Source organism: Serratia sp. CY47444 (assembly GCF_052168635.1).
In the GTDB taxonomy this organism is placed as follows: domain Bacteria; phylum Pseudomonadota; class Gammaproteobacteria; order Enterobacterales; family Enterobacteriaceae; genus Serratia; species Serratia bockelmannii.
The window spans coordinates 1-113890 of record NZ_JBJNMH010000006.1 but is presented as its reverse complement, the minus strand read 5'-3'; the positions used below and the strand labels follow the sequence as shown (position 1 = coordinate 113890).

103 protein-coding genes (1 of these 103 cut by a window edge) are annotated in these 113890 nt (G+C 60.7%); 65 read left to right on the top strand and 38 right to left on the bottom strand.

What is annotated here, in order from left to right:
* The 4 genes in view from iolD to iolE are tightly spaced (at most 59 nt apart) and all read left to right on the top strand, a layout consistent with a single transcriptional unit that may run on beyond the window.
* Positions 1-1797 carry the 3' portion of a 3D-(3,5/4)-trihydroxycyclohexane-1,2-dione acylhydrolase (decyclizing) gene (gene iolD, locus ACJ8IL_RS10945; protein ID WP_442516538.1) on the top strand. It extends 144 nt beyond the left edge of the window, so 1797 of the gene's 1941 nt are visible here — the last part of the coding sequence; its start codon lies off the left edge, out of view; it ends in the stop codon at positions 1795-1797.
* 41 nt (positions 1798-1838) lie between these two features.
* Entirely contained in the window at positions 1839-2861 is a 1023-nt protein-coding gene (locus tag ACJ8IL_RS10940) for a Gfo/Idh/MocA family protein (protein WP_025304575.1), read from the top strand.
* Positions 2862-2892: 31 nt separating this feature from the next.
* Positions 2893-3777 (top strand): sugar phosphate isomerase/epimerase family protein, encoded by an 885-nt coding sequence (locus tag ACJ8IL_RS10935; RefSeq protein WP_043138988.1) that lies wholly within the window; start codon positions 2893-2895, stop codon positions 3775-3777.
* A gap of 59 nt (positions 3778-3836) precedes the next feature.
* The gene (gene iolE, locus ACJ8IL_RS10930; protein WP_019455194.1) at positions 3837-4733 is read left to right on the top strand and encodes a myo-inosose-2 dehydratase; all 897 of its coding nucleotides are present in this window, start codon (positions 3837-3839) and stop codon (positions 4731-4733) included.
* 61 nt (positions 4734-4794) lie between these two features.
* Here the strand turns inward: iolE and ACJ8IL_RS10925 are convergent, their stop codons facing one another.
* Complete coding sequence (locus ACJ8IL_RS10925) at positions 4795-5976, bottom strand: P1 family peptidase (RefSeq protein WP_148123804.1); 1182 nt, start codon at positions 5974-5976, stop codon at positions 4795-4797.
* Positions 5969-6484 (bottom strand): GNAT family N-acetyltransferase, encoded by a 516-nt coding sequence (locus tag ACJ8IL_RS10920; protein ID WP_060435150.1) that lies wholly within the window; start codon positions 6482-6484, stop codon positions 5969-5971. Before ACJ8IL_RS10920 ends, ACJ8IL_RS10925 begins: the two co-directional genes overlap by 8 nt.
* A 389-nt stretch (positions 6485-6873) precedes the next feature.
* Here ACJ8IL_RS10920 and ACJ8IL_RS10915 point away from each other — a divergent pair, with 389 nt between their 5' ends.
* The 4 genes from ACJ8IL_RS10915 (at position 6874) to gntK (ending at position 11145) form a co-directional block, all read left to right on the top strand.
* Positions 6874-7569, top strand: coding sequence for a pirin family protein (locus tag ACJ8IL_RS10915; RefSeq protein ID WP_004930835.1), 696 nt, complete (start codon positions 6874-6876; stop codon positions 7567-7569).
* Between the two features lie 294 nt (positions 7570-7863).
* Entirely contained in the window at positions 7864-8859 is a 996-nt protein-coding gene (gene gntR, locus ACJ8IL_RS10910; RefSeq protein ID WP_025304569.1) for a gluconate operon transcriptional repressor GntR, read from the top strand.
* A 340-nt stretch (positions 8860-9199) separates the two neighbouring features.
* Positions 9200-10516, top strand: a complete 1317-nt coding sequence (gntT, locus tag ACJ8IL_RS10905; protein WP_016930400.1) for a gluconate transporter — start codon at positions 9200-9202, stop codon at positions 10514-10516.
* Positions 10517-10617: 101 nt separating this feature from the next.
* Entirely contained in the window at positions 10618-11145 is a 528-nt protein-coding gene (gene gntK, locus ACJ8IL_RS10900) for a gluconokinase (protein ID WP_016930399.1), read from the top strand.
* Positions 11146-11175: 30 nt separating this feature from the next.
* On the opposite strand, the gene ACJ8IL_RS10895 is transcribed toward gntK, so the two are convergent.
* A complete protein-coding gene (locus ACJ8IL_RS10895) occupies positions 11176-11769 on the bottom strand; it encodes a YhgN family NAAT transporter (RefSeq protein WP_004930825.1) in 594 nt (197 codons plus the stop codon).
* Positions 11770-11962: 193 nt separating this feature from the next.
* On the opposite strand from ACJ8IL_RS10895, the gene asd reads away from it, so the two are divergent.
* The 6 genes from asd (at position 11963) to glgP (ending at position 23123) form a co-directional block, all read left to right on the top strand.
* Entirely contained in the window at positions 11963-13066 is a 1104-nt protein-coding gene (gene asd, locus ACJ8IL_RS10890; protein ID WP_049205578.1) for an aspartate-semialdehyde dehydrogenase, read from the top strand.
* A gap of 443 nt (positions 13067-13509) precedes the next feature.
* Complete coding sequence (glgB, locus tag ACJ8IL_RS10885; RefSeq protein WP_025304568.1) at positions 13510-15696, top strand: 1,4-alpha-glucan branching enzyme; 2187 nt, start codon at positions 13510-13512, stop codon at positions 15694-15696.
* Positions 15693-17675 (top strand): glycogen debranching protein GlgX, encoded by a 1983-nt coding sequence (gene glgX, locus ACJ8IL_RS10880; RefSeq protein ID WP_442516537.1) that lies wholly within the window; start codon positions 15693-15695, stop codon positions 17673-17675. Before glgB ends, glgX begins: the two co-directional genes overlap by 4 nt.
* A 15-nt stretch (positions 17676-17690) precedes the next feature.
* Positions 17691-18968 (top strand): glucose-1-phosphate adenylyltransferase, encoded by a 1278-nt coding sequence (gene glgC, locus ACJ8IL_RS10875; RefSeq protein ID WP_025304566.1) that lies wholly within the window; start codon positions 17691-17693, stop codon positions 18966-18968.
* A 135-nt stretch (positions 18969-19103) separates the two neighbouring features.
* Entirely contained in the window at positions 19104-20534 is a 1431-nt protein-coding gene (gene glgA / locus ACJ8IL_RS10870) for a glycogen synthase GlgA (RefSeq protein ID WP_193402984.1), read from the top strand.
* A gap of 141 nt (positions 20535-20675) precedes the next feature.
* Positions 20676-23123, top strand: coding sequence for a glycogen phosphorylase (gene glgP / locus ACJ8IL_RS10865; RefSeq protein WP_025304564.1), 2448 nt, complete (start codon positions 20676-20678; stop codon positions 23121-23123).
* A gap of 59 nt (positions 23124-23182) precedes the next feature.
* Here glgP and glpD read toward each other — a convergent pair whose 3' ends face one another.
* From glpD to malT, 5 genes are all read right to left on the bottom strand, one after another.
* On the bottom strand, positions 23183-24691 hold the full coding sequence (glpD, locus tag ACJ8IL_RS10860; RefSeq protein WP_043138961.1) for a glycerol-3-phosphate dehydrogenase: 1509 nt from the start codon (positions 24689-24691) through the stop codon (positions 23183-23185).
* Positions 24692-24937: 246 nt separating this feature from the next.
* Positions 24938-25696 carry a DeoR/GlpR family transcriptional regulator gene (locus ACJ8IL_RS10855; protein WP_004930797.1) on the bottom strand — a complete coding sequence of 253 codons (759 nt, stop codon included), beginning with the start codon at positions 25694-25696 and terminating at the stop codon, positions 24938-24940.
* A 50-nt stretch (positions 25697-25746) separates the two neighbouring features.
* Positions 25747-26583 (bottom strand): rhomboid family intramembrane serine protease GlpG, encoded by an 837-nt coding sequence (gene glpG, locus ACJ8IL_RS10850; RefSeq protein ID WP_049205574.1) that lies wholly within the window; start codon positions 26581-26583, stop codon positions 25747-25749.
* Between the two features lie 171 nt (positions 26584-26754).
* Positions 26755-27081 carry a thiosulfate sulfurtransferase GlpE gene (gene glpE / locus ACJ8IL_RS10845; protein WP_004930790.1) on the bottom strand — a complete coding sequence of 109 codons (327 nt, stop codon included), beginning with the start codon at positions 27079-27081 and terminating at the stop codon, positions 26755-26757.
* Between the two features lie 82 nt (positions 27082-27163).
* Positions 27164-29878: an HTH-type transcriptional regulator MalT gene (gene malT / locus ACJ8IL_RS10840; RefSeq protein ID WP_197811516.1), complete on the bottom strand. Its 2715-nt coding sequence runs from the start codon at positions 29876-29878 to the stop codon at positions 27164-27166.
* Between the two features lie 460 nt (positions 29879-30338).
* Between malT and malP the strand changes: the two genes are divergently transcribed.
* The gene (gene malP, locus ACJ8IL_RS10835) at positions 30339-32744 is read left to right on the top strand and encodes a maltodextrin phosphorylase (RefSeq protein ID WP_442516536.1); all 2406 of its coding nucleotides are present in this window, start codon (positions 30339-30341) and stop codon (positions 32742-32744) included.
* Positions 32745-32753: 9 nt separating this feature from the next.
* Entirely contained in the window at positions 32754-34844 is a 2091-nt protein-coding gene (malQ, locus tag ACJ8IL_RS10830; protein ID WP_261427252.1) for a 4-alpha-glucanotransferase, read from the top strand.
* A gap of 69 nt (positions 34845-34913) precedes the next feature.
* Here malQ and nfuA read toward each other — a convergent pair whose 3' ends face one another.
* Positions 34914-35489 (bottom strand): Fe-S biogenesis protein NfuA, encoded by a 576-nt coding sequence (gene nfuA / locus ACJ8IL_RS10825; protein WP_025304558.1) that lies wholly within the window; start codon positions 35487-35489, stop codon positions 34914-34916.
* A gap of 58 nt (positions 35490-35547) precedes the next feature.
* Positions 35548-36231 (bottom strand): DNA utilization protein GntX, encoded by a 684-nt coding sequence (gntX, locus tag ACJ8IL_RS10820; protein WP_025304557.1) that lies wholly within the window; start codon positions 36229-36231, stop codon positions 35548-35550.
* Between the two features lie 40 nt (positions 36232-36271).
* On the opposite strand from gntX, the gene bioH reads away from it, so the two are divergent.
* Both bioH and ACJ8IL_RS10810 read left to right on the top strand, forming a co-directional pair.
* A complete protein-coding gene (gene bioH, locus ACJ8IL_RS10815; protein WP_197769806.1) occupies positions 36272-37042 on the top strand; it encodes a pimeloyl-ACP methyl ester esterase BioH in 771 nt (256 codons plus the stop codon).
* Between the two features lie 270 nt (positions 37043-37312).
* Positions 37313-37597 (top strand): YdgH/BhsA/McbA-like domain containing protein, encoded by a 285-nt coding sequence (locus tag ACJ8IL_RS10810; RefSeq protein ID WP_004930765.1) that lies wholly within the window; start codon positions 37313-37315, stop codon positions 37595-37597.
* A 41-nt stretch (positions 37598-37638) separates the two neighbouring features.
* On the opposite strand, the gene ACJ8IL_RS10805 is transcribed toward ACJ8IL_RS10810, so the two are convergent.
* The 5 genes from ACJ8IL_RS10805 to greB form a co-directional block, all read right to left on the bottom strand.
* On the bottom strand, positions 37639-37878 hold the full coding sequence (locus ACJ8IL_RS10805; RefSeq protein ID WP_025304555.1) for a FeoC-like transcriptional regulator: 240 nt from the start codon (positions 37876-37878) through the stop codon (positions 37639-37641).
* Positions 37878-40193: a Fe(2+) transporter permease subunit FeoB gene (feoB, locus tag ACJ8IL_RS10800; RefSeq protein WP_442516535.1), complete on the bottom strand. Its 2316-nt coding sequence runs from the start codon at positions 40191-40193 to the stop codon at positions 37878-37880. Before feoB ends, ACJ8IL_RS10805 begins: the two co-directional genes overlap by 1 nt.
* Positions 40194-40255: 62 nt before the next feature.
* Positions 40256-40480, bottom strand: coding sequence for a ferrous iron transporter A (gene feoA, locus ACJ8IL_RS10795; RefSeq protein WP_043139125.1), 225 nt, complete (start codon positions 40478-40480; stop codon positions 40256-40258).
* 606 nt (positions 40481-41086) lie between these two features.
* A complete protein-coding gene (locus ACJ8IL_RS10790; RefSeq protein WP_060435134.1) occupies positions 41087-43420 on the bottom strand; it encodes a Tex family protein in 2334 nt (777 codons plus the stop codon).
* Between the two features lie 157 nt (positions 43421-43577).
* Positions 43578-44051: a transcription elongation factor GreB gene (gene greB / locus ACJ8IL_RS10785; RefSeq protein ID WP_025304551.1), complete on the bottom strand. Its 474-nt coding sequence runs from the start codon at positions 44049-44051 to the stop codon at positions 43578-43580.
* Positions 44052-44281: 230 nt separating this feature from the next.
* Between greB and cbpA the strand changes: the two genes are divergently transcribed.
* The 4 genes from cbpA (at position 44282) to envZ (ending at position 47898) form a co-directional block, all read left to right on the top strand.
* Entirely contained in the window at positions 44282-45244 is a 963-nt protein-coding gene (cbpA, locus tag ACJ8IL_RS10780) for a curved DNA-binding protein (RefSeq protein WP_025304550.1), read from the top strand.
* Between the two features lie 5 nt (positions 45245-45249).
* Positions 45250-45555 (top strand): chaperone modulator CbpM, encoded by a 306-nt coding sequence (locus ACJ8IL_RS10775; protein ID WP_004930739.1) that lies wholly within the window; start codon positions 45250-45252, stop codon positions 45553-45555.
* Positions 45556-45811: 256 nt separating this feature from the next.
* Positions 45812-46531 (top strand): osmolarity response regulator transcription factor OmpR, encoded by a 720-nt coding sequence (ompR, locus tag ACJ8IL_RS10770; RefSeq protein WP_004709363.1) that lies wholly within the window; start codon positions 45812-45814, stop codon positions 46529-46531.
* On the top strand, positions 46528-47898 hold the full coding sequence (envZ, locus tag ACJ8IL_RS10765) for a two-component system sensor histidine kinase EnvZ (RefSeq protein WP_015379311.1): 1371 nt from the start codon (positions 46528-46530) through the stop codon (positions 47896-47898). Before ompR ends, envZ begins: the two co-directional genes overlap by 4 nt.
* A gap of 32 nt (positions 47899-47930) precedes the next feature.
* On the opposite strand, the gene ACJ8IL_RS10760 is transcribed toward envZ, so the two are convergent.
* The 7 genes from ACJ8IL_RS10760 to ACJ8IL_RS10730 form a co-directional block, all read right to left on the bottom strand.
* Positions 47931-48410 carry a type II toxin-antitoxin system VapC family toxin gene (locus ACJ8IL_RS10760; RefSeq protein WP_442516534.1) on the bottom strand — a complete coding sequence of 160 codons (480 nt, stop codon included), beginning with the start codon at positions 48408-48410 and terminating at the stop codon, positions 47931-47933.
* On the bottom strand, positions 48407-48670 hold the full coding sequence (locus ACJ8IL_RS10755; protein ID WP_004930730.1) for a FitA-like ribbon-helix-helix domain-containing protein: 264 nt from the start codon (positions 48668-48670) through the stop codon (positions 48407-48409). The genes ACJ8IL_RS10760 and ACJ8IL_RS10755 overlap by 4 nt, the downstream gene beginning before the upstream one ends.
* 126 nt (positions 48671-48796) lie before the next feature.
* Positions 48797-50416, bottom strand: coding sequence for a phosphoenolpyruvate carboxykinase (ATP) (gene pckA, locus ACJ8IL_RS10750; protein WP_043138920.1), 1620 nt, complete (start codon positions 50414-50416; stop codon positions 48797-48799).
* A gap of 194 nt (positions 50417-50610) precedes the next feature.
* A complete protein-coding gene (gene hslO / locus ACJ8IL_RS10745) occupies positions 50611-51489 on the bottom strand; it encodes an Hsp33 family molecular chaperone HslO (RefSeq protein WP_060435132.1) in 879 nt (292 codons plus the stop codon).
* 25 nt (positions 51490-51514) lie between these two features.
* Entirely contained in the window at positions 51515-51922 is a 408-nt protein-coding gene (hslR, locus tag ACJ8IL_RS10740; RefSeq protein WP_151429165.1) for a ribosome-associated heat shock protein Hsp15, read from the bottom strand.
* Positions 51919-52599 carry a GMP/IMP nucleotidase gene (gene yrfG / locus ACJ8IL_RS10735; protein ID WP_025304546.1) on the bottom strand — a complete coding sequence of 227 codons (681 nt, stop codon included), beginning with the start codon at positions 52597-52599 and terminating at the stop codon, positions 51919-51921. The genes hslR and yrfG overlap by 4 nt, the downstream gene beginning before the upstream one ends.
* A 99-nt stretch (positions 52600-52698) precedes the next feature.
* Positions 52699-54834 carry an intracellular growth attenuator family protein gene (locus ACJ8IL_RS10730; RefSeq protein WP_197824456.1) on the bottom strand — a complete coding sequence of 712 codons (2136 nt, stop codon included), beginning with the start codon at positions 54832-54834 and terminating at the stop codon, positions 52699-52701.
* A 445-nt stretch (positions 54835-55279) separates the two neighbouring features.
* Here ACJ8IL_RS10730 and nudE point away from each other — a divergent pair, with 445 nt between their 5' ends.
* The gene (gene nudE / locus ACJ8IL_RS10725) at positions 55280-55834 is read left to right on the top strand and encodes an ADP compounds hydrolase NudE (protein WP_015379304.1); all 555 of its coding nucleotides are present in this window, start codon (positions 55280-55282) and stop codon (positions 55832-55834) included.
* Between the two features lie 51 nt (positions 55835-55885).
* Here the strand turns inward: nudE and mrcA are convergent, their stop codons facing one another.
* The gene (gene mrcA, locus ACJ8IL_RS10720; RefSeq protein ID WP_025304544.1) at positions 55886-58444 is read right to left on the bottom strand and encodes a peptidoglycan glycosyltransferase/peptidoglycan DD-transpeptidase MrcA; all 2559 of its coding nucleotides are present in this window, start codon (positions 58442-58444) and stop codon (positions 55886-55888) included.
* 121 nt (positions 58445-58565) lie between these two features.
* Here mrcA and pilM point away from each other — a divergent pair, with 121 nt between their 5' ends.
* The 12 genes from pilM (at position 58566) to trpS (ending at position 68595) form a co-directional block, all read left to right on the top strand.
* A complete protein-coding gene (gene pilM, locus ACJ8IL_RS10715; protein WP_049206041.1) occupies positions 58566-59399 on the top strand; it encodes a type IV pilus biogenesis protein PilM in 834 nt (277 codons plus the stop codon).
* Positions 59399-59938, top strand: coding sequence for a PilN domain-containing protein (locus tag ACJ8IL_RS10710; RefSeq protein WP_049208842.1), 540 nt, complete (start codon positions 59399-59401; stop codon positions 59936-59938). The genes pilM and ACJ8IL_RS10710 overlap by 1 nt, the downstream gene beginning before the upstream one ends.
* The gene (locus ACJ8IL_RS10705) at positions 59931-60425 is read left to right on the top strand and encodes a hypothetical protein (protein WP_025304541.1); all 495 of its coding nucleotides are present in this window, start codon (positions 59931-59933) and stop codon (positions 60423-60425) included. The genes ACJ8IL_RS10710 and ACJ8IL_RS10705 overlap by 8 nt, the downstream gene beginning before the upstream one ends.
* Positions 60418-60780: a HofP DNA utilization family protein gene (locus ACJ8IL_RS10700; RefSeq protein ID WP_442516533.1), complete on the top strand. Its 363-nt coding sequence runs from the start codon at positions 60418-60420 to the stop codon at positions 60778-60780. The genes ACJ8IL_RS10705 and ACJ8IL_RS10700 overlap by 8 nt, the downstream gene beginning before the upstream one ends.
* The gene (gene hofQ, locus ACJ8IL_RS10695; RefSeq protein WP_442516532.1) at positions 60777-62021 is read left to right on the top strand and encodes a DNA uptake porin HofQ; all 1245 of its coding nucleotides are present in this window, start codon (positions 60777-60779) and stop codon (positions 62019-62021) included. Before ACJ8IL_RS10700 ends, hofQ begins: the two co-directional genes overlap by 4 nt.
* 349 nt (positions 62022-62370) lie before the next feature.
* Positions 62371-62892 carry a shikimate kinase AroK gene (gene aroK, locus ACJ8IL_RS10690; RefSeq protein ID WP_004391482.1) on the top strand — a complete coding sequence of 174 codons (522 nt, stop codon included), beginning with the start codon at positions 62371-62373 and terminating at the stop codon, positions 62890-62892.
* A gap of 106 nt (positions 62893-62998) precedes the next feature.
* Positions 62999-64099: a 3-dehydroquinate synthase gene (gene aroB / locus ACJ8IL_RS10685; protein WP_025304538.1), complete on the top strand. Its 1101-nt coding sequence runs from the start codon at positions 62999-63001 to the stop codon at positions 64097-64099.
* Positions 64100-64255: 156 nt separating this feature from the next.
* Positions 64256-65269, top strand: coding sequence for an SPOR domain-containing protein (locus ACJ8IL_RS10680; protein ID WP_049206049.1), 1014 nt, complete (start codon positions 64256-64258; stop codon positions 65267-65269).
* An 84-nt stretch (positions 65270-65353) separates the two neighbouring features.
* Complete coding sequence (gene dam, locus ACJ8IL_RS10675) at positions 65354-66166, top strand: adenine-specific DNA-methyltransferase (RefSeq protein WP_025304536.1); 813 nt, start codon at positions 65354-65356, stop codon at positions 66164-66166.
* 50 nt (positions 66167-66216) lie between these two features.
* Positions 66217-66894: a ribulose-phosphate 3-epimerase gene (rpe, locus tag ACJ8IL_RS10670; protein WP_060448461.1), complete on the top strand. Its 678-nt coding sequence runs from the start codon at positions 66217-66219 to the stop codon at positions 66892-66894.
* Entirely contained in the window at positions 66887-67585 is a 699-nt protein-coding gene (locus tag ACJ8IL_RS10665; RefSeq protein WP_043138894.1) for a phosphoglycolate phosphatase, read from the top strand. The genes rpe and ACJ8IL_RS10665 overlap by 8 nt, the downstream gene beginning before the upstream one ends.
* Positions 67586-67587: 2 nt before the next feature.
* Entirely contained in the window at positions 67588-68595 is a 1008-nt protein-coding gene (gene trpS, locus ACJ8IL_RS10660) for a tryptophan--tRNA ligase (RefSeq protein WP_043138891.1), read from the top strand.
* Between the two features lie 51 nt (positions 68596-68646).
* On the opposite strand, the gene cysG is transcribed toward trpS, so the two are convergent.
* The 4 genes from cysG to nirB are packed head-to-tail and all read right to left on the bottom strand — an operon-like array spanning position 68647 to position 73790.
* Positions 68647-70050 (bottom strand): siroheme synthase CysG, encoded by a 1404-nt coding sequence (gene cysG, locus ACJ8IL_RS10655; RefSeq protein ID WP_442516531.1) that lies wholly within the window; start codon positions 70048-70050, stop codon positions 68647-68649.
* A 50-nt stretch (positions 70051-70100) separates the two neighbouring features.
* Positions 70101-70901, bottom strand: coding sequence for a nitrite transporter NirC (gene nirC, locus ACJ8IL_RS10650; RefSeq protein WP_049206055.1), 801 nt, complete (start codon positions 70899-70901; stop codon positions 70101-70103).
* A 16-nt stretch (positions 70902-70917) separates the two neighbouring features.
* Positions 70918-71244, bottom strand: a complete 327-nt coding sequence (nirD, locus tag ACJ8IL_RS10645) for a nitrite reductase small subunit NirD (protein WP_038878129.1) — start codon at positions 71242-71244, stop codon at positions 70918-70920.
* Positions 71241-73790 carry a nitrite reductase large subunit NirB gene (gene nirB, locus ACJ8IL_RS10640; RefSeq protein ID WP_141999088.1) on the bottom strand — a complete coding sequence of 850 codons (2550 nt, stop codon included), beginning with the start codon at positions 73788-73790 and terminating at the stop codon, positions 71241-71243. Before nirB ends, nirD begins: the two co-directional genes overlap by 4 nt.
* 303 nt (positions 73791-74093) lie before the next feature.
* Between nirB and ACJ8IL_RS10635 the strand changes: the two genes are divergently transcribed.
* Positions 74094-75362: a cytosine deaminase gene (locus ACJ8IL_RS10635; RefSeq protein ID WP_038629982.1), complete on the top strand. Its 1269-nt coding sequence runs from the start codon at positions 74094-74096 to the stop codon at positions 75360-75362.
* 54 nt (positions 75363-75416) lie between these two features.
* On the opposite strand, the gene tsgA is transcribed toward ACJ8IL_RS10635, so the two are convergent.
* The 4 genes from tsgA to ACJ8IL_RS10615 form a co-directional block, all read right to left on the bottom strand.
* Positions 75417-76601 (bottom strand): MFS transporter TsgA, encoded by a 1185-nt coding sequence (tsgA, locus tag ACJ8IL_RS10630; RefSeq protein ID WP_025304528.1) that lies wholly within the window; start codon positions 76599-76601, stop codon positions 75417-75419.
* 191 nt (positions 76602-76792) lie between these two features.
* Complete coding sequence (locus ACJ8IL_RS10625; protein WP_442516530.1) at positions 76793-77773, bottom strand: LacI family DNA-binding transcriptional regulator; 981 nt, start codon at positions 77771-77773, stop codon at positions 76793-76795.
* Between the two features lie 70 nt (positions 77774-77843).
* Entirely contained in the window at positions 77844-79151 is a 1308-nt protein-coding gene (locus ACJ8IL_RS10620; protein WP_025304526.1) for a 6-phospho-beta-glucosidase, read from the bottom strand.
* On the bottom strand, positions 79148-79486 hold the full coding sequence (locus ACJ8IL_RS10615) for a PTS lactose/cellobiose transporter subunit IIA (RefSeq protein WP_025304525.1): 339 nt from the start codon (positions 79484-79486) through the stop codon (positions 79148-79150). Before ACJ8IL_RS10615 ends, ACJ8IL_RS10620 begins: the two co-directional genes overlap by 4 nt.
* A 353-nt stretch (positions 79487-79839) precedes the next feature.
* Here ACJ8IL_RS10615 and ppiA point away from each other — a divergent pair, with 353 nt between their 5' ends.
* From ppiA to argD, 6 genes are all read left to right on the top strand, one after another.
* Positions 79840-80409 (top strand): peptidylprolyl isomerase A, encoded by a 570-nt coding sequence (gene ppiA / locus ACJ8IL_RS10610; protein ID WP_049294941.1) that lies wholly within the window; start codon positions 79840-79842, stop codon positions 80407-80409.
* 155 nt (positions 80410-80564) lie between these two features.
* Complete coding sequence (locus tag ACJ8IL_RS10605; protein WP_004930349.1) at positions 80565-82250, top strand: sensor histidine kinase; 1686 nt, start codon at positions 80565-80567, stop codon at positions 82248-82250.
* Positions 82250-82975 carry a two-component system response regulator BtsR gene (gene btsR / locus ACJ8IL_RS10600; protein ID WP_025304522.1) on the top strand — a complete coding sequence of 242 codons (726 nt, stop codon included), beginning with the start codon at positions 82250-82252 and terminating at the stop codon, positions 82973-82975. Before ACJ8IL_RS10605 ends, btsR begins: the two co-directional genes overlap by 1 nt.
* 151 nt (positions 82976-83126) lie before the next feature.
* Positions 83127-84650 (top strand): helicase HerA-like domain-containing protein, encoded by a 1524-nt coding sequence (locus tag ACJ8IL_RS10595; RefSeq protein WP_060435118.1) that lies wholly within the window; start codon positions 83127-83129, stop codon positions 84648-84650.
* A 72-nt stretch (positions 84651-84722) separates the two neighbouring features.
* On the top strand, positions 84723-85298 hold the full coding sequence (locus ACJ8IL_RS10590) for an aminodeoxychorismate synthase component II (protein WP_025304520.1): 576 nt from the start codon (positions 84723-84725) through the stop codon (positions 85296-85298).
* A 131-nt stretch (positions 85299-85429) separates the two neighbouring features.
* Positions 85430-86647, top strand: a complete 1218-nt coding sequence (argD, locus tag ACJ8IL_RS10585; RefSeq protein ID WP_025304519.1) for a bifunctional acetylornithine/succinyldiaminopimelate transaminase — start codon at positions 85430-85432, stop codon at positions 86645-86647.
* Between the two features lie 40 nt (positions 86648-86687).
* Here argD and ACJ8IL_RS10580 read toward each other — a convergent pair whose 3' ends face one another.
* Positions 86688-88766, bottom strand: a complete 2079-nt coding sequence (locus tag ACJ8IL_RS10580; protein WP_025304518.1) for a YccS/YhfK family putative transporter — start codon at positions 88764-88766, stop codon at positions 86688-86690.
* 50 nt (positions 88767-88816) lie between these two features.
* The gene (gene crp / locus ACJ8IL_RS10575; protein ID WP_004090925.1) at positions 88817-89449 is read right to left on the bottom strand and encodes a cAMP-activated global transcriptional regulator CRP; all 633 of its coding nucleotides are present in this window, start codon (positions 89447-89449) and stop codon (positions 88817-88819) included.
* A gap of 382 nt (positions 89450-89831) precedes the next feature.
* Here crp and ACJ8IL_RS10570 point away from each other — a divergent pair, with 382 nt between their 5' ends.
* Positions 89832-90239 (top strand): OsmC family protein, encoded by a 408-nt coding sequence (locus tag ACJ8IL_RS10570; protein WP_025304517.1) that lies wholly within the window; start codon positions 89832-89834, stop codon positions 90237-90239.
* Positions 90240-90277: 38 nt separating this feature from the next.
* On the opposite strand, the gene ACJ8IL_RS10565 is transcribed toward ACJ8IL_RS10570, so the two are convergent.
* The 3 genes from ACJ8IL_RS10565 to ACJ8IL_RS10555 all read right to left on the bottom strand — a co-directional run bounded on the left by ACJ8IL_RS10565 (position 90278) and on the right by ACJ8IL_RS10555 (position 92509).
* Complete coding sequence (locus ACJ8IL_RS10565; RefSeq protein ID WP_025304516.1) at positions 90278-91147, bottom strand: phosphoribulokinase; 870 nt, start codon at positions 91145-91147, stop codon at positions 90278-90280.
* A gap of 151 nt (positions 91148-91298) precedes the next feature.
* Positions 91299-91532: a YheU family protein gene (locus ACJ8IL_RS10560; protein ID WP_004930376.1), complete on the bottom strand. Its 234-nt coding sequence runs from the start codon at positions 91530-91532 to the stop codon at positions 91299-91301.
* Positions 91529-92509, bottom strand: coding sequence for a hydrolase (locus tag ACJ8IL_RS10555; RefSeq protein ID WP_025304515.1), 981 nt, complete (start codon positions 92507-92509; stop codon positions 91529-91531). Before ACJ8IL_RS10555 ends, ACJ8IL_RS10560 begins: the two co-directional genes overlap by 4 nt.
* A 118-nt stretch (positions 92510-92627) precedes the next feature.
* Here ACJ8IL_RS10555 and ACJ8IL_RS10550 point away from each other — a divergent pair, with 118 nt between their 5' ends.
* The 6 genes from ACJ8IL_RS10550 to tauD all read left to right on the top strand — a co-directional run bounded on the left by ACJ8IL_RS10550 (position 92628) and on the right by tauD (position 97588).
* Complete coding sequence (locus tag ACJ8IL_RS10550) at positions 92628-93230, top strand: LysE family translocator (protein WP_025304514.1); 603 nt, start codon at positions 92628-92630, stop codon at positions 93228-93230.
* A gap of 10 nt (positions 93231-93240) precedes the next feature.
* Entirely contained in the window at positions 93241-94023 is a 783-nt protein-coding gene (locus ACJ8IL_RS10545) for a PhzF family phenazine biosynthesis protein (protein ID WP_025304513.1), read from the top strand.
* A 114-nt stretch (positions 94024-94137) separates the two neighbouring features.
* Positions 94138-95133 carry a taurine ABC transporter substrate-binding protein gene (gene tauA / locus ACJ8IL_RS10540; RefSeq protein WP_025304512.1) on the top strand — a complete coding sequence of 332 codons (996 nt, stop codon included), beginning with the start codon at positions 94138-94140 and terminating at the stop codon, positions 95131-95133.
* A gap of 9 nt (positions 95134-95142) precedes the next feature.
* Positions 95143-95910, top strand: a complete 768-nt coding sequence (gene tauB / locus ACJ8IL_RS10535; RefSeq protein ID WP_060435115.1) for a taurine ABC transporter ATP-binding subunit — start codon at positions 95143-95145, stop codon at positions 95908-95910.
* Positions 95907-96743 carry a taurine ABC transporter permease TauC gene (tauC, locus tag ACJ8IL_RS10530; RefSeq protein WP_033631937.1) on the top strand — a complete coding sequence of 279 codons (837 nt, stop codon included), beginning with the start codon at positions 95907-95909 and terminating at the stop codon, positions 96741-96743. The genes tauB and tauC overlap by 4 nt, the downstream gene beginning before the upstream one ends.
* Complete coding sequence (gene tauD, locus ACJ8IL_RS10525) at positions 96740-97588, top strand: taurine dioxygenase (protein WP_089196322.1); 849 nt, start codon at positions 96740-96742, stop codon at positions 97586-97588. Before tauC ends, tauD begins: the two co-directional genes overlap by 4 nt.
* A gap of 6 nt (positions 97589-97594) precedes the next feature.
* On the opposite strand, the gene ACJ8IL_RS10520 is transcribed toward tauD, so the two are convergent.
* Positions 97595-99508: an ABC transporter ATP-binding protein gene (locus ACJ8IL_RS10520; RefSeq protein WP_049206067.1), complete on the bottom strand. Its 1914-nt coding sequence runs from the start codon at positions 99506-99508 to the stop codon at positions 97595-97597.
* A gap of 129 nt (positions 99509-99637) precedes the next feature.
* Here ACJ8IL_RS10520 and kefG point away from each other — a divergent pair, with 129 nt between their 5' ends.
* The 7 genes from kefG to ACJ8IL_RS10485 all read left to right on the top strand — a co-directional run bounded on the left by kefG (position 99638) and on the right by ACJ8IL_RS10485 (position 106775).
* The gene (kefG, locus tag ACJ8IL_RS10515) at positions 99638-100189 is read left to right on the top strand and encodes a glutathione-regulated potassium-efflux system ancillary protein KefG (protein ID WP_025159909.1); all 552 of its coding nucleotides are present in this window, start codon (positions 99638-99640) and stop codon (positions 100187-100189) included.
* A 2-nt stretch (positions 100190-100191) separates the two neighbouring features.
* A complete protein-coding gene (kefB, locus tag ACJ8IL_RS10510; RefSeq protein WP_049294935.1) occupies positions 100192-102000 on the top strand; it encodes a glutathione-regulated potassium-efflux system protein KefB in 1809 nt (602 codons plus the stop codon).
* 14 nt (positions 102001-102014) lie between these two features.
* Positions 102015-102218 (top strand): YheV family putative zinc ribbon protein, encoded by a 204-nt coding sequence (locus ACJ8IL_RS10505; RefSeq protein ID WP_015379274.1) that lies wholly within the window; start codon positions 102015-102017, stop codon positions 102216-102218.
* Between the two features lie 112 nt (positions 102219-102330).
* Positions 102331-102918, top strand: a complete 588-nt coding sequence (slyD, locus tag ACJ8IL_RS10500; RefSeq protein WP_004930407.1) for a peptidylprolyl isomerase — start codon at positions 102331-102333, stop codon at positions 102916-102918.
* 92 nt (positions 102919-103010) lie between these two features.
* Positions 103011-104039: a LacI family DNA-binding transcriptional regulator gene (locus tag ACJ8IL_RS10495; RefSeq protein WP_060435110.1), complete on the top strand. Its 1029-nt coding sequence runs from the start codon at positions 103011-103013 to the stop codon at positions 104037-104039.
* Between the two features lie 122 nt (positions 104040-104161).
* On the top strand, positions 104162-105601 hold the full coding sequence (gene nhaC / locus ACJ8IL_RS10490; RefSeq protein WP_049206071.1) for a Na+/H+ antiporter NhaC: 1440 nt from the start codon (positions 104162-104164) through the stop codon (positions 105599-105601).
* Position 105602: 1 nt separating this feature from the next.
* Positions 105603-106775 carry a MalY/PatB family protein gene (locus ACJ8IL_RS10485; protein WP_089196319.1) on the top strand — a complete coding sequence of 391 codons (1173 nt, stop codon included), beginning with the start codon at positions 105603-105605 and terminating at the stop codon, positions 106773-106775.
* A gap of 15 nt (positions 106776-106790) precedes the next feature.
* On the opposite strand, the gene ACJ8IL_RS10480 is transcribed toward ACJ8IL_RS10485, so the two are convergent.
* Positions 106791-107018 carry a SlyX family protein gene (locus tag ACJ8IL_RS10480; RefSeq protein WP_025304503.1) on the bottom strand — a complete coding sequence of 76 codons (228 nt, stop codon included), beginning with the start codon at positions 107016-107018 and terminating at the stop codon, positions 106791-106793.
* Positions 107019-107374: 356 nt separating this feature from the next.
* On the opposite strand from ACJ8IL_RS10480, the gene fkpA reads away from it, so the two are divergent.
* The 9 genes from fkpA to ACJ8IL_RS10435 form a co-directional block, all read left to right on the top strand.
* Positions 107375-108214: an FKBP-type peptidyl-prolyl cis-trans isomerase gene (gene fkpA / locus ACJ8IL_RS10475; RefSeq protein WP_025304502.1), complete on the top strand. Its 840-nt coding sequence runs from the start codon at positions 107375-107377 to the stop codon at positions 108212-108214.
* 373 nt (positions 108215-108587) lie between these two features.
* Positions 108588-109310 (top strand): helix-turn-helix transcriptional regulator, encoded by a 723-nt coding sequence (locus tag ACJ8IL_RS10470; protein ID WP_004930418.1) that lies wholly within the window; start codon positions 108588-108590, stop codon positions 109308-109310.
* Positions 109310-109699, top strand: coding sequence for a sulfurtransferase complex subunit TusD (tusD, locus tag ACJ8IL_RS10465; protein WP_033636259.1), 390 nt, complete (start codon positions 109310-109312; stop codon positions 109697-109699). Before ACJ8IL_RS10470 ends, tusD begins: the two co-directional genes overlap by 1 nt.
* Before the next feature lie 7 nt (positions 109700-109706).
* On the top strand, positions 109707-110066 hold the full coding sequence (gene tusC / locus ACJ8IL_RS10460) for a sulfurtransferase complex subunit TusC (protein WP_025304500.1): 360 nt from the start codon (positions 109707-109709) through the stop codon (positions 110064-110066).
* 9 nt (positions 110067-110075) lie between these two features.
* Positions 110076-110363, top strand: coding sequence for a sulfurtransferase complex subunit TusB (gene tusB / locus ACJ8IL_RS10455; RefSeq protein ID WP_025304499.1), 288 nt, complete (start codon positions 110076-110078; stop codon positions 110361-110363).
* Between the two features lie 143 nt (positions 110364-110506).
* Positions 110507-110881, top strand: a complete 375-nt coding sequence (gene rpsL, locus ACJ8IL_RS10450; protein WP_004930426.1) for a 30S ribosomal protein S12 — start codon at positions 110507-110509, stop codon at positions 110879-110881.
* A gap of 96 nt (positions 110882-110977) precedes the next feature.
* On the top strand, positions 110978-111448 hold the full coding sequence (rpsG, locus tag ACJ8IL_RS10445) for a 30S ribosomal protein S7 (RefSeq protein ID WP_004956203.1): 471 nt from the start codon (positions 110978-110980) through the stop codon (positions 111446-111448).
* A 93-nt stretch (positions 111449-111541) separates the two neighbouring features.
* Positions 111542-113656 carry an elongation factor G gene (fusA, locus tag ACJ8IL_RS10440; protein WP_025304497.1) on the top strand — a complete coding sequence of 705 codons (2115 nt, stop codon included), beginning with the start codon at positions 111542-111544 and terminating at the stop codon, positions 113654-113656.
* A gap of 70 nt (positions 113657-113726) precedes the next feature.
* Positions 113727-113890, top strand: a 164-nt coding sequence (locus ACJ8IL_RS10435; protein ID WP_023158627.1) for a GTP-binding protein, incomplete at its 3' end; no start/stop codon positions are given.

Here is a 113890-nt window from a genome sequence, read left to right as displayed (position 1 = left end):
GCGCTGGAACAGGATAGCGGCGATCTGCGGGTGCATCAGGGCCGCAATGAGCAGGGGATGGCCCACGCGGCGATCGGCTTCGCCAAACAGAAGCTGCGCCGGCAGATCTACGCCTGCACTTCATCGGTCGGCCCCGGCGCCGCCAATATGATCACCGCCGCCGCCACCGCCACCGCCAACCGCATACCTTTATTGCTGCTGCCGGGCGACGTTTACGCTTCCCGCCAGCCGGACCCGGTGCTGCAGCAAATCGAACAGTCTTACGATCTCAGCATCAGCACCAACGACGCGTTCCGCGCGGTGAGCAAATACTGGGACCGCATCGTGCGGCCGGAACAGCTGATGAGTGCCTGCATCAACGCGATGCGCGTGCTGACCGATCCGGCGGATACCGGCGCGGTGACGCTGTGTCTGCCGCAGGACGTGCAGGGGGAAGCCTACGACTATCCCGACTATTTCTTCCAAAAACGCGTGCACCGGCTCGATCGCCGCCCGGCGACCGATGGCATGTTGGCGGACGCCTTGGCGCTGCTGACGGCCAAACGCAAACCGTTGCTGGTGTGCGGCGGCGGCGTGAAGTACTCGCAGGCCGGGCGGGCGCTGCGCGAATTCGCCGAGCGCTTCGGCATTCCGTTCGCCGAAACCCAGGCCGGCAAAGGCGCGGTGCCGAGCGATCATGAATTCAACCTCGGCGGCATCGGCGAAACCGGCTGCCTGGCGGCCAACACGCTGGCCCGTCAGGCCGATCTGGTGATTGGCGTCGGCACCCGTTACACCGATTTCACCACCTCGTCCAAATGGCTGTTTCAACACCCGGACGTCAGCTTCCTCAATATCAACGTCAGCGCCTTCGACGCCGGCAAGCTCGACGGCGTGCAGGTGCTGGCGGACGCCCGCGAGGCCCTGAGCGAACTGGGCGCGCTGCTGACGCAGACCGAGTACCGCGCCGGCTGGGGCGACGCCATCGCCGCGGCGCGCGCTGCCCAGCATGAAGAGACCGAGCGGGTTTACGCGGTGGAATACAGCGGCGCAGGCTTTGTGCCGGAGATCGACGATCACCTCGATCGCGAGCGGGTGTTCGCCGAATTTATCGCTCAGACCGACTCGGCGATGACGCAAAGCCGGGTGCTGGGGGTGCTGAACCGCGAGCTCCCGCCGGACAGCGTGATCGTGGCCGCCGCTGGCAGCCTGCCGGGCGATCTGCAGCGGGTGTGGCACAACCGCGGCGAGCACGGTTATCACGTGGAATACGGCTACTCCTGCATGGGGTACGAGGTGAACGCCGCATTGGGGGTCAAGCTGGCCGAGCCGCAGCGTGAGGTGTACGCGATGGTGGGCGATGGCGCCTTCATGATGCTGCATTCCGAACTGGTCACCTCGATTCAGGAAGGTTGCAAGATCAACGTGGTGCTGTTCGACAACATGACCAACGGCTGCATCAACAACCTGCAGATGGAACACGGCATGGACAGCTACACCACCGAATTCCGCTTCCGCAATCCAGAGGGCGGCAAGCTCGACGGCAAACTGGTGCCGGTCGATTTCGCCATGCTGGCGGCGGCTTACGGCTGTAAAACCTATCGCGTCACCACCGAGCAGCAGCTGCTCGATGCGCTGGCCGACTCCCGCAGGCAGACCGTGTCCACGCTGCTGGACATCAAGGTGCTGCCGAAGACCATGGTGCACAAGTATCTCAGCTGGTGGCGCGTGGGCGGCGCTCAGGTGGCCGACAGCGAGAAAATCGTCGCAGTGGCGCGCAAGCTGCAGGAAAACATCGATAAGGCGCGCGATTACTGATTCGTTTTCGAACACAACACACTTTCCAGAGGGTAGCGAAAATGACATTGAACATTGGGGTTATCGGCACCGGCGCCATCGGCCGCGATCATATCCGTCGCTGCAGCAAAGTTTTGCAGGGCGCCCGCGTCGTGGCGGTGAACGACATCAATCGCGACAACGCCGCCAAGGTGGTGAGCGATCTGCAGCTGGATGCGCGGGTGTATGACAACGGCCACGATCTTATCAAGGCCGCCGACGTGCAGGCGGTGCTGGTCACCTCCTGGGGGCCAAGCCACGAAGAATTCGTGCTTGCGGCCATCGCCGCCGGCAAACCGGTGTTCTGCGAGAAGCCGCTGGCGGTGACCGCGCAGGGCTGCAAGAACATCGTCGATGCCGAAGCGAAGCACGGCAAGCGGCTGGTGCAGGTCGGCTTTATGCGCCCCTATGACCAGGGCTATCGCGCGCTGAAACAGGTGCTGACCAGCGGCCAGATCGGCGAACCGCTGATGTTGCACTGCGCGCACCGCAACCCGACGGTTGGCGAGGCTTACACCACCGATATGGCGATCACCGACACCCTGATCCACGAAATCGACGTGTTGCGCTGGCTGCTCGACGACGACTATGTGTCGGTGCAGGTGGTGTTCCCACGCAAGAGCCCGAAGGCGTTCCCGCATCTGAAAGATCCGCAGATTGTGTTGTTCGAAACCGCCAAAGGCACGCGCATCGACGTCGAAATTTTCGTCAACTGCCAGTACGGCTACGACATTCAGTGTGAAGTGGTGGGGGAAACCGGCATTGCCAAACTGCCGGAGCCGTCCTCGGTGCAGATGCGCAGCGGCGCCCGCCTGTCGACCGAAATCCTGACCGACTGGAAGGATCGCTTTATCGACGCCTATGACGTCGAGCTGCAGGGGTTCATCAACGACGTGGCCGCGGGCCAGCTGACCGGGCCTTCCGCCTGGGACGGCTACGCCGCCGCGGTGACCGCCGACGCCTGTGTGGCGGCCCAGCTCAGCGGTGAGATCGTACCGGTGACCCTGCCGGCGCGCCCGGCGTTTTACAACAAGCCATCGGCTTGAACCCCGTACCCATGATTGCAGAGGAGTGACCATGAAGATCGCTTTTGATGTCGACGTTATCCGGGATTTGGGCGTGACCAAAATGGTTCAGCAGGTGGCGGACTGGGGCTATAAATACATCGAGCAGTCGCCGCACCCGCAGATCAACCCGTTTTACAAGCATCCGAAGGCCAGCCGCGAAATCATGGCGGAGTATAAAAACGCCCTGAAAGCGACCGGCGTGGAGATCTCCTCATTTATCGTGGTGTATCGCTGGTCCGGGCCGGGCGAAGATCGCCGCCAGGCGGCAGTCAAAAACTGGCGACGGATGATCGAGATCGCGGTGGAAATGGGCGTGCAGGTGATCAACACCGAACTGGCCGGCAACCCCAACGAGCCGGAGATCTGCGAGGAGCTGTGGTATCGCTCGATGGAGGAGCTGCTGCCGATCGTTGAGCGTGAAGGTATCCGTATGGAGATCCAGTCGCACCCGTGGGACTTCTGCGAGCTGAGTAACGAAACCGCCGATCTGGTGAAATCGCTGCGCAGCGACCACGTCAAATACCTCTACAGCGTGCCGCACACCTTCTACTACGACAAGGGGCAGGGCGATGTGGCCGGCATGTTGCAGTACGCCGGGGACGATCTTTCCCACGTGCTGATTGCCGACACCATGAATCACACCAAGCATTGCCGTTATATCGTCAATCCGCCGGGCGTTGACGCCGCGGTGCATCAGCACGTCGGCATCGGCGAAGGTGAGGTGAATTTCGACGCCCTGTTCCAGACGCTGCGCGACATGGAATTTGCCAACCGCAGCTTCAAGGCCGGCGGCGAATCGATCATCTGCACCTCGCTGTTCGGCTATCCGGAAAAGATGCCGAGCCAGGCGGTGGCGACCAGAGAGCGCATCGAAAGAGAGCTGTTGGGCAAATAATCTTATTTGGCTCGCCTGCGTCATTTGCACCGGCGGCCCTCCAAGGACCGAGGCAGACCATGAATAAAGACAACGTGAAATTGGCCATCGCGCCAATTGGCTGGACCAACGACGACATGCCCGATCTGGGCAAGGAAAACACCTTCCAGCAGTGCGTCAGCGAAATGGCGCTGGCCGGTTTCACCGGCAGCGAAGTGGGCAGCAAATACCCGCGCGATCCGGCGGTGCTGAAACCGATGCTGGATATTCGTGGCATCCAGATCTGCAACGCCTGGTTCAGCACCTTTTTCGCCGACGGCCAAAAAGACAAAACCATCGATGAATTTATCAACCACATGAATTTCCTGCATGCCATGGGCGCCAGGGTGATTGGCTGCTCCGAGCAGAGCAAGAGCATTCAGGGCACCACCAAAGGCGTGTTCGAAGAGAAGCCGTATTTCAGCGATGAAGAGTGGCAGCGCGTGGCCGACGGTTACAACGAGCTGGCGAAGATCGCCGCCGGCAAAGGCATGCAGGTGTGTCTGCACCACCACATGGGTACTGGCATTCAGACTACCGCCGAAATCGATCGCTACATGAGCATGGTCAACGACGACGTTTACCTGTTGTTCGATACCGGGCACGCCTACTATTCGGAAGGCAGCCAGCAGGCGATGATGGCGATCCTGGAGAAGTATCTGCCGCGCATCAACCACGTCCATCTGAAGGACGTGCGCGATGAGGTGGTGGCGGAAGTGAAGGCCAACAAGCTGAGCTTCCTCGATGGCGTGAAGAAGGGCACCTTCACCGTGCCGGGTGATGGCGTGATCGACTTCAGGCCGGTGTTCAAGCTGCTGGACGAGCGCGGTTACAAGGGATGGATGGTGGTGGAGGCCGAGCAGGATCCGGCGCTGGCCAACCCGTTCGAGTATGCGGTGAAAGCGCGCCGCTATATTCGGGAAACCGCCGGTATTTAAGCGGTAAGGGTGAATAAAGATCGAGGGGCGCTGCCAGCGCCCCTTTTTTGATGGCGGCGCGTTAGCCGCCGAGCGTTTGCCAGGTTGCGACCTGGCTGCCTGGCCATGGTGTAGCGGCATGCACGCCACGGGCGATCGCCCGAGCGAGGGTATCCGCCGCCAGCGCGCCGATTTGCAGCACCGCCAGTTCGCGGCTGCCCTGTACCTCGCGCTGCCCAGTGGACAGGGCGAACACCACGTCGCCGTCAAACGGGCTGTGCAGCGGGCGAATAGCGCGCGCCATACCGTCTTGCGCCATGATGGCCACCCGTTTCAACTCCACTCGCGTCAGCGCCAGGTCGGTGGCGATGCAGGCCAGGGTGGTGTTCTTTCTGCCGCCCTGCGGCTCTTGCACCATCCCGTCTTCACCCTGCGCATGCAGTTGCGCCAGCGCCGCCGCGCCGCCGTTGCCAAATTCACCGTTAATTTCATAAGGCGTCGCCCAGAAGGCGCGGGTGCCGGGTGCGACCACCGCACCCAAACTGTTGACCGCCACCAGCGCGCCGACGGTAGCGCCGTTGGTGGCCACGATCGACGCCGAACCGAGGCCGCCTTTCAGCTTGCCCATGCCGGTCATGGCGCCGTAGCCGGCCCCGACGGTGCCCAGCGGAAAATCCAGGCCGGCTTTGCCGACCGCCTCGATGCCCAACTGGCGATACGGCGGCGTGAGCTGCCAGTTTTTGTCGCCGCCGTTGGCCAGATCGTACAGGCAGGCGGTGGGCACGATAGGGGAGACCGGCACGCCGGGGGCCGGGCGCAGCGCGTAGCCTCGGCCCTGTTGCCCCAGCCAGGCCGCGACGCCGTCCGCCGCCGCCAGGCCGTAAACCGAGCCGCCGCTGAACGTCAGCGCATCGACGGTCTGTACCAAATTGTCCTCACCCAGCGCGTCGGTTTCCCGTGTGGCGGGGCCGCCGCCGCGCACGTCCACGGCGGCAATCGCCGGGCTGTCCGGCAGGATAACCGTCGCGCCGGTGCGCACCCGGCTGTCCTGCGCCACGCCGACCTTCAGGCCCGGCACATCGGTAATCAGGTTGCGAGCGCCTGGGCGCCCGGCGGCGGGAGTTGGCATAGCGGCACCTAATGGGGTGAGAGGAGAGAATATGCCGACGGCGGCGGTCAGGCCGGCCAGCGCGTGTAAAAAGGTTCGGCGGTTGATGTTAAGGGGCCGGCGTAGCGGCCCCTGCGGGGGGATGAGATCACGCATCTGCGCGTGGCTGCCCGGAGCGCAGACGCGCCATATGGTAGGCGTCGACCAGCACGCCGTCGCGCATGGCATAGCCGCGGCTGGTGCCCTCTATCTCGAAGCCGAATTTGCGGTATAGCGCGATGGCCGCCGGGTTGTCGGTGAACACCGTCAGTTCGATGCGCTCAATGGCCGCCCAGTTGTCACACAGGTCGATCATCGCCTGCATCAGGCGGCTGCCGACGCCTTTGCCGTGGTAGCGCGGATCGACGCCGATGCCGAAGGTGGCGACGTGGCGGCGGCGAACGCGCTGATTCAGCATCACAACCAACTGGCCGGCAAGCTGCCCGTCGATGATGGCCGCCAGGTTATGCGTGCCCGGTTCGGGATTGGCGAGTCGCTTCTGCCAGGACTCGACGGACGGTAGCGGGAGCTGCAGCGTATCGCGGTAGACGGGCGTCTGCGAATAAAGATGATGCAGGGCTTGCGCATCCGTTGTTTCCACGTGGCGTATCACGATCTCGCTCATGTCGCTGCTCCTTTTGCTTACCGGTTGAATAACCTCTGAATTTATCCGTTTACTGCCTTGAGTCAATATTATTTCAACGGGTCAAAAAAAACGCTTTACAGGTGCGAATGATAATGATTATTATTGCGATGCGTTCCGGGGAGGGCATCAACCCTTGATACTCTCGCTGCGAAGGCACGACATTGCTCACATTGCTTCCAGTGTTTACTTAGCCAGCTCGGGTGCTGGCTTTTTTTTTGCCCTTTTTCAGCCGTTTCCGCCTTCAACAAATCCGCTGCCCATCCGCTGTTTCATTCCATCGAAATTTTTGAACAGAGGCATGAGTTTTTTACGCTTTCTTATTCTGCTGGCAGGACTAGACTGTAAAAAAACATTGAGGAGAGTTGAATATGATTTATGTACGTAAAGCGGAAGACCGCGGCCACGCCAATCATGGCTGGCTGGATAGCTGGCACACCTTCTCATTTGCCGATTACTACGATCCGAACTTTATGGGATTCTCGGCGCTGCGGGTGATCAACGAAGATGTGATCGATGCAGGGCAGGGTTTCGGTACTCACCCGCATAAAGACATGGAAATCCTGACCTACGTGCTGAGCGGCACGGTGGAACATCAGGACAGCATGGGCAACAAGGAGCAGATCCAGGCCGGTGAATTCCAGATCATGAGTGCGGGCACCGGGGTGCGTCATTCTGAGTACAACGCCAATCAGGATCGTCCATTGCACCTGTACCAGATTTGGATCATCCCGGATCAGGTCGGGCTTGAGCCACGCTATGAGCAGCGCATGTTCGACGCGCCGCAGGGCCGTCAGCTGGTGCTGTCGCCGGATGCGCGTGACGGCTCGCTGAAGGTGTTCCAGGATATGACGCTGTCGCGTTGGGCGCTGAATAAAGGCGAGCAGGGGGAATGCCCGATCGCCGCCGGCCGTCGCGTTTGGATCCAGGTGGTGCGCGGCAAGGTCTCGGTCAACGGCCAGACCGCCGGCATCAGCGACGCGTTCGCGGTGTGGGATGAATCGGCGCTGACGATCCAGGCCGACGAAGAGAGCGAAATCCTGCTGTTCGATCTGCCGCCGGTGTGATTAAGCGGTAAATATCAAGGGCTCACGGTGTGAGCCCTTGAGGTGAGTGACTCGCCTGCCGACGTTGCCTGACTTAACGCCGGCAAAACATATAAAAACAAGGAAAATCAATTTATTGATTTTCGGCTGATCGTCACAAAGGGGGAGAAACCACGCTTTTTCCCCCTTTGTCTGCGTATGAAGGGCTCACAATGTGAGCCCTTTTTGCGTTGGCCGTCGCATAACCGACAATATCGGCCCGCCGTTTTTTTTGCTAAAATGACTGCCCATTCACGGTTAGTCAGTTCATTGATAATGAAGAAAAAACGGCCGGTACTCCAGGATGTGGCGGACAAGGTGGGCGTGACCAAGATGACGGTGAGCCGTTATCTGCGCAATCCCGACCAGGTTTCCGTCGCCCTGCAGCAAAAAATCGCCGTCGCGCTGGATGAGCTGGGCTACATCCCCAACCGCGCGCCGGACATCCTCTCCAACGCCACCAGCCGGGCGATTGGCGTGCTGTTGCCGTCGTTGACCAACCAGGTGTTCGCCGAAGTGCTGCGCGGCATCGAAAGCGTGACCGACGCGCACAACTACCAGACCATGCTGGCGCACTATGGCTACCTGCCGGAGCGTGAAGAAGAGCGTCTGACCTCGCTGCTGTCTTACAATATCGACGGCCTGATCCTGTCTGAGCGCCATCACACGCCGCGCACCCTGAAAATGATCGAGGTGGCGGGCATTCCGGTGGTGGAGCTGATGGACTGCGTCTCGCCGTGCATCGATCTGGCGGTGGGCTTCAACAACTTCGAGGCGGCGCGCCAGATGACCCAGCAGATCATCGCGCACGGCCACCGTCACGTGGTCTATTTCGGCGCCCGTCAGGATGAACGTACCATCATCAAGCAGCAGGGGTATGAGCAGGCGATGCGTGAATCCGGCCTGGAGCCGTACAGCATCATGACCGCGCGATCTTCCTCCTATTCCGCCGGCGGTGAACTGCTGCGCGTGGCGCAGCGCGACTATCCGCAGATCGACAGTATCTTCTGCACCAACGATGACCTGGCGATCGGCGCGGCCTTCGAGTGCCAGCGGCAGGGGCTGTCGATCCCGCAGGACATGGCGATCGCCGGCTTCCACGGCCATGACATCGGCCAGGTGATGGTGCCGAAGCTGGCCAGCGTGCTGACGCCGCGTGAACGCATGGGGCAGATCGGCGCCGAGCGCTTGCTGGCCCGACTGCGCGGTGAAACGGTATGCCCACGCATGGTGGACGTCGGTTTCACCGTGATCCCCGGTGGCAGTATCTGAGCCATTTTAACGTTCTGTTTTAACACCCTTTCTTTTTGCAGCGCGCCCTGAGGCGCGCTGGTTATCCCGCCTGTAAGCCCGCCGCTCGTTGCCGACATAAGTTTGATCTCTGTCCCAGAACGCGAATTTTAGCCGCTTACCCGGTTCCGGCGCTCATGTTGTTACCGGTATCATGATACCGGTAACAACGAGTGTGCGGTCATCTTGCTGCAAGACTGAACCTCTGACTCAACAACACCTACAGCTCTTCTTAAACACCGGGAAAGAGCCTAAAAATAAAACAACCGCACGCTTTACGCCTATCGTAAAGAGAGTCGCGATAAAAGGTTGGAGAAAAACTATGCCATTAGTGATTGTTGCAGGCGGCGTAGCGCTGCTGCTGCTGCTGATGATCCGCTTCAAGCTGAACGGCTTTATCTCTCTGGTTCTGGTTGCCCTGGCGGTCGGGATTGCACAGGGTATGCCGGTCGATAAGGTCATCGGCTCCATCAAGGCCGGCGTGGGCGGTACGCTGGGCAGCCTGGCGCTGATCATGGGCTTCGGCGCCATGCTCGGCAAGCTGCTGGCGGACTGCGGCGGCGCACAGCGCATCGCCACCACGCTGATCGACAAGTTCGGCAGAAAACATATTCAATGGGCGGTGGTGCTGACCGGCTTCACCGTCGGCTTCGCGCTGTTCTACGAAGTGGGCTTCGTGCTGTTGCTGCCGCTGGTGTTCACCATCGCCGCCTCCGCACGCATTCCGCTGCTGTACGTCGGCGTGCCGATGGCCGCCGCGCTGTCGGTGACCCACGGCTTCCTGCCACCGCACCCAGGCCCGACCGCCATCGCCACCATCTTCCATGCCGACATGGGTAAAACCCTGTTGTACGGCACGCTGCTGGCGATCCCGACGGTGATCCTGGCCGGCCCGGTCTATGCCCGCTTCCTGAAAGGCATCGACAAGCCGGTGCCGGAAGGCCTGTACAACCCGAAAACCTTTACCGACGCGGAGATGCCGAGCTTTGGCGTCAGCGTCGCCACGTCGCTGGTGCCGGTGATCTTGATGGCGCTGCGCGCGGTGGCTGAAATGGTGCTGCCGAAGGGCCACAGCCTGCTGCGCTTCGCCGAGTTCTTCGGCGATCCGGTGATGGCGACCCTGATCGCCGTCCTGATCGCCATCTTCACCTTCGGCCTGAACCGCGGCCGCACCATGGATGAAGTGATGGGCACCATCACCGACTCGATTAAAATCATCGCGATGATGCTGTTGATCATCGGCGGTGGCGGCGCCTTTAAACAGGTGCTGGTGGACAGCGGCGTCGAGCAGTACATCGCCGGCCTGATGGAGGGCAGCAACGTTTCGCCGATTCTGATGGCCTGGTCAATCGCCGCCGCGCTGCGTCTGGCGCTGGGTTCCGCCACCGTGGCGGCAATCACCGCCGGCGGCATCGTCGCGCCGCTGATCGCCACCACCGGCGTCAGCCCTGAGCTGATGGTGATTGCGGTCGGCTCCGGCAGCGTCATCTTCTCGCACGTCAACGATCCGGGCTTCTGGCTGTTCAAGGAGTATTTCAACCTGAGCATCATGGAAACCATCAAATCCTGGTCGGTGCTGGAAACCATCATCTCGGTGTGCGGCCTGGTGGGCTGTCTGCTGCTGGCGACGGTCGTATAATCTTTATCCGGCGCCCTGCGGGGCGTCGGCGTTCCAGAGTATCTTTATCAGTTGGGACGCATTTGGCGCGCTTGCGCCAGTTCCCATAGGGGCATGACACAATGAGCAATCCGCAGAATCACGTATTTATCCTGATGGGCGTATCCGGCAGCGGCAAATCCGCCGTAGCCAGCACTGTCGCCCACGAGGCCGAGGCCGCCATGCTGGACGGCGATTATCTGCATCCGCGCGCCAACATCAACAAAATGGCTGCCGGGCACGCGCTGGACGACAACGATCGCGCCCCGTGGCTGGCGGCCTTGAACGACGCCATCTTCGCCATGCAACGCACCAATCCCGTGTCGCTGCTGGTCTGCTCGGCGTTGAAAAAAAGCTATCGTGACCGCCTGCGCGAAGGGAATAGCAACCTGCATTTCCTCTACCTGAAAGGCGACAAGGCGGTGATCGAGGAGCGCCTGAAGCAGCGCAAAGGTCACTTCTTCAAACCGCAGATGCTGGTTTCGCAGTTCGCCACGTTGGAAGAGCCGGGCGAGCAGGAGCCGGATGTGCAAGCGATTGACATCAACCAGCCGCTGGACGGCGTGGTCGCCGATACGCTCGCCTATATTCGCCGCGTTACCGCCCGCTGAGCGCGGGCCGTTGTCGGCGCCGCCAGGCGCCTACAGCTTCATGTAAGCCCGCACGCCGTCCAGGAACATCTGGGTCGACAGCATCACCAGAATCAGCCCCATCAACCGCTCCAGCGCGCTGACGCCTTTGCTGCCCAGCAGGCGCAGGAACAGGTTCGACATCAGCAAAATGGCCGCAGAGAGACCCCAGGCGATCAACAGCGCTGCCACCAGATGGGGCAGCTGATGCGGATACTGGTGCGACAGCAGCATCAGCGCCGCCAGAATCGATGGCCCGGCCACCAGCGGGATCGCCAGCGGCACCAGGAACGGCTCCTCGCCGGCGGACAGCCCGGAGCTGTTCCCCTCCTGCGTGGGGAAAATCATCTTGATGGCGATCAGAAACAGAATGATGCCGCCGGAAATGGAGACGGTTTCGGTACGCAGGTTGAGGAACGCCAGAATTTTCTCGCCGGCGAACAGGAAGATCAGCATCAGCAGCAGGGCGATCAGCAGCTCGCGGATCAGCACCACCCGGCGGCGGCGCGGTTCCAGGTGCTTGAGCACCGACATGAAAATCGGCAGGTTGCCCAGCGGATCCATAATTAAAAACAGCAATACCGTAGCGGAAATCATCTCTGTCATGGTGACCTCGTGATCGGGAAAACGCCTCGGCCTTTTCGGCCGCGTCCTTGCCTATAAGAAGGATTGCTGAGAAATCCTCAGCCATCGAATAAATTCACTTTGCGCCCGCGCCGACATTTTGTAAGGTGAGGAGATATTGCACACAACTCGTTATCACCTACATAAGCCCTTATCCGGGCGGGATACAGATATTATGAAAAACGTTGGTTTCATCGGTTGGCGCGGAATGGTCGGCTCGGTTCTCATGCAACGCATGACGGAAGAGCGCGATTTCGACGCCATTCGCCCGGTCTTTTTCTCCACCTCGCAGCACGGTTCTGCCGCGCCGGCCTTCGGCGGCCAGCAAGGCACGCTGCAGGATGCGTATGACATCGACGCACTGAGCGCGCTCGATATCATTATTACCTGTCAGGGCGGCGATTATACCAACGAAGTCTATCCTAAGCTGCGCGCCAGCGGTTGGCAGGGTTACTGGATCGACGCGGCCTCGTCGCTGCGCATGCAGGACGACGCCATTATCATCCTGGATCCGGTCAACCACGCGGTGATCCAGCAGGGCCTGGACAAAGGCATCAAAACCTTCGTCGGCGGCAACTGCACCGTCAGCCTGATGCTGATGTCCCTCGGCGGCCTGTTCGCCAACGATCTGGTGGAGTGGGCGTCGGTCGCCACCTACCAGGCGGCCTCCGGCGGCGGCGCGCGCCACATGCGCGAACTGTTGACCCAAATGGGTATGCTGCACGCCGACGTGGCGAAAGAGCTACAGGACCCGGCTTCCGCCATTCTGGATATCGAGCGCAAGGTGACCGAAGCCACCCGCAGCGGCAAACTGCCGACCGATAACTTCGGCGTGCCGCTGGCCGGCAGCCTGATCCCATGGATCGACAAGCAGCTCGACAACGGCCAGAGCCGTGAAGAGTGGAAAGGCCAGGCGGAAACCAACAAGATTCTGAATACCGGCAGCGTGATCCCGGTCGATGGCCTGTGCGTGCGCGTCGGCGCGCTGCGCTGCCACAGCCAGGCGTTCACCCTGAAGCTGAAAAAAGACGTGTCGCTGCCAGACATCGAGCAGATGCTGGCGACGCACAACGACTGGGTGCGCGTGATCCCGAACGACCGCGAGCTGACCATGCGCGAACTGACGCCGGCGGCGGTGACCGGCACGCTGAATACGCCGGTCGGCCGTCTGCGCAAGCTGAACATGGGGCCGGAGTACCTGTCGGCGTTCACCGTGGGCGACCAGCTGCTGTGGGGTGCGGCCGAGCCGCTGCGCCGCATGCTGCGCATCCTGTTGTAAACCCGCACTTCCTGGGGGCTGGCTGATTTCAGCCCCCTAAAGCCTTATTTTCCGCCTTTTTGTTCGCCGCGCACCGCGTCGGACAACGTCACCGCAAGCCTCGTTTCACTGGGCTCCACCCCGCATATCGCCTCGTCGGCCGCCGCATTCAGACGCCGCCGGGCTGGCAGTTTTCTTAATGAAGAATTTTCCTGAGCAATGCTGAGCAGTTTTTAACAGACATTGGCTATGCTTAACGCATGGGTGAACACTTTTTCACCATGACTGAAATATTTCAAAAAATAAGCATAAAGAGCGAAATTCAGGTCGGCAGAGTAAAGATTGGTCAATAACCGACCGCAATCACGCTTTAGAGTCCGAATGCATTGCATGATGACCAAAACGGCCAAGGAATAACCAACAAGCCGTGCTTAGATCATGCTGTTAATCTAAGGAAGAAGACTATGCCTGTACTTCCCGATCGTGACGTGATTGATCAGATCATCTCCGGCCATTACGCCGACCCTTTTGCTCTGCTTGGCATGCATGCGACCGATAACGGTCTGCAGGTGCGCGCGCTGCTGCCGGACGCCGGCGCAGTCTGGCTGGTAGAACAGCAAACCGGCCGGCGGCTGGTGCAGCTGAACTGCGACGATCCGCGCGGTTTCTTCAGCGCCGTGGTGCCGCGGCGAAAAAATCCTTTCCGCTATCAGCTGCAGGTCAGCTGGCGCGATCACCAACAGACTGTCGACGATCCCTACCGGTTTGGCCCGCTGCTGCAGGATATCGACAGTTGGCTATTGGCCGAGGGCACGCATTTGCGTCCCTATGAACGGCTGGGCGCCCACCTCGTTACGCTGGATGGCATCGACGGCGTCAGTTTTGCGGTCTGGGCGCCCAACGCCCAGCGCGTCTCGGTGGTGGGGGAGTTCAACTTCTGGGACGGCCGCCGCCATCCGATGCGTCTGCGGCGTGAGAACGGCATTTGGGAGCTGTTCCTGCCCGGCGTGCGGGCCGGCCAGCTGTACAAATATGAAATCGTCGATTGCTACGGCAATACCCAGCTGAAAGCCGATCCTTACGCCTTTGAGGCGCAGATGCGCCCGGATACCGCCTCGCTGGTGGCGCCGCTGCCGGAGGGGGTGCCGTCGACGCCGGCGCGCCGCCGCGCCAACGATTTTGACCAGCCGATCGCCATCTACGAGGTGCATCTTGGCTCATGGCGCCGCCACACCGATAATCACTTCTGGCTTAGCTATGGCGAGCTGGCGGTGCAGCTTATCGACTATGTGAAGGACATGGGATTCACCCATATCGAGCTGTTGCCGATCAACGAGCACCCGTTCGACGGCAGCTGGGGCTATCAGCCGCTGGGGCTGTATGCGCCGACCCGTCGCTTCGGCACGCCGGCCGATTTCAGGGCGTTCGTGGCGGCGGCGCATGAGGCGGGCATCAACGTGATCCTTGACTGGGTGCCGGGGCACTTCCCGAGCGACGCCTACGGCCTGGCGAATTTCGACGGCACCGCGCTGTACGAATACGCCGATCCGCGTGAGGGCTACCACCAGGACTGGAATACGCTGATCTACAACTACGGCCGTCACGAGGTGCGCAACTACCTGGCGGGCAACGCGCTGTATTGGCTGGAGCGTTTCGGTATCGATGCGCTGCGAGTCGATGCGGTGGCGTCGATGATTTATCGCGACTACAGCCGCGCCGACGGCGAGTGGGTGCCGAATTACTACGGTGGCAACGAGAACCTGGAGGCCATCGCCTTCCTGCGTTATACCAACCAAACTATTGGCCAGGCGCAGCCGGGCGCGGTGACGCTGGCGGAGGAGTCCACCGACTATCCCGGCGTCACTCTGCCGCCGGACGCCAACGGCCTGGGGTTCCACTACAAATGGAACCTCGGCTGGATGCACGACACGCTCAATTACATGAAGTGCGATCCGGTGCACCGCAAATATCACCACAACCAGATGACCTTCGGCATGCTGTATGCCTATACCGAGAACTTCGTGTTACCTATCTCGCACGATGAAGTGGTGCACGGCAAAAAATCGGTCCTCGACCGCATGCCGGGCGACGCCTGGCAAAAGTTCGCCAACCTGCGCGCCTATTACGGGTTTATGTGGGCGCATCCGGGCAAAAAGCTGCTGTTTATGGGCTGCGAATTCGCGCAGGGGCGCGAGTGGAATTTCGATACCAGCCTCGACTGGCATTTATTGGAAGGGTTGGATAACTGGCATAACGGCGTGCAGCGGCTGGTGCGCGATCTGAACCACTGCTACCGGCAGCAGGCGCCGCTGTACGAGCGCGACTACCGGCCGGACGGCTTCGAGTGGCTGGTGGTCGACGATCACGATAACTCGGTGTTCGCCTTCGCGCGCTACGATTCGCAGGGCAATGAGCTGATCGCCATCAGCAACTTTACCCCGGTGCCGCGCTACCGCTACCGCATCGGCCTCTCGCGCGCCGGTGACTACCGCGAGATCCTCAATACCGATTCGCACCACTATCACGGCAGCAACGCCGGCAATCAGGGGCGGGTCTCTTCTGAAGCGGTCGGCAGCCACGGCCGCGACTTTTCCATCTGCGTGACGCTGCCGCCGCTGGCGACCATTTATCTGCTGCGGGAGGCGCCATGACGGAGCTGACAGCCGGCCTCGCTGCGCCGCTGGGCGCGCATTACGACGGCGAAGGCATCAACTTTACCCTGTACTCGGCGCACGCCGAGCGGGTGGAGCTGTGCCTGTTCGACGGCCAGCAGCGCGAAGTGCGCCTGCCGCTGCCGGCGCGCAGCGGCGATATCTGGCATGGCTATTTGCCGGGCGGAAGGCCGGGGCAACGTTACGGTTACCGGGTCTACGGCCCGTTTGACCCGGCGAACGGACAGCGTTTCAACCCCAACAAACTGGCGCTCGATCCAGCCGCGCGCGCGGTGGAAGGGCCGGTGGGGGACCACCCGCACCTGCACGGCGGTTACGAGCAGCCGGACCCGCACGACAGCGCAGAGCTAATGCCGAAATGTGTGGTGGTGGACGAACGGTATGACTGGCAGGACGATCGCCCGCCTGCCACGCCCTGGGGCCAGACGGTGATTTATGAAGCGCACGTGCGCGGCCTGACGCTGCTGCACCCGAAGATCCCGCCGGCGCTGCGCGGCAGCTTCGCCGCATTGGGGCACCCGGCGATGATCGCCCACTTCAAACGCCTCGGCATCACCGCGCTGGAACTGCTGCCGGTGCAGCAACATACCTCCGAACCGCGCCTGCAGCGGTTGGGGCTGATCAACTATTGGGGCTATAACGTGCTGGCGCCCTATGCGCCGGACAACCGCTACGCCAGCCTGAGCACCGATGCCACGCCGCTGAACGAATTCCGCGATGCGGTCAAGGCGCTGCACCAAGCCGGCATCGAGGTGATCCTGGACGTGGTGTTTAACCACAGCGCCGAGCTGGATAGGGACGGGCCGATGCTGTCGCTGAGCGGCATCGATAACCTGAGCTACTACTGGCTGACGCCCGAAGGGGACTATGTCAACGACACCGGCTGCGGCAACACGCTGCGGTTGGATCAACCGCAAGGCGTGGCCTGGGTGATGGATTGCCTGCGTTTTTGGGTGCGGGAGTGCCACGTCGACGGCTTCCGTTTCGATCTGGGCAGCGTGCTCGGCCGCACGCCGGAGTTCGATCGCGATGCCCCGCTGTTCCAGGCGATGCTGGCGGACGATGTGCTGTCGCGCTGCAAGCTCATCGCTGAACCCTGGGACGTTGGCCCCGGCGGCTATCAGGTGGGGGCGTTTCCCGGCCGCTTCGGCGAATGGAACGACCATTACCGCGATGACATGCGCCGTTTCTGGCTGCAGAGCGGCGTGTCGCTCGGCCAGTTCGCCCGGCGTTTTGCCGCTTCCAGCGATCTGTATAACCAGCGCGGGCGAGCGCCTTACGCCACCGTCAATATGCTGACCGCCCATGATGGTTTTACCCTGCAAGACGTGGTCAGCTTCAATGAGAAACACAATCAGCCCAACGGCGAGGGCAACCGCGACGGCAGCGATCGCAATTTCAGCAACAACCACGGCGTCGAAGGCCTGGTGGCCGACGACGCCATTGTGCAACGCCGCAGGGCCAGCCAGCGGGCGATGCTCGGTACGCTGTTGCTGTCCCAGGGAACGCCGATGCTGCTGGCCGGCGATGAACAGGGACACAGCCAGCAGGGGAACAACAACGCCTATTGTCAGGACAACGCCACCACCTGGCTCGACTGGGCCACGGCGGACGACGCGCTGACCGATTACGTCGCGGCGCTGATCGCGCTGCGCCGCCAGATCCCCGCGTTGCAACAGGACCGCTGGTGGCAGCAGGACGACGGCAGCGTGCAGTGGCTGAACGCGCAAGGGCAGGCGCTCGACGCGCAGCAGTGGGAACAGGGCGAGCTGCGCATGCAGATCCTGCTGTCGCAGCGCTGGCTGCTGCTGGTCAACGCCACGCCGCAAGCGGTGGAGATGAGGTTGCCGGAAGGCGATTGGCAGATTGTCGCCCCGTTCACTCAGGAAGACTCACGGGCGGTATTGCCCGCCTGGCACCAGGCCGCGCGCTCGCTTTGCGTACTGGTACGGAAATAATAAAAGGAGTCCGCTATGGTTAGGTTTGAAAATAAAGACCCCCTGATGTTGGCGCGCCAGCTGCCGATTAAATCCGTAGCGCTGATCCTGGCCGGCGGCCGCGGCTCGCGCCTGAAAGATTTGACCTCCACCCGCGCCAAGCCCGCCGTCCACTTTGGCGGCAAGTTCCGCATCATCGATTTCGCCCTGTCGAACTGCCTGAACTCCGGCATCCGCCGCATCGGCGTGATCACCCAATACCAGTCGCACACGCTGGTGCAGCACATTCAGCGCGGCTGGTCGTTCCTCAACGAGGAGATGAATGAGTTCGTCGATCTGCTGCCGGCCCAGCAGCGCCTCAGCACCGAGCATTGGTACAAGGGCACCGCCGACGCGGTGTACCAGAACCTGGATATCATCCGCCGCTACGAGGCCGAATACGTGGTGATCCTGGCGGGCGATCACATCTACAAGATGGATTATTCGCGCATGCTGATCGACCACGTCGAGAAGGGCGCTCAGTGCACTGTGGCTTGCCTGCCGGTGCCGCGCAGCGAGGCCGGTGAATTCGGCGTGATGAAGGTGGATGAAAGCGATCGCATCATCGAGTTTCTGGAAAAACCCACCGATCCGCCGGCGATGCCGGGCAACCCGGATATGTCGCTGGCCAGCATGGGCATCTATATTTTTAATGCCGCCTACCTGTTCCAGCTATTGGAGGAGGATATGTCGACCCCCGGCTCCAGCCACGACTTCGGCAAGGATCTGATCCCGAAAATCACCGCGCAGCAGGCGGCGTGGGCACATCCGTTTACCTTATCCTGCGTGACGTCCAACCCCGACTTGCCGCCTTACTGGCGCGACGTGGGCACGCTGGACGCCTACTGGCGCGCCAACCTCGATCTGGCGTCGGTAACGCCGGAGCTGGATATGTACGACCGCGCCTGGCCGATCCGCACCCACATGGAGCCGCTGCCGCCGGCCAAGTTCGTGCAGGATCGCTCCGGCAGCCACGGCATGACCATGAACTCGCTGGTGTCCGGTGGCTGTATCGTCTCGGGCTCGGTGGTGGTGCATTCGGTGCTGTTCCCGCGCGTGCGAGTGAACTCGTTTTGCACCATCGACTCTACCGTATTGTTGCCGGACGTGAACGTCGGCCGTTCCTGCCGCCTGCGGCGCTGCATCATCGACCGCGCCTGCCATATTCCGGAGGGCATGGTGATCGGGGAAAACGCCGATGAGGACAGCAAGCGTTTCTATCGCTCGGAAGGCGGCATCGTGCTGGTGACGCGCGAAATGTTGTCAAAATTGTGAGTTAACGTGGGCGGCAGAACGATAGCCTGCCGCCCGATGAACGGTTCGATGGCTTGCGCAACGCGGCACACATAACAGCGGCAAGCCTGCTTTATTTCTTATCTAGAGGCCTTCGGCCGACTTTCAGGAGTGATAATGCAGGTCTTACACGTATGTTCTGAAATGTTCCCCCTGCTGAAAACGGGCGGACTCGCAGACGTGGTTGGCGCACTGCCGGCGGCGCAAATCGCCGAAGGCGCCGATGTTCGGGTGCTATTGCCCGCTTTCCCTGACGTACGCAACGGCATTCCGGACACCGTGCTGGTGGCGGAAATCGATTCGTTCGCCGGCCGGGTGGGCCTGCGTTACGGCACCTATCATGGCGTGGGCATTTACCTGATCGATGCGCCCTGGCTGTATGACCGGCCGGGCAGCCCGTACCACGATCAGTCCATGTACGCCTACCCCGACAACCACCGGCGCTTTGCGCTGCTGGGCTGGATGGCCTGCGAGCTGGCCAAGGGGCTGGATCGCTACTGGCGCCCGCAGCTGGTGCACGCCCACGACTGGCACGCCGGTCTCAGCTGCGCCTATCTGGCCGCCAACGGCCACCCGGCGCGTTCGGTGTTCACGGTGCACAACCTGGCCTACCAGGGGCTGTTCTCCGCCCATCACGTGACCGAGCTGTGGCTGCCGGCGTCGTTTTACAGCGTCTATGGCCTGGAGTTCTACGGCCAGATGTCGTTCCTCAAGGCCGGGTTGTTTTATGCCGACCACGTGACCGCCGTCAGCCCGACCTATGCGCGCGAGATCACCCGGCCGGAGTTCGGCTACGGCATGGAGGGGCTGCTGCAGGAGCGGCAGCGGCAGGGCAGGCTGAGCGGCATCCTCAACGGCGTGGACGACAAGATTTGGGATCCGGCCCACGACCCGCGGCTGAGCGCCCGCTATGACGCCGACGATCTGAAAAGCAAGGTCAAAAACAAGCTGCATCTGCAAAAGGCCATGGGGCTGAAGGTGGACGAATCGCTGCCGGTGTTCGCGGTGGTGAGCCGATTGACCAGCCAGAAAGGCCTCGATCTGGTGCTGCAGGCGTTGCCCGAATTGCTGGCGCAGGGCGGGCAGTTGGCGCTGCTGGGCGCCGGCGACGCGGTGCTGCAGCAGGCGTTTCTGGCCGCCGCCGCCGACTACCCTGAGCAGGTCGGCGTGCAGATCGGTTATCACGAATCCTTCTCCCACCGCATCATCGGCGGCGCCGACGTCATTCTGGTGCCGAGCCGCTTCGAGCCCTGCGGCCTGACGCAGCTCTACGGCCTGAAATACGGCACGCTGCCGCTGGTGCGCCGTACCGGCGGGCTGGCGGACACGGTGGTGGACTGCGCCCTAGAGAACCTGGCCGACGGCACCGCCAGCGGATTTGTGTTCGACGATTGCGACGCCGTCGCGCTGGGCAACGCCATCCGCCGCGCCATGGTGCTGTGGAGCCGGCCGAAACACTGGCGCCACGTTCAGCGTCACGCCATGAGCGTGGACTTCGGCTGGCCGGTGGCGGCGAAAGAGTATTTATCGCTTTATCAACGCTTGTAGCCCGCGTTTCGCGTCTCGGGTTGACGCACGGCGGGCAGCCGTAAGGGTAGATTGTCGGGGCGCGGCGTACCGCGTCCATGTTCAGCGGAGCCCGCTATTCCGCGGCGAATGGCGGGGCTCCCTACAAGGGATTAAAAAGCCATGACTTCACCGTTTAGTTACACCTCACCTACGGTCAGTGTGGAAGCGCTGAAACACTCCATCGCCTATAAGCTGATGTTTATCGTCGGCAAGGATCCGGCTATCGCCAACCGGCACGATTGGCTGAACGCCGTGCTGTTCGCGGTGCGCGATCGCATGGTGGAGCGCTGGCTGCGTTCCAACCGCGCCCAGCTGTCTCAAGACGTGCGGCAGGTGTATTACCTGTCGATGGAGTTCCTGATCGGCCGCACCCTGTCTAACGCGCTGCTGTCGATGGGCATCTATCAGGATATCGACAATGCGCTGAATGAGATGGGGCTGAACCTGGCGGAGCTGCTGGAGGAAGAGAACGACCCCGGGCTCGGTAACGGCGGTCTGGGCCGGCTGGCGGCCTGCTTCCTCGACTCGCTGGCCACGCTGGCGCTGCCGGGGCGCGGCTACGGCATTCGCTATGAATACGGCATGTTCAAGCAGAACATCGTCAACGGCCAACAGATGGAATCGCCGGACTACTGGCTGGAGTACGGCAATCCGTGGGAGTTTCCGCGCCATAACACCCGCTACAAGGTGCGCTTCGGCGGCCGCGTGCAGCAGGAGGGCGCCAAGGCGCGTTGGCTGGAGACCGAAGAGGTCGTGGCCATCGCCTACGATCAGGTGATCCCCGGTTTTGACACCGACGCCACCAACACGCTGCGGTTATGGGGCGCGCAGGCCAGTAACGAGATCAACCTCGGCAAGTTCAACCAGGGCGATTACTTCGCGGCGGTGGAAGATAAAAACCATTCGGAGAACGTGTCGCGCGTGCTGTATCCGGACGATTCGACCTCCTCCGGGCGCGAACTGCGGCTGCGGCAGGAGTATTTTCTGGTGTCGGCCACGGTGCAGGATATCCTCAATCGCCATTGGCTGATGCACAAAACCTTCGACAACCTGGCGGACAAAATCGCCATTCACCTCAACGACACCCACCCGGTCTTGTCGATTCCCGAGCTGATGCACCGGCTGATCGACGAGCACAAATTCAAGTGGCTCGACGCCTGGGAAGTGGTGGAGCAGGTGTTCTCTTACACCAACCACACGCTGATGAGCGAGGCGCTGGAAACCTGGCCGCTGGACATGATAGGCCGCATCTTGCCGCGCCACCTGCAGCTGATTTTCGAAATCAACGATCACTTCCTCAAGATGGTGCAGGAAGTGGCGCCGGGCGACAACGATCTGCTGGCGCGGGTCTCGATCATCGACGAAACCAACGGCCGCCGGGTGCGCATGGCGTGGCTGGCGGTGGTGGCCAGCCACAAGGTCAACGGCGTTTCCGCTCTGCATTCCGAACTGATGGTGCAGTCGTTGTTCGCCGACTTCGCCCGGCTGTTCCCGACTCGTTTCTGCAACAAAACCAACGGGGTAACGCCGCGTCGTTGGCTGGCGCTGGCCAACCCGCCGCTGGCGGCGGTGCTGGACGACTGCATCGGCCAAACCTGGCGAACCGATCTCAGCCAGCTGAGCGAGATCCAGGCCAATATCGACTACCCGAGCTTCCTGCAGGCGGTACAGCGCGCCAAGCGGCAGAACAAGGAGCGGCTGGCGCTGTATATCGCCAAAACGCTCAACGTGGTGGTTAACCCGGATGCGTTGTTCGACGTGCAGATCAAGCGCATCCACGAGTACAAACGGCAGCTGCTCAACGTGCTGCACGTCATCACGCTGTATAACCGTTTGCTGGACGATCCGGAGATCGAGCGCGTGCCGCGGGTGGTGATCTTCGCCGGCAAGGCGGCCTCGGCCTACTATGCCGCCAAGCAGATCATCCGCTTGATCAACGACGTGGCCAAAGTGATCAACAACGATCCGCGCGTGCATACCCAACTGAAGGTGGTGTTCATTCCGAACTACGGCGTCAGCCTGGCGCAGATCATCATCCCGGCGGCGGATCTGTCCGAACAGATCTCGCTGGCGGGCACCGAGGCCTCGGGCACCAGCAATATGAAGTTCGCGCTGAACGGCGCGCTGACCATCGGCACGCTGGACGGCGCCAACGTCGAGATGCGCGAGCATGTGGGGGAGGAGAACATCTTTATCTTCGGCAATACCGCCGAGCAGGTCGAGGAGCTGCGCCGCAACGGTTACAACCCGCGCCAGTACTATGAGCAAGACCCGGAGCTGCATCAGGCGCTGACGCAGATCGCTACCGGCGTGTTCAGCCCGGAAGAGCCGAAACGCTATGGCAATCTGTTCGACTCGCTGGTCAACCTCGGCGACCACTATCAGCTGTTGGCGGATTACCGCAGCTATGTGGACACGCAGGACAAGGTGGACGAGGTCTATCTCAATCAGGACGAATGGACGCGGCGTGCGGTGCTGAACATCGCCAACATGGGCTACTTCTCCTCCGATCGCACCATTCAGGAATACGCGGACGAAATCTGGCACATTCAGCCGGTGAAGCTGTAAAGCGGGACAGGAAAAAAGCAAAGGGCCGGATAACCGGCCCTTTTTCGTTACGCTGCGGCTCAGGAAGCCAGAGACAGCGCTTTCGTTTTCGCGTGTTCTGCCAGCCAGGCTTTCACTCGCGCCTGCTGCGCCTCGTCCAGCCACATACCCAGCTTGGTACGGCGCCAGATGGCGTCGGCCAGTTCTACGACCCACTCTTTCTCGGTCAGGTAGCGCAGCTCGGCTTCATACAGACCGTGGCCGAAATCTTCGCCCAGATCGGCGAGGCCGTTGGCGCCGGCCAGGATCAGCTCGCTCTGGCTGCCGTAGGTGCGGGCATAGCGGCGCGCGAGAGCTTCCGGCAACCAGCCGTGCGCACGGCGCAGTTTGGCCGCGTAGCCGTCGCGGTCGCCGTCGATGTCACCGCCCGGCAGCGTGGCGTTTTTGGTCCATGCCGGGCCGCAGCCTGGGTAGTAGTGGGCCAGTTTTTCCATCGCATGCTCGGCCAGCTTGCGGTAGGTGGTCAGCTTGCCGCCGAAGACCGACAGCAGCGGCGCTTTGCCCTGCTCATCGTGCACGTCCAGCGTGTAATCGCGGGTGATCGCCTGCGGTGAATCGGACTCGTCGTCGCACAGCGGACGCACGCCGGAGTAAGTCCAGACGATGTCGTCGCGGCCCAGCTGCTTCTTGAAGTGATCGTTGTACACTTTCAGCAGATAAGCGATTTCGTTCTCGTCGATCTTCACGTCCTTCGGATCGCCTTTGTACTCCACGTCGGTGGTGCCGATGATGGAGAACTCGTCATTCCACGGGATCACGAACACGATGCGGTGGTCTTCGTTCTGCAGAATGTAAGACTGCGGCTGATCGTGCACGCGCGGCACCACGATGTGGCTGCCTTTGATCAGACGGATGCCGTAAGGCGATTTCAGCTTCAGGCCGTCGTCGAAGAAGTTTTTCACCCACGGGCCGGTGGCGTTCACCAGGCCTTTGGCGCGCCAGGTGAAGGTTTTGCCGCTGTCGATATCGACCGCTTCCACCATCCACAGGCCGTTTTCACGCCATGCGCGGGTCACTTTGGTGCGGGTGCGCACTTCGCCGCCGCGTTTTTCCACTTCCTGCGCGTTCAGCACCACCAGGCGAGCATCGTCAACCCAGCAGTCGGAATATTCGAAACCGCGCTTCAGTTCAGGCTTCAGCACCGACTCTGGTCCAAAGCGCAACCCCTTGCTGCCCGGCAGGCTGGTGCGTTTGCCCAAGTGATCGTACAGGAACAGGCCGATACGGATCATCCAGGCCGGACGCAGGTGCGGCTGGTGCGGCAGGCGGAAACGCATCGGGAACGCGATGTGCGGTGCCAGCTTCAGCAGCACTTCACGCTCGGCCAGCGCTTCGCTCACCAGACGGAATTCGTAGTGTTCCAGGTAGCGCAGGCCACCGTGGATCAGTTTGGAACTGGCGGAAGACGTAGCACAGGCCAAGTCTTGCGCTTCCAGTAGCAGTACCGACAGCCCGCGCCCGGCAGCATCCGCCGCGATGCCGGCACCGTTGATGCCGCCACCGATAACGATCAAGTCTTTGGTTTCCACGTCATCTTCCTCCAGATGTTCGAAATAGCTCTTTCATGTTCGTTTTCGCTCATGATTGTAATCAAAAACCAACAAGCAAGCCAAGACTTAACCAAACAAAAACATTTAGGCGTGATAGAGGTAACAGTTTGGTGATGATAGTCACATAAATGATGTGGATATGGCGCGAGCGCGCAAACGGCTGTCGATGAAGAGGGCGGGGAGTAGGAAACGGGGCGGCGGCGCGCCCCGCAGGTTAACAGCGGATCAGCACAGCTCCAGTTGCACGTCGTACTGCTCGATGATTTTCATCACGCTCGGCGGCGGCAGCTGGTCGGTAAACAGGTAGTCGATCAGGTTCATGTTGCCCAGGTTGACCATGGCGTTGCGGCCGAATTTAGAGTGGTCGGTGACCAGCATCACGCAGCGGGAATTTTCGATAATCGCGCGTTTGGTGCGCACTTCGTGATAGTCGAATTCGAGCAGCGAGCCGTCCATATCGATGCCGCTGATGCCGAGAATGCCGTAATCGAGGCGGAATTGAGAGATAAAGTCCAGGGTGGCTTCGCCCATGATGCCGCCGTCACGGGTGCGCACTTCGCCGCCGGCCAGGATCAGGCGGAAGTCTTCCTTGGCGGTCAGCAGGGTGGCGACGTTGAGGTTGTTGGTGACCACGCGCAGGTTCTTGTGGTTCATCAGCGCATGGGCCACCGCTTCCGGCGTGGTGCCGATATCGATGAACAGCGTGGCGCCGTCCGGGATCTGGCTGGCGACGCGCTGCGCGATGCGGGCTTTCTCTTCCGACCACATCACCTTGCGATCGTTATAGGCAGCGTTGACCGAGCTGGAAGGCAGCGCCGCGCCGCCGTGGTGACGCTGGATCTTGTTCTGGTCGGCCAGGTCATTCAAATCGCGGCGAATCGTTTGCGGGCTGACGTCAAAATGTTCCACCAGCTCTTCCGTGCTGACGTAACCCTGCAGGCGCACCAGCTCGATAATTGCGTCATGACGCTGTGTTTGCTTCACGATAATCCCCTAAAACGCCCGCCATGCCCGCTGGGCACAGCTCCCGGCTGTTATTGTTCGTTGTGTGCGCGATGACGCGTATCCCAAAATGCCATCAATAACCCTAACACTAAACCGGCTACGTGTGCCGCGTTGGCGATCGACATTCCTAAAATATCGAAATATCCGGCCACCAGCCACAGCACCGAGAACACCATCAGGCCGCGCGGCAGCATCAGGCCGCGCTCCGGCGCCCGTTCGCCCGACAGCCACACATAGCCCATCAGCGCATAGACCACGCCCGACAGCCCGCCGAACAGCGCGCCGCTGAACAGCGATTGTGCCCAGCCGCTGAAGAAGGCCGACACCACCGCCAGCACGAACAGCTTACCGGCGCCGAGGCGTTTTTCCATCTGGCCGCCGAGATACCACCACCACATCAGGTTAAACAGAATATGCAGCAGGGAGAAGTGCAGGAACGCATGGCTGACCCAGCGCCACAGCTGCGTGTATTGGCTGCTGTCTTGCGGCCAGGAGAGCCAGTACATCACGGTATCGTCACCCAGCACCTGCATCAGGATGTAGACCGCGATGCACAGTACCATCACGCCGAGCGTCAGCGGCCCGGCCTTGCTGCGCAGGGTGTGCAGGTAGGATTCGCTCTGATAGTGCAGGCCGGCGTCGGTATGGCCGGTCTGCCAACTGGCGGCCTGATAACGGCGGTTGAGCGGATCGACCAGAAACTGCTGCAGCTCGTGTTGCACCTGCTCGAGGTGGCTGTCGTCGGCCAGCCAGATTTCCGCCGCCTCGCCGCTGTTGCGCAGCTCAAGCCGGATGCCCTGGGTCGCCATATAGTCGACAAAGGCCAGCGCCAAGCGCGGGTTGGATATGGCGATTACTCTAACCATTGCTCTTCCGTCGTAAGTGAATGATTTTGGCCGCGGCTTGCTCGCCGATGACCCTGACGGCCGATTATAACGTCGAAATCCTGAGCGCTGGCAAACGGATCTGCGAAAAACCCGCGAAAACGCGCATAAAATCGAAGGGAAAGCCCGCCGATGCGCAGCGGGCGGCGGGGATCAGGCAGAGGTTTCCACGTCTTGCGGGTACTGGCGGGCCCAGGCTTCGAAACCGCCGTCGATGCTGTAGACCGCGTCGAACCCCTGGTGCAGCAGGTATTGCGCCGCGCTGCGGCTGCTGTTGCCGTGGTAGCACATCACCATCACCGGCCGCTCGAAGTCGTTTTGCTGCATAAAGGCCGACAGGGTGGCGTTGGTGAGGTGAAAGGCGCCCGGCGTATGCCCGGCTTCAAAACTTTGCGGATCGCGGATGTCGACCAGGGCGGCGCTGCCCTCTTTCCAGCGGGTGTACGCCTGCTCAACGTTGATCGCTTCGAACTGTTCCATACTGCTGACTGCCTCGTTATTGGGGGACGCCGCTATTGTAACCAACTCGGCGGCGTTTAAGACCAGAGGGATATCAGGGTTTTTACGCGCCGTACCCCATCATCTTCAGCAGCTGCTGCGCCTGCTGCACCGCCTCCTGGCGATGGGCCACGCCGAGCTTCTGGTACAGGTTGCGGATGTGCGTCTTGATGGTGGTGGCCGCCACGTCCAGCTCGCCGGCGATCTGGTCGTTGCTGTAACCGGAATAGATCAGCCCCAGCACCTGCCATTCGCGCTGGGTGAGCGGGCTGGTGCGGATCAGCTCCGGCACCTGCGGGTGGGTCAGCAGCTTATCGACGAAGTTCTCGTCAAAATGCGCGAACTTGTGTCGATGATGCTGGTTGATGTCGCGCAGGATACGCTGGGCGCGATGCTGCTCCAGCTCCGGCAGCGTGTTGAGCTGGATCAGCTGGCGCAGCTGCTGTGCCATCGCTTCGCCTTCGATGACGAAATGGCTGATAAAGCCGGTGCGGTTAGCCAGCGACAGCGCTTCGATCAGCGCCTGCTGCGCTTCGCCCTTGCGCTCCTGCAGCCAGTACAGCTGGTTGCTGAGCAGCAGATTGCGGTTGAGATCGCTCACCAGCCGCAGGCGGCGGGCATTTTCGTTCAGTTCATCCAGCACTACGCCGGCCTCGTCATACTGGCCGAGCAGGATCTGCACCCGCGCGATGTTGCGCCATTGGCCCTGTGTGAAGTGGTTGTCCGCCATGCCGGGTTTTTCGGTATGGCGCAGCCACTGGGCGGCGGCGGCGGTATCGCCGGTCATCTGCCAGTGGATCACCCGCGATTTGTCGGTGTTGGTCAGCCAGTCGCGATGGTAGTGGGCGCCGTGCAGCAGGGCTTCGCACCGCTGCAGGTGGGTATTGGCGTTGTCCAGATCGCCGCGCGCCAGCGAGCATTTTGCTAACATGGCGATGCACTGCAGCTGCTGTTGCGGTTGGTAGTTCGCCAGAATTTTCAGCCCGGTGCGCGCCGCGTCTTCCGCTTCGTCCAGCCGCGACCACGACCACAGGATCTGCGCGCGAATGCGCAGCAGGAATTCGTGCATCGGCAGCTGTTCCAGGTGCTGTTCGCGGATCAGTTCGAAGGCCTTATCCTGGGTTTCGTAAGCGGCCTGCAGGTAGCCTTGGGCGATAAGAATTTCGCTCTGCTGCAGCAGCGCCCAGAGCGCGTAATGGTTGGCCTGATGACGACGCGCCATCTGTTCGGTTTGCTGCATCATCGGCAGCGCGCGCGCCAGCTCGCCCTTGCAGTGGTGCACTTCGCCGGTCACCGAGGTGGCGACGATGCGGCTGTAGTAGCTGGACAGCGGCAGGAATTTCAACGCTTCGGTCGCCAGCCGCTCGGCTTCTTCCGGTTTGCCGGCGTTGATCGCCACCTGGGCGCGCAGGGCGTCGAACTCGGCGTGCAGCGTTTGGTCTATCTCGATTTTCTGCTCGCGCATGGTGCGCTCGGCGCGCTCCAGCAGGGTATTGACCTCGCTGTAGCGGTGCTGGCTCTGCGCCAGCCAGGCCTGCAGCAGCGCCAGCTTGGGGTTTTGGATCAGGCGCTCATACGGCAGCGCGTTGAGGCACTCCTCCAGCAAGGCCAGTTCGCTGTGGTGGAACAGCGACCAGGCGTGTTGCAGCAGGATGTCGCGCAGCATGCTGACGTCGCTGGCCGCCAACGCGTGGTGAATGGCCTCCGCCGGATACCCCAGCGCCAGCCAGCCCTCGGCGGCGGCGCGGTGCAACCCCGGCAGCTCCAGCGCCAGTTCCCACTGGCAACGCTGGCGCAGGAAAGAGGCGAACAGCGGGTGGAAGTTGAACCATTCTCCGGTGTCGTCCATGCGGTGGATAAACAGCCCCTGGCGCTCCAGCTCCTCCAGCCGCTGCTGGCCGTTGTCTTCGCCGGTCAGTCGCACGATCAGCGCATCGTTCATCGAACGCAGCACCGAACAGCGCAGAAGGAAAGCGCGCGCATCGGCATCGACGTGGTCCAGCACTTCGTCTACCAGGTAGTCGGACAGGTGACTGGCGTTCAGCCCCGCCAGGCGCTTGGCCGACAGCTGAGCCGACGAGGCGGACTGGCGGGCCGACAGCGCGATCAGCTGCAGCGCGGTGGCCCAGCCTTCGACTTCGTCGCACAGGCGGCTGCTGTCCTGCTGTTCCATCGGCGCCGCCAGGCGGCAGTCGAAGAACTGTTTGGCTTCCTGGTGGGTGAATGCCAGCTGCTGCGTGCCCATTTCCAGCAGCTGATCGCGCACCCGCAAATTGGCGATGCCGAGCGGCGGCAGGGTGCGTGAGAGCAGGATCAGCGTCAGGTTTTCCGGCTGATGGCGCAGGAAGAAGCGCATGGCTTCGTGGATGGCGTCGTTGGTGATCAGGTGGTAGTCGTCGATCACCAGGTACAGCGGCTGGTGCCAGTCGGCCAGCTCGATAAACAGCTGGGCGAACAACGCCGACAGGCTGGCGTACTGGTGTTTCTGGCTCAGCACCTCGCTCTTGACGCAGCGGCCGCCGCTGGCCTGCTGCAGCGCGGCGATCAGGTAGCTGGCGAAGCGCTCCGGCTGATTGTCGCTCTCATCCAGCGAATACCAGCCCAGATCGGCCTTGCCGGCCGCCCATTGGGCGATCAGCGTGGTTTTCCCGTATCCCGCCGGGCAATTGACCAGTGTCAGGCGATAGTTGCCCGCGCTGGCCAGTTTGGCCAGCAGGCGATCGCGGATCACGGTATTTTGCAGCCGTACCGGGCGGCTCAGTTTTGATGGGATCAGCATAGTATTCCAGGGTATAAATCGCGGTTCCCGCCGGGATTGGAGTGGCGCTAATTATTTTATGGTTCGTAATTAATAGCTCCCCCTAACTTCTGCCAACCCTAAACGTATTGCAACAAGCTTCCGCATCGGCTTGGAGTTAAGTTGCTATTGATCACACTTTTTTACGTTTGGCGCCGGCGCGCGGCGATGCGGTCGCGGATCGCATTTCCGGCCATGGACAAAACTTCAGCAGCGCGAATACTTGTGCTAACGTCATGGTTAACGTTCTCAGTGCTCGCCGCACGCGTTGGCGGGCTTTTTTGCATCGTTGCAAGGGAGTCAAACAGTGCCTGAGATCACAATTCCAGCTACGCCCCAATCCTCCTCCCCAGCTAATCCCCAGGCGGGATGATGCCGTCAGGCTTTCTCACCGGCACGATAGCGGCAATTTGACCCACTTACTGGATAGAGAGTTTTCCTTATGTCACAGCCTACGCTCAAGAAGGATGCTTTTCTGGCGGCGCTCGCCCGTCAGTGGCAACGGTTCGGCCTCAGTTCCGCACAGCAGATGACGCAACATCAATGGTGGGAAGCCGTCAGTGCGGCGCTGGCCGAGCAGCTGGCCGCACAGCCGGCGCCGCGCAAAAGCGCCAAACCGCTGCGCCACGTGAACTACATCTCGATGGAGTTTCTGATCGGCCGGCTGACGGCGAACAACCTGATCAACCTGGGCTGGTACGACACCGTCGAGCATGCGCTGGCCGAGCAGAACGTCAAGCTGGCGGATTTGCTGGAGCAGGAAACCGATCCGGCGCTGGGCAACGGCGGGCTGGGGCGTCTGGCGGCCTGTTTCCTCGACTCGATGGCAACGGTGGAGCAACCGGCCACCGGCTATGGGCTGAATTACCAGTACGGGCTGTTCCGCCAGTCGTTCCGCGAAGGGCAACAGCAAGAGGCGCCGGATAACTGGCAACGCGAGAGCTATCCGTGGTTCCGCCACAACGCCGCGCTGGCGGTGGACGTGGGCATCGGCGGCAAGCTGGAAAAGCAGGCCGACGGCCGCGAACGGTGGCGCCCGGCCTTCACCCTGCGCGGCGAAGCCTGGGATCTGCCGGTGCTGGGGTATCGCAACGGCGTGGCGCAGCCGCTGCGCCTGTGGCAGGCGACCCATCAGCATCCGTTCAACCTGAGCGATTTCAACGACGGCAAATTCTTGCAGGCGGAGAAGCAGGGCGTAGAAGCCGACAAGCTGACCAAGGTGCTTTACCCGAACGACAACCATCAGGCCGGCAAGCGCCTGCGCCTGATGCAGCAGTATTTCCAGTGCGCCTGCTCGGTGGCGGACATTTTGCGCAAGCACCATCAGGCCGGCCGCAAGATTGAAGAGCTGCCGAAGTACGAAGTGATCCAGCTGAACGACACCCACCCGACCATCGCCATTCCGGAAATGCTGCGCATTCTGCTGGACGAGCACCAGCTGGAGTGGGAGGCGGCCTGGGCGATCACCAGCAACACCTTCGCCTATACCAACCACACCCTGATGCCGGAAGCGCTGGAGTGCTGGGATGAAAAACTGGTGCGCAGCCTGCTGCCGCGCCATTTCTCCATCATCAAACAGATCAACGCCAGGTTTAAAAAATTGGTGGATAAGCACTGGCCGGGCGACGAGGCGGTGTGGGCCAAACTGGCGGTGCACCACAACAAGCAGGTGCGCATGGCCAACCTGTGCGTGGTCAGTGGCTTTGCGGTCAATGGCGTGGCGCAGCTGCATTCGGATCTGGTGGTGAAAGATCTGTTCCCGGAATATCACCAGCTGTGGCCGAACAAATTCCATAACGTCACCAACGGCATCACGCCGCGCCGCTGGCTGAAACAGTGCAACCCGGCGCTGTCGGGCCTGATCGACGAGACGCTGAAGGTGGAGTGGGCGAGCGATCTCGACGCGCTGCGCGGGCTGGAAAAATTCGCCGACGACGCGGCGTTCCGCCAGCGTTATCAGCAGATCAAACGCGACAACAAGGTGGCGCTGGCCCATTACGTACACGGCGTAATGGGGCTGACACTTGACCCGGACGCGATCTTCGACGTGCAGATCAAGCGTCTGCACGAGTACAAACGCCAGCACCTGAACCTGCTGCACATCCTGTCGCTGTATCGTCAGCTGCGCGACAACCCCAACCTGGACATCGTGCCGCGCGTCTTCCTGTTCGGCGCCAAGGCGGCGCCGGGCTACTACCTGGCGAAGAACATCATCTACGCCATCAATCAGGCGGCCGAGAAGATCAATAACGATCCGTTGGTGAAAGATCGCCTGAAAGTGGCGTTCATCCCTGACTACCGCGTGTCGGTGGCCGAACTGATGATCCCGGCGGCGGATATCTCCGAACAGATCTCCACCGCCGGCAAAGAGGCCTCCGGCACCGGCAACATGAAGCTGGCGTTGAACGGCGCGCTGACGGTCGGCACGCTGGACGGCGCCAACGTCGAAATCGCCGAGCAGGTGGGCGAAGACAATATCTTTATCTTCGGCAATACCGTGGAGCAGGTGAAGGCGATAGTGGCGAAGGGTTACGATCCGCTCAGCTACCGCAAGAAAGACAAGCACCTGAAGGCGATTCTGGACGAGCTGGCGAGCGGCACCTTCAGCCACGGCGACAAGCACGCGTTCGACATGATGCTGCACAGCCTGCTGGAAGGCGGCGATCCCTACCTGGTGCTGGCGGACTTTGCCTCGTACTGCCAGGCGCAGCGCCGGGTCGACGAGCTGTATCGCGATCGGGACGAATGGACGCGGCGGACTATCCTTAACACCGCGCGCGTCGGCATGTTCAGCTCGGATCGCTCGATCCGCGATTACCAGCAGCGTATCTGGCAAGCCAAACGTTAAGGAGAGCGAATGGATCGCAAGCGTATCGATCAGGCGGCAGCGCAGGCGGGGATCGCCGCCGATTTCATCAATGCCCACGGCAAGCGGCAGGCGATTGAACCGCAGACCAAGCGCAAGCTGCTGGCGGCCATGAACCGAACCGATGCCGAGCAGGAAGGAGCGGCGCCGCCGTTACCGGCGGTCAAGGTGTTCTATCAGGGCGCGCCGCTGGCGCTGACCCCGGCGGGTGAAGGCGAGTACCTGTGGGCGTTGCAACGTGAAGACGGCGAATGCCTGCAGGGGCGCATCGGCGCGCGCAAGACCCTGACGCTGCCCGGCGATCTGCCGGTGGGTTACCACCAATTGACGCTGAGCCAGGGCGAGCAGCAGTGGCCATGCCGCGTGATCGTCGCGCCGAGACGCTGCTTCGAGCCGGACGCCTTGCTGACCGGTAAGAAGCTGTGGGGCGCTTGCGTTCAGCTGTATACGTTGCGCTCCGATCGCAACTGGGGCATCGGCGATTTCGGCGATCTGCGTCTGATGGTGGAGCAGGTCGGGGAGCGCGGCGGCGCCTTCGTTGGCCTCAACCCGATCCATGCGCTGTATCCGGCTAATCCGGAGAGCGCCAGCCCTTACAGCCCCTCGTCGCGCCGCTGGCTGAATCTGGCGTATATCGACGTCAACGCGGTGGAGGATTTCCAGCGCAGCGACGCGGCACAGCGCTGGTGGCAGAAGCCGGCGACGCAGAAGCAGCTGGCCAAGGCGCGCGCCGCGGAGTGGGTGGATTACACCGCCGTGATGCAGCTGAAGCTGGCGGCGCTGAAGCTGGCGTTCCCGCTGTTTCAGGCGCGCCAGCCGAACGACGCGCAGCGTCAGGCGTTCGAGCTGTTTGTGGCTGAGGGCGGCGACAGCCTGTATCAGCAGGCGGCGTTTGATGCGCTGCACGCCCATCTGGCGGCCAAAGACGCCAGCCAGTGGGGCTGGCCGGCCTGGCCCGAACGTTATCGGCAGGGGCAGAGCGAAGCGGTGCGGCAGTTCTGCGCTGAACATCAGGACGCGGTTCGCTTTTACCTGTGGCTGCAATGGTTGGCGGGCACGCAGTTCGCGCAGTGTTTTGACCAGAGTCAACAGCAGCAGATGCCGATTGGCCTGTATCGCGATCTGGCGGTCGGGGTGGCGGAAGGCGGGGCGGAAACCTGGTGTGACCGTGAGCTGTACTGCCTGAAAGCGTCGGTCGGGGCGCCGCCGGATATTCTGGGGCCGCTGGGGCAAAACTGGGGCCTGCCGCCGATGGATCCGCACGTGATGGCGGCGCGCGGGTATCAGCCGTTCATCGATCTTTTGCGCGCCAACATGACCAGCTGCGGCGCGCTGCGCATCGATCACGTCATGGCGCTGTTGCGGCTGTGGTGGATCCCGTATGGCGAAACCGCCGATCGCGGCGCCTACGTCAAATACCCGGTGGACGATCTGCTGGCGGTGCTGGCGCTGGAAAGCCAGCGCCACCGCTGCATGGTGATCGGTGAGGATCTCGGCACGGTGCCGGTGGAAATCGTCGGCAAGCTGCGCGACAGCGGCGTCTATTCCTACAAAGTGCTCTATTTCGAAAGCGACGGCGAACACCATTTCCGCGCGCCGCAGGCCTATCCGGTGCAGGCGATGGCGACCATCACTACCCACGATCTGCCGACGCTGCGCGGCTACTGGCAAAGCGACGACCTGACGCTCGGCAACCGGCTGGGTCTTTACCCGGACGCGGAAATCCTGCGGACGCTGTTCGCCGATCGGGAACGCGCCAAGCAGGGATTGCTGGACGGATTGCATCGCTATGGCTGCGTGCCGCAGAAGGTGGGCAAGAAGGCGACGCTGCTCGGCATGAGCCCGCTGCTCAACCGCGGCCTGCAGCGTTATGTCGCCGACAGCGCCAGCGCCTTGCTCGGCCTGCAGCCGGAAGACTGGCTGGATATGGCCGATCCGGTCAATATTCCCGGTACCAGCGATCAGTACCCTAACTGGCGGCGCAAGCTGACCCAGACGCTGGAGGAGATGTTTGCCGACCCGCACATAAACCGCTTACTGAAGGATTTGGACAAGCGGCGCCGCAAGGTGTCGGTGGGGTGAAAACGACAATGCCGGAACGGATTCCCCCTTCCGGCATTGTGTTCTCTACCGCGGCGCGAGCGCCGGAGATTAGTAGTAGGAGTGCTCGCCGCGTTGGTGCTCGGTCAAATCACGCACGCCTTTCAGCTCCGGGAATTTCTGCAGCAGCTCTTTCTCGATGCCTTCTTTCAGCGTGACGTCGACCATCGAACAACCGTTGCAACCGCCGCCGAACTGCAGGATTGCCATGTTGTCGTCGGTGATCTCCATCAGCGTTACGCGGCCGCCGTGGCCCGCCAGCTGTGGGTTGATCTGCGACTGCAGCACGTATTCCACGCGCTCCATCAGCGGCGCGTCGTCATCGACCTTGCGCATTTTGGCGTTTGGCGCTTTCAGCGTCAGCTGGGAACCCAGTTGGTCGGTCACGAAGTCGATTTCGGCGTCTTCCAGATACGGCGCGCTCAGCTCATCGACATAGGCGGACAGTTTGTCGAACTTTAGTTCGGTATCCGTCGCTTCTACCGCGTCCGGCGGGCAATAAGAGACACCGCATTCGGCCGTCGGCGTGCCCGGGTTGATCACGAATACGCGGATTTGGGTGCCTTCTTCTTGATTTGCCAGCAGTTTGGCAAAGTGTTCCTGTGCAGTATCTGTTATACGGATCATAGCATTAGCTCAATAGTTGACTTCTATAGTCGGTTATAATACGCCCATTGCCGTGGCACTACAACGTGCGGCAAATGCACCATATCTGCACCGAGGCGGCGCCTTGCCGCTGCAGCAGCGCCGCTATCTGCGCGACGGTGCTGCCGGTGGTCACCACGTCATCCACCAGGGCGATATGCCGGCCGGCGACCGATGCCACGCAAACGAACGCGCGTTGCAGATTGCGCCTGCGTACCCCGGCGCTCAGCCGCTGTTGCGGGGCGGTTTTGCGCACCCGGCGCAAGGCGGCGGGCTGATAGGTGCAGCCCAGCCAGCGCGCCAGCGGCCGGGCCAACAGATCGCTCTGGTTATAACCACGGTGCCAGCAGCGTGTTGCATACAAGGGTACCGCTAAAATCAGGTCGGGTCTGTTCAGATACTGCTCTCTGCGCGCCTGCTGCCACCGCAACAACATCAGGCGCGCTAGCGTCGGCGCCAGCTCGGGCGCGCGGTGGAACTTGAACCTTTTTACCAGTTGGCTGAGGGGCGCAACGTAGTCGCCGACGAACACCAGCCGTTGCCAGGGCGGTGGCCGTTGCAGGCAGCGGCCGCAGGGCGTTCGCGTCTTCCCGGCGGGCAATCCGCAGCGCGGGCAACACGGCGGGTGGGCCGGCAGATGACGCAGGCAACAGCTGCAGATGCCATGACGGATCAGGCTCAACGGTTGTCGGCATAGCCAACAACGGCTGCGGATTGATAGCATAGCGTCTCCGTGACGGATAAGTATGAAAGGACAATAACCAATGACAGCGCTGTACTGGCAAACAATAGGCGAAGGCAAACGCGATCTTGTGCTGCTGCACGGCTGGGGATTGAACGCCGAAGTGTGGAGTTGCATTCAGGCGCGACTGACGCCGCATTTTCGCCTGCACCTGGTCGATCTGCCGGGGTACGGCCGTAGCCAGGGGTTCGGTGCCCTGTCGCTGGAGCAGATGACGGAAATCGTGCTGGCGGCTGCCCCGCCGCAGTCCTGGTGGCTTGGCTGGTCGCTCGGTGGGCTGGTGGCCAGCCAGGCGGCGCTGATGCAGCCCGAGCGAGTCAAGGGGCTTATCACCGTAGCCTCCTCGCCGTGCTTTGCCGCCCGCGATGAGTGGCCGGGGATCCGCCCGGACGTGCTGAGCGGTTTCCAGCATCAGCTGAGCCTGGATTTCCAGCGCACCGTCGAGCGTTTTCTGGCGCTGCAGACGCTGGGCACCGAGAGCGCGCGTCAGGATGCGCGCCAACTGAAAGCGGTGGTGCTCAACCAACCGACGCCGAGCGTCGAGGTGCTGAACGGTGGGCTGGAGATCTTGCGCACAGCCGATCTGCGTGCACCGCTGGCGGAGTTGACGCTGCCGCTGCTGCGGATCTACGGCTATCTGGACGGGCTGGTGCCGCGCAAGGTCGCCGAGCTGCTCGACGCCGACTGGCCGAACTCTACGTCGCAGATCGTGGCCAAAGCCGCCCATGCGCCATTTATCTCTCATCCCGATGAATTTGTGACGATGATCGAAGCGTTTATTGCAGCACATTGAATGCAGCGTGAAAACGCACGATAGAGCGCGAAAAAAAACGCCGCCGGGTGGATAAAAGACAAAGCTGTTCAATACTTAGTGAGTCAATGCGTTGGCTGCAAAATGAAAAGACCGCGTGCGGCGATTTTCATTTTGGCGTTTCGTCTCTGGGAAACAGGCCCCGTCAGGGAAAGCAACGAGGCCTGAGGATGTCGCGGCAGCCTGCGGTACTACGCATGGATCCTTGACGGCTTTCATAACAGATAAATTATCCATTGAGAGGTTAGTGTCATGAAATCATTGAAGATGATTATTGCAGCGGCAGTGCTGGGTTCGGTGTCTTTCGGCTCCATGGCGGCAACCCTGCTGACCAAGGAAGATCTGGATAAGAATCCGGGTAAATACGAGAAGATCGGCACCGTCACCACGACGGCGGAAACCACGTCACCGATGGATGCCAAGGAAGAGCTGTCCAAACTGGCAGACGAAAAGGGCGGTCAATACTACGTGATCCTGGCGGGCCGCGAACACGGTAAATTCAGCGCCATCGCCGAAGTTTACAAAGACAAGCAATAAGCCTTGAATGGCAAGGGGCGCCGCTGCGGCGCCCCTGATCGTCAGGCCTTCAGCCGGTAGAACACCGTGCTGCATCCCTGGCCCTGCGGGCAGCTTTTGCAACTGCCGCTCAGACAGGCGCCGCCATCCTGTTCGATACGTTCCACTTTCCCCATTGCCGTCAAACGATCCAGCATCGCCTGCACCAGCGGCAACGGCGTCGCCAGCGATTGGCTGAGCTGCTGCGCCTGGGCGCTGCCGCGCAGCGCCAGCGCATCGCGCACCTGCAGCAGCCTGGCCATCAGTGACAGCTCCCTTTGGCGCTCTGGCAACAGGCCGCCGGCGTGGCGTTGCCCAGGCGCACCGTGACGCGGCTGCGCGCCCGGCGCAGTCCGAACAGCACCAGCAGGTTCACCAGTACCACCGCCAGGATCGCCGTCAGGCTGTACTGCGGGTGTTGGTTGAAGGTGGCCACCTGATAGAACAGCGTCGCCAGCGAGTAGGCCACGTTCAACCCCCACAGAATAGAGAAGGTCATCCAGCCGCGGCTCGATTCACGGGCAATGGCGCCCATCACCGAGACGCAAGGCACATACAGCAGCACGAAGATCAGGTAGCTGTAGGCGGAGATGCCGGAGCCGAATTTGCTGCTCATTACGCCCATCGAGCCGACGCCCATCTCGCCGTCGCCCTTGCTGGCTTCGATGGGGTTGGAGAGCACGCTCAGGCTGAAGGTGTTTTTCAGGCCGTCCCAGGTTTCGTTCAGCGCGCCGCCCAGCTCATCGAGCAGGTTGAAGTTGGCGGCGTCGAACGCCTCTTTGTTGATGTGCTCGGCGGTGTACAGCGTGTTCAGCGTGCCGACCACCACTTCTTTCGCCATCGCGCCGGTCACCAGACCGACGGTGGCCTGCCAGTTATCGCTGTGGACGCCCATCGGCTGCAGCAGCGGCGTCAGCACCTTGGAGACAGAGGCCAGCGCGGAGTCGTTGATATTGTCGACCGTCTTGCCGCTGAACGAGAAGCTGTTCAGGCCGCCGATGAATATGCTGGCCACCACGATCACCTTACCGGCGCGTAACACGAAGCCTTTCAGCCGCTGCCAGGTTTGCAGCAGCAGGCTTTTCAGGTGCGGCACGTGGTAAACCGGCAGCTCCATCACGAACGGCGAGGCTTCGCCGCGCATGAGGGTGTATTTGAGCACCAGGCCGGTGAGGATCGCCACCGCAATGCCGAGCATGTACAGCGAGAACACCACCCCGGCGCCGCCCTGGCCGAAGAAGGCGGCGGCGAACACCGCGAAGATCGCCAGACGGGCGCCGCACGACATGAACGGCGCCATCATGATGGTAATCAGGCGTTCGCGCTGGGCGTCCAGCGTCCGGGCGCCCATGATGGACGGCACGTTGCAGCCGAAACCGACGATCAGCGGCACGAAGGATTTGCCCGGCAGCCCGAGCGCCTGCATCAGGCGGTCCATCACGAACGCCGCGCGCGCCATGTAACCGGAGTCTTCCAGGAAGGACAGGAACAGGTACATCATGCCGATCTGCGGCACCAGCGGCAGCACGGTGTTGATGCCGCCGCCGACGCCCTGCGCCAGGAATACGGTCAGCCAGCCGGGGAAGTGCAGGGTGTAGCCGAGCCACTGAATGCCCTGAATGAAGATCGCCGCCGAGCCGATATCGAAGATCGGCTGCAGCGCGCCGCCGATATTGATCGCCAGCAGGAACATCAGGTACATCACCAACAGGAAGATCGGCACGCCCAGCCAGCGGTTGAGGATCACTTTATCCAGCATATCGGTCAGGCGGTTGGGCATCGCCTGCTGCGAGTTGCTGACCGCGTCGCTCAGGGTGGCGATAGACTGGTAGCGCGCGTCGGCGATCACCAGCGCCGGGTCTTCTTGCTCCTGCTGTTGCAACGTCTGAATGGCCGCAGGCAGCAGCGCGACGGCGGGACCGGCCAGCCGGTGGCTGTAGATGTCGCCCTCCAGCATCTGCAATGCCAGCCAGCGGCGTTGCACTGCCGGCAGCGTTTGCGGCATGGCGTTGCTCAGCGTGGCGACCGCTTTCAGCAGCAACGGCGGGTAGTTCACCAGCGCCTGCTGTTCGTTGATGCGATGATTGTCGATCATCTGTTTCAGCACGCCGATGCCGTCGGCGCGGGTGGAGATCATCGGTACTACCGGGCAGCCGAGGCGCGCCGACAGCGCGGCGACGTCGATATCGATATGCTGGCTTTTGGCGATGTCGAGCATGTTCAGCGCCACGATGCAGGGGATGCCCAGCTCCAGCAATTGCAGCGTCAGGTAGAGGTTGCGCTCCAGGTTGGAGGCGTCGACCACGTTGATCAGCAGATCGGCGTCGCCGCTCAAAATGTAATGGCAGGCGATCTGCTCATCGAGCGACGTTTGCTCTGAAATGGTGGTCAGGGAGTAGGTGCCGGGCAAATCGACTAGCCGCACGTCGGACTGCGGGGTGGTGAAATGGCCTTCTTTGCGTTCGACCGTCACGCCCGCCCAGTTGCCGACCCGTTGGCGTGCGCCGGTCAGCTGGTTGAACAGCGTGGTTTTGCCGGAGTTCGGGTTACCGATTAAGCCGATGGTGAGTTTTTTCATAGTTCAGCGTGTCGTCTTCAAGGAGAACAGCGCCGGCGCAAGAGCGCGTCGGCAAACGGAGGTCAGGGCTGGCCGTCGAGCTGCAGCAGCGCCAGATCCTTCTTGCGCAGCACCAGGCTGACGCGGCGAGTTTTAATTTCTATCGGATCGCCCAGTGGCGCGACGCGCACTACGTCGAATGAAGAGCCAGGCAGCATGCCGAGCGATAACAATTTCTGGCGGTAGGCCGGCGCAATTTCACCGGAAAAGCCGACAATCTTATACGTGCGTTTAGGTTGAAGCTGCATGTGATTAACCTTCCGGGTGCCGATGAACATCGGGCTGATGATAATTGGACGTTGCCGGCGAAAATGCCACGCCGTCGGCGGTATTCATCCATAAGGTCATGCAATAAAGTGAGCGCAAATAATAGTAATTATCATTATCGCGTTCAATACAAAAAGTAAGGGTATTGTAACCAATTATTATGGTGACGGCAGTTTTTAATGGCGTTGTCTTGATTAACGATGTTTTATCACTGCTTGCACTTGGGAACAAATGAGAATGGCGAGTTAAATCAGTTACGTATTTGTAGCCGAGTTTTCTCGTTTGCAAATATCGATGGCTTTTTCCCTTTATTTATTTCCGCTGAAAGGCAATTCGATAACATTATTCCACCGTAATGCGAGCGGTAACCATTTGTGTTTCTCTCACAATTCGCGAGATGAAAAATGCGTGTTAACGGAGTTGTTAATAAATGGCTGCAGAAGGCATTTTTGTTGCCTGAATAATGGGAGGGCGGTCACGCAGGAACGGGAAATAAAAAGATGATGGTTTATTGAGACGGGTCAAGAAATGCAGCAAGTTTTATTCATCAGAAAGGGCGGAGCAGGCTCCGCCCTATTGGCTCTGACTTAGCGTTTCTTGCCGAATGCCGCCGCCAGCGCGTCGCCCATGGCGCTGTTGCCGGCCGGCGCCGCATTGCGCGGTTTGGCCTTGTTGCCGCCTGCCGAACGGTTGGCGTTGTCGCGTGCCTGTGCCGGCGCGTTGCCGCCGCGGCGCGGTGAACCTTCGCCCGGTTGCTCATCCAGGCGCATGCTCAGCGCGATGCGTTTACGCTGCAGATCGACTTCCATCACCTTCACTTTGACGATGTCGCCGGCCTTCACCACGGTGTGCGGATCTTCGACGAACTTGTCCGCCAGCGAGGAGATGTGCACCAGGCCATCCTGATGCACGCCGATATCCACGAAGGCGCCGAAGTTGGTGACGTTAGTGACCGACCCTTCCAGGATCATCCCCGGCTGCAGATCGTTGAGGGTTTCCACGCCTTCGGCAAAGGTGGCGGTTTTGAACTCAGGACGCGGGTCGCGGCCCGGCTTCTCCAGCTCTTTCAGAATGTCGGTGACCGTCGGCACGCCGAACTTGTCGTCGGTGAAATCGACCGCTTTCAGGCTGCGCACCGCCGAGGCGTTGCCCATCAGGTCCTGCAGCGCCTGCTCGGTGGCGGCCAGGATGCGCTGCACCACCGGGTAGGCTTCCGGGTGAACGGTGGAGGCATCCAGCGGGTTGTCGCCGTGGTTGATGCGCAGGAAGCCGGCGCACTGTTCGAAGGCCTTCGGCCCCAGACGGCTGACTTTCAGCAGCTGTTCACGGTTGCTGAAGCGGCCGTTCTCGTCGCGCCAGTTGACGATGTTCTGCGCCATCATGCGCGTCAGGCCGGCCACGCGGGTCAGCAATGGTACCGATGCGGTGTTCAGATCGACGCCGACGGCGTTCACGCAGTCTTCCACCACCGAATCCAGCTTCTTCGCCAACTGGCTCTGGCTGACGTCGTGCTGATACTGGCCGACGCCGATGGATTTCGGATCGATCTTCACCAGCTCCGCCAGCGGATCCTGCAGGCGACGGGCAATGGATACCGCGCCGCGCAGCGACACGTCGAGATCCGGGAATTCCAGCGCCGCCAGTTCTGACGCGGAGTACACAGATGCGCCCGCTTCGCTGACGATCACTTTCTGCGCCCGGACGTCGCTGAACTGCTTTTGCAGGTCGAGATAGAAACGCTCGGTCTCACGCGAAGCGGTGCCGTTGCCGATGGCCACCAGCTCTACATTGTGTTTGATGCACAGCGCCGCGACGATGGCGGCGGCTTTGGCCGCTTGCCCGGTGTGCGGATAGACGGTGTCGGTGGCCACCAGTTTACCGGTCGCGTCGACCACGGCGACTTTCACCCCGGTGCGCAGGCCTGGATCGAGGCCCATGGTGGCGCGCATGCCGGCCGGCGCGGCCATCAACAGATCATGCATGTTGCGGGCGAACACGTTGATTGCTTCGTCTTCCGCGCGTTCGCGCACCGTGCCCATCAGCTCGGTTTCCAGGTGCAGGAGCACCTTGATGCGCCAGGTCCAGTTGACCACCGCCTTACGCCAGGCGTCGGCCGGGGCGTTGTTCAGGCGCAGGTTGAGGTGATTGATGATGATCAGCTCCGCCTGGCTTTCGCGCGGCGCTTCCTCAAATTGCGGATCGGCGTTCAGCGCCAGCTGCAGCACACCTTCGTTGCGGCCGCGGAACATTGCCAGCGCGCGGTGCGAAGGCACCTGGGAAATCGGTTCGTGGTGATCGAAGTAGTCGCGGAACTTGGCGCCTTCGTCTTCCTTGCCCTCGACCACTTTGGACACCAGATGGGCGTTTTTCCACAGGTAGTCGCGCACCTTGGCCAGCAGCGCGGCGTCTTCGGCGAAACGCTCCATCAGGATATAGCGCGCGCCGTCGAGGGCGGCTTTCACGTCCGCCACGCCCTTGTCGGCGTCGACGTAGCGTTCAGCCAGCTGTTCCGGCTGCTGTTGCGGATCCTGCCACAGCGTGTCCGCCAGCGGTTCCAGACCGGCTTCGATGGCGATCTGGCCACGGGTGCGGCGCTTCGGTTTGTACGGCAGGTAGAGGTCTTCGAGTTCGGTCTTGCTCAGCGTGGTGTTGATCGCCCCCGCCAGCTGTTCGGTCAGTTTGCCCTGTTCATCGATCGACTTCAGGATGGTCTGACGACGATCTTCCAGTTCACGCAGATAACCCAGGCGGGTTTCCAGCTGGCGCAGTTGGGTGTCGTCCAGGCCCCCGGTGACTTCCTTACGATAGCGTGCAATAAAGGGCACGGTATTACCTTCATCCAGCAGACGGATGGCGGAGTCGACTTGCTCCGGCCGGGCCTGCAGTTCTGTTGCAATAATGCGGCTCAGTGGGTCATTCATAGGTCTGGTATCTGTATTGAGAACGGTGAATAAACAGGGGACAGTTATACGTATTGATCGCGGAAAATGCCAGTGGAGCGGGCCGCCGCCGCGCGGCCGCGGCGTGGAGAACAGCTCAGGCGGCGGCGTTGGCGGCGGTTCGGAAAAAGCTGAAAGCTTACTTCGGGTAGTTTATCTCATTTACGTACCACTGTGCCTCGCCCAGCGGCGTATTGACGGTGGCGATGTCCCCGACCTCTTTTTTCAGCAGGGCGCGCGCCATCGGCGCATCGATGGAGATGTAATCCTTGCGGCCGAAAATCTCGTCGTAACCGACGATGCGAAAGCGTTTGGTCTCGCCGTCGTCATTCTCCACCTCCACCCAGGCACCGAAGAACACCTTGCCTTCCTGCTGCGGGGAGTAATCGACGATCTTCAACTGCTCCAGGCATTTGGTCAGATAGCGGACGCGGCGGTCAATTTCGCGCAGCCGCTTCTTGTTGTACTGGTAGTCGGCGTTTTCGCTTCTGTCGCCCAGGCTGGCGGCCCAGGTCACTTTTTTGGTCACCTCGGGGCGTTCTTCACGCCAGAGGTAATCCAGCTCTTGTTTGAGCTTGTCATACCCTTCACGGGTTATCAGTTGAGTTCTCATCGTGATTTATCTTTATGGGGCCACCGCCACAGTGTACGTGAATGCGGGGGGCTTTAGAAATGGCGCGCGGGCCTGCGCCTTGTCGCACGGTTTTTATTCAGTTTGCGCAGCTTTTAACAATCGGGAGTATGCTTAGCGATAGCGGAAAAGGAATGTGACGAAAGGAGGATATCTGGCGAGAGAGACAAGGAATTTTGGCGCACAACCCAACACATTGAAGGTATTACCGCATGGAATTTAAAGATTACTACGCCACGATGGGCGTTGAGCCCAACGCCGATCTGAAAACCATCAAAACGGCCTACCGCCGGCTGGCGCGTAAATATCACCCTGACGTGAGCACTGAAGACGACGCCGAGAGCAAGTTCAAGGAGCTGGCCGAAGCCTATGAGGTGCTGAAGGACGACGAGCGCCGCGCCGAGTACGATCAGATCCGGCTGCACCGCAACGATCCGAACTTTGGCCGCCAGGCGCGCGGCGATCACGGCGGCTATCAGCAGAGCGCTTCATGGCACGGCGGCGGCGCCGACGCGCAAGACTTCTCCGACTTCTTCGAGAGCATGTTCGGCGGGCGTGCGGCGGGCGGGCACCGTTCCGCTTCGCACTCGCACGGCGGGCATGGCTTCCGCGGCCAGGATCTGGAGATGGAGGTGCCGCTGTTCCTCGAGGAAACGCTGCATGGCCAAAGCCGCGAGATCTCCTATACGCTGCCGGTGTATGACGAGCTGGGGCGGCAGGTGAGCGAAGCCAACAAAACGTTGAACGTGAAAATCCCGGCCGGCGTGGGCGATGGCGAGCGCATTCGCCTCAAGGGGCAGGGCGTTGCCGGCGTGGGCGGCGGCCAAAACGGCGATCTGTATCTGGTCATCCGCCTCGCGCCGCACCCGCTGTTTGAGATAGATGGCCACAACCTGAGCATCGTGGCGCCGCTCGCTCCGTGGGAAGCGGCGCTCGGCGCCAGCATTGAGGTGCCGACGCTGACCGGAAAAATCGCGCTGACCGTGCCGGCCGGCAGCCAGAGCGGCAAACGGCTGCGGGTCAAAGGCAAAGGGCTGGCGGGCAAGAAAGAGCCCGGCGATCTGTATGTCATTCTCAAGGTGGTGATGCCGCCGAAGCCGAACGAGAAGGCCAGCGCCCTGTGGCGCGAACTGGCTGAGCAGGCGGCGTTCAACCCGCGTGCGGAATGGGAGTAAAGCACATGATGAAGAAAGAGATCACATTCACCGTGGTGGAACTGTGTCAGCGAGTGGAGATTTCAGAGGATGAGCTGGTCGAGATTGTCGGCCTGGGCGTGATCGTGCCGCTGGAGCCGGCGCAGCCGCGCTGGGAGTTCGATTATCCGGCGCTGAGCCATCTGCAGCGCGCGCGCAGGCTGCGGGCGGAGCTGGATCTGGACTGGCCGGGGATCGCCATGGCGCTGACGCTGCTCGACCGGGTTGATGCGCTACAGCAAGAGAACCGGCAGCTGCGCAGGCAGCTGGCGCGTTTCCTGCAAACTTCCTGACCCGAGAGCTGAACGCCACCGGGTGCTTCCCGGTGGCGAAATTGCACAAAATTGGGCCGTCGCCCCACATTGCGCCGATAAAGGGCGAAATTTTGACGAACCCCCGTCGACATTCACTGAAAATTGTTGATAAATGGGGAAAAGAATAAGCTTTGTAACAATTTCGTCTAGAATACATACCATTAAACGCTGTCTCAAATGGCAAGGTTTTCTAACAATATTCGAGTCAGGCAATAAAGCCTTTGGGAGTAATACCATGCAAGAGAATCATAAGATCCTGGTTGTCGATGATGACATGCGCCTGCGCGCGCTTTTAGAACGTTATTTAACCGAACAGGGCTTCCAGGTTCGCAGCGTTGCCAACGCTGAGCAAATGGATCGCTTGCTGACCCGTGAATCCTTCCATTTGATGGTGCTCGATCTGATGTTGCCGGGCGAAGACGGCCTGTCCATCTGCCGCCGTCTGCGTAGCCAGAGCAACCCGATGCCGATCATTATGGTCACCGCGAAAGGCGAAGAGGTCGATCGCATCGTGGGGCTGGAAATCGGCGCCGACGACTACATTCCTAAACCGTTCAACCCGCGTGAGCTGTTGGCTCGTATCCGCGCGGTGCTGCGCCGCCAGGCGAACGAACTGCCGGGCGCGCCTTCGCAGGAAGAGGCGGTGATCGCTTTCGGCAAATTCAAACTGAACCTCGGCACCCGCGAGATGTTCCGCGAAGACGAGCCGATGCCGTTGACCAGCGGCGAATTCGCGGTACTGAAGGCGCTGGTCAGCCACCCGCGTGAACCGCTGTCGCGCGATAAGCTGATGAATCTGGCGCGTGGCCGCGAATACAGCGCCATGGAGCGCTCCATCGACGTGCAGATCTCTCGTCTGCGCCGCATGGTTGAAGAAGATCCGGCGCATCCGCGTTATATCCAGACCGTGTGGGGTCTCGGCTATGTCTTCGTCCCGGACGGCAGCAAGGCATGAGGCGATTGCGCTTTTCACCGCGTAGCTCGTTTGCCCGAACCCTGTTGTTGATCGTCACTTTGCTGTTCGTCAGCCTGGTGACGACCTATCTGGTGGTGCTGAACTTCGCCATCCTGCCCAGCCTGCAGCAGTTCAACAAGGTACTGGCTTACGAAGTGCGTATGCTGATGACCGATCGGCTGCAGCTGGAGGACGGCACGCTGTTGGAAGTGCCGCCAGCGTTCCGTCGTGAGATCTACCGCGAGTTGGGCATTTCTCTCTACACCAACTCGGCGGCGGAGGAGAGCGGCCTGCGCTGGGCGCAGCACTACCAGTTCCTCAGCCAGCAGATGGCGCAGCAGCTCGGCGGGCCGACCGATGTGCGGGTGGAGGTGAACAAGAACTCCCCGGTGGTGTGGCTGAAAACCTGGCTGCAGCCCGATATCTGGGTGCGCGTACCGCTGACGGAAATCCATCAGGGCGACTTCTCTCCGCTGTTCCGTTATACGCTGGCGATCATGCTGCTCGCGATCGGCGGTGCCTGGCTGTTTATTCGTATTCAAAACCGCCCGCTGGTGGAGCTGGAACATGCGGCGCTGCAGGTGGGCAAAGGGATTATTCCGCCGCCGCTGCGCGAGTATGGGGCTTCCGAAGTGCGGTCGGTGACTCGCGCATTCAATCAGATGGCGTCGGGCGTCAAGCAGCTGGCGGACGATCGCACCTTGCTGATGGCCGGGGTCAGCCATGATCTGCGCACGCCGTTGACGCGTATCCGGCTGGCGACGGAGATGATGAGCGCCGAAGACGGTTATCTGGCCGAGTCGATCAATAAAGACATCGAAGAGTGCAACGCCATCATCGAGCAGTTCATCGATTATCTGCGCACCGGGCAGGAGATGCCGACCGAAAGCAGCGACCTGAACGCCATTTTGGGCGAGGTGGTTGCGGCGGAGAGCGGTTATGAGCGGGTGATTGAAACCGCGTTGTCACCGGGCGAACTGATGATGAACGTGCACCCACTGTCGATTAAGCGGGCGGCGGTGAACATGGTGGTGAACGCGGCGCGTTACGGCAACGGCTGGATCAAGGTCAGCAGCGGCCGCGAGCTGCAGCGCGGCTGGTTCCAGGTGGAAGATGACGGCCCGGGTATCAAGCCGGAAGAGTTGAAGCACCTGCTGCAGCCGTTCGTACGCGGTGACAGCGCGCGCAGCACCAGCGGCACCGGTCTGGGGCTGGCGATCGTGCAGCGTATTATCGACGCGCATGACGGCGAACTGGATATCGGCACCAGCGAGCGCGGCGGGCTGTTGATCCGCGCGTATATTCCGTTGCCGATGGAGAAAAAAGAGTCGACCAACGGTCATCAAACGGCCAGGGAAAACGCCTGACCTCTGATGTGGGCCGCGCCGCTGCGGCCCCGTCAGGACTTTCTGCTCATCACGTAGTATTCCGCCGCATCCTCATGCAACCGGCGGCCGGTCGGCGCCTGCCACGGATCGATTAATTCGATACCGCAGTGGAGGAAGTCTTTGGTATTGCGGGTGGCCAGGGCGGCACCGTAATGCAGGCAGGTGGCGGCGATTTGGGTATCCGGCACGCTCATCGCTTTACCCAGCAGCCGATTCCTTGCCGTCAATTCCGCGTATTGCATCGCGCACACCCCATCAAACGGCAATATCTGCCCCTCGAACTTCAATTCAATGGCGTCCGCCAATTTCAGCTTGAGATCCCGCTGGCGCTTGCCGTCAGGCATGCAGGCGACGCCGCTGAACAGTTCGGCGAGGACAATGGCGCTGAGATAGAGCTCGTCATTGTCCTTTTCATTTAACCAGTTAATGACGTTGTAGTACGGGCTGGGACGCAGCGTTTCTGAAATGACGTAGGTGTCGATAATGATCATGCGTTGTCATCTTCATCATCAAAGGTGACGATGCGTGGCGGCACGGCGTCACGCGGTGGGATCTCCAGCTCAACGCCGCCGAATTCGGCGAAGTGCTGATGCATCCAGGTACCCAATCCATAGCGCGGCGGCTTTTTCACCAGCGCCTGTTTCAGGATCATGCGCGCTTCCTCTTCCATAGAATGGCCGTTTTTCGCCGCTGAGATACGCAGCAGCTCTTTAATTTCGTCGTCCAGATTTCTGACGGTGATAGTCGCCATTTAAACCTCCTTTGCTATCAATGATTGCATTGACTTATTTTCTCGCCTTGCTGGTTAAAAAGCAATCGATGAAAATAAAAAAAGGCGCGGGATCCGCGCCTTAGCTGAAGAGGTAACGCTACCGAATTACAGCTTCGGGCCGGCGCTAACCAGCGCGGCGCCCGCAGGCGTGTCGGTGTATTTGTCGAAGTTGGTGATGAAGCGCTCGGCCAGATCCTGCGCTTTTTCCTGCCACTGCTCGAGGCTGGCGTAGGTATTGCGCGGATCGAGGATCTCTGGGTTCACGCCCGGCAGCGCGGTCGGCATCGCCAGATCGAAGATTGGCAGGGTAACGGTTTCCGCCTTGTCGATTTCACCGCTCAGGATGGCGTCGATGATGCCGCGCGTATCTTTGATCGAGATGCGTTTGCCGGTGCCGTTCCAGCCGGTGTTGACCAGGTAAGCCTGGGCGCCGGCGGCCTGCATGCGTTTCACCAACACTTCGGCGTACTGCGTCGGGTGCAGTGACAGGAACGCAGCGCCGAAGCAGGCGGAGAAGGTTGGCGTTGGCTCGGTTACGCCGCGTTCGGTGCCGGCCAATTTGGCGGTGAAACCGGACAGGAAGTGATACTGAGTCTGGTTGGCGGTCAGACGCGATACCGGCGGCAACACGCCGAAGGCGTCGGCGGTCAGGAAGATCACTTTGGTGGCGTGACCCGCTTTGGACACCGGCTTGACGATGTTTTGGATATGGTAGATCGGGTAAGAAACGCGGGTGTTCTCGGTTTTCGAACCGTCGTTGAAGTCGATGCTGCCGTCGGCCAGCACGGTGACGTTTTCCAGCAGCGCGTCGCGTTTGATGGCGTGATAGATGTCCGGCTCGGCTTCTTCAGAGAGCTTGATGGTCTTGGCGTAGCAGCCGCCTTCGAAGTTAAACACGCCGTCGTCGTCCCAGCCGTGCTCGTCATCGCCGATCAGCTGACGCTTAGGATCGGTGGAAAGGGTGGTCTTGCCGGTACCGGACAGGCCGAAGAACACCGCCACGTCGCCTTTCTCGCCCACGTTGGCCGAGCAGTGCATCGAAGCGATGCCTTTCAGCGGCAGCAGGTAGTTCATCATCGAGAACATGCCTTTCTTCATTTCGCCGCCGTACCAGGTGCCGCCGATCAGCTGCATGCGCTCGGTCAGGTTGAAGGCGACGAAGTTCTCCGAGTTCAGGCCTTGCTGCTGCCAGTTCGGGTTGGTGCATTTGGCGCCGTTCATCACCACGAAGTCCGGCTCGAAGTCAGCCAGCTCGTCGTCGCTCGGGCGGATGAACATGTTTTTCACGAAGTGCGCCTGCCAGGCCACCTCGGTGATGAAACGCACTTTCAGGCGCGAGTCAGCGTTGGCGCCGCAGAAGGTATCCACCACGAACAGACGTTTGCCGGAAAGCTGCTCGGTGACCAGGTGTTTCAGATCGGCCCACACTTCCGGGCTGAGAGGTTTGTTGTCGTTTTTGCCTTTGCCCTGATCGGCCCACCACACGGTATCGCGGGTGATGTCGTCGCGGACGATGTATTTGTCTTTCGGCGAACGACCGGTGAAGATGCCGGTATCGACGGAGACGGCACCCAGCTTGGTGACTACCCCACGCTCAAAACCTTCCAGAGATGGGTCTGTTTCTTCCTTAAACAGCAGTTCATAGCTCGGGTTGTGAACGATTTCGCTAACGTCGTGAATGCCGTAAGCGGCCAGATCCTGAGGGGTTATACCTTTAACGCGCATGTTACTACTCCTTGGTCACAGAATTTCTGGCGGCAATTGTAGGGATCTAACGGTGAGTAACCGCGATGGGTATCAAATATTTAACGTTTTAGGCGGTATTTCGTTACGATCTGAGAGATAGCACACGGAAAAAAGCAAACGTGCAAACGGCGGGCGTTGGCAGGCGCCGGGGGCGCCCGCCGAAAAGGTGTTACTTAGTGCAACTTGTCGCTTTCGCCGGTGTTACCCGCATACAACGCGGCAACATCAACCGGGTCAAAGACATAGTGGCTGCCACAGTAGTCGCAGTGCATGTCGATATTACCGTCCTGCTCCAGCATGTCCGCCACTTCATCGGTCGGCAGGGTCATTAGCGCGTCGGCGCAACGCTGGCGCGAACAGGTGCAACGGAACTGCACGTCCTGCGGTTCGTACAAGGTGACCTCTTCCTGATGGTACAGGCGGTACAACACTTCGTTGGCCGGCAGGCCGAACAGCTCTTCGCTTTTGACCGTGTTGGTCAGTTGCACCAGATGATCGAAATCATCGAGGTTGCCGTCCTGCGCCGGCAGCACCTGCAGCAGCATACCGGCTGCTGCGGCATTGCCTTCCACTTCGCCGGTGCGGATGAACAGGCGGGTTGGCAGCTGCTCGGACTGGCGGAAGTAGGCTTCCAGGCATTCTGCCAGGGTTTCACCTTCCAGGCCGACCACGCCCTGATAGCGCTCGCCTTCCGTCGGGGAAATGGTGATGACCATGACGCCGTTGCCGATCATCTGATGCAGGGTGCTGTCGTCGGCGATAGGCGCCTGGGTGCGCGCAACGCCACGCATCTCCTGGCGGTTGTTGCCGTTGATCACGGCCAGCTTCAGCGGGCCGTCGCCCTGCAGCTGCACGGTGATGTCGCCGTCGAACTTCAGGGTTGCGGTCAACAGACTGGTGGCGACCAGCAGTTCACCCAGCAGCTTTTGCACCGGCGCCGGGTAGTCGTGGTTGTTCAGGATCTGCTGATAGGTTTCGCTGACGGTAACCAGCTCGCCGCGCACCGCGTAGTTTTCAAACAGGTAACGGTGCAATTGGTCATGGTTGGACATAATCTTCTCTCATTACGGTGAGGGGTTATTCCGGCTCACCAAATTTAAATTTCATCAGGTCGCGCCGCTCCTTTTTGTCCGGACGACGGTCCGGATGCGGCATGGTCAACGCGTTCATCTTGCGCGCCAGCGCCATTTTTTCGCGGTTGGCGATGCTGGCTTCGGTTTCCTGATACATTTGCTGCGCCTCGTTGGCACCGCGGCGTTGGTTGGTCAGCGCCAGCACGATCACCGTACGTTCTTCGTTGCCCTGTCGCAGCTTAAGCTCGGCATTGAGTTCGACAATCTTGCTCGGTTTGCCGCGCTGGCCGTTGTAATGCACCTTGCCGCCGTCGATCATTTCGCGCGCCAGCGCGCGAGTCTTATAGAAGCGTGCGGCCCACAGCCACTTATCCAGCCGGACCGCGTCGTCGCGCGTCGCTTTTTCCTTCATGCTTCCCCCTTGGCCAGCGCCGGTATCAGCAGACGGTAGTCGCGCATCGACGGATGGCGCTGGAAGCTTTTTTCCGCCGTGCTGGAGTCCGGGTTTTGCACGCCCAGGCAGTAACGAATGCCGAAAGTGCGCGCCGCGTCGAGGATCGGCTCGCCGTCATCGACAAATAGCGTGCGCTGTGGGTTGAACCCGGTGTGCTGTTGCACCGCCTGCCACAGACGCTGATCTTCTTTCGGATAACCAAATGTGTGGGTGGAAAACAATAAATCAAGGTGCCGATCGAGGCCGGTATGCTCGATTTTCACCGCCAGGCTGTGAGGATGGGCGTTGGTCAGCAAAATGGTTTGCAGACCGGCGTCGCGCAGCGCCCGTAAAAACGGCTCGGTGTCTTCGCGCAGCCGCGCGCGGCTACCGACTTCGCTGGTCATGCGGTAGATGTCCAGATCCAACCGCTCGCTCCAGTAATCGAAGCAATACCAGTTCATGGTGTGCTGCACCGCCTGATATTCCCGTTCAATGATATGACGGGCTTCGTCGAACGGAATGGCGCGCCTTTCGCTCAGCGCTTGCGGCACCAGGCTGAGCCAGAAGTGGCTGTCGAACTCCAGATCCAGCAAGGTGCCGTCCATATCCAGCAGCACGGTATCGATCTGCGGCCAATCAAACTCGGGAACCATAAAAACTCCATGGGCAGACCGACGGGCGGTCCGCAGATGAGAATAATAGCGTTAGCGTAGCATAAGCAGATGACAGGGCGGAGACCCCCGGCGTCAGGTTCAGGCCATCGGCCGCATTGACATCGGATTGAGCTGCGGATTGAAGCAGCTGTCGTAGTAACGCTGGATATCGGCGACGCGGTGCTGATTGATGCGCCGACGCTGTACCAGCCGCCAGGCGTTATAGCCCAGGCTGACGACCACCGCCAGCAACAGCAGGCTGGTACCGAGGTAGCGCCACAGGGTGATCATGTCCGGTTCGCTGTGCAACGCCACGTGGCGGGTGCCGTTGGCATCGACGCTGAGGCTGGTGATCACCCCCTGCGCCTGGAATGGGGTATGCAGCAGCAGAGTGGAAAGGCGCTGCAACTCATTCCACTGGTCAAGAGCGTTGTATTCGCTCTGCGGCGCTGAGGATTGCGGATGGCTGACCAACTGTCGACCTTCATCGCTGCGGATCAGGAAACCGCCCGGCGGCGGGCTGTTGAGCGCCGCGGCGGCCAGACGCGTTTCATTGAAGATGAACGACGACGTGGCCACTTTGGTCAGGCTTTCCAGCGACTCGGCGCTTACCGGGCGCAGCAGGACGTTGACGCCTTGCAGCGCGCCTGATCTGGCGCGTTTCACCAGGCCGCTCCAGTTTTTGGCGTTGCCCAGGTTGACCAGCGCGTTTTTCAGCCGCACACAGTCGTTTTCTGCCTGGCATAAATCCTGTGTTTTCAAAACGATATCAGAAAAGTCATCTAACAGGATCATGCCGGATTTCTCGATGGCGCTGGCCAGCTGCGGGTTGATCTTCTGATCGGTACCGCTCGGATGCAGCTGGCTGTTGACCGTGGCCAGCAGGGCCGTCGCTTTGTCTATGACTTCTGATTCCGGCTGCGGCAGCGGGGCGGCGTTGTTCCAGTAAATGCCGGAGCAATCGAACGGCGCAAAATTGACGGCGCCGCCACCGTTGGCCGGCGGCGGCACATAGCACATGCCGCTGCCGCGCACCTTCAGGGTGTCGCCGATGCGCAGCGGCGTAGCTTCCAGCGCCTGTACGCTGGTCACTTCCACTTTTTGCGCGCCTTGCAGCCAGGCCATGCTGAGGGTCAGCGGCAGATTGAGCGGGATATAGATCAGCAACAACAGCAGTACCAGTGCCGAACTGGCGACCAGCACCGCGTTGCGGCCCCACTGCTGCAGCGGAAAATTCTTCACTTCGTCATGCAGCGAGAGGAAACGGCCCTGGCGCACCACCTGCCGATTGAGGTAGACGTCCACATCGGTGGTCTTGCCCAAGTCTTGCGTCAGGTACGGCTGCCAGTGCGGCGGGTAGATAAGATCGATGATGCCGAGTGAAATGTTGCTGATCTGTCCCTGGCCGGATTCGCCGAACAGTCCCCAGCGCTTCGGCGTGCCGCGCAGGCAGTGGATCTCTTTCAGCTCGCGTGACGCCGGACGGCGGAACAGGTTCCAGCATCCCCAGGCGATCATCAGCACCGCCACGAAAATCATCCACGGGATCACCAGCACCGGGCTGATCAGGCTGAAGAACAGCAGCAGCAGCGCGGCGGAGATGATGACGGCTTCACGGATGCCGTTCGGCCGGTTCAGCGCATGCTCTTCCGGCGTTTCCTTACGAATGTTCACCAGCTCGACATGTTCGCTCTCTTCCTTGCGGATGGAAGCGTTTTTGGTCGGCGCGGCGGTCACCACCGGCGGCTGCGGCCGGTCGTGAATATGATCTTTCAGCGAGTGCCCGTTGAGCGAAATCACCAGCGGCAGCGTCTGGGTTCGGATCACTTCCACATGGTTGTCGGCGGTGATGTAGGGTTCCCAAAACGGCGGCAGATGTACCTCTTCGGCATCGAGGTAATAGCGCCATTTATTGGGATCGTCGCTGGCCAGACCGTAGCGGGTGATGGCGTGCGTGACGGGATAAACGTTATCGCTTTGCGGGGTGAGCGCCAGTTTGGCTGCGGGCAGCGTAGCGCCGCCGCCGGGCAACAGTTTGTTGCTCAGCTTGTTTTGCTGGCTGAGGTAGAACTCGACCGCGGCGCGCTCTTCATCGGTCAGCTTGCGGTGGGCAGGCTTGATAAACGGCAACGCGTGCGCCAGCGCCGACGGGTTGCGGGCCTTGAACCACAGGTACAGGCCGGCGGCAATCAGGCAGACAAGCACTAAGGCCAATATCAACACTATTGTGCTCATGCAATCCCCATCTCACACCCGTGAATTTCGCCAACCTGATGAAAAGCTGAATATTATACGGAGTAAACCGCCAGGAGGCACCCAGAACTAATGAGGGAACAAACAGATTCTCGCTCTGGATCTCATTCCTTCATGACGCAAGGCCATTTTATCACTGATTCTTGCCTGCGTGATACTAGCAACCGGCCTCTGCCGTCGATATCGGCATTATCCTATTTTCATGCGTGCTGTTTGCTGAATCAGTACGGAAAATCGCCCGCCGCTGGCTACGCTTGTTAAAAGAAAGTAAATTACTGTTCATGCTCGTTGCGGCGGAGCTTGCCATTAACGCACAATGTGATCAGGATCGAATTTGGTCAGCATTTGAGCGCCAACGAGCCGTGCGTTACGCCAATCATTATTTCGGTTGCCCCGTCCACGCCTGGGTAACCTCTTTGAGGCAATCATGGATAAACACCTGCAAAAACCTAAAATTCTGAAAGTGGAAACGGTCGCGCGTTCGCGTTTGTTCAACGTCGAGTCGGTCGATTTGGAATTCAGCAACGGGGTTCGGCGGGTGTATGAGCGCATGCGGCCTTCGGATCGCGAAGCGGTGATGATCGTGCCGGTGATTGGCGATGACCTGCTGCTGATCCGCGAATATGCGGTGGGCACTGAATCCTATGAGCTGGGTTTCCCGAAAGGGTTGATCGATCCCGGAGAGGGCGTGCTGGAAGCGGCCAACCGCGAGCTGATGGAAGAGGTGGGATACGGCGCGAAGCGCTTTGATTTTCTCAGTAAGCTGACGATGGCGCCATCCTACTTTTCCAGCAAAATGAATATCGTGCTGGCCCACGATCTCTACCCGCAGAGCCTGGAAGGGGATGAACCGGAGCCCTTGCCGCAGGTGCGCTGGCCGATCGCCAACATGATGGCGTTGCTGGCGGAACCGGATTTCCGTGAGGCGCGCAACGTCAGCGCGCTGTTTCTCTCCGAGGCGTTTTTGCGCGCGTCGCGCTGATACGCTTCGCGCCGAATAAAAAAAGGGCCAGATTTCTCTGGCCCTTTTCGATCAGAACAGCTCGTGGCTTTCACCGCCCGGATCGGTCAATGTGGTGCCGGTATCGCGCGATGGGTAGTCCGTCGGCTGCGTCCCTTCGATAAAGTACTCGGAACGGCTGCCACCGCCACCGCCGGAGAGCTTGCCGCTGCTTTTGTCGATGGTGACGCTGATGATGCCTGGCGGCGGCGTGACTTTCTGCTCCGGAATGCCTTCCAGCGCGGTCTTCATGAAGTCGTCCCACGCCGGCTGGGCGCTCTTGGCTCCGCCTTCACCGCCGGAAATCTGATCCGGGATAGCGCCGGATACCGTCGAACGGCCCAGATCGCGGCGGTGATCGTCGAAACCGATCCACACCGACGTCACGGTATCCGGGCCATAGCCGGAGAACCAGGCGTCTTTGGAACTGTTGGTGGTACCGGTTTTGCCGCCGATATCATGACGTTTCAGATCGCGCCCGGCACGCCAGGCAGTGCCCATCCAACCCGGTTCGCCGAAGATGTTGCTGTTCAGCGCGTCGTGGATCAGGAAGGCCAGCGGCGTGCTGATCACGTGCGGCGCATACTGTTGGTCACCGTCCTGCTGCACCTGAGCCGGGGTAACCTGCTCCAGCTGCGGCATCGGCACCGTGCTGTTGCTGCCTTCCTGCGAGGTGGCGACGTTTTCGATGTTGTCGTCGGACAGCACCGCCGAACGGTGGGTGTCGCCGTAGATCACCGGCAGGTTGCAGCTGCTGCACACCACTTTCGGTTTAGCTTCGAACACCGTATTGCCGTTGTCGTCTTCAATCTTGGTGATGAAGTACGGGTCAACCAGGTAACCGCCGTTCGCCAGCACCGCGTAGCCGCGTACCAGCTGCATCGGGGTAAAGGAGGCGGAACCTAGCGCCAGCGATTCGGTATGCACGATGTTCTGTGCCGGGAAGCCGAAGCGCTGCAGATATTCCGCCGCGTAGTCGACGCCCATCGCACGCATTGCGCGCACCATCACCACGTTCTTCGATTGCCCCAGCCCCTGCCGCAGGCGAATCGGGCCGTCGTAGGTCGGCGGTGAGTTCTTCGGCCGCCAGTCGGTGCCGGCGCCGGCATCCCAGCGGGTGATCGGCAAATCGTTCAGGATAGTGGCCAGCGTCAGGCCTTTATCCATCGCGGCGGTGTACAGGAACGGTTTGATGTTTGACCCCACCTGACGCAGGGCCTGCGTCACGCGGTTGAACTTGCTCTGGTTGAAGTCGAAGCCGCCGACCAGCGCTTTCACCGCGCCGTCGTTCGGGTTGATCGAGACCAGCGCCGAGTTGACGTCCGGCACCTGCGACAGCCACCAGGCGTCGTTCACTTTACGCACCCATACCTGCTGACCTGTCTGCACCACGTCAGTGACGCGTTTCGGCGTTGGGCCTTGCTGAGTGTCTGAACGGTACGGCCGCGCCCAGCGCATGGTGGCCATCGGCAGGGCAATGCTGCTGCCATCGGCCAGCATCGCCGTCGCTTCCTGCGGGTTAGCAGCGGTGATGACCGCCGGCGCCAGTGGGCCGTAGCTCGGCAAGTTTTTCAGCGAGTCGACAATCTGTTTGCGATCCCAGGCCGCTTCGCCGACTTTCCACAACACGTTGGATGGGCCGCGGTAGCCGTGGCGCATGTCATAGGCCAGCACGTTGTTGCGTACCGACTCCTGCGCCGCCAGCTGCAGCCGTTTGGTGACGGTGGTGTAAACCTTGTAACCGTCGGTATAGGCGTTTTCACCGTAGCGCTTGATCATCTCCTGACGCACCATCTCGGAGAGATACGGCGCGGAGAAGCTGATTTCCGGCGCATGGTAGTTGGCGACCAGATCTTCGGCGCGCGCCTGATCGTACTGCGCCTGCGTGATGTAATGCTCGTCCAGCATGCGCGACAGCACCACGTTGCGGCGGGCAACGGCGCGATCGTGCGAATAGAGCGGGTTGAAGGTAGACGGGGCTTTCGGCAGGCCGGCGATGGTCGCCATCTCGCTCAGGGTGAGCTGGCTGACGTCTTTGCCGAAATAGACCTGTGCGGCGGCGCCCACGCCGTAGGCGCGGTAACCCAGATAGATCTTGTTCAGATACAGCTCAAGGATTTCATCCTTGGTGAGCATCTGCTCGATGCGTACCGCCAGGAAAGCTTCCTTGATTTTACGCATCAGGGTGCGTTCCGGGCTTAAGAAGAAGTTACGCGCCAGCTGTTGGGTAATGGTACTGGCCCCTTGCGAAGCGTGGCCGGAGACCAGCGCGATTGAGGCGGCGCGGAAGATGCCGACCGGATCGACGCCATGGTGATCATAGAAGCGGCTGTCTTCGGTGGCGATAAATGCGTGCACCATCACCGGCGGAATTTGATCCAGTTTCAGCGGAATGCGGCGCTTCTCACCGTATTGGGCGATCAGTTCGCCATCGGCGCTGTAAACCTGCATCGGTATCTGCAGCCGTACGTCTTTCAGCGTTGCGACGTCGGGCAGCTGCGGCTCGACATATTTGTACAAGCCGAAAATCGAGGCTGCTCCCAGCACGATGCAACATACTGCAAGGATTAGTAAATACTTTACGAACTTCACCTGAGATTTCCCATTTCTAAGTCATTTGGGCAGTTTATAAACAACCGCGCGGTAGTATAAAGGCAAGCCTGCGACATGGATATGTTCTTTTATCATCTGATGTTATGGAGGCTTGCGAAACATGTTCCCTCAAGCATGGCAGGTGGGGCTGGATATACAAATCGACTGCGTGCGCGCGGTGGCGGCCCAACGCCGCCGCAATGGCTGGCAGTTGCGCCACTGGTGGCAGCAGGCGCTGCCGCAGGCGGTTTTACGCGATGGCTGCCTGGAACCTTCCGAATTCCTGATCCGGGCGCTGCGGCAATGGCGCGTTCAACTGCCGCGACATATTTCCTTACGCATTGCTCTGCCGGCGCAGCGCGTGTTGCAGCAGCGCATGGCGCAGCCGGACGCGCGGCTGCGCGAGCCGGAACGCAGCGACTATATCGGTGGCCACGGTTTGAAGCAGTTTCCGCTCGATGGCCAGACGCTGGCGCTCGACTATCGCACCGCGCCGGCGGATGAGGCGGCGCTGTTGCTGACCGCCGCGCGGCGGCAGGAGCTGCAGCAGTGGCTGCATTGTTTGCGTCAGGCTGGCCTGCATCCGCAAGCGGTCGATATCACCCCTTGTGCGCTGCGGATGATGGCGACGGCGGCAGGCGTACCGCCCGCTGCGGGGCTGATGCACCGTCTCGAACGAGAATGGCTGTGGGTGGCGCCGGCTGACGGCGCGTTCGCCTTTGGTCTGGCGCCGGGCGACGATGACGCGCAGGCGCTGCGGGCGCTGCAAGCCCAGATGCCGGCGGGCGACGATCGGCCGGTCTATGCCGGCAGCGTGCTGGCAGGTGCCTTGCCCACCGGTTGCCTTGCCTGGTCGCCGCTCAGCGCCTTCACGCAGTTGCGCCCACCGTTGCCTGCGCATCCTGCGGCGTTCGCATTGGCCGGTGGTCTGGCGCTGCGCGAGGAGGATCGCTGATGTATCAGGTCAACTTTCTGCCCTGGCGACAGCGCCGCGATCGGCGGCGCGGCTGTTTCTGGCTGGGTGCGCTGCTGTTGCAGGTAACGCTACTGCTGCTGGCGCTGTTTCTGGTTGCCGGCCAACTGCGTCACCAACAGGCGCAGCGGCAGGCGCGGCTAACGATGCTGGGTGAAGAGCTGGCGGCCTTGACGTTGCTCGCCCATCAGCAGCAGCAAGAGCGGGCGCAGCGAGCGCTGCACAGCGCCCGCGCCGAACGGCAGGCGCGCAACGGCCAACATAACCGGCGTTATTTGCAGTTGCTTCAGCAATTGTCCTTCAGCATTCCTCCACCGCTGTGGCTCACGGCGCTGGACAGCGACGCGACGAACGGTCTGCGGCTGCGTGGATTGAGCCGCTCTCCTGCGGCCATCACGCAGTTCGAACGGCGGCTGGCGGGGATGCCTGCGTTGCCACGGCTGCGTTTGGCTGAGGTAACGCAACGGGACGACGGTCTGTATTCCTTTCATCTGGCGGCGCAGTGGGGGCGTGATGGATAGCCGTTTGTCATCCGGGCTGCGCTTTTGGCTGAACTTGCCGGGCTGGCTATTGCTGGTGGCGCAAGGGCTGGGCATCGGCACGCTGGCGCTGTTGGGCGGCGGTTGGCTGCTGCAAGACGAATGGCGTCAGCGGGAAAACGCGGCGGAGCGGCAACAGCGCCTGTTGCAACAGATTTCCATGGTACAGCACCAACTGGACGAGGCGCCGGAAGCCCCTATGCCGCCAACGCCGATCGGTCCGACCACCGCCGGCGATCTGGCGAACGTGCTGCAACAAGCGGGGGGCGCCTTGTTGCGCTGGCAGCGGCAGGAAAAACCGCTGCGGCAAACGCTGAGCTTGCGCATTGATTATGCCGGTTTGTTGGCGCTGTTGGAGGCGCTGCCCGCCGATTTGCGTCTCGAACAATTGAGCGTGGAAACGGCGCCGCAGGGCATGACGGCGCGGTTGGTGTTGCAGGATGCCGCCGAGGAGCAGGCCGATGAGTAAAAGACCGGGCCGTTGGTGGTGGCTGCTATGGCCGTGGGCCTTGTGTGCAGAACCGCGCGATCCGTTTACGCCGCCTCCGCTGCCTGTTTGTGCCCATCAGGAGGCATCGCCGGCGGGTTGGCGACTGAAAGGCGTCATCGGGCAACCGCCGCTGCGCTATGGCTGGGTGGTGACGCCGGCAGGGCAGTGGTTGCGCCTGCGGCCGCAGCAGTGGATGTTGGACGAGCGTTGGCAGGTGGCGCAGGTGCGGGCGCGCAGCCTGACGTTAACGGCGCTGGCGGCCGAACCGGATTGTCCGGCGAGCCAGGGCGATATCTCGCTCATGATGGATAACAACAAGGATGGCAAACCATGAAAGGACTCGCTGGATTGGGCGTGGCGTTGTGGTGTCTGTCGCTCGGCATCGTCCAGGCGCAGGATAAACAGCAGGTTTCCCTGGAGTTCCAGGATACGCCAGTGACGGTCATCCTGCAGGCGCTGGCGGATTATCGGCAGATGAACCTGATCGTCGCGCCCGGCGTAAGCGGCAACCTGACGCTGCGGCTGGAGAATGTACCCTGGCCTCAGGCGCTGGCGCTGACGCTGCGTATGGGCAAGCTGACGATGACGCGGGAGGGGAGCGTGATGCTGGTCGCCCCGGAGCCGGACGCGCAGGAAAAAAAACAGCAGCGAGAAGCGCTGGCGCAGCGGCAGCCTTTGCACAGCCTGACCCTGACGTTACAAAACGGCGATGCGGCGGAGATTGCCGAAAGCCTCAATGCTCAACGCGGCGCCTTGCTCAGCGAGCGTGGCAGCGTGCTGGCGGATAAGCGTACCAATACGCTGTTACTGCGCGACACGGCGCCAATCCTGGCGCAGTTGAAAAAAAGGGTGACGGAAATGGACGCGCCGCTGGCACAGGTGCAGCTGGCGGCGCATATCGTGACCATCAACAGCGAAAGCCTGCGTGAACTTGGCGTGCGTTGGGGATTGGCGGCCGACGAAAAACCGACGCGGCCGCTGCGGCCGGGCAATCTCGGCGTTAATCTGCCGTTGGAGCGCAGCGCGGTGAGCGCCGGTTTCCATTTGGCGCGCATCAGCGGGCGCTTGCTGAGCCTCGAGCTGACGGCGCTGGAGCAGGAGAATCAGGTGGAGATCATCGCCAGCCCGCGTTTGCTGACGGCGCACCTGCAAACCGCCAGCATCAAACAGGGGACGGAGATCCCTTATGAAGTGTCGAGCGGCGCCAGCGGTGCGACCGCGATTGAGTTCAAAGAGGCGGTGCTGGGCATGGAGGTGACGCCGAAAGTGTTGCCGGACGGGCGCATCACGCTGACGTTGCACATCAGCCAAAATATGCCGGGGCGTGCCATCAGCCGCGGGGCGGGGGAGGCATTGACCATCGATAAACAGGAGATTAAGACGCAGATCACGGTGAAAAGCGGTGAAACCCTGGTGCTCGGCGGTATTTTTCAACGGCATAGCGGCAAGACGGCGGACAAGGTGCCGGGATTGGGAGATGCGCCACTGCTGGGGGGCTTGTTCCGGCAAAGTGGCGTACAACAGAAAAAACGCGAGCTGGTGATCTTCATTACGCCGACCTTGATTAAGGGATAAGCGGCTGCCTGTCGGCTGGGCGGCAAATCTCCTAAAGTTGATGAGCAGATACACTTTTTTATCCCCTTGGGGGGATCTGCGTTTGACGCTGCGGCCGATTTAGCTTACAAGGGTTACCGAATTGAGCACCGAGGTTTTTTGTTAGCGTCAAGACGCCGTTAAAAACATATGGTTTCCCTCCCGCGGCGTGGATTGCGATTTATTCGGTTGCCAAACTACCAAGAGTGTTGAGATAATTTTTCGTCTGATCTCGCACTATCGCTCATGAGGTTTCAGTTTAGGTCCCGCCGCTGATTTGATTGGCGGGGCGGGTTAACATTAACGAATTGTCTTAGTAATACCGAAAAACATGGCAGAGAAACGCAATATCTTTCTGGTTGGGCCTATGGGTGCCGGCAAAAGCACTATTGGCCGTCAGTTAGCTCAGCAACTCAATATGGAGTTCTTCGACTCCGATCAAGAAATTGAGCGACGTACCGGAGCTGACGTGGGCTGGGTATTCGACGTGGAAGGGGAAGAAGGTTTCCGCGATCGTGAAGAAAAAGTCATTAATGAACTGACGGAAAAACAAGGGATTGTGTTGGCGACCGGCGGCGGTTCGGTGAAGTCGCGCGAAACGCGCAACCGTCTGTCCGCGCGCGGCGTGGTGGTCTATCTGGAAACCACGATCGAGAAGCAGCTGGCTCGCACTCAGCGTGATAAAAAACGCCCGCTGCTGCAGGTTGATTCTCCGCCGCGTGAAGTGCTGGAAGCCTTGGCGAAAGAACGTAATCCGTTGTATGAAGAGATTGCCGATGTCACCATCCGCACCGACGATCAGAGCGCTAAAGTGGTTGCTAACCAGATCATCAACATGCTGGAAAGCAACTGATTGCCAATTTTCGCGTTCGCCGTCGGCCAATGCGAAAAACTGATTTGTGTTCCCCGCTGTTGCGGGGATCAACCACCGCCGCACCATACAGAGAACTGAGCGCGACATGGAGAGAATTACTGTAACGCTTGGGGAGCGCAGCTACCCGATTACCATTGCCGCCGGATTGTTTAACGATCCGGCTTCTTTTATGCCGTTAAAGGCGGGTGAGCAAGCGATGTTGGTCACCAACCAGACCCTGGCGCCGCTCTATCTCGAGCGTGTCCGGCAGGTGCTGGAGCAGAGCGGCGTCGTGGTGGATCAGGTGATTCTTCCCGATGGTGAGCAGTACAAATCTCTGGCGGTGTTGGAGCAGGTGTTTTCGGCGCTGCTCGAAAAACCGCACGGTCGCGATACCACGCTGATCGCCCTCGGTGGCGGCGTTGTCGGCGATCTGACCGGTTTTGCCGCCGCGTGTTACCAACGCGGCGTGCGCTTCATTCAGGTTCCCACCACGCTGTTGTCGCAGGTGGACTCCTCCGTAGGCGGCAAGACCGCCGTCAACCACCCGCTCGGCAAAAACATGATCGGCGCTTTCTATCAACCCGCTTCGGTGGTGGTTGATCTGGATTGCCTGAAAACGTTGCCGACGCGTGAACTCTCTTCCGGCCTGGCCGAAGTCATCAAATACGGGATCATCCTCGATCGCGAGTTCTTCGTCTGGTTGGAAAATAACATCGATGCGCTGATGGCGTTGGATATGCAGGCGTTGGCCTACTGTATCCGCCGCTGCTGCGAACTGAAGGCCGAGGTGGTGGCCGCCGACGAACGCGAAAGCGGTCTGCGCGCCCTGCTGAATCTGGGCCATACTTACGGTCATGCTATCGAAGCCGAGATGGGCTACGGCGTGTGGCTGCACGGTGAAGCGGTGGCTGCAGGCATGGTGATGGCGGCGGAAACCGCGCACCGTCTCGGCCAGTTCTCTGTTGAAGACATCGAACGTATCAAAGCGCTGCTGCTGCGCGCCGGCTTGCCGGTCTGCGGGCCGCAGGAAATGACGCCGGAATCCTATCTGCCGCACATGTTGCGTGACAAGAAAGTGCTGGCGGGTGAACTGCGTCTGGTGCTGCCGACCATGATCGGTGCGGCGGAAGTGCGCGGCGGCGTAGGGCATGAGCTGGTGCTGGCGTCGATCGCCGCCTGCTTGCCTGAGCAGCAGCGTAATTAAATCGGACTAAGTAACAGTGGCTTAGCCGCCATTTGCATCTATATTAATACAGTGAGCAGAGCACGACGGGTGTCGCTTTGCCATCATCGGGTTAATCTGCCCGTGCCACGGTAGGTCTACGGTGGTGGGCTTTTGCCTCTAGTTGGAGGGTTTCAGATGGACGAGTTTAAACCGGAAGACGATCTCAGACCTGATAGCAGCGATCGTCGTCCTACGCGTTCGCGCAAGCCGGCCGCCGCGCCGCGCTTCGCCGTTTCGCGCCAGCATTTGATGATTGGCATCGGCATTTTGGTGCTGTTGCTGCTGATTATCGGCATCGGTTCCGCCCTGAAGGCGCCAACCAAACATGAAGCGGCTCAGGAGAGCGGCGCGCAAAACGGCGCGGCCCGCGATATCAACCTGTCCGGTTCTTCGTCGCTGACCACCGCCAATAACGGCGTGCCGGGCGGCACGACGGATACCCACGATAACAACGGCGTGAGCGCGACTCAGCCGCAGCAACCGCAGAACGTCAGCGTTCCGCCGATCTCCGGCACACCGACCGAAGCGCAAACGCAGCCTCAGCAGGGCGGCGCGCAGCAGCGCGTCGATTTGCCGGGCAACATGGCGGATGCGCTGTCGCAGCAGCAGGGGCAGGTGGATGCCGCGACTCAAGGCATGACCGGCGCAGCGTCGACGCTGCCGACCGCACCGGCGACGGTGATGAGCGGCGCCGCGGCGCGCGAAGCGACGCGTCCTGTGCAGGGCACCGCACCGCAACAGCATAAAACGCCGGCGAAAACCGCCGCCACCAAACCGACCGCGACGCAGCATAAATCACCGACCACGGTGTATACGCCGCCGGCCAAGCCGTCTTCCACCGCGAAAGCGGGAGCGGTCGCCAGCAGCGGCAGTTCACTGCAGTCTGCGCCGGGCAGCCACTATACCTTGCAGCTGAGCAGCGCTTCGCGTTCCGACACGCTGAACGCCTACGCCAAACAGCAGAAGCTGCAGAACTACCTGGTGTACGCCACCAAGCGTGACGGCAAACCGTGGTACGTGCTGGTGAGCGGCAACTATGCGTCTTCTGCGGAAGCGAAGCGCGCCATTGCTTCGTTGCCGGCGGATGTGCAGGCGAAAAAACCGTGGGTCCGACCTGTACACCAAGTGCAGCAAGATCTTAAAAAATAAATCATTTAAATTTGTGCGCTGATGTGCTGTCTGAAACAGAGTACAATCCGCCGCTCTGAATTGTATAAGTAGCTAATTGACGGCATGAAGAAAAACCGCGCTTTTTTAAAATGGGCTGGTGGAAAATACCCGCTGGTAGATGAGATTCGTCGCCATCTGCCGGCGGGAGACTGCTTAATCGAGCCCTTCGTGGGTGCGGGATCCGTCTTTCTGAATACGGATTACGACGCCTACATTCTCGCCGACATCAATAGCGATCTTATCAACCTGTATAACATCGTTAAGCTGCGCACGGATGACTTCGTGCGCGATGCCCGCACGCTTTTCGCCGATGAATTCAATAACTCGGATCAGTTTTACCTGCTGCGAGAAGAGTTCAATACTAGCACCGAGCCTTACCGCCGGGCGCTGCTGTTCCTGTACCTGAACCGTCACTGCTATAACGGCCTGTGTCGCTATAACCTGCGCGGCGAGTTCAACGTGCCGTTTGGCCGGTACAAGAAACCGTACTTCCCGGAAGAAGAGCTCTACTGGTTTGCCGAAAAATCGCGCAATGCCACTTTTGTCTGCGAGCATTACCGCGATACCATGGCGAAGGCCGTGGCCGGTGCCGTGGTGTATTGCGATCCGCCTTATGCGCCGCTGTCGGCGACGGCGAATTTCACCGCTTACCACACCAACAGCTTCAGCATTGCCGATCAGCAGAGCCTGGCGCAACTGGCGCACCAGCTCTCGGTAGAGAGCCAGGTACCGGTATTGATCTCCAATCACGATACCGAGCTGACGCGCGACTGGTACCAGAATGCTGCGCTGTATGTGGTGAAAGCGCGCCGCACAATCAGCCGCAACATTCTCGGCCGCAGCAAAGTGAACGAGCTTTTGGCGCTGTATCGCTAAGCCGGGGCACCCCGGCGCATAACAACTCGACCCTACGTTTGGAGAAGCGGATGAAAAAGTTTTTGATTGCCCCGTCCATTCTGTCGGCAGATTTTGCCCGGTTAGGTGAAGATACCGCTAACGTGCTGGCTGCAGGCGGCGACGTGGTGCACTTCGACGTGATGGATAACCACTACGTGCCCAATCTGACCATCGGTCCGATGGTGTGCGAAGCGCTGCGCAACTACGGCATTACTGCGCCGATTGACGTGCACCTGATGGTCAAGCCGGTGGACCGCATCGTGCCTGATTTCGCCAAGGCAGGCGCGTCTTATATCTCTTTCCACCCTGAAGCTTCCGAGCATGTCGATCGCACCATTCAGCTAATTAAAGAGCACGGCTGTAAAGCCGGCCTGGTGTTCAACCCGGCGACGCCGCTGAGCTACCTCGATTACGTGATGGATAAAATCGACGTGATCCTGCTGATGTCGGTCAACCCGGGCTTCGGCGGCCAATCGTTCATCCACGGTACTCTGGACAAGCTGCGCCAGGTGCGCAAATTGATCGACGACAGTGGTCGAGATATCCGCCTGGAAGTCGACGGCGGTGTGAAGGTGGATAACATCGCTGAAATCGCCGCCGCGGGCGCCGATATGTTCGTCGCCGGTTCCGCCATCTTTGGCCAGCCGGACTACCGCAAGGTGATCGACGAGATGCGCGGCGAGCTGGCGAAGGTTACCCATGGCTGATTTCGGCGCGATCCGCGCATTGGCCTTCGATCTGGACGGCACGCTGGTCGACAGCGCGCCGGGTCTGGCGGCGGCCATCGATATGGCGCTGGAAGAGACGGGCCTGCCGCAAGCGGGTGAGGAACGGGTCGGCACCTGGATCGGCAACGGCGCCGACGTGCTGGTGCAACGCGCGCTGCGCTGGGCGGAAGCGGAAGGCACGCCGGCGCAGTGCAGCCGGCTGCGTGAGCGTTTCGACCATTTCTACGCGCAGACCGTTGACAGCGGCAGCCGCCTGTTCCCGCAGGTGCAAGAGACGCTGGTCCGCCTGGCCGCACACGGTTACCCGATGGCGCTGGTGACTAACAAGCCGACGCCGTTCGTGGCGCCGCTGCTGGCATCGTTGGGCATTGGCGATTATTTCTCGCTGGTGATCGGCGGCGACGACGTGACGGAAAAGAAACCGCACCCGGCACCGCTGTACCTGGTGCTTGGCAAGCTTGGGCTGCGCGCGCATGAACTGCTGTTCGTCGGCGACTCGCGCAACGATATTCAAGCCGCACAGGGCGCCGGTTGCCCGAGCGTCGGCTTTACCTACGGTTATAACTACGGTGAATCGATCGCCCTGAGCCACCCCGATCGGGTGTTGGAGCGCTTCGCCGATTTGTTGCCCGCTCTTGGGCTGTCATCTTTAGAGAATCAGGAAATTTAAACATGAGTAAGCCCATCGTATTTAGCGGCGCGCAGCCGTCCGGCGAACTGACCATCGGCAACTACATGGGTGCGCTGCGTCAGTGGGTGCAGATGCAGGACGACTACGACTGCATCTACTGCATCGTCGATCTGCATGCCATCACCGTTCGCCAGGACGCCGAGAAGCTGCGCAAGGCCACGCTGGATACGCTGGCGCTGTACCTGGCCTGCGGTATCGATCCGGAAAAAAGCACCATCTTCGTGCAGTCGCACGTGCCTGAGCACACGCAGCTGAGCTGGGTGCTGAACTGCTACACCTATTTCGGCGAACTGAGCCGCATGACGCAGTTCAAGGACAAATCCGCGCGCTACGCGGAGAACATCAACGCCGGGCTGTTCAGCTATCCGGTGCTGATGGCGGCAGACATCCTGCTGTATCAAACCAACCAGGTGCCGGTGGGCGAAGACCAGAAACAACACCTGGAGCTGAGCCGCGACGTGGGCCAGCGTTTCAACGCGCTGTACGGCGACGTGTTCAAAGTGCCGGAGCCGTTTATTCCTAAATCCGGCGCGCGCGTGATGTCGCTGCAGGAGCCGACCAAGAAGATGTCCAAGTCGGACGACAACCGCAACAACGTGATCGGCCTGCTGGAAGATCCGAAAGCGGTGACCAAGAAGATCAAACGCGCAATGACCGACTCGGAAGAGCCGCCTGTCGTGCGTTACGACGTGGTCAACAAGGCGGGCGTCTCCAACCTGCTGGATATTCTCGCCGGTGTGACCGGCAAGAGCATCGTGCAGCTGGAAGCCGAGTTCGAAGGCCAGATGTATGGTCACCTGAAAGGCGCGGTGGCGGAAGCCGTCTCCGGCATGCTGGGTGAGCTGCAGGAGCGCTATCACCGCTTCCGTAACGACGAAGCCTATCTGCAGCAGGTGATGCGCGACGGCGCCGCCAAGGCCCGCGCACGCGCGCAGGAAACCCTGGCGAAGGTCTATCAGGCTGTCGGTTTCGTACCGCCGCAGGCATAACGCCGGCGCAAATAGAAAAAGCGGCCACAGGCCGCTTTTTTTACGTCGGTCTTACGCCATTTGCGCCAGGCTGGCAGGCGATTCTTCGCTGGCGAACCAATTGAGCTTGCTGCGCAGGCTGACCACGCTGCCGACGATGATCAGGCTGGGGCTGGTGGCCTGAAGGGACAAGGCGCCCAGTTGGCGGAGCTCCCCTTCGATCACCCGTTGGCGGCAAGAGGTGCCGTTTTCCACCAGTGCCACCGGCGTGGCGGCTGGCAACCCGTTAGCGATCAGCTGGCGCTGGATTTCAGCCGCTTGCGATAGCCCCATATAGAACACCAGCGTCTGTTGCCCGGCGGCCAGCGTCGCCCAATCCAATCCACCGTCGGCCTTGGCGTGGCCGGTCACCAGGCGCACGCTCTGCGCGTGGTCGCGGTGGGTGAGCGGGATGCCGCTGTAGGCGGAACAGCCCGAGGCGGCGGTAATGCCCGGCACCACCGAGAACGGCACGTTGGCGTCTGCCAGCGTCTCCAGCTCTTCGCCGCCGCGGCCGAAGATAAAGGGATCGCCACCCTTCAGGCGCACCACGCGTTTGCCTTGCTGCGCCTGCTGCAGCAGGATTTGATTGATCTGCTCCTGCGGCACGCAGTGGTGGCCGGCGCGTTTGCCGACGAAGATACGTTCGGCGTCGCGGCGCACCAGCGTCATGATCTCTTCGGAGACCAGTCGGTCGTAAACCACCACGTCGGCCTGCTGGATTTGTTGCAGCCCTTTCAGCGTAAGCAGGCCGGCATCGCCCGGCCCGGCGCCCACCAGCACCACTTCACCGCGATCTACCGGCTGTTCGCTGAACAGCTGCTCGAGCTGGCGCTCAGCCAGCGCGGCGTCGTCGTTGGCCAGCGACTGCGCCAGCCGATCGTGAGCGAACAACCGTTCCCAGAAGCGCCGACGCGCGCCGAGGCTGCTGAAGCGTTGTTTTACCCGCTGGCGCAGCGAGCCGCCCAGTTGGGCCAGCTTGCCGAGGTGCTGTGGCAGCATCGCTTCCAGCTTCTCGCGCAGCAGCCGCGCCAACACCGGCGCTTTGCCGCCGGAGGACACCGCGACCATGATCGGCGAACGGTCGATAATCGACGGCATGATAAAGCTGGCGCGTTTCGGATCGTCCACCACGTTGCAGAACACCCGCTGCTGGTTGGCGCACTGATACACCCGTGCGTTGACCTCTAGCCGGTCGGTAGCGGCGATCACCAGCCATTTTTCCACCAGCAGGGCCGGGCTGAATTCGCCTTCGGCCAGCGTCAACCGGCCTTCTGCCGCCCACAGGCGGAACTGCGGGGTGAAGTCTACGGCGTTGACGGTCAGCGCCGCACCGGCGTCCAGCAGCAGGCGCGCCTTGCGTTCGGCGATCTCGCCGCCGCCGACCAGCAGGCAGGCTTTGTGTTGCAGTTGGCAGAAAATCGGCAGGTAGTCCATCGGCACTCCTCGGGGTAATCAATGTGGGGGCGAAATGCGCCCCCGAAAACTTAGGCGGTCTGACGTACGGCGGCTTTCGCCGCCTGCGGGCGTTCGGCGCGCGGCGTGGCGTACCAATACCCCAGACCCATTAGCACCGAGCCGGACAGGATGTTGCCCAGCGTCACCCACAGCAGGTTGTGGCCGATGCCGGTGAGGGTGTAGGCCTCGCTGTGGTTGCCGAACCAGGAGAGGGCAAACAGCGTCATGTTGGCGACGGAGTGTTCGTAACCCGAGGCGATAAAGGCCAGCAGACACCACCAAATGGCGATGAACTTGGCGGCGCCTTCTACGCGGATCGCCATCCAGATCGCCAGGCAAACCAGCCAGTTGCACAGCACGCCCTTGAAGAACAGCACCTCGGCCGGCGCGGTGGTTTTTGCCAATGCGGCGCTGTGCACCAGACTGGTATCCACCGGCAGCAGGCTACCGCCGCCGTAGTAATACATCAGCGCCACCAGCACCGAGCCGAGCAGGTTGCCGAACCAGGTTTGCGGCAGCACTGCCCACATCTGGCTTTGGCGGATGGTGCCGGCCTTGACGCCGAGCGTCAGGAACATCGTATGGCCGGTGAACAGTTCGGAACCGGCGATGATCACCAGCGTCAGCGCGATGCCGAAGGTGGCGCCCATCACCAGCGGCCGCACGCTTGGGTCGGCCAGGTTGCCGAGGGTGAAGATCAGGATGATGCCGAGGCCGACGTAGGCGCCCGCCATCGCCGAGCTGATCCAGAAGCCGAGCGGGCTCTCCTTCGCCAGGCGGACGATGCGCGCCGCGTTGGCGGCGCATTTGTTGATCGTGTCGGTAAACATGTTGCCTCCCGAAAGGTTATGCCGCGACTTGCACGATGCCGTCGACCACCCGGCTGGTGAAGCTGGCGACGGAACGGCTGTCATCTTCCAGACAGTGGCCGTCGTACAGGCGGAAATGCTGTTTCTTCAGCGGGCTGGCGACCCACAGTTCGCCTTGATGCTCGGCGATCAGCCCGCGTGACAGCACGCTGGCCTGGGCGAACGGGTCGATATTGCTGATGGCGAACACCTGTTCGTCGGCATAGGGGCGGAACACCGCCACCTGCCGATCGCCGATCAGGGCACATACGCCGGTGCCGGGCAGAATGTCGGCGACGGGACAAACGGTAATCCACTGGCTCATGCGTGGCTCTCCTCGGTATCGATCAGGGTGACGGGAATGCGCTCGTCAGGGCGCGCCGGGCGGTGTTGGTCGCGTTCGGTCACCACCTGCACGTTCGGATCGCGCAGCGGGCTGTTGATGAAGTGGGCGAAGCGCAGCTGCGTTTCCGGATGCTCGACGGTCTCTTTCCACTCGCAGACCACCGCGTCGCGCAGGCGGGCGATCTCCGCTTCCAGTTGGTCGTTGATGCCGAGCTTGTCGTCGACGATCACCTTGCGTAGGTAATCGATGCCACCTTCCAGGCTCTCCAGCCATACCGAGGTACGCTGCAGCTTATCGGCGGTGCGGATATAGAACATCATGAAGCGGTCGAGGTAGCGCACTAGGGTCTCGCGATCGAGATCGGCGGCCAGCAGATCGGCGTGGCGCGGTTTCATGCCGCCGTTGCCGCAAACATACAGGTTCCAGCCGTTCTCGGTGGCAATGATGCCGACGTCCTTACCCTGCGCCTCGGCGCATTCGCGGGTACAGCCCGAGACGCCGAACTTCATTTTGTGCGGGGTGCGGATACCTTTGTAGCGATGTTCCAGCGTGACGCCGAAGCCGACGCTGTCGCCGACGCCATAGCGGCACCAGGTGCTGCCGACGCAGGTTTTCGCCATGCGCAGCGCCTTGGCATACGCGTGGCCGGTTTCAAAGCCGGCGGCGAGCAGCTTGCTCCAGATGGCCGGCAGATCGTCTTTCTGCGCACCGAACATGCCGATGCGCTGCGAGCCGGTCATTTTGGTGTAGAGGTTGTATTCCTTGGCGATCTGGCCGATGGCCAGCAGGCCGTCCGGGGTGATTTCGCCGCCGGCGGAACGCGGGATCACCGAGTAGGTGCCGTCTTTCTGGATATTGCCGAGGAAGTTGTCGTTGGTATCCTGCAGCGGCGTATGCTGTGGCTTGAGGATGTATTCGTTCCAGCACGAGGCCAGCAACGAGCCGACGGTTGGTTTACACACTTCGCAGCCGTAACCTTTGCCGTATTTGGCCAGCAATGCCTCGAACGACTTGATGCCTTCGACGCGGATCAGGTGGAACAGCTCCTGGCGTGAATAGGCGAAGTGTTCGCACAGGTGGTGGTTGACCTCGATGCCCTGTTTGCTCAGCTCGGCGTTCAACACCTGGGTGAGCAGCGGGATGCAGCCGCCGCAGCCGGTGCCGGCCTTGGTTTCGGCCTTCAGCGCCGCCACGGTGTGGCAGCCTTTGTTGACCGCCTGGATGATGTCGCCTTTGCTGACGTCGAAGCAGGAGCAGATCTGCGCGCTTTCCGGCAGCGAATCTACGCCGATGGCCGGTTTGCTGCCCGCATGGGCCGGCAGGATCAGGCCGTCCGGGTTTTCCGGCAGCTCGATGCCGTTCAACGCCAGCTGCAGCAGGTTGCCATAATCGCTGGTGTCGCCTACCAGCACCGCGCCGAGCAGGGTTTTATTGTCGGCGCTGACCACGATACGTTTGTAGACTTCTTTGCTTTCATCCAGATAAACGTAGCTGCGGGCGCCTTCGGTGCGGCCATGGGCATCGCCGATGCCGCCGACGTCCACGCCCAGCAGCTTCAGCTTGGCGCTCATGTCGGCGCCCTGGAAGCCGTTTTCGCGGCCCAGCAGATGATCGGCGGCCACCTGCGCCATTTTGTATCCCGGCGCCACCAGGCCAAAGGTGCGATCGCGCCAGGCGGCGCACTCACCGATGGCGTACACGTCCGGATCAGACGTTTGGCAGCTGTCGTTGATGGCGATGCCGCCGCGGCGGCCAACCTCCAGCCCGCACTGACGCGCCAGCTTGTCCTGGGCGCGGATGCCGGTGGAGAACACGATGAAATCCACTTCCAGCAGGCTACCGTCGGCGAAATGCATGGTTTTGCGCGCCGTGCCGCCGCCGTTGACGATCTCCTGGGTATTTTTGCCGGTGTGAACCTTGACGCCCATGCGCTCGATCTTGCGGCGCAGCTGGTCACCGCCCATCGGGTCGAGCTGTTCGGCCATCAGTACCGGAGCGAACTCGATCACGTGTGTTTCCACCCCCAGGCTTTTCAGCGCGCCGGCGGCTTCCAGCCCTAACAGCCCGCCGCCGACTACCGCACCGCGTTTGCTGCGGCGCGCGCAGGCTTCGATGGCGTTCAGGTCTTCGATGGTGCGGTAAACGAAGCAGTCCTGGCTATCCGAGCCCTTAATCGGCGGGATCCACGGATAGGAGCCGGTGGCCATGATCAGCTTGTCGTAATAGACGGTGCGGCCGGTGTTGGAGTGGATGACCTTCTCGTCGCGATTGATGGTGATAGCGCGTTCGCCGACCAGTACCTTTACGCCGTGTTTTTCGTAAAAGCCTTCGCGCACCAGCGACAGCTCTTCGGCGGTGTGGTGCGAGAAGTAGGAGGAAAGGTGCACGCGATCGTAAGCGATGCGTGGCTCTTCGCAAAAGACGGTGATTTCGAACTGGTCTTTGTCTGCTTTATCCAACAGATCTTCGATGAACCGGTGGCCGACCATGCCATTGCCGACGACGGCAAGTTTGACTCTGCTCATTATTGCCTCAAAATTCTGGTTTCCTAGGCTTACCTTATCTCTCCCGATGAGCAATTTATTGATGCAAATCAATCACACCCCTATATACCTCTAACGTGGTATATGAATGATTTTTCACGTTTTTTGATAAGTTGTGGATTTTATTCATCTTTAGCTGAAGCGAGTCAGTTTGCAGGTAAATTACCCCGCAGGGAGTAAACGCAAGGGGTAGGCATGGCACGGCGACTTTGTCAGCGCGATCCGCTGCCAGTATGATGAAGAAAACCAGCGCAACGGCAGAGGTGAAGGGTGGCGAAACGTCCATTGAAGTTTATCGACAACCTGCGTTTAAGCGGGCATGAAGGATTGTGGCAACTGGCAATCGAGCAGGGGCGCATCGCGCATCTGGTGCCACAGCCGGAAGGACAGGAGTGGCGCAGCGACGTGCTGGATGCGCAGGGCGGGTTGGCGTTGCCGGCGTTCGTCGAACCGCATATCCACCTGGATACCACGCAGACCGCCGGTCAGCCGGCCTGGAACCAGTCCGGCACGCTGTTCGAGGGCATTGAGCGCTGGGCTGAACGCAAAGCGCTGCTGACTCATGAAGACGTCAAACAGCGCGCCTGGCAAACGCTTAAGTGGCAGATCGCCAACGGCGTGCAGTATGTGCGCACCCACGTCGACGTTTCCGATCCCACGCTGACCGCGCTGCGCGCCATGCTGGAGGTGAAGCAGGAAGTGGCGCCTTGGGTGACGCTGCAGATTGTCGCCTTCCCGCAGGAGGGGATCCTTTCCTACCCCAACGGCGAAGCGTTGCTTGAAGAAGCGTTGCGGCTCGGGGCCGACGTGGTGGGCGCCATTCCGCACTTCGAATTCACCCGCGAGTACGGCGTGGAGTCGCTGCATAAGGCGTTCGCGCTGGCGCAAAAATACGATCGGCTGGTGGACGTGCACTGCGATGAAATCGACGACGAGCAATCGCGCTTCGTCGAGACCGTGGCGGCGCTGGCACTGAAGCTGGAGATGGGAGCGAAAGTCACCGCCAGCCACACCACGGCGATGCACTCTTACAACGGCGCTTACGCCTCGCGGCTGTTCCGTCTGTTGAAGATGTCCGGCATCAACTTCGTCGCCAATCCGCTGGTGAACATTCACCTGCAGGGCCGTTTCGACAGTTACCCGAAACGGCGCGGCGTGACCCGAGTGAAGGAGATGCTGGAGGCGGAGATCAACGTCTGTTTCGGCCATGACGACGTGTTCGATCCTTGGTACCCGCTCGGCACCGCCAACATGCTGCAGGTGCTGCACATGGGGCTGCACGTGTGCCAGCTGATGGGCTATGGCCAAATCGACGACGGACTGAAGCTGATCACCCACCATAGCGCGCGCACGCTTAACCTGAGCGACTACGGCCTGGCGGCCGGCAACAGCGCCAACCTGGTGATCCTGCCGGCGGAAAGCGGCTTCGACGCGGTGCGTCGCCAGACGCCGGTGCGTTATTCGATTCGCCAGGGTGCGGTGATCGCCGAAACGCGGCCGGCGGAAACCACGCTGCATTTGCAGCAGGAGGAGACGGTGGATTTTCGGCGCTAAGGCGCAAAAAAAGGGCGCCTTGCGGGCGCCCTTGATGTATTTGATGCGAAGAAATCAGTGCGTCACGTGACCGTGGCTGCGGTGCTTGGTCACGAAGCCCAGCAGCAGACACATCACGAACACCGCCAGATACAGGCCGTTAGCGGTGGTCAGCGCCGCATGCGCGCCGCCTTTCGCCACGATCGGGCCGGTGACCACGAAGGTCAGCATGGTGCCGATGGTACCGCAGGTCAGGATAAAGTTGACCAGCTTCGGCGAGGAGACCTTAGTCTGCAGCGAGCCGAGGGTGATCAGCGTGGTGTAGATGGCGCTGGAAACGAAGCCCAGGGCCATGATGTAGTAGCCCAGGTGCTCCGGATTGTCGGTGCTGACGAACAGGTACATCGCGCCGGTAGCCAGCGCGGCCAGCACGGTGACGATGCGTTGCAGATCGAAGAAGCGCAGGATGAAGCTGAACACCCACATGCCAACCATATAAGAGGTCCAGAAGTCGCTCACCAGCTTACCGGCCTGGCCGATGTCCATGTTGAACGACTTGGTGGCGTACTCAGGCACCCACTGAATGAAGCCCAACTGGCCGAGGATGTAGCACAGCGCGGCGATCGATAGGAACAGCACGCCGATGCCCCATTTTTCTTTCTCGACTGGTTGACCGGCATCGGCGCCTTTCTTGCCCAGCACCGGGAAGTCGGAGCACAGGGTCAGCACGAAGATCCCCACGTACAGCAGGCCGATGCAGGCATAAACCCAGTACCAGCCGATATGGCGGGCCAGCAGCATCGCGGCGACGATCGGGAAGATCATCCCGGCCATGCTGAAGAAGGAATCGGTGAACAACAGGCGCGAACCGCGCTGGCGGCCGGCATACATGTGGGTGATCAGGAAGGTGCCGATCGACATGGTGATGCCGCTCACCACGCCGAGGATAAACATGCACAGCGAGAACATGGTCAGGCTCTTGCCGAGCATCAGCCCCGCGACTGCCAGCACCATCAGGACAAAGCCGAAGATCAACTGACGCTTCAGCGGGATGATTTCCATCAGCCAGGCATTGAGGAAGATCGAAATCAAAATACCGGCGTTGAGGAAAGTAAAGGTGTTACTCATGCTGGAAACCGGCAGATTAAAGTACTCTGCAATGTTTCCCATCACCATCCCTGTGACGATCACTAAAGCACCGGTCAGCGCGTACGAAAAGAAGCTGATCCAGGTAAGCCGTATGCGGTTACTGTCATTCATTGTATAGGCCTGAATATGTCTGTTAGAGGTTTTAAAGCTGGCATAAGGCCGCTGGCTTTTCCTGGCAAACGCAGAAAAAAGTCCCGATCAGGCCACCAGGGGGCGGATCCTAGCACAGACAACGGGATTTTTTGTGATGGCTGTCGATTTTTTGATGCAACCCATGAAGGGATGATACGCATTATTGTGATCTATTTGCGTACCGTCACAATGGAATCACGGTTGATGATCGTCGGCTCAAACCGGTGCGCCGGGGTGGCAGGGTCGATCAGCCTGCGCGCCGCGTATTGGGCCATTTCGCTGATGGGAAAATGTACGCTGCTCAACGCCGGGCGCACGAAAGGTGCGCGTTCGCCGCTGTCGTAACAGATCAAGGAGATATCCTGCGGTACCCGCAGGCGGTGCTCGTTGATCGCCAGCAGCGCGCCGATCGCCATCTCTTCGTTGCAGCAGTAGATGGCGCTGGGCAGTGCGGTTTGCTGCAGCAGATGATCGGCGCAGCGGTAACCGCTTTCCAGATCGTAGACGCCCTCCAGACAGGCTATCGGCTCGATATTCGCCGCCTGCATCGCCTCTTCAAATCCTTGCAGCCGCAGGCGGCTCGACGGGCGCTCGCGCGGGCCGCTGATGCAGGCGATGCGCCGGTGCCCGGCGTCGAGTAACTGCTGCGTCGCCATGCGGCTGGCAAGCGGGTGATCGAAGGTGACGCAGCGGTCTTCCAGCCCCGGCACCAGACGATCGAGCAACACGAAATCACGTTGCTCCGCCGCCAGCTGGCGCAGCCGATCGTCGCTGAGAAAACGCACGTGCAGGATCACGCCGTCGCAGCGCAGGCTGAACAGCCGCTGCACCGCCTGCCATTCGTTTTCGGCACTGTTGCGGCCCTGGGTCACCAGCAGCTGCTTGCCGTGGGATTCGGCCTCGGTCTGCACGAAGTCCATCAGCGCGCCGAAGAAGCCACCGCGGTACGACGTCGTGACCAACCCGAGGGTATTGCTGTGGCTGGAGGCGAGCGCACGGGCCGCCGGGTTGGGGGTATAACCGAGCTGGGCGACGGCGCGTTCAACCTTCTCGCGGGTCGGCGCCTTGACGTTGCTGTCGCCGTTCACTACCCGCGATACGGTGGCGCGCGATACGCCCGCCAGCGCCGCGACATCTTCCAGTGTCACCATCGTCCAACTCCTGATTACGGCTAAAAAAATGGGTTCGGCGTGCCGAACCCCTGTCATACCGCGCCGGCGCTTACCTGAACTGCGGCAAGTACGGCGCGTTTATCGTCAACACCTCGTCCAGCAACGGCTGTGCCAGGTTGGCGTTGCCCACCAGCGGGTTGGCGATCAGCGCCAGCAAGCCGCTGCGGCGATCGCCGTGCACTGCCGCCTCGATGGTCAGGCGCTCGTAGGCTTTTACCTGCTGCGTCAGCGCCTGCATCGGTTCCGACAGCGGGCCGAACGTCAGCGGATGCGCGCCCTGGGCATCGACGATACAGTTGATTTCTATCACAGCATCGTCCGGCAGGCCATGGATTGCGCCGCGGTTTGCGGTGTTGACCACTAATTGCGTGCCGAGATTATTATGGATAGCACGGATCAGCTCCAGCGCAACTTCGGAATAGAAAGAACCGCCGCGGAAGCTGAGTTGCTCCGGTTTACTGTTCAACTGCGGATCGGCATACAGCTCGAACAGCTCTTTTTCTACCTGCATCACCTGCTCGGCGCGGGTGCCGCGCTCGCCGGCGGCAGCCATCTCTTCCGCCAGCATCTCGCGGGTCTGGTAAAAATAGCGGTGGTACGGGCAGGGGATGGCGCCGAGCGCGCGCAGGAAGTCCGGCTGCCAGGGCTCTTCCTTGATGTTGTTCATGGTCAGCGCCGCGCCGTCGCACAACATGTCGATCACGTTGCCGGTGACGTCGCGCCCCTGCTGCGTGACCTGATGCACCCAGACCATGTGATTCAAACCGGCGAACCGCAGCTGCACGTCGGCGTAAGGCGCCTGCAGCATGTTGGCGATCATGTGATGCATGCTGATCGGTACGTTACACAGGCCGATGATCTTCGCTTTGGTAAAGCGGGACACCGCCTCGGTGACGATGCCGGCCGGGTTGGTGAAGTTGATGATCCAGGCGTCCGGCGCCAGCTTTTCCACCCGACGGGCGATATCCAGCATCACCGGAATGGTGCGCAGCGCCTTGGCGAAGCCGCCGACGCCGGTGGTCTCCTGGCCGAGCAGCTGGTATTTCAGGCCCAGCCGTTCATCGGCGGCGCGCGCCGGCAGTTGCCCGACGCGGAACTGGGTCAGCACGAAAGCGGCGCCGTGAATGGCGTCGTCCAGCGCGAAGTGCACGCTGACCTTCACCTGTTCCAGCCCGTGGCGCGCCAGCATGCGGCGGGTCAGGGCGGCGATGGTTTCCACTTTTTGGCGGCCTGGCTCGACGTCCACCAGCGCCAGTTCGGTGACCGGCAGCTCATCGATGCGTTGGATCAGCCCATCGACCAGTTCGGGAGTGTAGCTGCTGCCACCGCCAATCACCGCGATTTTGAGCGTGTTCATGAGCGGCCCTCCGTCTGTGACTGACGGCGATAGAGTTCGATCATGTCGTCGGCCAGATCCTGGATGACCATGGCGTTCATCAGATGATCCTGCGCATGCACGGTGATCAGGTTGATCGCCAGCTTGCCGCAGCCTTCGTCCAGGCCGATCAGCTCGGTCTGGATCAGGTGCGCCTTCTTCACCCACTCTTTGGATTCGACCATGTGTTTGGCCGCGGCGGCGAAGTCACCGGCGCGCGCTTGCCGCAACGCCATCAACGCATTACTGCGCGCGCTGCCGGAGAACACCAGCAGTTCCATGATGGTGCTTTCAAACTCGGGGCTGACTTCAGTCATCAATTCACTCACGTCATTTCTCCAGGGGTTGCGCGGCAACGCCGCCGTGGGATACCTCAGTATCCGTTCTTTTTATAATGAGAGCGCTCTCATTTATATAGGGTAACGGCAACGGGTGTGCAAACTGGGAGGTAGATCGCAAAAAACGCCCCGGGGCGGCGCTGGGCAAAAAATGCGTGACGCGGTTGGCAAAAAAGCCTTCTGCGCCCATACTTTCCGCAGCAAAATTCAGGGCCGCCTAGGATATGTCCCGTAATTGGGTAAATATAGGTAAATGGCTGGTACTTGCCGATACAGCTCTTTAGAATCAAAGCGCTTTTCCGTTGTTTGTCTCTCAGAGAAAGGACCCGTTAATGTTCAAACGTACTTTAGTGACCTTCGTCGCGCTGTGTTCCCTGACAGCGATGGCGCCAGCGGCGCTCGCCGCCGGTGAAGCCCACGTCATGCTGACCACCTCGGCAGGGAATATCGAGTTGGCGCTCGACAGTCAGAAGGCACCGGTTTCCACCCAGAATTTCGTCGATTACGTGAACAGCGGGTACTACAACAACACCATTTTCCATCGCGTGATCCCGGGCTTTATGGTTCAGGGCGGCGGTTTCACCGCTGACATGCAGCAGAAATCCACCAAGGCGCCAATCAAGAACGAAGCCGACAACGGCTTGCGCAACCTGCGCGGCACCATTTCGATGGCGCGCACCGCCGACAAGGACAGCGCCACCAGCCAGTTCTTCCTGAACGTGGCGGATAACGCCTTCCTGGATCACGGCCAGCGCGATTTCGGCTACGCCGTGTTCGGCAAAGTGGTGAAAGGCATGGACGTCGTGGACAAGATCGCTCAGGTGCCGACCGGTAACGTCGGCCCTTACCAGAATGTGCCGACCAAACCGGTGGTGATTCTGTCGGCCAAGGTGTTGCCGTAAGTTTTTTGGCCGATCCCGCCGGGGTCGGCCGTCCTTCCTCACGAAGCCTTGCCTTCATCACTGTTTTCTCCCGTGCCCCATGCTCTAATCGGCAGACAATAACCAGACCGGAAATCCGGCGTTCGCCCTTTGTTGTCTCTGGATGAGTTGCTGCCATGTATGAATTTAACCAGGTGCTGTTGCTGTTGCAGCAGATGTGCGTCTATCTCGTCATCGCCTATCTGCTGAGCAAAACCCCGCTGTTTATCCCGCTGATGCAGGTGACCATTCGCCTGCCGCACAAGCTGCTGTGTTACGTGATCTTCTCGGTGTTCTGCATCATGGGCACCTATTTCGGGCTGCACATTCAGGATTCGATCGCCAATACCCGCGCGATAGGCGCGGTCCTGGGCGGCTTGCTGGGCGGGCCGTCGGTAGGCTTTCTGGTCGGGCTGACCGGCGGCCTGCACCGGTATACGCTCGGCGGCATGACCGACGTGGCCTGCGCGATCTCCACGGTGTCGGAAGGCCTGGTCGGCGGCATCGTACATAGCATCGCCATGCGCCGCGGGCGCATCGAGCTGCTGTTCAATCCGCTGTTCGTCGGCGGCGTGGCGCTGGTGGCGGAAGTGTTGCAGATGGCGATCATTCTGGCGGTGGCGCGTCCTTACAACGAGGCGTTGCAGCTGGTGGAACACATCGCGCTGCCGATGATGATCGCCAATACCGTCGGTGCGGCGATGTTCATGCAAATCCTGCTGGATCGGCGCGCGATGTTTGAGAAATACACCAGCGCTTTCTCTTCCAAGGCGCTGAAGATCGCCGAGCGCACCGAGGGCATCCTGCGCCAGGGCTTCGATCAGGAAAACAGCATGAAGGTCGCCCGGGTGATTTATCAGGAGCTGGGTATCGGTGCAGTGGCGATCACCGATCGTGACAAGCTGCTGGCGTTTATCGGCATCGGCGACGATCACCACCTGCCGGGCACGCCGATCGCCTCGGTGCATTCGCATCGCGCCATCGACAACAACGAGGTGGTGTACGCCGACGGCAATCAGCTCTCTTACTGCTGCTCGATCAATCCGGCCTGCAAGCTGGGATCGACGCTGGTGATCCCGCTGCGCGGCGAAAACCAGCGGGTCATCGGCACCATCAAGCTGTACGAACCGAAAAGCCAGCTGTTCAGCACCATCAACCGCACGCTGGGCGAAGGCATCGCCAGCCTGCTGTCGGCGCAGATCATGGCCGGACAGTACGAGCGCCACAAGCAGCTGCTGGCGCAGTCGGAGATCAAGCTGTTGCATGCGCAGGTCAATCCGCATTTCCTGTTCAATGCGTTGAATACGCTGGTGGCGGTGATCCGCCGCGATGGCGAACGGGCCTGCGATCTGGTGCAGTCCCTCTCAACTTTCTTTCGTAAAAACCTCAAACGTTCGGATGATGAAGTCAGCCTGGCGGACGAGATTGAGCATGTGAACGCCTACCTGCAGATTGAGAAAGCGCGCTTCGCCGATCGGCTGGAGATCGCGGTATCGCTGCCGGAGGCGCTGCTGGCGGCGCGGCTGCCGGCGTTTTCGCTGCAGCCGATCGTCGAGAACGCCATCAAGCACGGCACCTCGCATCTGTTGGGCGTGGGCCGCATCGAAATCGGCGCCTGCTGCGAAGGCGAGCATCTGCTGCTGCAGGTGACGGACAACGCCGGGCTGTTCCAGCCGAAGCCGAACTGCAGCGGGCTGGGGATGAACCTGGTGGATAAACGCATTCGCGTGCGCTACGGCGAAGGCTATGGCGTGCAGGTGGATTGCCGGCCGGACGCCTATACCCGCATTACGCTCAATGTTCCCATGGAGAGGGCCGCCTGATGTTAAACGCACTGATTGTTGACGATGAGCCTTCCGCACGCGACAACCTGCGCCATCTGCTGGAGGCCGAAGCGGGGATCACGATCATCGGCGAATGCGCCAACGCCATCGAAGCCATCAGCCAGATCCACCGGCTGCAGCCGGACGTGGTGTTTCTCGATATCCAAATGCCGCGCATCAGCGGGCTGGAAATGGTCGGCATGCTGGATCCCAATCGGATGCCGCACATCGTGTTTCTGACCGCCTACGACGAATACGCGGTGCAGGCGTTCGAGGAGCACGCCTTCGACTATCTGCTGAAGCCGGCGGAGCCGAAGCGGCTGAGCAAGACGCTGCAACGCCTGCGGCAGCGCAGTGCGCCGCAGGACGTGACGGCGCTGGATGAGAGCGCCGGTTACCTGAAATACATTCCCTGCACCGGCCACAGCCGTATCTATCTGCTGCGGTTTGACGAGGTGTTGGCGATCCGTTCCAAACTGAGCGGGGTATTCGTGGTGCGCAGCGACGGCATGGAGTGTTTCACCGAATTGACGCTGCGCACGCTGGAAAGCCGTACGCCGCTGGTGCGCTGCCATCGGCAGTATTTGGTCAACCTGGAGCAGGTGCGCGAGATCCGCTTCGAAGAAGGCGGCGCGGCGGAGATGATCATGTCCGCCGGCGATCCGGTGCCGGTCAGCCGGCGCTATTTGAAAGCGCTGAAGGAGCAACTGGGGCTGCGGGGGTGACGCAGGTCTTAGGGGGATTCTGAAAAGACAGGCATCATGGGCGTCCCGACGGCGCCCATTTTGTTTGTCCTTGACGGGGTTACGCGGCGCTTATAGCTTTATTGCATCAACAGGCGCGTTTCGCGCCGCGTCAGCGTCAAAGGAACAGAAAATGAGTGAACCACGGATTATCGCCAAAGCGATGAAAGACGGAAAACCGGAACAGGATCTGGTGATTTTACCGGCGTTGGCCAACCGCCACGGGTTGATTACCGGGGCAACCGGCACCGGCAAGACGGTGACGCTGCAAAAAATGGCCGAGCAGTTCTCGCGCATCGGCGTGCCGGTGTTCCTGTCGGACGTGAAGGGCGATCTGTCCGGCATCGGCGCCGAGGGCGTACCGTCCGAGAAGCTGCAGGCGCGCCTGGCAGCGATTGGCGTCACCGACTGGCAGCCGCAGGCCTGCACCATTATCCCGTGGGATATTTACGGCGAAAAGGGCCACCCGATCCGCGCCACGATTTCCGATCTCGGGCCGCTGCTGCTGGGGCGTCTGTTGGATCTGAACGAAGTGCAAAGCGGCGTGCTGCAGCTGGTGTTCAAAATTGCCGATGACAACGCGCTGCTGTTGCTGGACATGAAAGACCTGCGCGCCATGGTGCAGTTCGTCGGCGATAACGCCAAACAATTCCAGACTCAGTACGGCAACATCTCTGCCGCGTCGGTCGGCGCCATCCAGCGTGGGTTGCTGACGCTGGAAGAGCAGGGCGCCAACCAGTTTTTCGGCGAGCCGATGCTGGACATCAACGATCTGATGAAAACCGACGCCAACGGCCATGGCGTGATCAACCTGCTGGCGGCGGACAAGCTGATCAATCAGCCGAAGCTGTATTCAGTGTTCCTGCTGTGGCTGCTGGCCGAGCTGTTTGAGCACCTGCCGGAAGTGGGCGACCCTGAACAGCCGAAGCTGGTGTTCTTCTTCGATGAAGCGCACCTGCTGTTCAACGACGCGCCGGCGGCGCTGCTGACCAAGATTGAACAGGTGGTGCGCCTGATCCGCTCCAAAGGCGTCGGCATTTACTTCGTCACCCAGAATCCGCTGGATATCCCGGACAGCGTGCTGGGCCAGTTGGGCAACCGCGTACAGCATGCGCTGCGCGCCTTCACGCCACGCGATCAGAAGGCGGTGAAAACGGCGGCGCAAACCCTGCGCGCCAATCCGGCCTTCGATGCCGAAACGGCGATCACCGAGCTGGGCGTGGGCGAAGCGCTGGTGTCATTCCTCGACGAGAAGGGCCGGCCAAACGTGGTGGAGCGGGCGATGGTCATCGCGCCGGAATCCAAGATGGGCATGCTCGGCACGGAAGGGCTGAACAGTGCGATCAACAAATCGCCGCTGTATGGCCGCTATGAAGACATGATTGACCGCGAGTCAGCTTACGAGAAGCTGTCGTCGGGCGGCTTCGCCACCGTCGGCACTGCGCAGCAGGGGCAGCAACCGCAGGCGCAAGCACAGCAACAGACGGGCGGCGGCCTGATGGACGGATTGAACGAGCTGCTGTTCGGTTCCACCGGCCCGCGCGGCGGCAAACGCGACGGCATCGTCCAGACCGCTGCCAAGAGCATGGCGCGCGATCTCGGCCGGCAGATCCTGCGCGGCGTACTGGGCTCGATCACCGGCGGCCGTAAAAAGTAAGCGGAAATTATCGTCGGCAGCGGCGGGTTAAATCAGTAAACTATGGCGGCGTTTTTCTCTGCCGGACCTAACATGCTGCTGCTGATCGATAACTACGACTCCTTTACCTATAACCTTTACCAGTACTTCTGCGAATTGGGCGCCGAGGTGCTGGTGAAGCGCAACGATGAGCTGCAGCTGGCCGATATCGCGCGGCTGGCGCCGCAGCATCTGGTGATTTCCCCTGGCCCCTGTACCCCGAACGAAGCGGGTATCTCGCTGGCCGCCATTCGTCATTTCGCCGGCAAGCTGCCGATCCTCGGCGTATGCCTGGGGCACCAGGCGCTGGGGCAGGCGTTCGGCGCCGAAGTGGTGCGCGCCCGCGCGGTGATGCACGGCAAAACTTCGGCGATTCGCCATCTGGGCGTCGGCGTGTTTCGCGGCCTGAACGATCCGCTGACCGTGACCCGATATCACTCGCTGGTGCTGAAAGCCGATACGCTGCCGGATTGCTTTGAAGTGACCGCCTGGAGCGAACGCGACGGCGTGCGCGACGAGATCATGGGCATCCGCCACCGCACGCTGGCGCTGGAAGGGGTGCAGTTCCACCCGGAAAGCGTGCTCAGCGAGCAGGGCCATCAGCTGTTGGATAATTTTCTCAGGCGTTAATCCCTTCGCGTTTTTTTCGCCCGTCAGGCGTTTTGCATTTGCGCTTTAGTGTTTTTTTATGCATATTTCGTGATTATATTTTCACTATAACATCGCGATAGCGCTGAAAAACCTTCAGGGTGGAGCCGAAAATGACTGACAAATCCGCAGTGAGCCGCAGCACCTTTGACCAGGTGATCCTGCCTGTTTATGCACCCGCCCAGTTTGTTCCGGTGCGCGGCAAAGGCAGCCGGGTCTGGGATCAGCAGGGAAAAGAGTACATCGATTTTTCCGGTGGCATCGCGGTGACGGCGCTGGGACACTGCCACCCGGCGCTGGTCGAGGCGCTCAAACGCCAGGGCGAAACCCTGTGGCATACCAGCAACGTCTTCACCAATGAACCGGCGCTGCGTTTGGCGAGCAAACTGATCGACGCCACCTTCGCCGACCGGGTGTTCTTCGCCAACTCCGGCGCAGAGGCCAACGAGGCGGCGTTCAAACTGGCGCGTCATTACGCCATCACCCGCCACAGCCCGTACAAAACCAAAATCATCGCCTTCTATAACGCGTTTCACGGCCGCACGCTGTTCACCGTGTCGGTGGGTGGGCAGGCCAAATATTCCGACGGGTTCGGGCCGAAGCCGGCCGACATCGTGCACGTGCCGTTCAACGATCTGGCGGCGGTGAAAGCGGTGATGGACGACCATACCTGCGCGGTGGTGATGGAGCCGATTCAGGGAGAGGGCGGCATTACGCCGGTCGACGCCGACTTCCTCAAAGGCGTGCGCAAACTGTGCGACCAACATCAGGCGCTGCTGGTGTTCGACGAAGTGCAAAGCGGCATGGGGCGAAGCGGCAAGCTGTTCGCCTATATGCATTATGGCGTGACGCCGGACATTCTCACCACCGCCAAGGCGCTGGGCGGTGGTTTCCCGGTCAGCGCCATGCTGACCACCGAAGAGATTGCGTCGGTGATGCAGGTGGGCACTCACGGCACCACCTACGGCGGTAACCCGCTGGCCTGCGCGGTGGCGGAGGCGGCGCTGGATGTGATCAATACGCCGGAGGTGCTGAGCGGCATCGAGCAGCGCCACGCGCTGTATGTGCAGGCTTTGCAGGATATCGGCGATAAATACGGTATTTTCACCGCCATTCGTGGCATGGGGTTACTGATCGGCGCCGAGTTGACGCCGCATTATCACGGCAGAGCGCGCGATTTCCTCACCGCCGCCGCTGCGCGTGGGTTGATGATCCTCAACGCCGGGCCGAACGTGATCCGCTTCGCGCCGTCGCTGGTGGTGGAGCCGCAGGACATCGAGGCCGGCATGGCGCTGTTCGAGCTGGCGGTGCAGGATGTGATCAACGCCTGAAGCCCGTGTGACGAATAACGGGGCGCGGCATGCCGCGCCCTTATTGATCGCGGAGTTTGCGCTTGAGCCAAATGCCGTGGTGCGGGCGTTGGCGCCAGGCCAGCGACGAAATGGTGTGCATCACGCTCAGGTGCGACAGAATACGCCGCAAATGACGCTCCATCTCGGTAACGGGCATCTCCGGATGCAGATCCGGCGGCTGCATGATGCCGCTGCTGCCGCTGCTCGGGCCGTCGTACTCCAGGCGTTGCTGGCAGCTCTGCAGCGCAATTTCACAGGTTTGCAGATACGTTTCCGCCAGCTTCGGCGTCAGCATATAGTGCTCGCGCGCCAAAATGGTCATGGCATTCAGGTGTTCGACGATGAACTGGCTGTGAGTGACCCATAAACGCATATCCGCCAGATAGTTCGACGCGAATCCCGGCTCCTGCATCGCCTGATTGAGCGAGGTGAACAGCGCGTTGTGCGCCTGGTTGACCTGCATGCGGGCATAGGCCAACGCGGTGGCGTCCGGCTCCGGCTGTTCCAGCATCAGCCGCAGCGCGGCTTGATCGTTTTCCAGTGCCTGATGGGCATTCTTGCGCAGCAGCCCGCTTTGCCACTGCGGCCATAGCCAAATGGTGCCGCCGAACGCCAGCACGCAGCCGATCAAGGTATCAATCAGACGAGGCACCAGAAAATGCGAGCCGTTCAGCGCCAGCAGCTGCAAGGTGTAAACCGCCGTCACCGTAAAGCCAATCACCGATAGCCCGTAGTTCTTGCGTGAAACCAGGTAGGCTAGCAGCGTGATCACCAGCATGATGCTCAGCGTTTCGCCTTCCGGTAACTGCAGCTGCAGCAGCCCGGCCGCCAGCAACAGCCCGGCAATCGTGCCCAGCGCACGGTGCTGAATACGCACCCGGGTGGCGTTATACCCGTTTTGGCTCACCAGCATGATGGTGAGCAGGATCCAGTAAGGCTTCGGCAGGTTGAACACCGCCCCCAGACTGCTGCCGACCGCCAGCGTCACCCCCAGCCGCGCGGCGTTGCGCAGGGCGGTAGATTTGAACGACAGATAGCTGGCTAGCGCCGGCCAAAACGGCAGGCGGTGCTGGCCGGGCATCAGATCTCGGCGGTACAGCGGATGCTGGGTGCGCAGCAGGCGGGCGATGCGGCTGAAGTGGTAATAACAAAACTGGCCGACCGGGTTATCGGGATGCTGCGCCGCCATTTTTTCCAGCGCCGCCAGCTCGTGGGCCATGGAAAAGCGCTTCGAATGTTGATGGTAGAGTATATCGTGCGCCACCACGCGCAGCCGGCCGGCGATCACCTGAGCGTTGCGGCGAATGATCGCTTCGGCCTGGCTCTGCTCCACCAGTTTTTGCACTTCCTCCGGCAGATGCAGGCTGACGGTGATGTGCTCCTGCAGATCCATCGCCACCTGAAAGGCGCGCTGCAGTCGCTTTTGATCGAGGTTGTTGGCGTGCGGCAGGAAATTAAGCTGTTGGTACAGCAGGCTGATCAGATCCATCACCTTTTGCTGGCGCACCAGCAGTGGCGGCAGCGCGGTCTGCGGATCGGTGTGCTGAGTCAGCAGGGAGTATTTGGCTTCGAAGTAGTCCGCCAGTTCCAGATAGAGCTGGCTGAGCGTCTCGCGCATCGGTTGCTCTTTCCACAGCCGGAACCAGAACCAGGTGAATAAGCCGTACCAGACGGTGCCGATCGCGTACAGCAGCGGCGCCTGCCAGACAGGCACCGTGCCGGCCGTGCTGAGAGCGAAGATGGCGGCCACCAGCGCCGCCGGCAACAGCCGGGCGTGCAGCGGGCTGATTTCGCCGGTAACGCCGAGCAGCAGCGCCAGGCCCAGCATCAGCGCCGGCAGCGGCACGTGCCACAGAAGTGCCTGTTGCAACAGCACGCTGCTGAAGGCGAACAGCGAGCCGCCGACGATCAGCCGTTTAAAGAAGCGCTTATGCGGCGTGTCCAGACCGGCGATATTGCAGCAGGCGGGCACCAGAGAGAACATCAGGCCGAGCTGCAGCTGGCCTATCAACAAGCCAAACAGCACCGGCAGGCACAACACCAGCGTTTGTCGCAGTGCGTAGTTGATTTCCGGGTGGTAGATCAGACGGCGCCACATGGCAGAGAGCAGACAAAAAAACGGCGCAGATTGCGCCGTTTCTTCAGGGATTAACGGGTGCCGTAGACGACAATGGTTTTGCCGTGGGCGGAAATCAGGTTTTGATCTTCCAGCATTTTCAGAATACGGCCAACGGTTTCACGCGAGCAGCCGACGATCTGGCCGATCTCCTGACGGGTGATCTTGATCTGCATGCCGTCCGGGTGAGTCATGGCGTCGGGTTGCTTCGCCAGATTCAGCAGGGTTTGCGCGATGCGGCCGGTCACGTCCAGGAAGGCGAGGTTGCCCACTTTTTCGGAGGTAACCTGCAGGCGGCTCGCCATTTGGGCGGACAGGCGCATCAGGATGTCCGGGTTCACCTGGATCAGCTGGCGGAATTTCTTGTAGGAAATTTCGGCCACTTCACAGGCGGTTTTCGCGCGAACCCAGGCGCTGCGCTCCTGGCCTTCTTCGAACAATCCGAGCTCGCCGATGAAATCCCCCTGGTTGAGGTAGGACAGGATCATCTCTTTACCTTCTTCATCCTTGATCAGCACCGCGACGGAGCCTTTCACGATGTAGTAAAGCGTTTCGGCCTTTTCACCTTGGTGAATCAGCGTACTCTTCGATGGATATTTGTGGATATGGCAATGAGACAGGAACCATTCGAGAGTAGGGTCTGTTTGCGGTTTGCCGAGAACCATTCGCTGTTATCCTCTGTTGTTATCGCTGCCTTGTGTCACAGGGGTCAGAGTTCCCTGTAAAACCCGCCTGTAGCCGCAGTCATGAGCGAGGGCTACCGGCAAGTTTTGAGGCGTGTCATAAAAATACGCTGTCGCTCTAGCATATTAACTTGCCGTAAGCGCTGCAAGCTACATTCTGTTAACATACCGGTAAAGGAGCCTTTCTCTGGGCGTTTCCCTGAAATTCAGTGTCCCGGAAAGATTTATTGCGGCTCTGTTTGTAGCACAGAGTAAGGCGGGTGTCTCGTGTTGTCTCGCTTCAGCATGATTAGCATCAGGTTACGTTGCCTGTTTCTATGCGAAAGCGTACTCTGATTTTAAGAAATTAACCGGAGTGACCAGAATGCAGGCAAGAGTTAAGTGGGTGGAAGGGTTAACGTTTTTGGGTGAATCGGCCTCCGGCCACCAGGTGCTGATGGACGGCAACGCCGGCGATAAAGCGCCGAGCCCGATGGAGATGGTGCTGATGTCGGTGGGCGGCTGCAGCGCGATTGACGTGGTGTCCATCCTGCAAAAAGGGCGCAACGACGTGCGCGACTGCGAGGTGAAGCTGACCTCCGAGCGCCGTGCAGAAGCCCCGCGGTTGTTCACCCATATCAATCTGCACTTCATCGTCACCGGTCAGGATCTGACCGACAAAATCGTAGAGCGTGCGGTGAACCTGTCGGCGGAGAAATACTGCTCGGTGGCGCTGATGCTCAACAAGGCTGCCACGGTGACCCACAGTTTCGAGATCCGCCAACCGGCGTAATCGAGACGGAGCGCGGCCCGCCGCCGCGCTCAACGCATTTATTCGATCTTCTTGCCTTCCAGCAATCGCTGCACCAGCGGCGCCATGATCAGCTCCATCGCCAGCCCCATCTTGCCGCCCGGCACCACTAACGTATTGATGTGCGAGATAAACGAGCCCTGCAGCATCGCCAGCAAATAGGGGAAGTCAATCTGATCCAGCCCGCGGAAGTGGATCACCACGAAGCTTTCATCCAGTGAGGGAATGGCTTTGGCGGCGAACGGGTTGGAAGTGTCCACCGTCGGCACACGCTGGAAGTTGATGTGGGTGCGCGAGAACTGCGGCGTGATGTAGTTGATGTAATCTTCCATCGAACGCACCACCGAATCCATCACCGCCTCGCGGGAGTGGCCGCGCTCGCCGGTATCGCGGATCAGCTTCTGGATCCACTCCAGGTTGACGATCGGCACCACGCCGACCAGCAGATCGACGTGGCTGGCCACGTCATGGTGTTCGGTGACCACACCGCCGTGCAGCCCCTCGTAGAACAGCACGTCGGTCGGCGCCGGCAGCGGCTCCCATGGGGTGAAGGTGCCCGGCACCTGATTGTAGGGCACCGCTTCGTCGTAGGTGTGCAGGTACTTGCGCGAACGGCCGGTGCCGTTTTTGCCGTACTCGATAAAGCTCTGCTGCAGCAGGCCGAAGTCGTTGGCCTCGGGGCCAAAATAGCTAATGTGCCTGCCCAGATCGCGCGCCTTGCGGATCGCCGCGTCCATTTCCGGCCGGGTGTAGCGGTGGAAGCTGTCGCCCTCCAGTTCGGCGGCGCGAATGTTGAGCTGTTGGAAGATTTTGCGGAACGCCACGCTGGTGGTGGTGGTGCCGGCGCCGCTGGAACCGGTCACCGCGATAACGGGATGTTTGGCAGACATGGTGGTTGTCACTCCGTGTTGAATGCGCCGGCGTCAGGGGATTATTGTGGCTCTTGTTGACGCTCTCTATGTCAGGAAAAAATGGCGCTCGCTGGTTTGCAATGTCCCATTGTTACCTGATTTTTTCCGTCAGTCATAGAACCGAACGCCACTAAATTTCTTCCTGCCCGGCGCGGAACTGGCCGCGCGGCATGATGTTGACGCTCTCATGCAGTTCTGACCACACCAGCACCACTTCGCCGTTTTTCAGCTGGCGGCGCACGTCCTCCACCTTCTGTTCCAGCGATCGTTCGTGCTCGCCGTAATCGGTGCCTTCGCGCAGCACAAAGGATTCGATCAGGCTGTTCAGGGTGTCGGTTGCCAGTTCTTGCCAGGGAATGATCACGTCGGGATGTCCAGATAAGGGGAAAGCCAGGCCGGAATGCGATGCTCCAGCCACATGTGCGGTTTTTTCAGCGTGCCGCCGACGAAGCCGACGTGGCCGCCGAACTCGGTCAGCTGATATTCGATATTGCGCGGCAGGCCGGCGACGTCGGGGATCACCTCATGGGTCATGAAGGGATCGTCCTTCGCATGGATGATCAGCAGCGGCGTTTGGATCGCCGGCAACAGCGGCAGAGCGCTGCAGCGGCGATAATAGTCGGTGGCGTCGCTGAAGCCGTGAATGCGCGAGGTGATGGCGTCGTCGAACTCGCGGATGCGCCGCAAACCGTTCAGCTGTGACAGCTTGAGCGGCAGGGTGTCCGGGTAGTGCAACAGTTTGCGGGTGGCGTTTTGTTTCAGTTGCCCCAGCAAATAGCGCTGATAGACACGGGAGAAGCCTTGCTCCATACGGTAGGCGCAGGGTTCCAGCATCAGCGGCGCTGAGACCACCACCGCCGCCTGCAGCAGGCTGTCGGCGCCTTGCTGCGCCAGATAGCAGGCCAGCATGTTGCCGCCGAGCGAAACGCCTACCGCCGCGGTTGGCACCTCGCCGTAGCGGTCGCGCAGCCAGCGCAGGAAGAAGCGCGCGTCTTCGGTTTCACCGGAGTGGTAGATGCGCTGCTTGCGGTTGGGCACGCCGCTGCAGCCGCGAAAGTGCATCACCACGCCGAGCCAACCGCGCTCACGCCAGGCGTTGAGCAGGCCATGCGCGTAGGGGCTGTAGAAGCTGCCTTCCAGGCCGTGGAACAGCACCGCGCGCGGTTTGTCGCGCGCCTGCGCCGGATCCTCGCTCCAGGCAAGATCGACGAAGTCGCCGTCGGGCAATTCCAGCCGTTGCCAATGCGGTTTCAATAACACGCGGCGGCGCACCAGCCGCGGCAACAGCGTTTGCAGGTGCGGGTTACTGGCCCCGGTCAGGGGGCGAAAGGTGTTAGGCATAGGCTGAGTAAAATGTTGTGGGCGGCTATTGTGAGATCCCTAGCGCACTGTTAGCTTCAATACCAAGAATTAACAATGATACTGCAAAAAAGCGCCTTGGGTGAGGAGCACCCGTGCCATGGAACCGAGTTTATTCCTTTCGATGCTGGGCTTCCTGTGGGTCGCCGCCATCACGCCAGGCCCCAATAACCTGCTGCTGACCACCTCCGGTGCTAACTTCGGCTTTATGCGTTCGCTGTGGCTGATGATTGGCATCATGCTCGGCATGCAAAGCATTTTGCTGCTGGTGGCCTTCGGCGTCGGCAGCCTGATCCTGGTTTACCCGTCGCTGCACCTGATCCTGAAAATCCTCGGCAGTTTGTACCTGCTGTGGCTGGCGTGGAAAGTCGCCACCGCCGCCTATGAAAAGCTGGAAACCGACGTGGCGCCGCCGCAGCCGGTGCGGCTGTATCAGGGCTGGCTGCTGCAGTTCCTCAACCCGAAAGCCTGGCTGATGGCGCTGGGCGCGGTGGCCAGCTTCAGCCTGGCGGGCGATAAGTACAACGGTTCCATCGCGGCGATCGCGCTGGGCATTTTGGCGGTAAACATCGTCGCCGGCGTTATCTGGCTGGCGTTCGGTACCCTGATCGGCCGCCTGCTGCGCAGCAAAAAGGCCTGGGTTATCTTCAACGTTTCCATGGGGTTGTTGACCGCAGCCTGTGTGTTACTGATCTGGCATTAAGGAGTGAACGATGGCGGAAAATTATTATCACGTGGTTGCTTTTACCGGCAAAGGGCTGCGCGGCAACCCGGCCGGGGTTTGCCTGCTGACGCAGCCGCTGCCGGCGGAGCGGTTGCAGGCGATCGCCAACGAGATCGGCCTGCCGGAAACCAGCTTTGTTTGGGATGACGGCGACATGACCGCCATTCGCTGGTTTACCCCGGAGCGTGAGGTCGATCTTTGCGGCCACGGCACGCTGGCGGCGGCGCATGTGATGTTCAGCGCGGTTAACCCGGCGCTGAAGGATATTCGCTTCCGTTCGGCCGGCGGCGAGCTGTTCGTCAAGCGCGATGAGCGGGACGGGGAGCGGCTGGTGCTTGATTTCCCCGCCAGGCCGCCGCAAAAAGTCGCCGAACCGGCGGGCCTCGCGGCGCTGCTGGGCGTGCAGCCGCAGGAAGTGTGGCAGGCGAAAGCGCTGCTGGTGGTGGTGGAAAACGAGGCGCAGGTGCGCGCGCTGCGCCCGGACATCCCGGCGCTGATCGCATTGGCCGGCCGCGCGGTGATCGTCACCGCGCCGGGTGACACCGTGGACTTCGTTTCGCGCTATTTCACGCTCGACGGCGGCGAGGATCCGGTGACCGGCTCCGCGCATTGCACGTTGATGCCTTACTGGACGGCGCGCCTCGGCCGCCATCGGCTGCATGCGCAGCAGATCTCGGCACGCGGCGGCGAACTGTTCTGCGAACTGCAAGGGGATCGCACGCTGCTCGGCGGCTATGCTCATGTGTTCCTGCACGGAAGTATCGCGCTGTAATCTGCGGTTATATTACTCAAGGTAATAAAGAAGACTTTTTTATTCTTTTATCGCCCGTCATCGCTCAGATAAAACTGTCAGCAACTGAACAGATTTTTATCAACGGAGCGGAACATGGCGGGCAAACTCTTTTCCTTACGTAACGTGGCGCTGCTGGCGTTGTCGCTCAGCGCGGCCAGCGCCTACGCGGTGGACGTGACCGTGGCGTACCAGACGTCGGCAGAGCCGGCCAAGGTGGCGCAGGCGGAAAACAGCTTCGCCAAACAGTCCGGCGCGACCGTCGACTGGCGTAAGTTCGACAGCGGTTCCAGCGTGCTGCGCGCGCTGGCCTCCGGCGACGTGCAGATCGGCAATATCGGCTCCAGCCCGCTGGCGGTGGCCGCCAGCCAAAAACTCCCCATCGAAGTGTTCCTCATCGCCTCGCAGCTCGGCAGCTCCGAAGCGCTGGTGGTGAAAAATGACATCAAAAGCCCGCAGGATCTGATCGGCAAGCGCATTGCGGTGCCGTTTATTTCCACCACCCATTACAGCCTGCTGGCCTCGCTCAAACATTGGGGCATCAAGCCTGAACAGGTGAAGATCCTCAATCTGCAGCCGCCGGCCATCGCCGCCGCCTGGCAGCGCGGCGACATCGACGGCGCCTACGTCTGGGCGCCGGTGGTCAACGAACTGGCCAAACAGGGCAAGGTGCTGACCGACTCCGCGCAGGTGGGCGAATGGGGTTCACCGACGCTGGACGTGTGGGTGGTGCGCAAAGACTTCGCCGAGAAACATCCCGACGTGGTGACCGCCTTTGCCGCCAGCGCTCTGCAGGCGCAAAAGGCCTACCTGACGGCGCCGGAACAGTGGCTGAAAGATCCGAGCCATCTTAGCACCTTGGCGCGCTTGAGCGGCGTACCGGAAGCGCAGGTGCCGGAACTGGTGAAGGGGAATCGTTATCTGCCGGTGGCCGATCAGGTTGCCCAGCTCGGCCAGCCGGTGGACAAGGCAATCCGCGATACCGCCGAATTCCTCAAGCAGCAGGGCAAGATCCCGCAGGTCGACAGCGACTACAGCGCTTACGTCACCGACCGTTTTGTGAAACAGGTGCAGGCTGCGCCGCAGTCGTAAGGAAGCAGGATGCTAAACGTCAATCATCTTTCAGCAGAGTATCAGGGGCGGCCCGTGCTGCGTGACGTGTCGTTCCAGATCGCCGCCGGGCAACTGGTGGTGGTGCTCGGCCCATCGGGCTGCGGCAAGACCACGCTGCTGAATTTGATCGCCGGGTTTATCGAGCCTTCAGCTGGCAGCATCACGCTGGATGGAACGCCCGTTCACGGCCCGGGCGCTGAACGGGGCGTGGTGTTCCAGCATGAGGGTTTACTGCCGTGGCGTAACGTGGTGGACAACGTCGAGTTCGGTCTGCAGCTGGCCGGCGTCGGCAAGGCGCAGCGCCGCCAGGTGGCGGAGCAGATGCTGCAGCGCGTCGGTCTGGCCGGTTACGAGCGGCATTTCATCTGGCAGCTTTCCGGCGGCATGCGCCAACGCGTCGGCATCGCCCGCGCCCTGGCCGCGGATCCGCGCCTGCTGTTGCTGGATGAACCGTTCGGCGCGCTGGACGCGTTTACTCGCGAGCAGATGCAGGAGCTGTTGCTGACTATTTGGCGCGATACCGGCAAGCAGGTGCTGCTGATCACCCACGATATCGAAGAGGCGGTGTTCCTCGCCAGCGAGCTGCTGCTGCTGTCGCCGGGGCCGGGGCAGGTGGTAGAGCGACTGTCGCTGAACTTCGGCCAACGCTATGCCGACGGCGAAGCCTGCCGCTCGATTAAGTCCGATCCTGAATTTATCGCGCAGCGCGAATACGTGCTGGGCAAAGTTTTCCAACAGCGCGAGGCCTTGCTATGAGCCTGCATTCCACGTTAAAGGCCGCGGCGCAGCCGCAGGGCAAAGCGGCGCGCCGTTTCAGCGTGCCGCGCAACGTTTGGTTGAGCGGCGCCACGCTGTTGACGGTGTTGATCGTCTGGTGGGGCGTGACGGCGCTGCAGCTGATCAGCCCGCTGTTCCTGCCGGCGCCGCAGCAGGTGCTGCATCAACTGATCACCATCGCCAGCCCGCAAGGTTTTATGGACGCCACGCTGTGGCAGCATCTGGCGGCCAGCCTGGGGCGCATTTTGGTGGCGCTGCTGGCGGCGGTGATCGTCGGCATTCCGGTGGGCATCGCCATGGGGCTGAACGACACGGTGCGCGGCATCCTCGATCCGCTGATTGAGATCTATCGTCCGGTGCCGCCGTTGGCGTATTTACCGCTGATGGTAATTTGGTTCGGCATCGGCGAGACCTCGAAAATCTTGTTGATTTATCTGGCGATTTTCGCGCCGGTGACGCTGTCCGCTGTGGCCGGCGTGCGCAGCGTGGCGCAGGTGCGGGTGCGCGCCGCCCGCGCGCTGGGCGCCACGCGTTGGCAGGTGCTGCGTTTCGTGGTGCTGCCGAGCGCGCTGCCGGAGATCCTGACCGGCATCCGCATCGGGCTGGGCGTCGGCTGGTCGACGCTGGTGGCTGCCGAACTGATCGCCGCCACGCGCGGCCTGGGATTTATGGTGCAATCCGCCGGTGAGTTTCTGGCGACCGACGTGGTGCTGGCCGGCATCGGCGTGATTGCGGTGATTGCATTTGGGTTGGAGCTGGGGCTGCGCGCCCTGCAGCGCCGATTGACCCCGTGGCATGGAGTACAGCAATGAATGAACGTCTGAATATCACCCCGCTGGGGCCTTACATCGGGGCGCTGGTGGAAAACGTCGAGTTGGCCCGGCCGTTGGGCGATGGCCAGTTTGAACAGCTTTATCATGCGCTGCTCAAGCATCAGGTGCTGTTCTTCCGCAACCAGCCGATCACGCCGCTGCAGCAGCGCGATCTGGCCGGCCGCTTCGGCGATCTGCACATCCATCCGGTCTATCCGCACGCCACCGACGTGGAAGAGATCATCGTGCTCGATACCCACGACGACAACCCGCCGGACAACGACAACTGGCATACCGACGTGACCTTTATCGAGAACCCGCCGCTGGGGGCGATCCTGGCGGCCAAGACCTTGCCTTCCACCGGCGGCGATACGCTGTGGGCCAGCGGCATCGCGGCCTACGAGGCGCTGTCGGCGCCGTTCAGAACGCTGCTCGCGGGGCTGCGCGCGGAACATGACTTCACCAAGTCGTTCCCGGAGTACAAGCATCGCGGCAGTGAAGAAGAACACCAGCGTTGGCAACTGGCGGTGCAGAAAAATCCGCCGCTGCTGCATCCGGTGGTGCGTACTCATCCGGTCAGCGGCCGGCAGGCGCTGTTCGTCAATGAAGGGTTCACCACGCGGATCGTGGATGTGGCGCCGAAGGAGAGCGACGCTTTGCTGAACTTCCTGTTTGCTCACATCACCAAACCGGAGTTTCAGGTGCGCTGGCGCTGGCAGGAAAATGACGTGGCGATCTGGGATAACCGCGTGACGCAGCACTACGCCAACGCGGATTATCTGCCGCAGCGGCGCATCATGCACCGCGCGACCATTCTGGGGGACAAGCCCTTTTACAAGGCGTAACAACGTTTAGGCGTCGAACGCCTGCGTTAACTGCTCCAGCTGTTCCTGCGCATCCAGCCAGGTCATTTCCGTCTCTTCGAGCGCGGATTTGGCCTGGCTTTGCTTTTGCAGGCAGTCGGTCAGTTCGGCCTTGCGGCTGATGTCGTACAGTGCGGGATCCGCCAACTGCTCTTCCACCGCCGCCAGTTCGGCGCCCAGTTTTTCCATCTGCTGTTCCAGCTTGGCGATCTGCTTGCGCAGCGGTTGGGTCTGCGTACGGAACTCCGCCTCGCGGCGTTTTTGGTCCTTGCGCGCCTGCGCGCTGTTGCCGCCGCTCTCTTTTTCCGGTGCATCCTGCTGGTTTTCCTGGCGCTGCAGGTCGACAAGCCACTGCTGGTAGTCGTCGAGATCGCCCTCGAAAGGCTCGACCTGGCCGTCATGCACCAAGTACAGATCGTCGGTGGTGGAGCGCAGCAGGTGACGGTCGTGCGAGACCACCACCAACGCGCCTTCGAAATCGATCAGCGCCTCGGTCAGCGCCTGACGCATGTCGAGATCCAGGTGGTTGGTCGGTTCATCGAGCAGCAGCAGGTTCGGGCGTTGCCAGACGATCAGTGCCAGCACCAGCCGCGCCTTCTCGCCGCCGGAGAAACGTTCGGTCACTTCGCTGACCTTGTCGCCCTGGAACCCGAAACCGCCCAGGTAATCTCGCAGCTGCTGCTCCAGCACCCGTGGCGCGATGCGGCTCAGATGCTGCAACGGCGATTCGTCGGCGCGCAGGAATTCCAGCTGGTGCTGGGCGAAGTAACCCAGCTTGATGCCTTTCGCCAGGCCGATCTCGCCGCTCAGCGGTTCCAGGGTGCCGGCCAGCAGTTTGATCAACGTCGATTTACCGGCGCCGTTGCGGCCGAGCAGGCCAATGCGTGAACCGGGTACCAGGTTCAGCTTGATTGACTTCAAGATCACTTTATCGCCATATCCGGCGCTGACTTTTTCCATGCGCAGCAGCGGGTTCGGCAGGCTTTCCGGCGGGCGGAAGCTGAAGGTGAACGGGTTGTCGACGTGCGCCGGGGCGATCAGCTCCATGCGCTCCAGCATCTTGATGCGGCTCTGCGCCTGCTTGGCCTTGGAGGCCTTCGCCCGAAAACGGTCGATATAACTTTGCAGGTGCGCCACTTTTTCTTGCTGATGCTGATACAGCGACTGTTGCTGCGCCAATTTGGTGGCGCGCTGGCGTTCGAACGACGAGTAGTTGCCGGTGTATTCGTTCAGGGTCTGCTGTTCGATATGCAGGATCTTGTCGACAATCGGATCGAGGAAGTCGCGGTCATGCGAGATCAGCACCAGCGTGCCGGGGTAGCTTTTCAGCCAGCGCTCCAGCCAGATCACCGCATCGAGATCCAGGTGGTTGGTCGGTTCGTCGAGCAGCAGCAGGTCGGAACGGCACACCAGCGCCTGCGCCAGGTTGAGACGCATGCGCCAGCCGCCGGAAAAGTCGCGCACCGGGCTTTGCAGCTGTTCGTTGGAGAAGCCGAGGCCGTGCAGCAGGCTGGCGGCGCGGGAACGGATGGTCCAGGCGTCGATGGCGTCCAGCTTACCGTGCAGGGTGGCGATGGCGTGGCCGTCGTTGCGGTCGTTGGCGGCCTGCAGTTCGGCTTCGAGCTGGCGAAACTCGCGGTCGCCGTCGATAACATACTCGATCGCCGGCACGTCCAGCGCCGGCGTCTCCTGGTTGACCCAGGCCAGCGCCCAGTTGCCGGGGAAGGTAAAGCTGCCGCCATCCGCCGCGATCTCGCCCTTCAGCAGCGACAGCAGCGTGGATTTGCCGCAGCCATTTTTGCCCACCAGGCCGACCTTCTGACCTGGATTAACCGTCGCCGTGGCGTTGTCCAGCAGGACGCGGATGCCGCGTCGGATTTGTAGCGAGGAGAATACAATCATAAAGCGCCGTATGTTCAGAGTATGTTAAATTATCATTAAGGTAACAGAACGCGCACCGCGCGCTGTTTTTGTCTTTGCGATGCATGGTAGCGGAAAACCGCTACTCTGACGACGCTTTGGAGGGGAATGATGTCGCAGCCGCCCAAGGTCTTGCTGCTGTATGCCCATCCGGAATCCCATGACTCGGTGGCGAACCGGGTTTTGCTTCGACCGGCGCAGCAGTTAGAACATGTCACCGTGCACGATCTCTACGCGCACTACCCTGATTTTTTTATCGATATTCATCACGAACAACAGCTGCTGCGTGAGCATCAGGTCATCGTGTTTCAGCACCCTCTGTATACCTACAGCTGTCCGGCGCTGCTGAAGGAGTGGCTGGATCGCGTGCTGTCGCGCGGCTTCGCCAGCGGGGTGGGCGGCAATGCGCTGGCGGGCAAATACTGGCGCTCGGTGATCACCACCGGTGAGCCGGAAGGCGCCTACCGCACCGGCGGTTATAACCACTATCCGATGGAAGATATCCTGCGGCCGTTCGAGCTGACCGCCGGGATGTGCCATATGCACTGGCTGACGCCGTTCGTGGTCTATTGGGCGCGGCGGCAGAAGCCGGAGGTGTTGCGCAGCCATGCAGACGCCTACGGCGAGTGGCTGAGCCACCCGCTGCCGCACGGAGGGCGGTGACCATGGAAGGATCGACCTTACTGACCGCCATTTTGCTGTTCCTGTTTGCCGCGGTGGTGACGGTGCCGATCGCCCGTCGCCTGGGGATCGGCGCGGTGCTGGGCTATCTGATCGCCGGCATTGCCATCGGCCCTTGGGGATTGGGCTTCATCCGCGACGTTGACGAGATCCTGCACTTCTCCGAGCTGGGCGTGGTGTTCCTGATGTTCATCATCGGTCTGGAGCTGAACCCCAGCAAGCTGTGGGAACTGAGGCGCTCGATTTTCGGCGCCGGCGCCGGCCAGGTGTTGCTCACCGCGGCGGTGCTGGGCGCGTTGCTGTACCTGACGCACTTCGCCTGGCAGGCGGCGGTGATCGGCGGTATCGGCCTGGCGATGTCTTCCACCGCCATGGCGCTGCAGCTGATGCGCGAAAAGGGCATGAACCGCAACGAAGGGGGGCAGCTCGGTTTCTCGGTGCTGCTGTTCCAGGATATGGCGGTGATCCCGGCGTTGGCGTTGATCCCCATTCTGGCCGGCGCCGGCGGCACCAGCGACGACTGGGCGAAGATCGCGCTCAAGGTCGCGGCGTTCGGCGGCATGCTGATCGGCGGACGCTTTCTGCTGCGGCCGCTGTTCCGCTATATCGCCGCCTCCGGCGTGCGCGAGATTTTCACCGCCGCGGCGCTGTTGTTGGTGCTCGGCTCGGCGCTGTTTATGGAGGCGCTCGGCCTGTCGATGGCGCTCGGCACCTTCATCGCCGGGGTGCTGTTGGCGGAGAGCGAATATCGCCACGAACTGGAGATCTCCATCGAGCCGTTTAAAGGGCTGCTGCTGGGGCTGTTCTTTATCTCGGTGGGCATGGTGTTGAATATCGGCGTGCTCTACACCCACCTGGCCGAGGTGTTGATCGGCGTACTGGCGCTGGTGGCGGTCAAATCCGGCGTGCTCTATGGCGTGTCGCGTCTGTTCGGCCTGCGTAGCTCGGTGCGGCTGCAGTTTGCCGGGGTGCTCAGCCAGGGCGGTGAGTTTGCCTTCGTGCTGTTTTCGGCGGCGGGGGCGCAAAAGGTGCTGCAGCCGGATCAACTCTCTTTGCTGCTGGTGGTGGTGACGCTGTCGATGATGACCACGCCGCTGCTGATGCAGGCCATCGACCGCATTTTGGCGCGCCGCTATAACGCTAAAGGCGAAGACGAGGAAACGCCGTACGTAGAGGATGACGATCCGCAGGTGATCATCGTCGGCTTCGGGCGTTTCGGCCAGGTGATCGGCCGCCTGTTGATGGCCAACAAAATGCGCATTACCGTACTGGAGCGCGACGTCAGCGCCGTCGGCGTGCTGCGGCGTTACGGTTACCAGGTTTATTACGGCGACGCCACCGAGCTGGAGCTGCTGCGCGCGGCGGGCGCCGAGAAGGCCAAGTCGATCGTGATCACCTGCAATGAGCCGGAAGACACCATGGAGATCGTGCGGCTGTGCCAACAGCACTTCCCGAACCTGAGCATTCTGGCGCGTGCGCGCGGCCGCGTGGAGGCACATGAGCTGCTGCAGGCGGGCGTGAAACAGTTCAGCCGCGAGACCTTCTCCAGCGCGCTGGAACTGGGGCGCAAGGCGCTGATGGAGCTGGGCATGCACCCGCATCAGGCTTTCCGCGCCCAGCAGCATTTCCGCCGCCTGGATATGCGCATGCTGCGTGAGCTGATGCCGCCGCATCAGGGCGACGTGGCGCAAATTTCCCGCGTGAAAGAGGCGCGGCGCGAGCTGGAAGAGCTGTTCCATCGCGAAATGCAAAAAGAAAGTCGCCAGTTCGACGGCTGGGACGAATACGAATAAGCGGGAGCATAACGATGTCTGCAACACGTAAGAGATTTATCGCCGGGGCGGTGTGCCCGAGCTGTAGCGCTATGGATACGTTGGCGGTATGGCGGGAGGATCAGGTGGAAGTGGTGGAGTGCGTCAAGTGCGGACACCATCAGCGCCAGACCGAACAACAGGTGGAAAAACACGTTCGCCCGCAAGAGCAGGTGATCGGCATTTTCCAGCCGAAGTAGCGTTTTTTTATCCCGGAGGGTACAGCGAGGCAGATTTCCGTTACAATCTGTCCGGAAAAGGCGCGCATCCCGATAACGGTGCGCGTCCTAGTAGCCAACGGTAGGAGATATCATGAAAGTAGCAAAAGACTTGGTGGTCAGCCTGGCTTACCAAGTACGTACAGAAGACGGTGTTTTGGTTGATGAGTCTCCGGTGAGCGCACCGCTGGACTATCTGCACGGGCATGGTTCTCTGATCGCAGGTCTGGAAAAAGCACTCGAAGGCCACGACGTTGGCGATCGTTTTGACGTTCACGTCGGCGCGAACGACGCGTACGGCAACTACGACGAAAACCTGGTGCAGCGCGTACCGAAAGACGTCTTCATGGGCGTTGACGAACTGCAGGTCGGCATGCGTTTTCTGGCTGACACCGATCAGGGCCCGGTACCGGTTGAAATCACCGAAGTTGACGGTGACCACGTCGTGGTTGACGGCAACCACATGCTGGCCGGCCAAAACCTGAACTTCAACGTGGAAGTTGTCGCGATCCGCGAAGCGACCGCAGAAGAGCTGGCGCACGGTCACGTACACGGCGAGCACGACCATCACCACGAGCACGGTGAAGGTTGCTGCGGCGGTCACGGCCACAGCCACGATCACGACCATGGTCACGACCACGGTAAAGGCGGTTGCGGTAACGGTGGTTGCGGCTGCCACTAAGCAGAACGCAATCCCGAGACAAGAGGGCGGCCATTGGCTGCCCTTTTTTATGCGCGGCGCACCAGGCGCCGAACGGCAAAACAGGACATGCCATGGCCACCATGAAAGACGTTGCGCGCCGCGCCGGCGTTTCCACGGCCACCGTCAGCCGGGTGATCAATAATACCGCCTACGTTGAACCGGTGACCCGCGAACGCGTCGAGAAAGCGATGCGCGAGTTCAATTACCACCGCAACGCCGCCGCGCTGGCACTGGCGAAAAGAAGCGGCAATATGCTGGGGTTGCTGACCGGCAACCTCGACGATCCGTTTTTCTCGCGCCTGGCGCGGGGCGTGGAAGACATCACGCGGCAGGCTGGCGTGCGTTTGATGTTGTGCAGCGGCGGGCATCAGGCCGAACTGGAAAAAAGCGGCCTCGACTTTCTCATCAATCAGGGATGCGAAGCCATTGTGGCGCACGTCACGCGCATGGGAGAAGAGGAGCTGCTGCGCTACGCCGCCCACACGCCCGCGCTGGTGCTGGTCAATCGCTACCTGCCGGCCATCGCCAATCGTTGTATTTGGCTCGACAATGCCAAGGCGGCACAGGCGGCGACCGAGCTACTCATTCGCCAGGGGCATCGGAGAATCGCCTGCGTGACGGCGGATTTGCCGATCGACGACCGCGCACAGCGGTTAGCGGGTTACCGCAAGGCCATGGCCGCCGCTGGTATTGAGGTGCCCGGAACCTGGATCATCAGCGTGCCCTTCAACGAGAAAGGGGGCGAGTTGGCGGCCGAGCGCGTGCTGGCCAGCGACCCACGCTTCACCGCCGCAGTGACGTTCAACGACGTGATGGCCGCCGGCATGATGCGCACCTGCCATCAACGGCACATTCAGTTGCCCGATGCGCTGTCGATCGTTGGCTTTGACGACATTGCCCTGGCGAAATATCTCCACCCTTCGCTGACCACTGTGCATTACCCCATCGAGAAAATGGCCCGACGCGCCGCGCGCCTCGCGCTGCAGATCCACAGCGGCAGCGACGTCGCGCCGCAGAACAACCGCTTTTCGGCCGAGCTTATCCTGCGAGACTCTGTCACCGACGGCGAGCCGCATGAGCAAAGCAAGCGCGGCGAATGAGAGGCAAGTCACACAACGTGAGCGCATGAAACCGATTACATGGCCGGTTGCCTGCGCTCACATCCTCCGATTATCGAAGCCATTACGCTGTTGCAGTACCCCATCTTCAACAGGAGCCGTATATGGATAATAAGAAAACGCTCAACCTTGGGTTGGCGACGCTGCCGATTGTGGCCATGCTGTTGCTGCTCATCATCGGCTATGGCCAGTTTGGCCTGCGCATTGAACCGCTTCTGCTGGTTTCCGCCGCCATCACCGCCGCGCTGGCCTGGTGGCAAGGTTACCGCTGGGACGACATCATCGAGGCCATCGTGGCCAAGCTGGCGAAGGCCATGCCGGTGATCATGATCCTGATCTGCGTAGGTGGCCTGATCGGCACCTGGATGATCAGCGGTACAATCCCTTACATGGTGTATTGGGGGCTGAAGCTGATCAGTCCGCAATATATTCTGATTGCCGCGTTCTTCATCACCAGCGTGATCTCGGTGTGCACCGGCACCTCGTGGGGGGCAGCCGGCACCGTGGGCGTGGCGCTGATGGGCGTGGCCGCCGGTTTAGACGTGCCGCTGGCCGCCGCGGCTGGGGCGGTGGTGTCCGGCGCCTACTTCGGCGACAAAATTTCGCCGTTGTCCGATTCGACGAACTTCGCGGCTATCGTTGCGGATACCGATCTCTACAGCCATATCCAGCATCTGATGTACACGACGTTGCCGAGCTTCATCCTGGCCGCCGTGGTGTACCTGATCGCCGGCCACACCGGCGCGGTGGGCAGCGTGGCAACGCCGGAAAAAGTGACCGAAATCGTCAGCGCGCTTGAGGGGCTGTACCATTTCAACCTGCTGTTGATCCTGCCACCGGTGCTGGTGCTGTGGGGCGCAGTGACCAAACGGCCGGTGATCCCTGTCATGCTGGCCGCCTGCGCGCTGGCGATCGCCATCGGCGTCGCGCTGCAGGGTTTTAGCCTGCAACAGGGGCTGAATGCGTTGATGGACGGCTTCAATCTGTCGATGTTCGCCAGCCAGGGCCATAACGTCGAAGGGATCGTCGCCGATGTGCCGCGCCTGCTGAACCGCGGCGGCATGTTCTCGATGATGAGTACGATCCTGCTGGTGTTCTGCGCCTTTTCCTTCGCCGGCGCCCTGACGCTGACCGGCGCCCTGACGGTGATCATCAGCCGGCTGCTGCACGTGGTGCACACCACCGGCCAACTGATCGCCGCCACCGTTGCCACCACGATCCTGGTGACCGGCGCGACCAGCGACGGCAAGCTGGCGCTGCTGATCCCAGCGGAGCTGTTCAAAGGGGCCTATCGGCGCATGGGGCTGGACAACAAAAACCTGTCGCGCACCGTCGAGGATGCGGGCACCGTTATCGAGCCGCTGATCCCGTGGACGGCCGCCGGTATTTACATGGCGACCACGCTGGGGGTCAGCACGCTCGATCTGCTGCCGTGGGCGATCCAATGTTATGCCGCGGTGGTGTTCGCCCTGATTTATGGGTTCACCGGCTTCGGTATCGCCAAACTTCAACCTCAGAACGATTTGCAGCGTAAGGAAGCCTGACATGACGAGTCATTTCAACGCCATCATCGATCGCCACAACACCAGCTCCGTGAAGTGGGACTTCATCGACCGCTATCTGCAACTGGATGGCAGCGAACTGTTGCCGATGTGGGTGTCCGATTTCGATTTTCCATGTCCGCCAGAGGTGCAACAGGCGCTGCATCAGCGGGTGGACCACGGGGTCTTTGGCTACAGCGAACGTGACGACGCCTACTATCAGGCGGCGATCGACTGGTTCGCCAAACGGCACGACTTGCCGCTGCGGCGTGAGTGGTTTACCTCGATTGAGGGGGTGGTGCCCGGATTGGCGATGCTGATCCAACTGCTCAGCAAGCCGGGGGACGGTGTGGTGGTGCAGGGGCCGTATTATGGCTCGTTCGCCAAGATAGTCACAATGAATGGCAGAGAGGTGCTTGAGAATCCTCTGTTGGAAACTCCGCAGGGATATCGGATCGATTTCGACCAGTTGGCTGCCTGTCTGGCACAGCGTAAACCGCCGCTGTTGTTGCTGTGCAATCCGCACAATCCGACAGGCCGTTGCTGGCGCCGCGATGAACTGGAGCGGCTCATGGCGCTTTGCCATACCCACGACGTTACGGTGATCTCCGATGAGATCTGGGCCGATCTGCTGCTGCCCGGCGAGACGTTTACGTCGGTGTTGCATCTGGACAAGAAATATCGCGAGCGAGCGATTGCGGCGACGTCCGCCAGCAAAACGTTCGGCCTTTCCTCGCTGCGCATTTCGAATTTCCTGATCCCCAACGCTCGGCTTCGGCAGGCGTTTGTCGATCGGCTGAATGCCCACGGGCTGGATGTGTTCAACGCGCTATCGATGACGGCGGCGACCGCGGCCTATCAACGGGGTGCTGTCTGGCTTGATGAGCTGCTCAGCTACCTGGCGGAGAATCGGCGTTGGTTTGAACGGGCGCTGGCGGCCGCCGCGCCCTGGTGCACGATGACCCAGGCAGAAGGGACCTATCTCGCCTGGCTGGATTGCCGTGCACTGGGTTTGAGCGATGCTGACTTACAGCAGGCGCTGGTGGCGGTGGCAAAGCTGGCTCCGTCGATGGGCAGCGGTTTCGGCCCGCAGGGGAGCGGTTTTATCCGCATCAACCTGGGGTGCCCGCGCCGGTATCTCGAGCGTGCCGTCGATGGGTTGGCACGCCTGAAATAACCGCGCAACGGACCCTCAATAGTGCGGCGGAGGGGTTTCTTCCGATTGCGAGGCGATCATTGAGGTTTGGGTCGAGCGCAGCTTGTCGGTCAACATGCGCAGGTGTTCGCGCATCTTCAGCATTTCCATTTGATGCTGGGTAACGGTCTGGTTGAGCTCTTCGATGGTGAGCTCTTGGAAAGCCTGACGGCTCTCCAGTTCTTCAAGCCGCTGTAGCAGGCGTTGAATGTCGGCGTTGTGCATGAGGCTACCTCTGACGCGATAAAATCCTGATTCGGCGCTATGGTAACAGCTGGCGCCGGGTTTGCTCGCGCTATTTCTTCAGACGGCGCGCAACGTTGCGATCGGCAGTGTAAAGTGCTGAAAAGTTGCGCGCCCGATACGCCGTTTTTTGCTAACCTCGCCGAATATTCTGCAAGAAAAATCTGATTTATCATACGAGTAGCACGCAGGGGGAAACTTCTCGGCAAAGTGGGAGTCACACTTTGACTCGATTGGTTACCTGTGCGACTGTTTTGTTTTGTTTCAGGCAGCTATAGTAGCCCGGTTATCTTACCTAATGATTGTTTGGGGCATTGCTTCAGACACTGGAGAAATGGATGAAATCTTTGTTTAAAGTCACGCTTCTGGCAACCACCATGGCTTTTGCTCTGAATGCGACCCAGGTCATGGCAGCCGATGCCGCCAAACCGGCAGAAGCCGCTAAACCAGCGGACGCGGCAGCAGCGCCAAGCACCGGCAAGTTCAAAAACGACGACGAGCAAGCGGCTTACGCACTGGGCGCCTCTCTCGGCCGTTACATGGACAACTCTCTGAAAGAGCAAGAGAAGCTGGGCATCAAGCTGGACAAAGATCAGCTGATCGCCGGCGTTCAGGACGCGTTCGCCAACAAGAGCAAGCTGAACGATGCCGACATCGAGAAGACCCTGCAGGGCTTCGAAGCGCGCGTGAAGGCTTCCGCTCAGGCGAAGATGGAGCAGGACGCCAAGGACAACGAAACCAAAGGCGCCAAGTATCGCGACAGCTTCGCTAAAGAAAAAGGCGTGAAGAAAACCGAATCCGGCCTGCTGTATCAGGTAGAGAAACCGGGCGCGGGTGAAGCGCCGAAAGACAGCGACACCGTGGTGGTGAACTACAAAGGCACCCTGACCGACGGCACCGAGTTTGATAACTCCTATACCCGCGGCGAGCCGCTGTCGTTCCGTCTGGACGGCGTGATCCCTGGCTGGACCGAAGGTCTGAAGCACATCAAGAAAGGCGGCAAAATCAAGCTGGTGATCCCGCCGGCCTTGGCCTACGGCAAAACCGGCGTTCCGGGCATCCCGGCTAACTCCACGCTGGTCTTCGACGTTGAGCTGCTGGACGTGAAAGCGGCGCCGAAAGCCGACGCTAAAGCCGAAAAACCGGCTGACGCGAAAGCCGATACCAAAGCGAAATAATCTCGTCGCTTTGTTTGCCACCGCCGCGGATGCCCTCCGCGGCGGTTTTCATTTTGGCCGCCGCCACCTCTCTCGCCATTGAACGCTTGACGCCTGCCGGGCATCGGGCTTAACGTCAATACCACGCGCAAACGCAAGGACTTTGCTCCGGCCGCTTTGCTAGACTAATAATTCTGACTTATCAGTCATGCGTCTGCCCCTTAGGGCGTGTACCTAAAATTGTTCCCGGCCGCCTCGCCCGCGGATGTCATCGTGCCGTTTTATGCGGCTCTCAGCCAGCCGCGCGGCGGCATGCCGACGACGGCAGCGATCCGGTCCGAGCGGTTTTAGCTGCGCCCCCTGGCACAGGCGATCTATGAGGGTGGTATCTTCGATGTCGAATTCGCTTTTATCCAGCGAAGCCAGCGAACTTGATTTGCTGAATGAACGTCCGTTTACTCAAACGGATCATGAAATCCTGAAATCCTATGAAGCGGTGGTCGACGGGCTGGCGATGTTGATCGGCGGCCACTGTGAGATCGTATTGCACGCGCTGGAAGACCTGAACAGCTCGGCGGTGCGCATCGCCAACGGGGAACACACCGGGCGCAAAATCGGCTCGCCGATCACCGACCTGGCGCTGCGCATGTTGCACGACATGGCCGGCGACGACAGCAGCGTGTCGAAAGCCTACTTTACCCGCGCCAAGAGCGGCGTGTTGATGAAATCGGTGACCATTGCCATTCGCAATCGCGAGCAGCGGGTGATCGGCTTGCTGTGCATCAACATGAACCTCGACGTGCCGTTCTCGCAGATCATGCAGACTTTTATGCCGCCGGCCACGCAGGACGTGCCGTCGTCGGTGAATTTCGCCTCTTCCGTCGACGATCTGGTGGCGCAGACGCTGGAGTTCACCATCGAAGAGGTGAACGCCGACCGCTCGGTGTCCAATAACGCCAAGAATCGCCAGGTGGTGCTCAACCTCTATGAGAAAGGCATCTTCGATATCAAGGATGCGATCAATCAGGTGGCGGATCGCCTGAATATCTCCAAACACACCGTGTATCTGTACATCCGCCAGTTCAAGAGTGGCGATCTGTTGGGAAGCGACCGTTGATGCTCGATTATTGTCTGTTGGTCACCGGCCCGGCTTACGGCACGCAGCAGGCCAGCAGCGCCTATCAGTTCGCTCAGGCTTTGCTGGCGAAAGGGCACCGGCTTTCCAGCGTTTTTTTCTACCGTGAAGGGGTGTTGAACGCCAACCAGCTGACCGCGCCGGCCAGCGACGAATTCGACCTGGTGCGCGGCTGGACGCAGCTGGCGCAGCAACACGGCGTGGCGCTCAACGTCTGCGTTGCTGCCGCGCTGCGCCGTGGCGTCACCGACGAGCAGGAGGCGGCGCAACAGGGGCTGGCAAGCGCCAACCTGCAGCCCGGCTTTACCCTGAGCGGGCTGGGTTCCCTGGCCGAAGCGTCGCTGAGTTGCGACCGTCTGGTGCAGTTCTGAGGATATGATGAAACGAGTCGCTTTTGTTTTCACCCACGGGCCGCACGGCGGTGCCGGCGGCAGGGAAGGGCTGGATGCGCTGCTTGCCACATCGGCGCTCAGTGAGGATTTGGGGGTGTTTTTTGTCGGCGATGGCGTATTGCAGCTGTTGCCGGGCCAGCAACCGGAAAAAATCTTGGCGCGCAATTACATCGCCACCTTCGGCGTGCTGCCGTTGTATGACGTGGAGCGCTGCTATCTATGCCAGGCTTCGCTGCAGGAGCGTGGGCTGAGTCAGGTGACCGATTGGGTGCTGGATGCCGAGGTGCTGGCGCCGGATGAATTGCGCCGCCAATTGGCCGGTTACGACGCCGTGATGACGTTTTAGGATCTTCTGATGCTGTATACCCTGAGCCATTCGCCAAACCAATGTGACTTACCTGCGCTGCTGCGCCTGGCGGCGGAGGGCGACGCGCTGTTGCTGCTACAGGACGGCGTGCTTGCAGGCCTTGCCGGCAGCGCTCATCTTGAATTGCTGCTCGCCGCCCCCATATCCCTTTATGCGCTGCAGGATGACCTGGAAGCCCGGGGATTGGTTGGTCATTTTTCGCACAAAATCACTGTCATCGGCTATAATCACTTCGTTGAATTAACCGAACAACACCGCAGCCAAATGGCCTGGTAATGAGAGTGATGTTGTATATTTCTTGACACCCATACTGGTCAGCCCTAAAATTCTGCGTCCTCGTACTCTGCCAATAGTGCATACGAGGGGATTTATCACATGTTTACGAAGCTAGTACGAAGCAAAAACCAGGAGCTTTTTTAATGGCAACAATTAACCAGCTGGTTCGCAAACCACGCTCTGTGAAGGCTGCTAAAAGCAACGTTCCAGCGCTGGAAGCCTGCCCGCAGAAACGTGGCGTATGCACCCGCGTATATACCACTACCCCGAAAAAACCAAACTCCGCACTGCGTAAAGTTTGCCGTGTGCGTTTGACTAACGGTTTCGAAGTGACTTCCTACATCGGTGGCGAAGGCCACAACCTGCAGGAACACTCCGTAATCCTGATCCGTGGCGGTCGTGTAAAAGACCTGCCAGGTGTGCGTTACCACACCGTCCGTGGTGCACTTGACTGCTCCGGTGTTAAAGACCGTAAGCAAGCTCGTTCCAAGTACGGCGTGAAGAAGCCAAAGGCTTAATGGTTCTCCGTTAAGTAAGGCCAAACGTTTTAACTTTAATGTCAAAATAAACTCGTAGAGTTTTGGACAATCCTGAATTAACAACGGAGTATTTCCATGCCACGTCGTCGCGTAATCGGCCAACGTAAAATCCTGCCAGATCCTAAGTTCGGATCTGAGCTGCTGGCCAAATTTGTAAATATCCTGATGGTAGACGGTAAAAAATCTACTGCAGAAGCAATCGTCTATACCGCGCTGGAGACCCTGGCTCAGCGTTCTGGTAAAGATCACCTGGAAGCTTTCGAAGTCGCTCTCGACAACGTTCGCCCGACTGTAGAAGTTAAGTCGCGTCGCGTTGGCGGTTCTACTTATCAGGTACCAGTTGAAGTCCGCCCGGTTCGTCGTAATGCTCTGGCAATGCGTTGGATCGTTGATGCTGCACGTAAACGCGGTGATAAATCCATGGCTCTGCGCCTGGCGAACGAGCTGTCTGACGCAGCAGAGAACAAAGGTTCTGCTGTTAAGAAGCGTGAAGACGTTCACCGTATGGCCGAAGCCAACAAGGCGTTCGCCCACTACCGCTGGTAATCACCTGGCTGTAGTCATGCTAACCAAGCGGGCGCGTCAAATCGGCCCGCTTGGGTTAACTGAACTTGAACGCCCTAGGAATAGAGGAATCAAATGGCTCGTACAACACCCATTGCACGCTACCGTAACATCGGTATCAGTGCTCACATCGACGCCGGTAAAACCACCACTACCGAACGTATTCTGTTCTACACCGGTGTAAACCACAAAATCGGTGAAGTTCATGACGGCGCTGCCACCATGGACTGGATGGAACAGGAGCAGGAGCGTGGTATTACCATCACTTCTGCAGCGACTACTGCTTTCTGGTCTGGTATGGCCAAGCAGTTCGAACCGCATCGCGTAAACATCATCGACACCCCAGGGCACGTTGACTTCACCATCGAAGTAGAACGTTCCATGCGTGTGCTGGATGGCGCGGTAATGGTTTACTGTGCTGTTGGTGGTGTTCAGCCACAGTCTGAAACCGTATGGCGTCAGGCTAACAAATACAAAGTGCCACGTATCGCGTTCGTTAACAAAATGGACCGTATGGGCGCTAACTTCCTGAAAGTTGTTGGCCAGATCAAATCTCGTCTGGGCGCTAACCCTGTTCCTCTGCAGCTGGCTATCGGCGCAGAAGACAAATTCACCGGCGTTATCGACCTGGTGAAAATGAAGGCGATCAACTGGAACGAAGAAGACGCAGGCGTAACCTTCGAATACGAAGACGTCCCGGCTGACATGATGGATCTGGCTGAAGAATGGCGCCAGAACCTGATCGAGTCCGCTGCGGAAGCTTCCGAAGAGCTGATGGAAAAATACCTGGGCGGCGAAGAGCTGACCGAGGAAGAAATCAAAGCAGCTCTGCGTCAGCGCGTACTGAACAACGAAATCATCCTGGTTACCTGTGGTTCTGCGTTTAAGAACAAGGGCGTGCAGGCGATGCTGGATGCGGTAATCGAATACCTGCCGGCACCAACTGACGTTCCTGCGATCAACGGTATCCTGGACGACGGTAAAGACACTCCGGCTGAGCGTCACGCAAGTGATGACGAGCCGTTCTCTGCGCTGGCGTTCAAAATCGCTACCGACCCGTTCGTAGGTAACTTGACCTTCTTCCGCGTGTACTCCGGCGTTGTTAACTCCGGCGACACCGTGCTGAACTCCGTTAAGTCTGCGCGCGAGCGTTTTGGCCGTATCGTTCAGATGCACGCCAACAAGCGTGAAGAGATCAAAGAAGTTCGCGCAGGCGACATCGCCGCTGCGATCGGTCTGAAAGACGTGACCACCGGGGACACCCTGTGTGATCCAGACTCTCCAATCATCCTGGAGCGTATGGAATTCCCTGAGCCGGTAATCTCTATCGCCGTTGAACCGAAAACCAAAGCTGACCAAGAAAAAATGGGTCTGGCTCTGGGCCGTCTGGCTAAAGAAGACCCGTCGTTCCGCGTATGGACTGACGAAGAGTCTAACCAGACCATCATCGCCGGTATGGGTGAACTGCACCTTGACATCATCGTTGACCGCATGAAGCGTGAATTCAACGTTGAAGCTAACGTGGGCAAACCTCAGGTAGCTTACCGCGAAGCGATTCGCGCGAAGATTACCGACGTTGAAGGTAAGCACGCCAAGCAGTCTGGTGGTCGCGGTCAGTACGGTCACGTTGTGATCGACATGTACCCACTGGAGCCGGGCTCTAACCCGAAAGGTTACGAGTTCGTCAACGACATCAAAGGTGGTGTAATTCCTGGCGAATACATCCCTGCCGTTGATAAAGGCATCCAGGAGCAGCTGAAGTCTGGTCCGTTGGCTGGTTACCCGGTAGTAGACATGGGTATTCGTCTGCACTTCGGTTCTTACCACGACGTTGACTCCTCTGAACTGGCGTTTAAACTGGCCGCGTCTATCGCCTTTAAAGAAGGCTTTAAGAAAGCGAAACCAGTTCTGCTTGAGCCTATCATGAAGGTTGAAGTTGAGACTCCAGAAGAGAACACCGGTGACGTTATCGGTGACTTGAGCCGTCGTCGCGGCATGCTGCGCGGTCAGGAATCTGAAGTGACTGGCGTTAAGATCCACGCTGAAGTACCGTTGTCCGAAATGTTCGGCTACGCAACTCAGCTGCGTTCTCTGACTAAAGGTCGCGCATCATACACCATGGAATTCCTGAAGTATGATGATGCACCGAACAACGTCGCTCAGGCCGTAATCGAAGCCCGTGGCAAATAAGCCGCAGGGTTAAAACCAAAGTCCCGTGCTCTCTCCAGAAGGGGAGAGCGCTATAGTAAGGAATATAGCCGTGTCTAAAGAAAAATTTGAACGTACAAAACCGCACGTTAACGTTGGTACTATCGGCCACGTTGACCACGGTAAAACTACCCTGACTGCAGCGATCACCACCGTTCTGGCTAAAACCTACGGCGGTTCTGCACGTGCTTTCGACCAGATCGATAACGCGCCAGA

Excerpts from the sequence above, each read along its gene's own strand:
- ACJ8IL_RS10940 (WP_025304575.1), top strand. The coding sequence starts at position 1,839 with ATGACATTGAACATTGGGGTTATCGGCACCGGCGCCATCGGCCGCGAT.
- ACJ8IL_RS10935 (WP_043138988.1), top strand. The coding sequence starts at position 2,893 with ATGAAGATCGCTTTTGATGTCGACGTTATCCGGGATTTGGGCGTGACC.
- iolE (WP_019455194.1), top strand. The coding sequence starts at position 3,837 with ATGAATAAAGACAACGTGAAATTGGCCATCGCGCCAATTGGCTGGACC.
- ACJ8IL_RS10925 (WP_148123804.1), bottom strand. The coding sequence starts at position 5,976 with ATGCGTGATCTCATCCCCCCGCAGGGGCCGCTACGCCGGCCCCTTAAC.
- ACJ8IL_RS10920 (WP_060435150.1), bottom strand. The coding sequence starts at position 6,484 with ATGAGCGAGATCGTGATACGCCACGTGGAAACAACGGATGCGCAAGCC.
- ACJ8IL_RS10915 (WP_004930835.1), top strand. The coding sequence starts at position 6,874 with ATGATTTATGTACGTAAAGCGGAAGACCGCGGCCACGCCAATCATGGC.
- gntR (WP_025304569.1), top strand. The coding sequence starts at position 7,864 with ATGAAGAAAAAACGGCCGGTACTCCAGGATGTGGCGGACAAGGTGGGC.
- gntT (WP_016930400.1), top strand. The coding sequence starts at position 9,200 with ATGCCATTAGTGATTGTTGCAGGCGGCGTAGCGCTGCTGCTGCTGCTG.
- gntK (WP_016930399.1), top strand. The coding sequence starts at position 10,618 with ATGAGCAATCCGCAGAATCACGTATTTATCCTGATGGGCGTATCCGGC.
- ACJ8IL_RS10895 (WP_004930825.1), bottom strand. The coding sequence starts at position 11,769 with ATGACAGAGATGATTTCCGCTACGGTATTGCTGTTTTTAATTATGGAT.
- asd (WP_049205578.1), top strand. The coding sequence starts at position 11,963 with ATGAAAAACGTTGGTTTCATCGGTTGGCGCGGAATGGTCGGCTCGGTT.
- glgB (WP_025304568.1), top strand. The coding sequence starts at position 13,510 with ATGCCTGTACTTCCCGATCGTGACGTGATTGATCAGATCATCTCCGGC.
- glgX (WP_442516537.1), top strand. The coding sequence starts at position 15,693 with ATGACGGAGCTGACAGCCGGCCTCGCTGCGCCGCTGGGCGCGCATTAC.
- glgC (WP_025304566.1), top strand. The coding sequence starts at position 17,691 with ATGGTTAGGTTTGAAAATAAAGACCCCCTGATGTTGGCGCGCCAGCTG.
- glgA (WP_193402984.1), top strand. The coding sequence starts at position 19,104 with ATGCAGGTCTTACACGTATGTTCTGAAATGTTCCCCCTGCTGAAAACG.
- glgP (WP_025304564.1), top strand. The coding sequence starts at position 20,676 with ATGACTTCACCGTTTAGTTACACCTCACCTACGGTCAGTGTGGAAGCG.
- glpG (WP_049205574.1), bottom strand. The coding sequence starts at position 26,583 with ATGGTTAGAGTAATCGCCATATCCAACCCGCGCTTGGCGCTGGCCTTT.
- glpE (WP_004930790.1), bottom strand. The coding sequence starts at position 27,081 with ATGGAACAGTTCGAAGCGATCAACGTTGAGCAGGCGTACACCCGCTGG.
- malT (WP_197811516.1), bottom strand. The coding sequence starts at position 29,878 with ATGCTGATCCCATCAAAACTGAGCCGCCCGGTACGGCTGCAAAATACC.
- malP (WP_442516536.1), top strand. The coding sequence starts at position 30,339 with ATGTCACAGCCTACGCTCAAGAAGGATGCTTTTCTGGCGGCGCTCGCC.
- malQ (WP_261427252.1), top strand. The coding sequence starts at position 32,754 with ATGGATCGCAAGCGTATCGATCAGGCGGCAGCGCAGGCGGGGATCGCC.
- nfuA (WP_025304558.1), bottom strand. The coding sequence starts at position 35,489 with ATGATCCGTATAACAGATACTGCACAGGAACACTTTGCCAAACTGCTG.
- gntX (WP_025304557.1), bottom strand. The coding sequence starts at position 36,231 with ATGCTATCAATCCGCAGCCGTTGTTGGCTATGCCGACAACCGTTGAGC.
- bioH (WP_197769806.1), top strand. The coding sequence starts at position 36,272 with ATGACAGCGCTGTACTGGCAAACAATAGGCGAAGGCAAACGCGATCTT.
- ACJ8IL_RS10810 (WP_004930765.1), top strand. The coding sequence starts at position 37,313 with ATGAAATCATTGAAGATGATTATTGCAGCGGCAGTGCTGGGTTCGGTG.
- ACJ8IL_RS10805 (WP_025304555.1), bottom strand. The coding sequence starts at position 37,878 with ATGGCCAGGCTGCTGCAGGTGCGCGATGCGCTGGCGCTGCGCGGCAGC.
- feoB (WP_442516535.1), bottom strand. The coding sequence starts at position 40,193 with ATGAAAAAACTCACCATCGGCTTAATCGGTAACCCGAACTCCGGCAAA.
- feoA (WP_043139125.1), bottom strand. The coding sequence starts at position 40,480 with ATGCAGCTTCAACCTAAACGCACGTATAAGATTGTCGGCTTTTCCGGT.
- ACJ8IL_RS10790 (WP_060435134.1), bottom strand. The coding sequence starts at position 43,420 with ATGAATGACCCACTGAGCCGCATTATTGCAACAGAACTGCAGGCCCGG.
- greB (WP_025304551.1), bottom strand. The coding sequence starts at position 44,051 with ATGAGAACTCAACTGATAACCCGTGAAGGGTATGACAAGCTCAAACAA.
- cbpA (WP_025304550.1), top strand. The coding sequence starts at position 44,282 with ATGGAATTTAAAGATTACTACGCCACGATGGGCGTTGAGCCCAACGCC.
- ACJ8IL_RS10775 (WP_004930739.1), top strand. The coding sequence starts at position 45,250 with ATGATGAAGAAAGAGATCACATTCACCGTGGTGGAACTGTGTCAGCGA.
- ompR (WP_004709363.1), top strand. The coding sequence starts at position 45,812 with ATGCAAGAGAATCATAAGATCCTGGTTGTCGATGATGACATGCGCCTG.
- envZ (WP_015379311.1), top strand. The coding sequence starts at position 46,528 with ATGAGGCGATTGCGCTTTTCACCGCGTAGCTCGTTTGCCCGAACCCTG.
- ACJ8IL_RS10760 (WP_442516534.1), bottom strand. The coding sequence starts at position 48,410 with ATGATCATTATCGACACCTACGTCATTTCAGAAACGCTGCGTCCCAGC.
- ACJ8IL_RS10755 (WP_004930730.1), bottom strand. The coding sequence starts at position 48,670 with ATGGCGACTATCACCGTCAGAAATCTGGACGACGAAATTAAAGAGCTG.
- pckA (WP_043138920.1), bottom strand. The coding sequence starts at position 50,416 with ATGCGCGTTAAAGGTATAACCCCTCAGGATCTGGCCGCTTACGGCATT.
- hslO (WP_060435132.1), bottom strand. The coding sequence starts at position 51,489 with ATGTCCAACCATGACCAATTGCACCGTTACCTGTTTGAAAACTACGCG.
- hslR (WP_151429165.1), bottom strand. The coding sequence starts at position 51,922 with ATGAAGGAAAAAGCGACGCGCGACGACGCGGTCCGGCTGGATAAGTGG.
- yrfG (WP_025304546.1), bottom strand. The coding sequence starts at position 52,599 with ATGGTTCCCGAGTTTGATTGGCCGCAGATCGATACCGTGCTGCTGGAT.
- ACJ8IL_RS10730 (WP_197824456.1), bottom strand. The coding sequence starts at position 54,834 with ATGAGCACAATAGTGTTGATATTGGCCTTAGTGCTTGTCTGCCTGATT.
- nudE (WP_015379304.1), top strand. The coding sequence starts at position 55,280 with ATGGATAAACACCTGCAAAAACCTAAAATTCTGAAAGTGGAAACGGTC.
- pilM (WP_049206041.1), top strand. The coding sequence starts at position 58,566 with ATGTTCCCTCAAGCATGGCAGGTGGGGCTGGATATACAAATCGACTGC.
- ACJ8IL_RS10710 (WP_049208842.1), top strand. The coding sequence starts at position 59,399 with ATGTATCAGGTCAACTTTCTGCCCTGGCGACAGCGCCGCGATCGGCGG.
- ACJ8IL_RS10705 (WP_025304541.1), top strand. The coding sequence starts at position 59,931 with ATGGATAGCCGTTTGTCATCCGGGCTGCGCTTTTGGCTGAACTTGCCG.
- ACJ8IL_RS10700 (WP_442516533.1), top strand. The coding sequence starts at position 60,418 with ATGAGTAAAAGACCGGGCCGTTGGTGGTGGCTGCTATGGCCGTGGGCC.
- hofQ (WP_442516532.1), top strand. The coding sequence starts at position 60,777 with ATGAAAGGACTCGCTGGATTGGGCGTGGCGTTGTGGTGTCTGTCGCTC.
- aroK (WP_004391482.1), top strand. The coding sequence starts at position 62,371 with ATGGCAGAGAAACGCAATATCTTTCTGGTTGGGCCTATGGGTGCCGGC.
- aroB (WP_025304538.1), top strand. The coding sequence starts at position 62,999 with ATGGAGAGAATTACTGTAACGCTTGGGGAGCGCAGCTACCCGATTACC.
- ACJ8IL_RS10680 (WP_049206049.1), top strand. The coding sequence starts at position 64,256 with ATGGACGAGTTTAAACCGGAAGACGATCTCAGACCTGATAGCAGCGAT.
- dam (WP_025304536.1), top strand. The coding sequence starts at position 65,354 with ATGAAGAAAAACCGCGCTTTTTTAAAATGGGCTGGTGGAAAATACCCG.
- rpe (WP_060448461.1), top strand. The coding sequence starts at position 66,217 with ATGAAAAAGTTTTTGATTGCCCCGTCCATTCTGTCGGCAGATTTTGCC.
- ACJ8IL_RS10665 (WP_043138894.1), top strand. The coding sequence starts at position 66,887 with ATGGCTGATTTCGGCGCGATCCGCGCATTGGCCTTCGATCTGGACGGC.
- trpS (WP_043138891.1), top strand. The coding sequence starts at position 67,588 with ATGAGTAAGCCCATCGTATTTAGCGGCGCGCAGCCGTCCGGCGAACTG.
- cysG (WP_442516531.1), bottom strand. The coding sequence starts at position 70,050 with ATGGACTACCTGCCGATTTTCTGCCAACTGCAACACAAAGCCTGCCTG.
- nirC (WP_049206055.1), bottom strand. The coding sequence starts at position 70,901 with ATGTTTACCGACACGATCAACAAATGCGCCGCCAACGCGGCGCGCATC.
- nirD (WP_038878129.1), bottom strand. The coding sequence starts at position 71,244 with ATGAGCCAGTGGATTACCGTTTGTCCCGTCGCCGACATTCTGCCCGGC.
- nirB (WP_141999088.1), bottom strand. The coding sequence starts at position 73,790 with ATGAGCAGAGTCAAACTTGCCGTCGTCGGCAATGGCATGGTCGGCCAC.
- tsgA (WP_025304528.1), bottom strand. The coding sequence starts at position 76,601 with ATGAATGACAGTAACCGCATACGGCTTACCTGGATCAGCTTCTTTTCG.
- ACJ8IL_RS10625 (WP_442516530.1), bottom strand. The coding sequence starts at position 77,773 with ATGGTGACACTGGAAGATGTCGCGGCGCTGGCGGGCGTATCGCGCGCC.
- ACJ8IL_RS10620 (WP_025304526.1), bottom strand. The coding sequence starts at position 79,151 with ATGAACACGCTCAAAATCGCGGTGATTGGCGGTGGCAGCAGCTACACT.
- ACJ8IL_RS10615 (WP_025304525.1), bottom strand. The coding sequence starts at position 79,486 with ATGACTGAAGTCAGCCCCGAGTTTGAAAGCACCATCATGGAACTGCTG.
- ppiA (WP_049294941.1), top strand. The coding sequence starts at position 79,840 with ATGTTCAAACGTACTTTAGTGACCTTCGTCGCGCTGTGTTCCCTGACA.
- ACJ8IL_RS10605 (WP_004930349.1), top strand. The coding sequence starts at position 80,565 with ATGTATGAATTTAACCAGGTGCTGTTGCTGTTGCAGCAGATGTGCGTC.
- btsR (WP_025304522.1), top strand. The coding sequence starts at position 82,250 with ATGTTAAACGCACTGATTGTTGACGATGAGCCTTCCGCACGCGACAAC.
- ACJ8IL_RS10595 (WP_060435118.1), top strand. The coding sequence starts at position 83,127 with ATGAGTGAACCACGGATTATCGCCAAAGCGATGAAAGACGGAAAACCG.
- ACJ8IL_RS10590 (WP_025304520.1), top strand. The coding sequence starts at position 84,723 with ATGCTGCTGCTGATCGATAACTACGACTCCTTTACCTATAACCTTTAC.
- argD (WP_025304519.1), top strand. The coding sequence starts at position 85,430 with ATGACTGACAAATCCGCAGTGAGCCGCAGCACCTTTGACCAGGTGATC.
- ACJ8IL_RS10580 (WP_025304518.1), bottom strand. The coding sequence starts at position 88,766 with ATGTGGCGCCGTCTGATCTACCACCCGGAAATCAACTACGCACTGCGA.
- crp (WP_004090925.1), bottom strand. The coding sequence starts at position 89,449 with ATGGTTCTCGGCAAACCGCAAACAGACCCTACTCTCGAATGGTTCCTG.
- ACJ8IL_RS10570 (WP_025304517.1), top strand. The coding sequence starts at position 89,832 with ATGCAGGCAAGAGTTAAGTGGGTGGAAGGGTTAACGTTTTTGGGTGAA.
- ACJ8IL_RS10565 (WP_025304516.1), bottom strand. The coding sequence starts at position 91,147 with ATGTCTGCCAAACATCCCGTTATCGCGGTGACCGGTTCCAGCGGCGCC.
- ACJ8IL_RS10555 (WP_025304515.1), bottom strand. The coding sequence starts at position 92,509 with ATGCCTAACACCTTTCGCCCCCTGACCGGGGCCAGTAACCCGCACCTG.
- ACJ8IL_RS10550 (WP_025304514.1), top strand. The coding sequence starts at position 92,628 with ATGGAACCGAGTTTATTCCTTTCGATGCTGGGCTTCCTGTGGGTCGCC.
- ACJ8IL_RS10545 (WP_025304513.1), top strand. The coding sequence starts at position 93,241 with ATGGCGGAAAATTATTATCACGTGGTTGCTTTTACCGGCAAAGGGCTG.
- tauA (WP_025304512.1), top strand. The coding sequence starts at position 94,138 with ATGGCGGGCAAACTCTTTTCCTTACGTAACGTGGCGCTGCTGGCGTTG.
- tauB (WP_060435115.1), top strand. The coding sequence starts at position 95,143 with ATGCTAAACGTCAATCATCTTTCAGCAGAGTATCAGGGGCGGCCCGTG.
- tauC (WP_033631937.1), top strand. The coding sequence starts at position 95,907 with ATGAGCCTGCATTCCACGTTAAAGGCCGCGGCGCAGCCGCAGGGCAAA.
- tauD (WP_089196322.1), top strand. The coding sequence starts at position 96,740 with ATGAATGAACGTCTGAATATCACCCCGCTGGGGCCTTACATCGGGGCG.
- ACJ8IL_RS10520 (WP_049206067.1), bottom strand. The coding sequence starts at position 99,508 with ATGATTGTATTCTCCTCGCTACAAATCCGACGCGGCATCCGCGTCCTG.
- kefG (WP_025159909.1), top strand. The coding sequence starts at position 99,638 with ATGTCGCAGCCGCCCAAGGTCTTGCTGCTGTATGCCCATCCGGAATCC.
- kefB (WP_049294935.1), top strand. The coding sequence starts at position 100,192 with ATGGAAGGATCGACCTTACTGACCGCCATTTTGCTGTTCCTGTTTGCC.
- ACJ8IL_RS10505 (WP_015379274.1), top strand. The coding sequence starts at position 102,015 with ATGTCTGCAACACGTAAGAGATTTATCGCCGGGGCGGTGTGCCCGAGC.
- slyD (WP_004930407.1), top strand. The coding sequence starts at position 102,331 with ATGAAAGTAGCAAAAGACTTGGTGGTCAGCCTGGCTTACCAAGTACGT.
- ACJ8IL_RS10495 (WP_060435110.1), top strand. The coding sequence starts at position 103,011 with ATGGCCACCATGAAAGACGTTGCGCGCCGCGCCGGCGTTTCCACGGCC.
- nhaC (WP_049206071.1), top strand. The coding sequence starts at position 104,162 with ATGGATAATAAGAAAACGCTCAACCTTGGGTTGGCGACGCTGCCGATT.
- ACJ8IL_RS10485 (WP_089196319.1), top strand. The coding sequence starts at position 105,603 with ATGACGAGTCATTTCAACGCCATCATCGATCGCCACAACACCAGCTCC.
- ACJ8IL_RS10480 (WP_025304503.1), bottom strand. The coding sequence starts at position 107,018 with ATGCACAACGCCGACATTCAACGCCTGCTACAGCGGCTTGAAGAACTG.
- fkpA (WP_025304502.1), top strand. The coding sequence starts at position 107,375 with ATGAAATCTTTGTTTAAAGTCACGCTTCTGGCAACCACCATGGCTTTT.
- ACJ8IL_RS10470 (WP_004930418.1), top strand. The coding sequence starts at position 108,588 with ATGTCGAATTCGCTTTTATCCAGCGAAGCCAGCGAACTTGATTTGCTG.
- tusD (WP_033636259.1), top strand. The coding sequence starts at position 109,310 with ATGCTCGATTATTGTCTGTTGGTCACCGGCCCGGCTTACGGCACGCAG.
- tusC (WP_025304500.1), top strand. The coding sequence starts at position 109,707 with ATGAAACGAGTCGCTTTTGTTTTCACCCACGGGCCGCACGGCGGTGCC.
- tusB (WP_025304499.1), top strand. The coding sequence starts at position 110,076 with ATGCTGTATACCCTGAGCCATTCGCCAAACCAATGTGACTTACCTGCG.
- rpsL (WP_004930426.1), top strand. The coding sequence starts at position 110,507 with ATGGCAACAATTAACCAGCTGGTTCGCAAACCACGCTCTGTGAAGGCT.
- rpsG (WP_004956203.1), top strand. The coding sequence starts at position 110,978 with ATGCCACGTCGTCGCGTAATCGGCCAACGTAAAATCCTGCCAGATCCT.
- fusA (WP_025304497.1), top strand. The coding sequence starts at position 111,542 with ATGGCTCGTACAACACCCATTGCACGCTACCGTAACATCGGTATCAGT.